The following is a 111,720-nucleotide window of genomic DNA, read 5'->3' on the forward strand; positions in this document are numbered from 1 at the left end:
TGCGAGAATTGCATTTTGATGAAGTTTACACTTTGGAAATTGCATTTTTGCAATCATTCTGTATAATGGAAGTATGCGGAGGAGGTGCGTATCTATGGCTTTACCCGGAACGCCCGGACAGCGGATTTCCGATTTATGCAACGGGAACCACATCACACAAAAGGAACTTGCGGAGAAGATAGGCGTTTCCGCTTCCCAGTTGAGCCGCATTGTCAGCGGCGAAACAAGAACGGTCAGCAGTGATATTCTCATAGGTGTGGCAAAGGAATTTAAGGTATCGACAGACTACATACTGGGCTTGTCTACCGTGAGCGTTCGTAAAAGCTACGATATTTCTGAATTAGGCTTGTCCGAGGGAGCCGTGAGGGGGCTTGTGACGGGTGCTGTTGATGTGCAAATCCTCAACCGCCTGTTGGAACACAGGAATTTTCCTAAGCTGATAGATTTGATACGGATTTATTTTCAGGATACGGCGGCAAAGGGCATAACAGCAAGAAACCAGCTTATCGAGATGGCAACGGCTTCCCTGTCCGACCTGATGAAAGAACACCCGGAACACCGGGCAGAAGCGAAGCAGGATTTACAGCTTTTGAACGCCCAAAAGATAGGGGAACATGAAGCGGAGATTGAGAAAATCAAAAATGTGTTCCTGGCTATCCTGCGGGACATTAAGAAAGACATTGACAACGGGGAACAGCCGGGAGAAGCTGTGACCGCCGCTATGTTCCAAGCCATGCGGGACGCACTGGCGGAACAGAAACAAAAACCACTTTCCATTGACGATGTAACGGCGATGATAGCTGGACAGATCGGACAGCTTACACCGATGGATAAAGAAACTGTTGAAATGTTCCAGCAGTTTGCGAAGAAGATGATTGAGCAGGCAGGAACAAAGTGATAAATTTGAATTGTGAGGGAAAATACAGATGAATCAAGGAAGAATTATTGTGATTACAGGCTCACCGGGGACAGGAAAAACAACAACTGCGTCAATTGTCGCAAAGGAATCAGATATGGATAAATCAGTGCATATGCACACCGATGACTTTTTTCATTACTTAAGCAAAGGCGCAATACCACCACATTTGCCAGAATCCAACGAGCAAAATCTGGTTGTCATTGAAGCCTTTTTAGAAGCTGCAAAGCGATATGCTCGTGGCGGATATGATGTAATTGTAGATGGGATTGTCGGGCCATGGTTTTTGGAGCCATGGAAAGCTCTTGCCCAAGAAGATTACGAGGTACACTATATTGTATTAAGAGCGAGTAAAAAAGAAACTATGAAGCGAGCTGTGGAACGCTCAAAATTAGATAGAAAAACAAATATTGAATTAGTGGAAACAATGTGGGAGCAATTTTCCGGTTTGGGAGTATATGAATCAAATGTCATAGACACAACTACATTCACAATTAAAGATACGGTTTCCGCAATAAAAGAAAGAGTTGCATGTGGGACGTCTTTACTATCTTAGACATTCCCATTTGTCAGGAAGATAGCAAAGCCAGCCGAGCCAGTCAACGGTCAAGATGAACGGCGCATTTCATGCGCCGCCGTTGACAGTCCCGCCCGTCTTTGCTAAAGGGTAATCAAGGCGGGAAAGCCCTAAAATGGCTTCACACCTATTTCAATAATTGGAGGAGATAAAAATGAGATCAGAAAAGGAAGTTTATGATATTGTTTTGAATTTTGCAAAAACAGACAAACGCATTCGCATGGTTACTTTGGAAGGATCTAGAACAAATACAAATATTCCGCCTGATGATTTTCAGGATTTTGATATTACTTTTTTTGTTACGGATATGGACAGCTTCACAAGTGATGATAAATGGCTAGATATATTTGGTGAAAGGTTGATTCTGCAAAAGCCGGAAGATATGGAATTATTTCCAGCTGTAGAAAAGGGATTTTCATATTTAATGCTGTTTACTGATGATGTTAAGATAGATTTAACTTTGCTGCCGCTGGAACTGATAGACGAGTATTTTACATGGGATAAACTGGTAAAGTTACTGTTGGATAAAGACAACCGTATCGTAAAGCCGCCAATACCAACGGATATAGACTACCACTTGCAGAAGCCTACTCAAAGAATGTTTGACGATTGCTGTAATGAATTTTGGAATACTACAACATATGTAGTAAAGGGCTTATGCCGCAAAGAAATTCTTTTTGCTATTGACCATATGAATGATATAGTACGAAAAGAATTGCTTCGCATGATTTCCTGGCTGATTGGTATCAAACAGGGATTTCATTTCAGTTTGGGAAAAAACTATAAATTTATGAAGCAATATGTCCCAGAGGAATTGTGGGAACGACTTATGTCCACTTATAATATGGATTCCTATCCCCATATGTGGGAATCCTTTGAACAATGTATGGCATTGTTCCGGGAGGTTTCGTCAGAAGTGGCATGCCAGTTGGATTACCAGTATCCACTATATGATGAAAAAATCAGTAATTATGTGATTCGGCAAAAGAAAAAATATGGCATTGAAGATGATAACAAATAAAATTTTTTCAATCGAAAAAATTTATTTTGATTATTCAATTTTGAAAAACTGAATACCTCAAAATCAGAAAGAGAGCGGCCAAGCACTTTGAGGGATTGGCCGCCTTGTCCACCCATCCAGCGGGACAGCGGGCGGAGGTCAAGGCCGGGTGTAAACCCGTTCATTTCAGCCTTGACGGTTGCCCGTTGTCCTGCTACTTTTCCGGGAGTGTGGCCACAACTTCGGGACACTTTGTCCACAAGTTGGAGCGTAGGACGAGGAACTGGGGCTTTCATATACGCCCTGTCTGCTGATGAGTCCAGACCTGCGCTTGCGGCTCCACGCCACGCAAGCACAGCCCTGTTTTCCTGCCGCTTCAAATGCCCTTGCCCTCCCCGGCGGCAACGGCATTTTCACGGCAACGCCGGCAGAGCGTATAACACACTACACTTTGCTTCGCAAAGTCGTGTGCCAAATGGGGGCGTTGCCCCCTTTGGAAACCCCCACAAGAAAAGGCGGTACGCTACCCCTCCACGGGGCGCATACCGCCTTTTCTTGTTATCCAGCCCTCCGGCTGTATCGGTTGAGCAAAAGTCCGCGTGGGATTGATGTGGTATCTTTAACTTTGGGAAACTCCGTTTACTTTGCCGGACCTACGGGGCCGATGAAAGCATTTCTTGACCGTGCGTTTTTTGTATGCAGCAACAGCGGAGGCCTGCTGCGGCACAAGGTGGGCGCGGCAGTGACCGCGGTACGGCGGGCAGGCGGGATACAGGCTCTGGATGCGTTGAACCGCTATCTGATGTATTCGGAGATGCTTTTGCCCTCCTCGAATTACTGGAGCCTGGTCTATGGCCGGACGCCGGGACAGGCGGCCGCAGATGCGGAAGGAGTGCAGACCCTGCGCCTGCTGGGTGAGAACATGGCCTGGCTGATGAAGGTAACAGCTCAGGGCCGCAGTATGATACCGCCGCCGCAGCCGGTGGAGAAGTGCATGACCAACTTCATTCGCTGATGATTGGATCAAAACAAAGAAGAGGGAGGACATCTCAGATGTCCTCCCTCTTTGTTCTGCCTCAGTTGGGATAGGTGCGCACACAGATCTCCCGGGCCTTGTGCTGCAGGGACTTCAGGTCCACAAAAGCCTCCGGCCGTTTGGATGGGTCCCGCAGCAGGGCGGAGGGGTGGTACATGGCCATCATCCACACCCCGGCCTTTTCCATCCACTGGCCGTGCTCCCGGGTGATTTTAAAATCCTCCCGCATCAGCTTCATGGCGGCGATCCGGCCCAGACAGATAATGATCTTGGGACGGATCAGAGCCACCTGATTGCGCAGATAGCCGATGCAGGCCTCCTGCTCGATGTTCAGCGGGTCACGGTTTCCCGGCGGCCGGCACTTGACCATGTTGCCGATGAATACCTTTTCCCGCTTCAGGTCGATCATAGTCAGCATATCGTCCAGCAGCTGGCCCGCCCGGCCCACAAAGGGCCGCCCGGTCAGATCTTCCTGCTCGCCGGGGCCTTCGCCGATAAACATGATCTCGGCGTCCCGGGCTCCCTCGCCGAAGACCACATTGTGCCGGGTGTCGGCCAGCGCGCAGTTCTTACAGTTCATACAGGCCTGATACAGCGCGTCCCAATCCTTCATATCCAGTCACCCTCTTTCGGCCTTTTTTGACATTGTACCATAAGCCGCTCCGGGATACAACGGAGGGATTCTGTCAAAAATAACAGTTGCTTTTTTGCGGAAAAACGCATATACTACCCACAACAAAAGCAATGAGAACGACCGCCGCCCGTGAGGGCCGCCAGAGAATCCGGGTCACCGACTGAGAGCCCGGTCCGGCAGGATGGGATGGCGCAACACGTTTGAGCTGGTGACTCGAGTCCTGCGACAGGAGGTAGGCTCACCCGTCCCGCCCGCGTTAGGGGCTCCGAGTGGCGCTCGTTGCACACGACGGCGCAATTTTGGGTGGTACCGCGGAGTTTGTTCCGTCCCGAAGCTGTATTGTACAGCTTCGGGACTTTTTTTATTTTTTCAAGAAAGGTTGTGAACGGTATGGTATTCTTAAGACAGCAGTACGAAGACAAGGTGGTGGCCCGGAATAACCAGACCGTCACCCTTTACGGTATGGTCTACGCCCTGCGAGATATGGGCGGGATCACCTTCCTCACCCTGCGTACCAGAAAAGGGCTGATCCAGTGTGTGTGTACCGATAAGAGTGCCCTGGACGGGGCCTCTGAGGGCTGTGCCGTGGCCGCCTTCGGTATGTGGCGCATCGAGCCCCGCGCTCCTGGCGGCAGGGAGCTGACCGACGCAAGGATAACCGTCCTCTCCCGGCCCGCCGCCCCTGCGCCAGTGCCACTGGCCAAGAAAAAGCTAGACCTCCACCTGGACACGGAACTGGGCTTGCGGCCTGTGGTGCTCCGCACCCCCCGGCAGCAGGCAGTGTTCCGCATCCAGGCCGGCATCTGCCGGGCTTTTCGGGACTATCTCCAGAGCCAGGAGTTCACCGAGATCCACACCCCCAAGATCGTCCACGCCGGGGCGGAGGGAGGTGCCAACATCTTCCGCCTGGACTATTTTGGCCGCAAAGCCTTTCTGGCCCAGTCCCCCCAATTTTACAAGCAGACCATGGTGGGGGTGTTCGAGCGGGTGTACGAGGTGGGCCCGGTGTTCCGGGCGGAGAAGCACGCCACCCAGCGCCATCTGAACGAGTACACCTCCCTGGACTTCGAGATGGGCTATATTGAATCCTTTGCTAACGTGATGGAGATGGAGCAGGGCTTCCTGCAGTACCTGATGGAGCTGCTCCGTCAGGAGTACGCTGCCGACCTGGCTCTGCTGGGGGTGGAGCTGCCCGATGTGGAGCAGATCCCCGCCGTCCGATTTGACGAGATCAAGGCCCTGGCGGCGGAGAAGTACGGTTATCAGATCCGGGACCCCTACGACCTGGAGCCGGAGGAGGAGTACGCCATCGGCCGGTACGCCAAAGAGGAGTGGGGGAGCGACTTTGTGTTCGTCACCCACTACCCCAGCAAAAAGCGGCCCTTCTACACCATGGACGACCCTGCCGACCCCAAATTCACTCTGTCCTTCGACCTGCTGTTCCGGGGGCTGGAGGTGACCACCGGTGGCCAACGCATCCACGACTGGGCCGCCCAGGTGGCAAAGATGGAGCGCCTGGGCATGGACCCGGCGGAGTTTGAAAGCTACCTGATGATCCACAAGTACGGCATGCCCCCCCACGGCGGGCTGGGCATCGGCTTGGAGCGGCTGACTATGCAGCTCTGCGGCCTGGACAACATCCGCCGGGCCTGCCTGTTCCCCAGAGACCGCACCCGTCTGGAATCGTAAGGAGGAAATACGATGAAAATTACCGAAGAAATGGTGGATTATATCTCTCAGCTCTCCCGGCTCCAATTGCCGCAGGAGGAAAAGACCGCCATGACCGCCCAGCTGGAGGGCATCGTGGCCTATATGGACGTGCTGAACCGCCTGGACACCTCCGGCGTGGAGCCCGTGAGCCATATTTTCCCCCTGAAGAATGTGACCCGGTCCGACGAGGTTGTCCCCTCCGGCGACCGGGAAGAGCTGCTGGCCAACGGCCCGGCGGTAAAGGACGGTGCCTTCCTGGTGCCCAAGACGGTGGAGTGAGGTGGAAAACATGGAACTGTTTGAACTGACTGCCCTGGAATTGGGGGAAAAACTCCGCTCCGGTGAGGTGACCCGGCAGGAAGCTGTGGAAATTTCCCGCGCTCGCATCCATGCCGCCCAGCCGGTCAACAACGCCTTTATTACAGTAACGGAATCTCCCGCCCCGGCGGCGGAGAGAACCGCATCCCCGCTGGCGGGGGTGCCCATGGCCTATAAGGACAACATCTGCACCAAGGGAGTGCGCACCACCTGCGCCTCCAAAATCCTGGGGGACTTTACCCCATGCTACGACGCCACGGTGGTGGAGCGGCTCACCGCCGCCGGGGCAGTGAGCCTGGGTAAGCTGAACATGGACGAGTTTGCCATGGGCTCTACCTCCGAGACCTCCTGTTTCGGGCCGGTGAAAAACCCCTGGGACCTGACCCGGGCCGCCGGCGGCTCCTCCGGCGGAGCCGCCGCGGCGGTGGCGGCCGGTGAGGTGTGGTACGCTATTGGCTCGGATACCGGCGGCTCTATCCGTCAGCCCGCTGCCTACTGCGGCGTCACCGGAATGAAGCCCACCTATGGCACCGTGTCCCGGTACGGCCTTATCGCCTACGCCTCCTCTCTGGATCAGATGGGCCCCATCGCTCGGTCCGCCGCTGACTGCGCGGCAGTGCTGGACGTGATGATGGGGAAGGATGCAAGAGATTCCACTAGCCTGGATACCCCCGCCGGGGGCCTGCGGGCCTCCCTCACCGGCGACCTGCGGGGCAAGAAAATCGGTCTGCCTGCGGACTGTTTCGGGGACGGTCTGGATCCTGAAGTGCGCTCCGCCGTGCTGGCTGCCGCTGAGGTGCTGAAGGCCAGGGACGCCACAGTGGAGGAGTTTTCCCTCCCTGTCATGGAGTATGTGGTGCCCGCCTACTATATCATCGCCTGCGCCGAGGCGTCCTCCAACCTGTCCCGGTTCGATGGCGTGAAGTACGGCTGGCGGGCCGAGGGCTATGAAGACCTGGGGGAGCTGTACACCAAGACCCGCACCCAGGGCTTCGGCACCGAGGTGAAGCGGCGGATCCTGCTGGGTACCTTCGTACTGTCCTCCGGCTACTACGACGCCTACTATAAAAAGGCCCTTCAGACCAAGGCCGTCATCAAGGCCGCCTTTGACAAGGCCTTTGAGCAGTATGACCTGCTACTCACTCCAGTGGCTCCCACCACCGCTCCCAAGCTGGGCGAGAGCCTGACCGACCCGCTGAAGATGTACCTCAGCGATATCTACACCGTATCGGTGAACCTGGCAGGTCTGCCCGCTCTGTCCATGCCCTGCGGCTTTGATGCCAAGGGTATGCCTATCGGGGCCCAGCTCATCGGCCCCGCCCTGGGGGACGGGGCGGTGCTGAACGCCGCCTACGGCTATCAGTTGGACACCGACTATCACCGCCAGAGCCCGAAAGGAGGGGGTGAGCAATGACCTGGGAAACTGTCATCGGCCTGGAGACCCACGTGGAGCTGGCCACCAAGACCAAGATCTTCTGCTCCTGCACCACCGAATTTGGCGGCGCCCCCAACACTCACTGCTGCCCGGTGTGCATGGGCATGCCTGGTACCCTGCCGGTGCTCAATGAGAAGGTAGTGGAGCTGGCGGCCACGGCGGGGCTGGCCCTCAACTGTACCATCACCCCCGTCAGCCGGTTCGACCGGAAGAACTACTTCTATCCCGACCTGCCCAAGGCCTACCAGATCTCCCAGCTTTACCTGCCCATCGCCCGGGACGGGGCGGTGGACATCGGGGGCGGCAAGACCATCCGCATCCATGAACTGCACATGGAGGAGGACGCGGGCAAGCTGGTCCATGACCCCTGGCTGGACCAGACCCTGACGGACTACAACCGCTGCGGCGTGCCTCTCATCGAGATCGTCACCGAGCCGGACTCCCGCTCCGCCGAGGAGGTTATCGCCTATCTGGAAAAGCTGAAGGAGACCCTGCAATACCTGGGCGTGTCCGACTGCAAGATGCAGGAGGGCTCTCTGCGGTGCGACGTGAACCTGTCGGTGCGGCCGGCGGGCTCCACAGAGTTCGGCACCCGCACCGAGATGAAGAACCTCAACTCCTTCAAGGCCATTTCCCGGGCCATCGCCTATGAGGCCCGGCGGCAGATCGAGCTGATTGAGGAGGGAAAGCGGGTGGTGCAGGAAACCCGCCGGTGGGACGAGAACAAGGATGCCACCTATGCCATGCGCTCCAAGGAAAACGCCCAGGACTACCGCTATTTCCCCGACCCTGACCTGCCGGCTGTGGAACTGAGCCGGGACTATCTGGAGCATCTGAAGGCATCCCTGCCTGAACTGGCGGAGCACAAGCGGGCGCGCTATCAGGCGGACTGGGGCCTGCCCGTCTATGATACGGAGATGATCACCTCACAGAAGGCCCTGGCTGAATTTTTCGAGGCTCTGGTGTCTCTGGGGACCGACCCTAAGCAGGGAGCCAACTGGATCATGGGCCAGGTGCTGGGCCAGTTGTCTGCCCACGGTCTGGAGGCCAAGGATATGAAGCTCACTCCTGCCACCCTGGCCCGGCTCATTGCTCTGGTAAAGGAGGGTAAGCTGAACCGGAACACTGCCGTCAAGGTCTTTGAAGCGGTGTTTGAGACCGACGGGGACGTGGACGCCTACGTGAAGGAGCACGGCCTGGAGCAGGTGTCCGACACTGGTCTGGTAGAGTCGGTGGTGGAGCAGGTGCTTGCTGTTAACGAAAAGTCGGTGGCCGACTTTAAAGCCGGTAAGGAGAAGGCCTTTGGCTTTCTGGTGGGGCAAGTCATGCGTCAGCTGAAAGGACAGGCGTCTCCGGCAGTGGTGAACCAGGTGCTGCGGGACAAGCTGAGCTGACCTTTGCGGCATAGTTTTTCCCAAAGCGGGAGAAACTATGGGGCAAAGAGGAGGCGGAAGCATGACCAATTCGGAATATGAACGCCTGGTAAACGCCAAAGCAAAGCCATCCCCCATGGCCAAAAACCTGGTATGGGCTTTCCTGGTAGGCGGGGCCATCTCCGTACTGGGCCAGGGCCTGTTGAACTTATATTTGGGCTGGGGATTGGACCAGGACCAGGCGGGCACGGCAGTGTCTGTGACCCTGATTTTCCTGGCTGCCCTGTTCACCGGCCTGGGTTGGTTTGACAAGCTGGCAAAGCACGCCGGAGCGGGCACCTTGGTGCCTATTACCGGCTTTGCAAACGCGGTGGTGTCTCCCGCTCTGGAGTTCCGCAGTGAGGGACTGGTAATGGGCGTAGGTGCCAAGCTGTTTGTCATTGCAGGGCCCGTGCTGGTGTACGGTATCTCGGCCAGCGTGCTCTACGGCCTGCTGCTGGTTCTGTTCGGCGCATAAAAACAGCGCCTGTCCCGGTCGGGACAGGCGCTGTTTGCTGTTTTTAAGAAAAGATTCCTGCCGGCACCTGATACAAAGCGGCATAATCGGGATAGAGAGAGACCAGAGTGTCAGAGATGGCCTGGTATTCTTCCTGGGTGATATCCCGGGTGCGCTCGTAGACGTAGACTGTGACTCCATCCTCCAACGGGAAGGACTGGTCAAGACGCTGATAGGCTGTGCCGATCCCGGTACCCTCCAGGACCGGCTGGGCCAGCACGGTGAGGATGTGCTGGTTATCTTCACCCAGATGGGTCTGCACCGGATCGGCTACAATGAGGTAATCGGCAGTGAGGGCGTTCCAGGAGAAGCCGTCCCGCTTATCCACTGTGGCGAAATAGGTGATGGAGGTGGTGGGCCCATCAGACTGGGGGATGTTCAGGGAGCGAAGGGTGTTGTCATAGATACTGGAATTAAAGGTAAAGGAGGAGGCAATTACCGCAGCGGTCTTTTGCTCCTCCGTCGACAGGCTGTCCACATACACCCGCAGAGCCACCAGCTGGGCCAGGTCAGTGCGCTGTGTGGGGATATAGGTGAAGGCGGGCAGCGGATCGGGGACAGTGATTTCAGAGGGATGGGAGGGCTGTACCCGGGGCAGGAAGGAGCTGCCCAGCGTACATAGTGCCAGTGCCCAGGGCACCCACCGGACGGTCCGCCGTTCCGGCAGGAGTTCCATGCCACCCGCCAGGGCAAAGCAGAAGGCGGGCAGGTAGAGCAGCAGGTGCTGCTGTCCGTGGGACTGGATGCGGGTAAAGAGGAACAGGCAGATCACCGGCTGGCACAGGCACAGCAGAGCGCCGTATCGGCTTTTGGGCCGGATCAGTAGGAAGATCACGCATACCAAGGCCACAGCCATCATGATATAGCCGTAGTAGCGGCACAGCATCACTAGGTCGATCCACCGGCCCTGGTCATAGGCCGAGTAGGTGTCGGCGTAGTTGGCCGACAGCACCTGGCTCACCACAAAGCTTTGGCCGAAGAACAGGCTGAAGCCCACCCCGGTGACGGCCATGGTAAGGAAAGATTTCCACTGGCTCCGCTTGACCAGCAGGGCCAGGAAAGCGGCTACACCGAAGGAGACGGTAAAGAAGAAAAAGTACCGCCGCAGCAAAAATACCAGGGTAAGCAGTGCTCCGGCCAAAATACCCCGGGCGGCCTGGGGGCGGGACTTGTCCGTATAAATCAGAAAAGCCCAGATCCCCGCGCCCGCGGCTGCCACGTCCACAAAGCCGGTGAGGGCAGTGTAGAGCAGCATGGGAGTGGCGCAGCACAGCAGGATACCGCCGTGCTTGCTTCTCTGCCCCAGCACCAGCATGCCCAACAGGGCAGGCAGGACGTAGAGATTCACCGCGGCGAACAGGAACACGTACCGGTTGGTACCCAGCACCCGCATCACCAGGGACAGGGGGAAGGAGAGCAGGTAATTGTACTCCTGGGTGATAACGCTTTCCACCACCAGCCGCAGTTGAGCCAGACCAAGGCTCTGACCTGCCAGCATGGTGCTGGAGCTCCAGTAAATGTTGGTGTCCCAGTAATACACCTCAGCGCTGCCGGTGCAGTACAGAGCGGTGACCACGTTGACCACCAGCACCACAGCCAGAAAGACAGTTCCACGGGGCATGGCTACCCTGCCGAAGGCCTTGCAGGCCCACACCAGGGCCAGCACCACGCAGGAGAAGAACAGCCCGCTGCCCATGCCGCACAGCAGCCGGAAGGGGGCAGAGCCGATGGCCATGTCGCCCACGGTAAACAGCTGGTAGCTGGTGTCCAGTGCCATGCCGGGCACAAAAGCGAGAACGGCAATCAGCGCGGTTTTCCAGGTAGGCCCAAAGGGGAGCAGGAAGCGCCGGGGAATATCCAGCCGCCAGGCAGCCAGCAGGACCGCCCCAGTCAGGACCGCCGCCAGAGCGGGAATGGCCAGACTGGGCAGATGGCCGTACAGCAAGGCCCACAGCCGTACCAGGACCAGACCTGATAAAACGATCCAGGCCCCTGCCCACGCCAGGCATGGGAGGGGCCGGACAGAAAACGTATGCTGCTTCATCAGCCGGGAGGCCAGGTCATGTCCCGTCCGGCCAGGACGTGGAAGTGGAGGTGGGCCACACTCTGCCCCGCCTGGGGTCCGCAGTTGGACACCACCCGGAAGTCGGTAATACCCATCTCACGGGTCACCTGGGAGATGACCTCAAAGGCGTGGGCCACCACAGCGGAATTCTCCGCCGTGATCTCACCGCAGGAGCCGATATGTGCCTTGGGGATCACCAGGAAGTGAGTAGGAGCCTGGGGATCGATGTCATAAAAGGCGTAGACCATTTCGTCTTCGTAGACCTTCTTGGAGGGAATCTCTCCCGCCGCGATCTTACAGAACAGACAATCGCTCATAAGCTGCCTCCTTTGTGCAGGATATGGGGCCGGAAAAAGCCCCGCTTTTTTTATTCTATACCAAACTGAGTCAAAGGGCAAGGCTTCCTTGCAAAAGAAAAAACAAGTAATTTCATACAAAAACCTATTGACAAACATGTGGCCTAGTAGTACAATATAGCCAGAAAGAAAGAGAAAGAGGTGTCCCCGATGTACTAGGAAGACTCGGATCCCAAAATGAGGTCAGGATCTTCAAACTCAGACAAGGAAGCCGATGAGCCGACCTTACTGAGCAGGCAAAAATCGAAAGCTCAGGAGGTGAAGCCTGAGGGTAGCTTGCAAGAGGAACGCCAGATCCAAATACTCATAGGGTGAAGAGATTATCCCACCTCGTATCTCGATCTTTTCATACCGGGCCATGGCAGTCGGTAGACCTGAAACTCCAGTTTCCCACGTATTCCCAACCAGTTTCAATGAAGAGAAATGCACCAAAGGAGAACCTCTGACGCGAAGTTTGCTGAAGACGGAACCCAGTGCCAATGAGTTGTGAGAAACAAAGAGATCCATGGAAGTTTCAAGGAGACCGAACCCAAGCACGGTAAATCTGCAGAAAGTAAGAGGTAGCAAAAGTGATTGAACCCCAGGTCGAAAAGTAGCCCCCCGGTCACGTTGGATGGCCGGGGGGTTGTGCTATGTTATGGGGTTTTCAAAGTCAATGCCTCAACGCATTTAGTCTGGATAAAAACTTTTTCCGATTGAAAATTGCAAACTTGTAGGAAACGCCGCTTTTCATAATAAATGTAACGGTGGGCAAGAGCAGAGTCAATCCTGTTTCAAGCCGCTCAATCCCGTTATAAGGTATTTCCAGATATCGATATTTTGGCTCTATTGTAGGTTTCTCCGTCCTGTACAGTGCTTTGTCGCTTTGAAGATAAAGGGCGCCGCCAAGAACACCTTCGTGGAAGAAACTTGCCATAAAAGCATCTTTCATATCTGAATCTCTATTATAAAAGCGTCAGTCCGTTGATGTCCAGCTTGAAGGTGAGCTTCAGATACTCTGCCGCACGGCGGCACAGCAGCATCCGCTCCAGGAAGATCTCAAAGTAGTCCATCACAGCGCAGAACTCGGTGTTGATGGACAGAGAGAGGGTAATGGTGCGCTTGTCCGGGTCCAGCGTCAGTTCGGAGCGTTCGGCGGCGTAGTTCACCCGGTCGTGGATGTCGAAACTCTTGTGATCCTTGTTGCGCACCCGGCTGCGGCGCACGTCGGTCTTGTCGGCCAGGATCAGGGCGGCAGCTACTGGATTGACCGGAAAGGCGGTAGGGTCGTCGTGGTGGCCGATGGCCGTGATGACGGCGGCCACTCCGGCGGGGGACATACCCATCTTGTCCAGAATGCGGAACGCCATCACCGCGCCGGTCTCGGCATGGTCGTGACGGTTGACTACGTTTCCGATATCGTGCATGAATCCGGCGATCCGGGCTAGCTCCTGCTCGTTTTGGCTGTAACCCAGCTGCTCCAGGATCTGAGCGGCCAGATGGGCGCAGCGAGTCACATGGGCGAAACTGTGCTCGGTAAAGCCAAGGGCCGACAGGGACTGATCCGCCTGGGTAATATAGGTGCGGATCTCTTCTGACTGACGCACCATCTCATAGGTAATATACAAGGGAATCCCCCTCCTTTTTTCTGCGATTACGACTATTATGATATCCAAGCCAGTCCCGTTTTGCAACTGCTTTCAGAAGAAAAAACGGGACTTGTCAGACGGCGGACAAACTGATATAATAAAGCTCTCAGCTGAAGCTGAGAAGGGGATCCGAAGGTCCCCAGACACATATTTTTTATGATAGATAATAGATATACCATCCCACGAGGAACGTAGGGAATGTGCCAGAAGGCATACCAGGTTGGTATGCCTTCTTTTTTTGTAAAGGAGCGGTAGGATGACGCTGAAGGAGTTTTTTGAACAAAATCCCCGGGTGGCGGTGGCTTTTTCCGGAGGGACGGACTCCGCGCTGGTGCTGTGGGCTGCCAAGCAGTATGGCCGTGAGGTGCGGGCTTATTATGTGCATACGGTTTTTCAGCCGGCCTTTGAGCTGGCCGACGCCAGGCGCCTGGCAGAAGGACTGCAGGTCCCTTTGACGGTGGTGGATGTGGATGTATTGCGCGTACCGGAGGCGGCAGCCAACGGTCCTCGGCGGTGCTATTACTGCAAAAAAGCCCTTTTCTCCACCCTGTGGAAGGCGGCAGCGGACGACGGGTATACCGTGCTGCTGGACGGTACCAACGCCTCCGACGACGCGGGAGACCGGCCGGGAATGCAGGCCCTGAAGGAACTGGAGGTCCGTTCTCCGCTGCGGGAGTGCGGGCTCACCAAAGCGGAGGTGCGGCGGCTGTCCAAAGAGGCGGGGCTGTTCACCTGGAACAAGCCGGCCTATGCATGTCTGGCCACCAGAGTGCCAACCGGAACCGCCATCACCAGGGAGGCGCTGGAGAAGGTGGAGCGAGGGGAAACCGCTCTGTTCCAGCTGGGCTTCACCGATTTCCGGGTGCGGCTGCTGGGTGATGCCGCCCGCATCCAGGTCCCAGCGGGCCAGATGGAGCGGGCCGCCGCTCTGCACAACGAGATCGCTCAGGCGCTGGGGACTGATTTTTCCGCCGTTCTGCTGGATCTGATGGGGAGGTAAGGGAATGGACAACAAACATGAGATATTGGAGCTGCTGCGGTCGGTCAAAGCGGGGGAGACCTCCCCGGAGGACGCCCTGCTGGAGCTGAAGCAGAAGCCCTTTGAGGACCTGGGTTATGCCAAGGTGGATTTCCACCGCTCGGTGCGCCAGGGTGCGGCAGAGGTGATCTACGGCGCGGGCAAGACCCCGGAGCAGATCGCCGGTATTGCCGCCGCTATGGGAGAGCGGGGATGCAGAAACATCCTCATTACCCGCATGGGGCAGGAGGCCGCCGATGTAGTGGCCCAGTCGGTACCCCTGGATTACCGGCCTATCCCCAAGTTGGGAGTAGCCTTCCCCGGGGAGCGGACGGCGCTGGGCCATATCGTGGTGGCTACCGGCGGCACCAGCGACATGCCGGTGGCAGAGGAGGCCGCTCTCACGGCTGAAATTATGGGCAACAAGGTCACCAGGCTGTATGACGTGGGCGTGGCAGGACTTCACCGACTGCTGTCCAATCTGGAACCCCTCATGAGCGCCCGGTGCGTCGTGGCCGTGGCGGGTATGGAAGGGGCTCTGGCCTCGGTCATCGGGGGCCTGGTGGACTGCCCGGTGGTGGCGGTGCCCACCAGCGTAGGCTACGGTGCCAGCTTCGGCGGCCTGTCCGCCCTGCTGGCTATGCTCAACTCCTGTGCCTCCGGGTGCAGCGTGGTAAACATCGACAACGGCTTCGGGGCTGGTTATCTGGCTAGCATGATCAATCAGATGGAGGGTTTGCAATGAAAACACTGTATATCGAGTGTCACATGGGAGCGGCAGGGGACATGCTCATGTCCGCTCTGTATGAGCTGCTGGAGGACAAGGAGGGCTTTCTTAATACCATGAATGGTCTGGGACTGCCCGGCGTTCATCTGGAGGCGGTTCGAGGAGCTTCCGGCGGCATCTCCGGTACCCATATGAAGGTCACCGTCCACGGCCAGGAGGAGCTGGAGCACGACCACGACCACCATCACGGCCATGAGCACCACCATGATCACGACCATCCCCACGATCACGACCACGAGCATGACCATGAGCATCACCACGACCACGAACACGAACATCATCATCACCACCATGCCACCCCCGGACATATCGCGGAGATCATTGACGCTCTGGATCTGCCCGATGAGGTGAAGGCCAATGCCCGGGGCGTGTATGATGCCATCGCCCAGGCGGAGGCCAAGGCCCACGGCTGCCCGGTGGGTGATGTCCACTACCATGAGGTGGGAGCTCTGGATGCGGTGGCCGACGTCACCGGCGTCTGCTACGCCATCAGTCTGCTGAAGCCCGACCGGGTAGTGGTGTCCCCCATCCACGTGGGCAGCGGCACCGTGAAGTGCGCCCACGGCGTTATGCCGGTGCCTGCCCCCGCTACGGCCAATCTGCTCTTCGGCGTGCCGGTGTATGGCGGCGAGGTGATGGGGGAATTGTGCACTCCCACCGGTGCGGCCCTCCTCACCCACTTTGCCCAGTCCTTCGGCCCCATGCCGCCTATGACAGTGGACGCGGTGGGCTGCGGCGTGGGCACCAAGGTCTTTGCCGGCCGGGCCAACTGCGTCCGGGCTTTTCTGGGGGAGGACGCCCAGGAGGCCAACGGCACCATCACTGAGCTGGTGTGCAACATCGACGACATGACCCCTGAGGCCTTGGCCTTTGCCGCCTCCCGGCTGCTGGAGCTGGGCGCTCTGGACGTGTACACCGTGCCCGGTACCATGAAGAAGGGCCGATCCGGACATGTGCTCACCGTACTGTGCGAAGGCGACCGGGAGAAAGAACTGGCCCGGGCAGTGATGGAGCAGACCACAACCAACGGTTTGCGGGTCCGCCGCTGCGCCAAGTACTTCCTTACCCCCGGCTCCGGCACGGTGGAGACCCGCTGGGGCACGGTGCGGGTCAAGACTGCCCAGGGCTACGGCGTCCGCCATGTGACGGCCGAGTATGAGTCTGCGGCGGAGCTGGCCCGGGCCAACGGTCTGCCCATCCAGACTGTGCTGGAAGACGTGCAGAAGCACCTGTAAAGATAGAGAGGAGCATCCATGAAGCGTATTCTTTCCCTGTCTCTTTCTGCCCTGCTGGCTGTGGGCCTACTCACCGGCTGCGGCGGCGATCCTGACCCCACACCCACTACTGCTGCGTCCAAGGACAGTGTGGTCATTGCCATGGGTACCACCTCCGAGCCGGAGGCGGGCTTCGACCCGGCCTACGGCTGGGGTGCCGGGGAGCACGTCCATGAGCCGCTGATCCAGTCCACCCTGACGGTGACCAACACCGACCTGACCATCGGCTACGACCTGGCTACCGACATGCAGGTCAGCGAGGACGGCCTCACCTGGACAGTCACCATCCGGAACGACGTGAAATTTACCGACGGAGAGCCGCTGACCGCCTCCGATGTGGCCTTTACCTACAACACCGTGAAGGAAGCAAGCTCTGTGAACGACTTCACCATGCTGGACTATGCCGAGGCCACCGACGATACCACCGTGGTGTTCCACATGGTTACGCCCTTCTCCATCTGGCCCTATACCATGGCCATCGTGGGCATCGTACCCGAACACGCCTATGATCCCGCTACCTACGGCTCCAACCCCATCGGCTCCGGCCGTTACATCCTGAAGCAGTGGGACCGGGGCCAGCAGGTGATTTTGGAGGCAAACCCGGACTACTACGGCGAGGCGCCCCAGATGAAGCAGGTGACTATCCTCTTTATGGAGGAGGACGCCGCCTTCCTGGCGGTACAGGCCGGTCAGGTGGACCTGGCCTATACCTCTGCCACCTATTCCGATCAGAGCCCTGCCGGATATACCCTGGCGTCCTATCAGAGTGTGGATAACCGTGGCTTCAATCTGCCGGTGATCGAGGGTACCCTCACCGGGGACGTGCTGGTGCGCCGGGCTATCAATATCGGCATCGACCGCCAGGAGATGATCGACAACGTACTGAACGGTTACGGCACGCCCGCTTACAGCGTGTGTGACCAGCTGCCTTGGTATAACGATGCCTCCGAGGTATCCTATGACCCCGAGGGCGCCGCCGCTCTGCTGGATCAGGCAGGGTGGACCATGGGAGCCGACGGCGTCCGGGAGAAGGACGGTGTGAAGGCGGAGCTGAACCTGCTCTACCCCACCAGCGATTCCGTGCGTCAGGCCCTTTGCGCCGACTTTGCCAATCAGCTGGGTGAACTGGGCATCTCCTGCACCATCGAGGGCGTGGGCTGGGACACCGCCTATGACCGGGCCCAGACCGAGCCTCTGATCTGGGGCTGGGGCGCCCATACCCCCATGGAGCTGTACAACATCTATCACACCATCGGGGACACTGGCACCGCCCAGTATTCTCCTTATGCCAATTCCACCGTGGATTCCTATATGGACCAGGCCCTGGCCTGCTCTGACCTGGAAGAGTCCTATGAGCTGTGGCAGAAGGCCCAGTGGGACGGCACCACCGGCGTCACCCAGGACGGAGACATCCCCTGGGTGTGGCTGGTGAATGTGGATCACCTGTACTGGGTGCGGGAAGGCCTCCAGGTGGCAGAGCAGAAGATCCACCCCCACGGCCACGGCTGGTCTATCGTCAATAACGTGGACCAGTGGAGCTGGAACTGATATCCCACCGGAAAGAAGGAGTCTTCTTGAAACACCGCCTGATCTTCACGGGCAAAAAACTGATCCGGATGGTCCTGCTGCTGCTGGGCGTCAGCCTGGCGGCCTTCCTGCTCATGTCCGCTTCTCCCTTGGACCCGCTGCAGACCAACGTGGGCCAGGCGGCTCTGGGCACCATGAGCCAGGAACAGGTGGCCAAGCTGGAGGAGTACTGGGGGGTCAACGACCCGCCGGTCCAGCGCTATCTGGGCTGGCTCAGCGACTTTGTGCGGGGTGATATGGGAACATCCCTGCTCTACCGCCAGCCGGTGAGCCAGGTCATCGGCCAGCGGCTTCAGAATTCCCTGTGGCTCATGGCCTTTGCCTGGGTGCTCTCCGGCGTGCTGGGGCTCATCCTGGGTGTGCTGGCCGGGGCCAACCGGGGCAGCCTGGGAGACAAGGTGATCCGGGGCTACTGCCTGCTGATCTCCAGCACCCCCACCTTCTGGCTGGCCCTGGTGCTGCTCATCGTGTTCGCCGTGTGGCTAGGGGTGCTGCCCATCGGCCTGTCGGTGCCCATCGGAGTGGACGCCGCCAGCGTTACCCTGGGCGACCGGCTGTACCACGCCATCCTGCCTGCCCTCACCCTCAGCATCACCGGGGTGGCCAATATCACCCTCCACACCCGGGAGAAGATGATTGACATCCTGGAGAGCGACTATGTCCTCTTTGCCCGAGCCAGGGGAGAGTCCAAGACCTCCATTGTGCTCCGCCACGGTCTGCGCAATGTGGCCCTGCCCGCCATCACCCTCCAGTTTGCCTCCATCAGTGAGATTTTCGGCGGCTCGGTGCTGGTAGAGCAGGTGTTCTCCTACCCCGGCCTGGGCCAGGCTGCCGTCAACGCCGGTTTGGGCAGCGACCTGCCACTGCTGCTGGGTATCACGGTGGTGAGTGCCGCCATCGTCTTCGGCGGCAACCTCATTGCCGACCTGCTTTACGGCGTGGTGGACCCCAAGATCAGAAGGGGGGCGGCCAAGGCATGAAGCGCTTCAATCGCAGGCAGCGGGCTCTGGCCCTGCTGCTCTTTGCCGCAGCCCTGCTGTGCGCCGTGACGGTGGCGGGCATGCTGCTGTCTGACCGAGCCATGGTCACCGACTTCTCCCGAAAAAACCTGGCCCCCTGTACCCAGTTCCTTTTCGGAACCGACTGGATGGGCCGGGACATGCTCTCCCGTACCCTGACGGGCCTGTCCCTCAGTATCCGCATCGGCCTGCTCACCGCCGCTGTCAGCGCCGTTATCGCCCTGCTGCTGGGGGCGGGCTCAGCCCTACTGGGCGGCTGGGCGGACAGTGTGGTCTCCTGGGTCATCGACCTGGTGATGGGTATCCCCCATATCCTGCTGGTTATGCTCATCTCTCTGGCCTTCGGCAAGGGTTTCACCGGCGTGGTGGCGGGAGTGGCTCTCAGCCACTGGACCTCCCTGGCCCGGGTGGTGCGGGGAGAGGTGCTCCAGATCAAGGGAGCTCCCTACGTATTGGTGGCGGGTAAGCTAGGACTGTCCCGGGGCGCTATCCTCCGGCGGCATATGATTCCCCACCTGCTGCCCCAGTTCTTAACCGGTCTGGTGCTGCTCTTCCCTCACGCCATCCTCCACGAGGCCAGCGTCACCTTCCTGGGCTTCGGCCTGCCGCCGGAGCAGCCTGCCATCGGTGTGATTCTGTCTGAGAGTATGAGCTACCTCACCACCGGCAAGTGGTGGCTGGCGGTGTTCCCCGGCCTGGCCCTGGTGGGTGTGGTGCTGCTCTTTGCCTTGCTGGGAGACCAGCTGCGCCGCCTGCTGGATCCAGCCAGCGTCCATGAATAGGAGGGATGGAAATGGGACCGATTTTGGAAGTAAAAGACCTGTCCATCTCCTTCACCCAGTATGAGAAAGGCACCCGCCGACGGGAGCTGCCGGTGATCCGGAACCTCTCCCTCACCATTGAGGCCGGGCAGGTGGCGGCGGTGGTGGGCTCCAGCGGCTCAGGCAAGAGCCTGCTGGCCCATGGCATCCTGGGCATCCTGCCCTACAACAGCCATATGGAGGGGGAGATCCGCTACGATGGAGCGCCCCTCACCCCCAAACGGGCGGAAAGGCTCCGGGGACGTGAGATTGTACTGGTGCCTCAGGGGGTGACCTACCTGGACCCCCTGATGAAGGTGGGACCTCAGCTTCGAGGTGACCATCGGGACGCCCGGGCCAAGGAACAGAGCCGGGCGGTACTGGAGCGGTATGGTCTGGGTGCGGAGACCGAGGAGCTCTATCCCTTTGAGCTGTCCGGCGGCATGGCCCGCCGGGTACTGATCGCTACCGCTGCCGCCCAGTCCCCCAGACTGCTCATCGCCGACGAGCCCACCCCCGGTCTGGATGCCCGGGCGGCCAAACGGATCCTCAGCCATTTTCGGGAGATCGCTGACCAGGGAGCGGGTGTGCTTCTCATCACCCACGATCTGGAGCTGGCCCTCACCATCGCCCATAAGGTGGCGGTGTTTTACGCCGGTGAGACGGTGGAGGAGGCGAATGCCTCCGACTTTTCCGCCGGGCGGCTCCGCCACCCCTATACCAACGCTCTGTGGAACGCCCTGCCGTCCAACGGCTTTACCCCCATTCCCGGTGCCCAGCCCTGGCCGGGGGAGGAGGGGACCGGGTGTCCCTTTGCCCCACGCTGTTCCCGTCGGACCGAGGCCTGCGCCGGGGAGATCCCGGTACGGACGGTAAACGGCGGCCGTGTCCGATGCCTGTATCCGGAAGGAGGAGAGGAACAGTGAGTCTGGAGGGAAAAGGACTGACCTTCGGCTACCGCAAAAAGAGCCGGGTGTTGGAGGCTGTGGACCTCACGGTGGAGCCCGGGGAGCGGGTAGGTCTTGCGGGCCCCAGCGGCCGGGGCAAGACTACTTTATGTAAACTTCTGGCGGGTTATGAGAAGCCCACCGGGGGAACGGTTCTGCTGGACGGCAAGCCGCTGGACGCCTACCGGGGGCTGTGCCCGGTGCAGATGATCTGGCAGCATCCAGAGACGGCGGTGGATCCTCTGCTGAAGCTGAAGGACTCGGTATCGGAAGCCGGTCCGGTAGAGGAGGGGCTGATGGATGCCCTCCACATTCAGCCCGGCTGGCTGGAGCGCTATCCCACCGAACTTTCCGGTGGAGAATTGCAGCGGTTTTGTATCGCCCGGGCTCTGGCTCCCGGGGTAAAGTACCTGCTGTGCGACGAGATTACCGCTATGCTGGACCCTATTACCCAGGCACAGATCTGGAATGTGCTGCTGGCGGAGGCGGAGCGCCGGGACCTGGGCCTGCTCATTGTCAGCCACGACTCCGCCCTGTTGGAGCGCTTGTGTACCCGGATCCAGCATCTGTAGGAAGGGGTTGACAGGAGGAACTTTTCTGCCATATAATTGGGATACAAACTATTTGTATATCAATTATATGGGAGGAACTATGGATCAGAGCTTTCATTATCTGCTCATGGCCGCTCAGGGGATGTTCCAGCGGACGGTCATGGGTGAACTGAGCAAGGCGGGGCTGACTGCGGGTCAGCCCAAGGTATTGGACTATCTGGGGCTCCACGACGGTAGCATCCAGAAGCATATCGCGGCAGGGTGCCAGATTGACCCTGCCACTCTCACCGGTCTGCTGGGCCGGATGGAGGAGAAGGGGCTCATTGAGCGCCGCAGTCAGGACGGCGACCGCCGCTCTCTCTACGTGTATCTGACGGCGGAGGGCTGGGAAAAGCAGAAGCTGGTCCGGTCCGTGCTGACACGAATGGAGACGCAGGTCCTGGATGGCCTGGCTCAGGAGCACCGTGATGCTCTGACGGAGGGCCTGCTGCAGGTCTGCCTCTCTTTGGCGGAAGACAAGGAGGCACTGCAATGAGCAAAGCTGAATTGGTCCGCCGGTACATCTTTTTCATCGTGGGGCTCTTTGTCAACTCCCTGGGTATCGCCCTGATTACCAAGGGAGATCTGGGTACCTCGCCCATCTCCAGCATTCCCTATACCCTGAGTATCGGTTTTACGCCTTCTCTGGGTATGTTCACCTTGTACTTCAGCCTGCTGCTCATTGTGCTCCAGTTGGCTATTCTCCGAAAGAATTTTCCCAAGGAATTTTGGCTCCAGATCCCGGTGTCCCTGGGCTTCTCTTACTTTATTGATCTGTCCATGTCTCTGCTGAGCTTTGTCCATCCTCAGAGCTATCCCGTCAAGGCGGTGTTCCTGCTGGTGGGTTGTCTGGTGCTGGGCTTCGGCGTTTTTATGGAAATGGCCGCCAATGTGGTCATGCTGCCGGGAGAATGTACCGTCAAGGCCATCTCCACCACCTGGAATACCGACTTCGGTAAGACCAAGGTGGCAGTGGATGTGACCATGGCGGCCACGGCGGCGGTGCTGGGGCTGATCCTCTACCGGGAACTCACCGGTGTGCGGGAGGGCACTTTTGTTTCCGCACTGTTGGTGGGGGCCATTGCCCGTACCTTCAACAAGCAGATTGGTGAATGGATCCAGTCCCTGCTGAGCGTAAAAGCCGGTGTTGACATCCCGGAGCAGACACGGTAGAATATGAGCCACGCCCGACCCTTTCGGGGGCCGGGCAATATTTTACATATCAGTTAGTTACAACTAATTATGGAAGAAAAAAGCCCGCCCATGAGGGCAGACCACTCCGATCATAGAGGTGAAACATATGGATCTTACAGTATGGATGGGTGTTATGATCCCATTTCTCGGAACCAGTTTGGGCGCGGCCTGCGTGCTGCTGATGCGCGGACAGCTGCGGCAGAATGTTCAGCGGGGCCTCACCGGCTTTGCCACCGGTGTGATGACGGCGGCTTCCATATGGAGTCTGCTGATCCCTGCCATGGACCAGTCGGCCCACCTGGGCCGGTGGGCCTTTCTCCCCGCTGCTGGGGGCTTTTGGGCGGGGGTGCTGTTTTTGCTGCTGCTGGACCACGTGGTGCCCCACCTCCACCTGGGCAGTCAAAAGGCGGAGGGACCCAGAAGCCGCCTGGCCCGGACCACCATGTTGGTGCTGGCGGTGACCATCCATAACATCCCGGAGGGAATGGCCGTGGGTGTGGTCTTTGCCGGGTACCTTTCAGGGCATACCGCTATCACCTTCGGCGGTGCTCTGGTGCTGGCCATCGGCATCGCCATCCAGAACTTCCCTGAGGGGGCAATCATCTCCCTGCCCTTGCGTTCGGAGGGCGTGAGCCGAGGAAAAGCCCTGCTATGGGGTGTGCTCTCCGGTGTGGTGGAGCCTGTGGCGGCCATCCTGACCCTGTGGGGGGCGGGACTGCTGGTGCCGGTGCTGCCTGTTCTGCTCAGCTTTGCCGCCGGCGCCATGCTCTACGTGGTGGTGGAGGAGCTGATCCCCGAGATGTCGGCGGAGCCTCACTCCAATATCGGCGTGCTGGCCTTCTCTCTGGGCTTTACAGTGATGATGACTCTGGACTCTGCCCTGGGCTGACGGCGCCGTCGCCTACGGTGCGTACATCCACCGCCAGGCCATTGACCTCCATGCCGTCGTCCACAGGGAGCAGCAGGAAGGTGCGGCCATTGATCTTCCGGGTCTCCACCAGATAGCTATAATCCGGATCGACCACCAGGGAGGCGTGCTCCGTCTTGATCTCAAAGCGGCCGCTGTTGATAAGGTTGTTGGGATTGAGGGGGGCGTCCTCCCCAAATTGGTCGGCACACTTGCGGTGGAAGGTCTTTACCTTCTCCTCCTCAACGCCGCAGCTGTGAAGAATGGCGTCCACCTCTCTGGGAGAGATGGAGGGCGGCTCGGGATCCCGGCTCTCCTTGTGGAGGATGAGCTTGTCCCGCAGCTGCTGGTGGACCGTCCGCACCACGTCCATGGAGCACTCGCCCTCCAGAGACTCCGCCAGGGCGGTGTGGAAGGTGGCCTTCTGCTCGTCGGCGGACATGGGGGGCTCGGTGCGGAAGAGGGAGTCGATAAACTCCTGATGAATCAGGTCGGTCTGCTTGGTGTAGTACAGGGCATTGTAAAGGTTGGCGGCGCGGTTGTCAAAGGCGGGGAAGAGGAACCCCAGCTCCGGCGGAGCCACTACCTGCCCGGCGGAGCGGCTGTGGAACTCGTTCTCACCGGGGAAATACCCCAGCTCCGCCTTGCTGTCCTTTACCGGGCAGATGGCGCACAGGATGTAGGAATAGACCTGGTCGGAGGCGTCGGCCTGATCGTCGCCGTCCTTCCCGCGGTAGGGTACGTCGTAGGTGTCGTGGGCCAGCAGGATCAGGTAGTTGCGGTCATCCATGTCCAAAGACTGGATCACCGTGTCGTAGAAGTGTCGGCGGAGTTCCTCATCCTTCAGTCCGGTCTGCCGCAGGGCGGAGAGCAGTTTGTGCTCCTCGCTGTCGGCCACCTGCCGGGTGGTAAAGACGATATCAATGAGATTTTTCTGCAGCTGTCCGGTGAGGGTGCGCCGCAGAAGGGTCAGGTACTTCTCTGCCTCGTCCTGGGGCATGATCCCCAGGGAGCTGTCCAGGTAGGAAATGACCTGCTTGTTGGAGTTGACATAGCATCCGTAGATCTTGCTGATTGCGTTGCGCTCCGGCTTCAGCCGGCGGCGCAGTTCGCCGATTTCTCGCTGGTTCATGGGGTTCCTCGCTTTTCCTATAAGTAATTAGATTTGTGCTCAGCCCTTGTGGTCTTCCACAATCTCGCCGCTGCGGAAGGCCTGGAGCAGGGCCATCAGATCGTCGATCTGCTCCTGGAGCTGGCGGCCAACGTCGGTGCCGGCGATCTTCATCCGGGATTCCAGCCGCTCGAACACCACGGAGGTGGAGGCGATATCCTGGTTTTCCCGGATGGCGTTGGCCCGGCCCACAAAGGGCTCATGGGAGACCAGCCGGAAGCAGGCGGAGTTGTAGATCAGGGTGTATCCGGCGATGCCGGTGGTCTTCTGATAGGCCTTGCAGAAGCCGCCGTCGATGACCAGCAGCTTGCCGCCCGCCTTCATGGGGCTTTCGCCCTTCTTGGACTTCACCGGCACATGGCCGTTGATGATGTGACAGTGGGGCCCCTCCAGGCCGAACTCCTTCAGCAGCATATCGCATATCGCCGGATCGTTGTACAGCTGATAATAGGCGTTCTTGGGCTCGGTCCAGGTGGATTCGTCCAGAATGAGCCGCCGTTCAAAGGTGGTCATCCGGTCCCGGCCGAAGATGGGGCTGTTCCGGCCCGCCCACAGGAACCAGAGGAAGTCCATGCCGAACTCCCGCTCCTCCGTGCCCCGCTTGCTGTAATAGGCCTGCCGGGCGTTCAGGTCGGCGTAGTCCAGGAAGGCCTTGCCAGACAGGGTCTGGCCGCCGATGGAGAAGGAGAGGAGGGTGCCGTCCTCGGCCATGGGGATGCAGCCGTGGAAGAGCAGGTTGCCGTTGTAGATCTTATACAGACTGCCCTTGGAGTAGAGGAAGCGGACGTGGCGCTGGAGCTTCTCACTGTGGAGGAAGGAGCTGGTGAGCTGGTTGATGAGGGTGTCCTCATCCTCAGTCAGCGTGTAGGGATCCTTGGGATCCACGGTGGGGAAGTCGGTGTCCTCCAGGGGATAGGTCTTGTCCCCGATGGTGATGCACTTGTTCTCATAGTCGATCTTGTCCAGCAGCAGCCGGTCGGACATGTTGAAGCAGGGGTTGCGCAGGATCTTCTGCCCCTCCAGCTTGAAGAGGATGATGGTGATGGCCTTGTGCATCCGGGCGGCCAGCATCTTGTCCTTCTCCGTGTAGTGGGCGGCGTCCTCGTTGGTGAGCTTCACCTCGAAGCGGTGGATATCGCAGTCCTTATATACCTCGTTGGCGAAGACCGACAGGGGCCGCAGGGAGATGCCGTAGCCGGTCTCGATGACCTCCAGGTTGTTATACCGCAGGGAGTTGGCCAGCACAGTGGCCACCAGGGTGCGGGAACCGGAGGCGGCGCCCATCCACAGCACATCGTGGTTGCCCCACTGGATGTCTACGCTGTGATAGTCCATCAGGGAATCCAGAATGATGTCTGCCCGGGGTCCCCGGTCGAAGATGTCGCCCACCAGGTGGAGGTGATCCACCGCCAGACGCTTGATGAGTTCGCACAGCTCCACCAGGAAGTTGGCGGCCCGGTCGATGTCGATGATGGTGGAGATAATATTTTCGTAGTAGTCCCGCTTGTCGCTGTCCTCATAGTGGGTGTGGATCATTTCATCGATGATGTAGGCGTACTCCGGCGGCATGGCCTTACGTACCTTGGAGCGGGTGTACTTGGAGCTCACTTCCCGGCACACCTCGATGAGCCGGTGGAAGGTGATGCGGTACCATTCCCGCATATCGGTGGTTTCCCGCTCGATCTCCTCCAGCTTCTCCTGAGGGTAGTAGATCAGGGTGGCCAGCTGGTCCAGGTCGGATTTGGAGACGGTGGTGGCGAACAGCTTGTCCAGCTTCTCCCGCACGACCCCGGAGGCAGAGTTCAGGATGTGGAGAAAGGCCTCGTATTCCCCGTGGACGTCGGAGATGAAGTGCTCCGTGCCCTTGGGCAGGTTGCGGATAGCGTGGAGATTGATGATCTCGGTGCTGGCGGCCTGGACGTTTGGATATTGCCGGGCAAGCATCTTCAGATAGTGCAGGTTTTCCGGCCGGTAGGCTTTTGTATGCTCCATGGCGGGGCCCTCCTTTTTTATCCTGTGGTTTTTTTCATTATCCCACGTTCCGCGCCCGCTTGCAAGGGGAAAAGGGAAGGTGGGGCGGTACTTGACAAGGCAGGGAAAGCGATTATAATTGACATGTCAATCGTTGATATATCAAAGGAGGAGAAGATATGGAACGGACCTTCCATATGCTGCTCTATCGGGCGTTCCACGCCCAACGGGGCGCCCTGCGGCCCCATCTGGGGGAGTTGGGCCTGGGAACGGGACAGCCCAAGGTGCTGGGCTACCTGATCCGCAGCGGACCCAGCCGGCAGCGGCAGTTGGCGGAGTATTGTGAGGTCGATCCGGCGGCTATTTCCAGAATGCTGGATTCCCTGCAAAAGGGCGGCTTTGTGATCCGGCAGACGGACGAGCAGAACCGCCGCTGTGAGCAGATCGTGATAACACAGCGAGGCAGGGAAGCCTATGAGACCTGGCAGGGCTTCTGCGGGGAGATGGAAGAGCAGATGCTCGCTGGTTTTACCGAGCAGGAGCGTGCGCAGTTTGCCGATTATCTGGCCCGGGCCTACCGCAACCTGAAAGAGGGAGGAGAGTCCGGTACATGAGAGATCTGAAATGTCTGTTCCGCTATCTGGGTCCCTATCGGAGAGACATGTTCATGGGCGCGCTGCTGGTCCTGATCGAGACAGTGTTTGAGCTGGTGATTCCGGTCTTTATGGCCGACCTGATCGACGTGGGTGTGGCTAACGGGGATGTGCCCTATATCCTTTATAAGGGTGTACAGATGGCGGTGTGTGCGGGCCTGGCCCTCATTACCGGCCTGCTGTATGCCCGCTTTGCCGCCCGGGCGGCTTATGGCTGGGGTGCCCGGGTGCGGGAGGCGGAATTTGAACGGGTGCAGAGCTACGCCTTTTCCAATCTGGACCGGTTCGAGACCTCCTCTCTGGTCACCCGCATGACCACCGATGTGACGGTGCTGCAGAATGCCGTCAACGGCGGGCTGCGGCCGCTGGTGCGCAGTCCGGTGATGCTGGCTATGGGCCTGGGTCTGTCTTTTCGGATGAATCCCCAGCTGGCTCTCGTGTTCGTAGTGTGCGCGCCGGTGCTGGGAGTGATCCTTTTCCTGGTGGTGCGGAAGGTGGCTCCTATGTACAGCCGCCTGCAAAAGGCCATGGACGGGCTGAACAATGTGGTGCAGGAAAATCTGACTGCCATCCGGGCAGTGAAAGCCTTTGTCCGGGGAGAGTACGAGGAGGATAAATTCCGGGAAGTGAATGGGGAGCTGCTATCCACCAGCCAGCGCACCTTCCACTTTGCGGTGCTTAATCTGCCTGCCTTCCAACTGGTCATGTATACCAGTATCGTGCTCATTTTCTGGCTGGGGGGCCAGATGATCCTTCAGGGAGAGCTGCTGGTGGGAGAGCTCACCGGCTTTCTCAGCTATGTGCTTCAGGTGATGAACTCCCTGATGATGATCTCCAATGTGTTCCTGCTGCTGACCCGTTCTCTGGCCAGTGCCCATCGGATCGTAGAAGTACTGGAGGAGGAGCCTACCCTGGCATCTCCCGCTGATCCGGTGACTGAGGTGGCAGACGGCAGTGTGGACTTTGAAGGGGTGTCCTTCAAATATCATGCCGGAGCCAAGGAGTACGCTTTGGCGGATGTGGAACTGCACATCAAAGCAGGCCAGACTGTGGGTATCCTGGGGGGCACCGGTTCGGCCAAGACCACCTTGGTGCAGCTTATTCCCCGCCTGTATGATGCCAGCGAGGGCGTGGTAAAGGTGGGCGGCGTGGATGTGCGGGACTATGACCTGACGGTCCTGCGGGATGCGGTGTCCATCGTTTTGCAGAAAAACGAGCTCTTTTCCGGCACCGTGCGGGAGAACCTTCAGTGGGGTTCACAGGAGGCTAATGACGAGGAGATCTGGGCCGCCTGCCGGGCCGCCTGCGCCGACGAATTTCTGGAACGGATGCCCAAGGGCCTGGACACCGACCTGGGGCAGGGAGGTGTCAACGTCTCTGGCGGGCAGAAGCAGCGTCTGTGCATTGCCCGGGCCCTGTTGAAAAAGCCCAAAATCCTGATCTTTGACGATTCCACCTCGGCGGTGGATACCGCTACCGAGGCCAAGATCCGCACCGCGCTGGCATCCCTTACCGGCGTGACCAAGATCATCATCGCCCAGCGGATCACCTCGGTGATGAATACCGATCTGATCGTGATCCTGGAGGACGGCCGGATCCACGCAGCCGGAACCCACAGCCAGCTGCTGGATTCTGATCCCATTTACCAGGAAATTTACGCATCCCAGATGAAAGGAGGGGAAGAGTATGGCTGCCAGACAGCTCAGTGCCAAAAAGCCTAAGCACCTGCGCTATACCCTGCGCACCTTCCTGTCCTATCTGGGAAGGCACAAGTTCCTCCTGCTGGCAGTGGCGGTGCTGGTGAGTGTCAGCGCCATGGCCAACCTGCTGGGTACCTACATGATCCGACCGGTGGTAAACAGCCTGGCCGCCGGAAATTGGGATGACCTGGTATACGGCGTGATTCTTACCGCCGGAATCTATATTGTGGGCGTCCTCTCCGCCTATGGCTATACCCAGACCATGGTAAAGGCGGCCCAGAAGGTGCTCTACGATATCCGGCGGGACCTGTTTGCCCACCTCCAGACCCTGCCCCTGCAGTTCTTTGATTCTCATCGTCACGGCGAGGTCATGAGCTACTTTACCAACGATGTGGACACCATCTCCGATGCCCTGAATAACAGCTTTTCCATGATGATCCAGAGCTTTATCCAGGTGGTGGGTACCTTGGCTCTGCTGTTTATCCTCAACTGGCAGCTCACCCTGGTCATGCTGGTGTGCTATCTGGTGATGTTCTTCTATATCCGGTTCAGCGGAAAACGGAGCAAGGCATACTATAACAAGCAGCAGGCCTGCCTGGGGGAACTGGACGGCTACATCGAGGAGATGATGGGCGGCCAGAAGGTGGTGAAGGTCTTCAACCATGAGGGAGAGGCCCTTCGTTCCTTCCGGGAGAAAAACGAGGCTTTGCGGAAGGCTGGTACCGGCGCCCAGAGTTATGCTGCCACTATGATTCCCGCTGTGGTTACTCTGTCCTATCTCAACTATGCGGTGGTGGCCGCCCTGGGAGGTATCATGGCCATCAAAGGTATGACCGATGTGGGCAGCTTGGCCAGCTATCTGGTATTTGTCCGGCAGTCCACTGTGCCCATCAACCAGTTCACCCAGCAGAGCAACTTTATGCTGGCGGCCCTGGCGGGTGCAGAGCGGGTTTTTGAGGTTCTGGACCGGCCCGCTGAAGTGGACAAGGGAAACGTGGATCTGGTGTCTGCGGATGAAGGCGGCTGGGCCTGGCAGAGGCCAGACGGCAGCCGGACGCCTCTGCGGGGGGATGTGCGATTCGAGCATGTCACCTTTGGCTATGAGGAAAACCATCCCATCCTGAAGGATATCAGCCTCTTTGCCAAGCCGGGACAGAAGATCGCCTTCGTGGGCTCCACCGGCGCAGGCAAGACCACCATCACCAATCTGATCAACCGCTTTTATGACATCCAGGCAGGTTCGCTGACCTATGACGGCATCGACGTGAAGGACATCAAAAAGAGTGCCCTGCGCCACAGTCTGGGCATGGTGCTCCAGGACACCCACCTGTTCACCGGCACCATTGCCGACAACATCCGCTTCGGTAAGCTGGATGCCACCATGGAAGAGGTGGAGAGGGCGGCCAGAATTGCCAACGCCGATTCCTTTATCCGCCGTCTGCCCCAAGGCTACGATACGATGGTGACGGCAGACGGTGCCAACCTGTCCCAGGGACAGCGGCAGCTGCTGGCCATTGCCCGGGCGGCGGTGGCGGATCCGCCAGTGCTCATCCTGGACGAGGCCACCTCTTCTATCGACACACGCACCGAAGCCCTGATCGAAAAGGGTATGGACCAATTGATGGAGGGCAGGACGGTGTTCGTTATTGCCCACCGGCTGTCCACTGTCCGCAATGCCGACGCCATTCTGGTGCTGGAGCACGGCCAGGTGGTGGAGCGGGGCAGCCACGATGATCTGCTGGCTCAAAAGGGAGAATATTATCAGCTCTATCATGGTATGTTCGAGCTAAGCTGATAAACCGTAAAAAGGGCAGCCCGTCAGGGTAGCAGCGCATAAGACAGGTTTATAAGGTTAGAGAGAACAGCGTGGCGGAAGTCACGCTGTTCTGCTTTTTGATGCGTGGGTGATCATTTCGGCAATGATGCTCTCCGGCAGGAAACCAATGCAGGCAAGGCTGATATGCACATCCTGCACTCGCTGCCCGCTGCTCTTATCCGGCGCGGAAACATAGACCCTGTTCACAAGATCATGCAGCACAGCGGGCGTCAGTTCCTGCAAGTTGTGGTATTTCTTCGCCCGGAGGATGAACTGCTCAATGCTGTCAGCTTCTTCCTCCTGCTGGGCAATCTCCTGCTCCAAAAGCTGCATTTTCTCCGTCAGCTCTGCTTGCTCATTTTCATAGTCGGCGGACAGCTTTTCAAATCGGCTATCATTGATTTTGCCGGAGATATTGTCCTCATAGAGCCGTTTGAACAGACGGTCAAGCTCTTCCATCCTGCGCTGTGCCTGCGTGAGCTGTCTTCGCTTTGCGGCGAGTTCTTTCTTGAAGTCCTCCTTGCGCTTTGCACCCAACTTATCCCGGAACAGATCCTCACAATCGGAGATATACCAAAGCAGGATTTGCAGAAATTTCAGCACGCCCTTTTCCAGAACAACCGCACGGATGAAGTGCGTTCCGCACACGTCTTTTCCCTTCTTGCGAGAGGTAGAGCAGACGAAATGATCCTGTCGTTCTTCAAAGTTCCGCGAGGTGCAGTAGTACATTTTTTCTCCGCAATCGGCACAGTAGGCAACACCGGAAAAGAGATTGCTCTTGCCCGTTCTTGCCGGTCTGCGTTTGTTGCGGCGAAGCTCCTGAACCCGCTGAAAGGTGTCCTCGTCCACAATGGCTTCGTGGGTGTTGCGGAATATCTTCCATTGCTCCGGTGGATTCTCGATGGTCTTCTTGATTTTGTAGGACTGCCGGTGTGTTTTGAAGTTCACGGTATGCCCGCAATACTCCATCCGTTCCAGAATTGCGGCAACGGTGCTGCCGTTCCAGTTGTAAGGATTGTCAGGCAAAGCGCAGCGGACTTTTCGTTTTTGCCTGTCCTGATAAACGGTGGGCGTCAATACATGATCCTCTTTCAGCATCCGGGCAATCTGCGTCGGACCGTTCCCGTCCATGCAAAGGGAAAAGATGCGCTTGACCACCTGTGCCGCTTCCGGATCGACGAGCCAATGCTCTGAATGATCCGGGTCTTTGACATAGCCATACGGCGGAATAGTCGTCAGGTGTTCGCCGGATTCTCCCTTGAGCCGGAGCGAGGTACGCACTTTCTTGCTGCCGTCCCGAACGTAGTATTCGTTGATAATATTGACGAACGGGACGAACTCATTGCCTTGCTGGTTGGCACTGTCCACACCGCTGTTGACGGCAATGAACCGGACGTTATTCTGTGGGAATGTGATCTCGGTATACATCCCAACTTCCAGATAATTTCGGCCGATGCGGCTCATGTCCTTCGTGATGACCGTGCCGATCTTTCCGTCTTCCACCAGCGCCATCATGCGCTGCCAATCCGGTCTTTGAAAGTTTGCGCCTGTGTAACCGTCATCCACAAAGAACTCCGTATTGCGGAAGCTGTGTTCCTTTGCATATCGGCTGAGATAGGCTTTTTGATTCACAATGCTGTTACTGTCGCCCTGTGATTCATCGTCACGGGACAGGCGGCAATACAGCGCGGTAATTTTGTCAGACTGCTTTATAGTAGATTCCTCCATCATCTGAGGACAGTCTGCCAAGACAAGGTTGCTGTTGGTCACGATCACACACTCCCTTCGGAGTCGATCAGCTTCACCGCCTTTTCAGGAAGGGCGTGCGTTCCGTCAAAACTGGCAGTAAAGCGGTAGATGGTGTTTCCTTCTTTCAGGCGTACCGTGATCTGCGGTAACTCCTGCCAGAGAGGAACGGGGGCACTGCGGCTGCCGTCCGATTTCACTTGGACGTTACGTTTCTTGTTATCCATTTGCACCTTCCTTTTCATTCAGATTTCCGAGCATTGCCGCATGAATCTCCCGGAGCAAAGTGCGTGATATGACCTATTGTTATTCAGTATATCACGACAATTTCCGGAATTCCACTGGGCAATGTACCGGGATTCACAGGAGAATTACAGGCAGTTCGCCGGGTCGCACAGCCGTCCGTGCCAGTCAAGGAATCGGCTTCGCCTCGCTGCGCGTCCTTGACAGGCTCGTTCGCCTGTGCAAGCCGGTAATCAAGGCGGCGATGCCGCCATTTGCCAATGAAAATCAACTGCGTTCCAAGACTTTTTTAATCTTTCAGCCTAATTATAACAAGAACAAACGTTCGAGTCAATGCGATTATGAGAGGAAGAGCAAGCACAGCAAGTGTAGCTACACTTGCGAAAAACGGCGTGGGTTGACCGGGATTTCCTTGCAGAGCAGCAAGCAAATCCGGTGAGTACCCACACCGAAAAAACAGAGCGTTCCGGCTGACCGCCGAAACGCCCTGTTTTCGTATTTTGGGATAGTCCCAAGCCCTTATATTCGTGAAAAATTACGAAAGCTCACCAGCTATACTCTGATAACTGGAATGTGTAGGATTCGCCGGGAGTAATGTCATAGATCACAACAGAGTCATCCTTGAATTTATCTCCGGCGCTCAGAGAAGATAGGTATATATTGCCGGAGTCTACCAGATAACCCGCACTGTCATACAGCTTATAACCAATCATATCATACCCGGAATCACTGCTCCCGCTCTTCTTTTCTCCGGTAATCGTAATGGTCAGCTGCGGAGAATAGTCTTTGTCAAACTTAAATTCGGCTCCTTGAATTTGGATCACGGATGCCGTACTCCCCATGAAGTCCTTCACCTTCAGATCGAGCGGAAATGAATCAAACGTCACTTGAACATCTTCAATAGGCAGGCAATACAGAGCATCGCAGTTTACTTCGTCAAACTGAACTGCGTTTTCCTTGTACACGGTGAAATAAACCTTCCCGCTTGCGGACGTTCCGGCTTTGATCTCAGCAGCAGGGATTCTCACATTGGCAAGATACTGCTCTCCGGCAGCTTGGCTGGTATAATAGCCAAAATCATCAGTAGAAACGAACTTTGTACCAGCATAGACCTCTTCATCCGCATCATTTACGATTCGAATATCCACATCGACATCGGCTGACAGGGGTTTATCATTTTTATCAGCCAAGCCAAAGAAAAGGCTGTAATCACTTGTCCCCTCGTTATACTGGAAAGACCAGCTTTTCAGTGTTTCAACGCGGGATGCCGACGATCCGCACCCACTCAGCGACAATGCAATTACAAGTCCCCACATAAGAAAGAATCGTTTCATTTCTGCGTCTCCTTATCTGTCTGTGCCTTTATTACACCGAACATTTCTTGTTTGAGCAAACGCTTTTTCTTTGGATCCATTGTGCAGTAATTGCGATTACACTGCTCGCTTAGAAAGCAAGTCTCGCAGATAAGCTGTTCAACTTCCTGCATAATCAGTTCATCATCACTGGGAAGTTCGTAGGCTTCGATCTTTTGGAGGCCTGTCGGGTTACGCAGTCCGTAGTCAATCAGTTTTCCATTTCCGGTTTTTACATAGCGGTAGACCTCGGCACCGAAAGAAACACTGTCACCAACGTTGTACTCTTCAAAGCCGGATTTGTCCATCCAGACGTGATCCTCTTTTCCGTCAAACATTGTCCCATCGGTGTACATTCCACTAATGAAGATCCGCTTGAAGCAAATATGTTTTGGCTTAACCTTCTCAATCTGCCCTTTGAAATGAGACATAACCGCATTGAAAAAGCAGTCAGCAAAGTACGGACGGTGTTTCTTACCCAACGACGCGAATTGAACGTCGAGATAATCATTGTAGGAAAATTTCTCCGCTCCAACAACATTACGCTGGGACGCTGGGTCAAAAAGAATGATCCCGCCTTCGTCTAATACGCAATCCTTTTCTCCATAGTAGATTGCCAAAAGCGATTCTTCATCTGGATACTTGGCAATCAGGGCAGCAGCTTTTTTGAGCCGTTCCTGCCGCTTTTTCCTTTCGCAGCGTTCGCGCTCCTGCTGCTCCGCAAGAATGCGATCCTCTATGTGTCTGCTTTCGCCTTTTGTCAGCAACGGCGATAAATGGTCAACGCAATCGTAATCCCCATTTTCCATGCGTGTTTTGAAGCGGACAAGAATCTCTTTCAGTTCCTGAGCAGACAGATACCTCGCCTTGTCAATAGAGCAGCTATGATAACAACCCGTGATTATGTTGCCATGCCCATCACCATACATAATGGCGGTATTCCATGGGCAAAAATAGTGCTCTTTCTGGACGAGCCTTCCTCGCTTCAAGCCCTCCTCAAATTCCGGAAAGACCGCCGGATTGCCACAGCCCTCGTGATCCTCCACCCAAAATCCGGAAGGCCCCTTGTCCGCGTGGCGGATCATCACATTGATTGCATCGACCGTAGCCTTTTTCGTTTGTTTGTTATTCATAACCCAAACCTCCGTTAATAAGTGCCGCCAGACAGCGACCTGACATGTTAACGTGGTCTTTTAGAGTATTTATAGGAATTATAGCATGTTTCTTTGTACTTGTCTATCCTACTTACTTGGCCGGACAAGCAAAAACAGCTTTCAAATATTCAGAGGTTTTTATCTCTGTAAATGATGTACTGCTTATGGAAAGGGATTCCACTGTTCATTGGATGGTGAACAACTAATTGTAACCATGCAATAGCGAACGGAACGGTGAGTGCAGTACACGGATTGCAGAAGCGCAGAATAATGGACGAAATTACCATTTCAGCAAACTTCTTTCCTATCCTCACAAGGATTGGTTTAAGTGAGGGATTTCTGACTACTTTTCTGAAAGATGACATCTCAGAAGTACCCTTATGAAACAGGTCGGAAATCGGCATTTAACTGACCTATGAGCTGTACTTGTGCAAGGGCATGGACGCATCGTTGCCCCTGTTTTTCACGTTGCTCACAGGTAAGCTAATTCCGGATTATCGACCTTAAATCGTACAAAATCCATCCTATCCATCTACCATCAACAAAGGCAACTGCAAAAGCAAAGGGGCATGTGTCTTAACGGCACATACCCCTTTTGTCAGCAACCTTTGTCCGGCAACTGCCATATTATTTGTTTCGTGAAACCTGTTTTATGGACAGCTACCCCAGGGCTGCCCTTTTTTGCAAAATAATACCGATTAAGAAATAATGACATGGTCAAATAAAAGGAAATTGAATATATAAAAAAGGTCAGTTGGGCGGTAAAATACGGGTAAGATTCACGGATGCAAGGGGGCGTTCTCATGAATGACCGACAGAAGCTGCACCAACTGATCCTGGCCGCTCTGTTCGCGGCCGCGATCGCGTTGATGACCGCCTATTTACTCCATATCCCCATTCCGACTGGAGGCTATATCCATTTGGGCGACACGCTGATCTATCTGGCCGCCTGCCTTCTGCCCATGCCGTACGCTGTGATGGCCGCTGCTGTAGGCGGAGGCCTGGCGGATCTCCTGACTGCACCGCTTTGGGTCGTGCCTACGGTGGTGATCAAGGCTCTGGTTGCCCTTTTGTTTACCGAGAAAGGGGAAAGAATCCTAATGCCCAGGAACATAGGCGCCGTGTTTGGGGCAGCCGTCCTGTCTCCGACGGCATATGGTCTGTCGGCCTGCCTGCTGCTGGGCAATGTGAATGCCTTTGTTCCACAGTTTTTGGGTACGCTGGTGCAGGGGATTGGGAGCGGTGTGCTGTTTGCGGTATTGGCTCTGGCGCTGGACAGGGCGGGGATAAAAGCCCGCATGCGCTATGGATAAGCATATCAGGATATGAAAAAAGAAGGGCCGGTCGTGAATCACGACCGGCCCTTCTGAGAAAGCGAGAATCGCTTGGATTACTTCAGCTCCACCTTGGCGCCGACTTCCTCCAGCTTCTTCTTCAGCTCCTCGGCCTCGTCCTTGGACACGCCCTCCTTGATAGCCTTGGGAGCGGCCTCAACAGCAGCCTTGGCCTCAGCCAGGCCCAGACCGGTGATCTCGCGGACAGCCTTGATGACCTTGATCTTCTCAGCGCCGACCTCAGCCAGCACCACGTCGAACTCGGTCTTCTCCTCAGCAGCGGGAGCAGCAGCGCCGCCAGCAGCGGGAGCAGCCATAGCTGCGGCGGAAACGCCGAACTCGTCCTCCAGAGCGTGCACGAGCTCGGAGAGCTCCAGAACAGTCAGACCCTTAACCTCTTCAATGAGGGCAGTGATTTTCTCAGAAGCCATGATAGGTAACCTCCTAAATTAATAATTATAAAAGTGAGATGTGTCGAATTACTCGGCAGCCGCTTCCGCGGGAGCCTCGGCGGCCTCGACAGAGCCGCCCTTCTGCTCGCAGATAGCCTTGATGACGATAGCCAGGCTGGTGATGGGAGCCAGCATGGTGCCCAGAACCTGAGCCTGCAGAACCTCCTTGGAGGGCAGCTCGGCCAGAGCCATGATCTCGTCCATGGACAGGACCTTGCCGTCCATGAAGCCGGCCTTGATGACGAACTTCTCGCCGTTGAACTGCTTAGCGAACTTGTTGATCACACGCATGGGAGCGATGGGATCACCGTGAGACAGAGCCATGGAAGTGGTGCCGTTGAGCACGTCGTCCATCTCGTTCAGGCCCACGTTGTTGATAGCGAAGCGCACCAGGGTGTTCTTCACCACGGCGTAGTCCAGCTCGTTCTTGCGGCACTCGGCACGCAGAGCGGTGTCCTGAGCCACGGTAATGCCCTTGTAGTCCACGAGCACGCCGCTGGCGGCAGTCTGCAGCTTCTCGGTCAGCTCGGCCACGATGGCCTGCTTCTCGCTGAGAACCTTTGCGTTAGGCATTTGGAATTCACCTCCGTTGAATTTGAGTTCAACTTTTCCGATGCAGTCACGCAACAAAAAAGCCGTTTTCGCATTCAAAGCGCGAAAACAGCACAAAGAAACCATTCCGTTGTGGCTGCATTCTCGGCAGGACTTATGGCTTGCGCCGCCTGCTGTCTTTGAACACGCATAATAGTATATCATTTCGGACAGGTCATGTCAAGCATGACCTGTCCGAAAATGACAACTTTTTTCGTTCCGGAGTAAGGAAACTCCGAAGCAATTACATGAGCTTAGCGCCGTTGATCTTCACGCCGGGGCCCATGGTGGAAGCACACACGCAGGAGCGAATGTACTGACCCTTGGCGGCAGAGGGCTTAGCCTTGATGATGGCGCCCATCAGAGCGTTGAAGTTCTCGGTCAGCTTCTCAGCGCCGAAGGAGACCTTGCCGATGGGGCAGTGGATGATGTTGGTCTTGTCCAGACGATACTCAACCTTACCGGCCTTGATCTCGGTAACAGCCTTGGCCACGTCGGGGGTGACGGTACCGGCCTTGGGGGAGGGCATCAGGCCCTTGGGGCCCAGAACCTTACCCAGACGGCCCACAACGCCCATCATGTCGGGAGAAGCCACGACCACGTCGTAGTCGAACCAGTTTTCCTTCTGGATCTTCTCAACCATGTCCATCTCGCCAACGAAGTCAGCGCCGGCGGCCTTAGCAGCCTCGGCCTTGTCGCCCTTGGCGAAGACCAGCACGCGCTGGGTCTTGCCGGTGCCGTGGGGCAGCACGATGGCGCCACGGACCTGCTGGTCAGCGTGACGGGAGTCAACGCCCAGCTTCACGTGCAGCTCGACAGTCTCGTCGAACTTAGCGGGAGCGGTCTTGACCACCAGCTCCATCGCCTCAGCGGTATCGTACAGAGCGCTCTTGTCGATCAGCTTGGCGCTCTCCTGATATTTCTTGCCTCTAAACATGCTCTATTCCCTCCTTCGGCTTAGTCGCCCACCACGACGCCCATGGAACGGGCGGTGCCGGCGATCATGCTCATAGCCGCCTCGACGCTGGCCGCGTTCAGGTCAGGCATCTTGGTCTCGGCGATCTTGCGCACATCTTCCTTGCTGATGGTGGCCACCTTGGTCTTGTTGGGCACACCGGAGCCGGATTCGATGTTGCAGGCCTTCTTGATGAGGACGGCGGCGGGAGGAGTCTTGGTGATGAAGGAGAAGGAGCGGTCAGCGTAGACGGTGATCACCACGGGGATGATCAGGCCCACGTCGTTCTTGGTACGCTCGTTGAACTCCTTGGTGAAGGCGGCGATGTTGATGCCGTGCTGACCAAGGGCGGGACCGACGGGGGGCGCGGGAGTGGCCTTGCCCGCGGGAATCTGAAGCTTTACATAACCAGTAATTTTCTGTGCCATTTGAAACAGCACCTCCTACGATAAATGTGGTTGGAAGCGGAACTGCTGCGCAGTCCCTCCCACGTGCGGGGGAAAGGGCCAGCGGCCCGGGGCATTAGTCCTGAACCAGTTCTACCTGGTCCAGCTCCAGCTCCACGGGAGTCTCGCGGCCGAACATGGAGACCACTACGCGGACCTTGCTGCGGTCCAGGTCGATCTCCTCCACGGTGCCCAGGAAGGATTCCAGGGCGCCATCGGTGATCTTGACGTTGTCGCCCACCTGGTAGCCCACCACCACTTCGCGCTTTTCCACACCAAGGGCGGCGATCTCTTCGTCAGTGAGCGGGATGGCCTTGTTGCCGGAGCCAACGAACCCGGTGGCGCCGCGGATGTTGCGTACCAGATGCCAGGTATCGTCCGTCATGACCATCTTGACCAGTACATAGCCGGGGAACACTTTGCGCTCCACGGTCTTGGGACCGTTGTCCGTAATTTCGGTCACAGTCTCAAGAGGGATGCTGACCTCCTGGATCAGATCCCGCAGGCCGCGGTTTTCCACAGCCTTTTCGATGCTGGCGGCTACCGTGTTCTCATAACCGGAATAGGTATGCACCACATACCACTTCGCGTTATCAGCCATTTCAGCACCTTAACCCTTACCGAACAGATCCAGCAGGGCGCGGATCACGGAGCCGGCGAGCCAGTCGAACAGCCAGATGCAGATGCCCACGATGATGCAGCAGATGATCACGATCACGGTGTTGTTGATGGTCTGCTTTTTGGTGGGCCACTGGACCTTCTTCAGCTCGCTCTTCATCTCCTTGAACCACTTGCCGATCCGGGCGAAGAAGCCGGGCTTGGACTTTTTCTCAGCCTTGACGTCCTTCTTCTTGTCAGTCTTTGCGGGCTTTTCGGGAGCGGGGGCAGCGTTTTCAGCGACCTGCTCGAGCTTCTCGTTTTCAGACATTCCGTTTAACCCTTCTTTCTTCTGAGCCATAGCAGCACTCATTACTTGGTTTCGTTGTGAACCGTGTGCTTCCTGCAGAAGGGGCAGTACTTGTTCAGTTCCAGACGGTCAGGAGTGTTCTTCTTGTTCTTGTTGGTGTTGTAGTTCCGCTGCTTGCACTCGGAGCAGCGCAGGGTGATCTTCACCCGGTTGCCGGCTTTCGCCATGTTCGGCACCTCCTTCATTCTTTGCCGTGGACAGCAAAAAAGCTGAACCCGGCCTTTGGCCGAATCCAGCAACGTACAGGCGCAAAAAGACACCCTTTTCACACGTTACGGTGCGGATTCGGCACATTGCCTCCCTATGTCCTCACGGGGAAGGGGAAGGGTTTCATGCGTCATTACACCGTAAAAATGCGCACAAAAAAGAGCCCTTTTTCATAGGTAAGTGAAATATACCACAGTGAGAAGTAGAAGTCAAGCACTTTCCTCTTGTTATTTTATCTTTTTTTCGGTATAGTGTACCGGAAGGAGTGATTTTGTTGCGTATTATGGCCATTGACTACGGCGACGCCCGGACGGGCGTGGCGATTTCCGATCCCACCGGTCTGCTGGCCGGGTTTACCTCGGTGATCCACAGCCGGAAGCCGGACATGGTGGCGTCTGAGCTGGCCCGGCTGGTAAAGGAGCATCAGGTGGACGAGCTGGTGATGGGCTTTCCGCGGAATATGGATGGTACCGAGGGCCCCCGGGCGGAGCTGTATAAGGCCTTTGCCGCCCAGGTGGAGGAGGCCTGCGGCCTGAAGCCGGTGCTGTGGGACGAGCGGCGTACTACAGTAGAAGCCCATAATATCCTCCATGCATCAGGAAAGAAAATGAAAAACCACAAGAAGACAGTGGATGCGGTTGCTGCCACCCTGATCCTGGAGGGTTATTTGACCTTCAAGCGGGCCAGAGGGTGATCTATTCTCCCTTGCGGAACAACTCCCGCAGGCCTACCAGAATGAGGAATCCTCCGAAGCAGCGGCGGAGCAGCGCGGTGTCCATGCCGGTGGCGGCCCAGGCTCCCAGGGCGGCGCAGGCCAGCCCGGCTGCGATGGCAGGCAGCAGGACGGACTTTTCCAAAAAACCGTTTTTAGCGTGAGCGGGAAGGGATGCGGCAGCAGCCGGGAGGAAGTAGAGCAGGTTGATGCCCTGGGCCTGTTCCTGAGGCAGCCCTGCAAAGGCGGTCAGGTAGATGAGCAGCAGGGTACCGCCCCCCACGCCGAAGCCGGACAGGACTCCGGTGGCGGTACCGGCCAGCAGGGGAAGAAGCCAGTCCTTTACCACAGCAGAGCCTTTACGCCGCCGTAGAGGATCAGCAGGGCAAAGCCTCGCCGCAGCCAGGTCATGCTCAGCCCCTTAAACAGCTTTCCGCCCAGCAGCCCTCCGGCCAGGCCGCCTGCCAAATAGGGCAGGGCCGGCAGAAGCTCAACGCCGCCCCGAAACAGGTAGATGGCAGCGGAAAGTACACACAGGGGGAGAATGATGGCCACCGATGTGGCGAAAGCCTTTCGCTGGCCCAATCCGCACCAGCCGGCCAGAAGAGGGACCAGGAGCATCCCGCCGCCTCCGCCGAAGAAGCCGTTGACGATCCCCGCTGCAGCTCCCGCCAGGGCAGGGCGGAGCCACCCACATTCCGGTTGTTTCAAAAAGCATCCCTCCGTTGGTTTTATTCTGCCAGCGGAGGGATGTTTTTATACCTATTATACCTGTGTGCCGGTGAGGGAGCAGATTACGTCCCCCGCCATCATCAGTCCTGCCACCGGAGGTACCCAGGCTACACTGCCGGGAACGGAGCGGCGGCCGGGAGGGGGAGCCTCCCGTTGTTCTGCCTCATGGGGCAGTTCAGGGGACCAGAGTACCCGGTGGTGTGCAATGCCCCGGGCGCGCAGCTCCTTGCGCACCACCCGGGCCAGAGGGCATCCCTCCGTCTTGGAGATGTCGCTGATGCGGAACTGGGAAGGGTCCAATTTGTTCCCGGTGCCCAGAGCAGAGAGAATGGGGATATCCCGTCTTAGGGCGGTCTCAATGAGATCCAGTTTGCAGGACACCAGGTCGATGCAGTCCACAACGTAATCGTACCGGACAGAGAAGAAAGATTCCCGGTTGCCCGCCTCATATTTCTCCACCCGCACGGTGGTGCGGCACTCCGGGTTGATGTCAGCGACACGCTCGGCCATGGCCTGTGCCTTGGGCTTCCCCAGAGTGGACAGTGTAGCCTCCACCTGCCGGTTTAGGTTGGTCAGTCCTACCTCGTCATGGTCTACCAGGGTGAGGGCTCCAACACCGGAGCGGGCCAGGGCCTCGGCGCACCAGCTGCCTACGCCGCCCAGGCCGAACACGGCCACGTGGCTGGCAGCCAGCTTTTCCATGGCGGCCTGGCCCAGCAGCATCTCGGTTCTCAGAAATCGTTCGTCCATACTTGTGCTCCTTTTAAAAAGGGCCTGCCGCAATGCGGCAGGCCCTGCTTTTGTTTGGATTACTCGCCCACGTACTTGATGCCGCTGCCCTGAACGGCCTCCAGACCCTCAGTCAGGCTCTCCAGCCAGTCAGTGACCCGCTGGCTGCGGATGGAGCTGTCGGCAGTGCTCTGCCACACAGGGACGTTCTCGCCCTGGTAGTAGACCACGCACCAGCCCTGCTGACCGGAGTTGGTGTTCTCAATGAGGGTGACATCGCCGGGCTGATGGGACTCGCCGAACAGCCAGCTGTCAAAGATGGTGAACTGACCCTTGGCAACCTTCTCATACAGGCCGCCGTTGGTGTTGGAGCCGGGATCGTCAGAGTTGGCGTTGGCCAACTCGCCGAAGGACTCGGCGGTCTTGTCGCCAGCCTCCCACTCAGCCATCAGCTTTTCAGCCTCAGCCTTGGCGGCGTCCAGCGCCTCCTGAGTGGGAACGGTGGACTCGTCCACATCCTCGGTAGCGGGGTCATCCTCCTCTGCCGTCTCAGCCTTGATCAGGATGTGGCGGATGTCAGCGGTGGGATCCTCGTTGCGGTAGCGATCCAGGAACAGCACCACATAGTAGCCGCTGCTGGCCTCGATCACATTCACGTCACCAGTGGTGCGGCCGGCCTCCTTGAGCCAGGAGCCGAAGGTGGAGTTCAGGTTGCTGCCCACAGTGCCGGTGTACAAAGAACGGTCGGGATCCTCTGCGTAGGAGTCCTTGGAGCTCTCAGAGACATAGTCAGGAGCCAGTTCGCCGAAGGCGGCGCTCTTGTCCTCCGCAGCATTTACAGCAGCGGCAAACTCGTCGGCCTTCTCCTTGGCGGCCTGCATGGCGGCCTCAGTCTCCTCCTCGGTGGGCTCTACGGTGTTGCCCTCCTCATCGGTGGTGGACTCGGCAGTGCCGTCTACCAGGATATAGCGGTAATCATAGCTGTCCAGGGTGTCGGCATTTTCCTCGTAGTAAGTCTCCAGATCCTCGTCGGTGATCTCCTGCTTGTCGGAGTATGCGGACTGGTAGCTGCTGACCAGGGTAGCGCGCTCCAGGCAGGTCCGGTAGGCACTGACAGTCATATACTTGCCATAGTTGGCCTTCAGGAAAGACTCAAAGTTAGGATAGCCGCTCTCCTCGGCAGAGGTCTTGGCGGAGGTCATCTCCTCATCGATGGAGGCCTTCTCCTCGTCGCTCAGGGTATAACCCTCCTCGGCGGCGGCGCTTTCCAGGGCGGCTACCTTGGTCAGGTTCTCAATGGCCTGATCCATAAAGTAGTCATAATAGCTCTGGGTCTCCTCCTCGTCCACATACTGAGTGTGGAGGTCTCCGGTGGGGTCAAAGGGGGCGGAACCGGTGAGGTAGTAGTTCATATAATACTCGTTGATCAGGGCGCTGCGGAAATAGTATTCCACATCATTGACATTGTAATTCTGGCCGTCTACGCTCAAAGCGGTGGCGCGGCGCTGGAAGATGCCGGAGTGCCACACCAGCAGAATGACAACCAGTACGGCAATCACAACGCCGATGACCCCGTAAAGAACAGCCTTGCGCTTGGCTGCCTGCTGCTCCTTCAGCTCCTGGCGCTGCTTCTGGGTCAGGCCCTGAGCAAGGTCGCCCTGGCGCTGCTTTTTTTCTCTGGATGCGCTCATTGATAGCTTCAGTCCTCTCGATAAATCTTCCTGCCAAAGCAGGGGAACTCATAGACAGTGAATTATTATATCGGAATTTTCCCCTGCTTTCAAGTCCAAAAACAGTTTTTACACTTTATTCAGTTTTAAAAAAAGAAAAACCCCACGAAACAAATGTTTCGTGGGGGACCCCGCTCTGGCCGTGCGGATCCATTTAAAACCTGCACGAAGTGGCAGGTGGGTCGCCTCCATGACGCTTCGTTGCTTCCAACTTCCAGCCGCCCTCGGTGGGGCGCCGGGAGGCCTGCAGTCCACGTCATGAGTGGGGCATCCCGTTTCAGAGATGTGGGTTTAAATAAAACCCGTCACGCACCGAGCAGGAATCACTTTAGGTTTCTTCTTCGTCCGCGAAGAGTGACTCCATAAACTGCTGATAGACCAGCTCCAACTCCTCCTCGCTGTCCAAGGTGGAGAGCTGTTCCTCGCCGTCTACGGTCACAGCCTTGAGGATGATCAGGCCATACTCCTCGTCGTCCAGATCTACGTCCTGGACATTGTCCCCCTCCTCGCCTTGAACAGCGGGGAAGAAGGCCATATAGGTCTGGCCGTTGTACTCCAGTGTGTCCAGATGCTCCAGCTCAAATTCATTTCCGTCCTCGTCGGTGACGGTGATGAAATCAGGGCCAAATTCTTCACTCATATTGGGCACCATACCTTCCTTTTCTTCGTCTATTATTGTAGCGTGCCCAGCGAAAAAATGCAAGAGTGAGACGAGCCAAAATTTTACGAAGCACAGAATGTGGAAATACAGGAAAGACATAGGGTGGACAAAGGGGCAGAACGTGATATAATATATACTATTGTATTATACCCTTTGACTGTTCCACCTGAAAACGGAGGTGCCATTTTGTCAGTGACCAGCAATCAGAACCCGCGTCCTGAGCGACGGAGAAAAAAGCCGTCCACGACCACTGTGGTGTTTTCCACCATAGGAAAGGTAGTGGGTACGCTTTTCCTCATCGGCCTGATCACGTCGGTGATCCTGGCCTGCTTTGCGGCTAATTATATCCGCACGGTCATCATCCCTCAGGCCCATCTGGACGCCAACTTTGTTATGAACCAGACCAGCACCATTTATTATAAGGATTCGGAGACCGGCGAATATGTGGAGCATTTGGCGCTCCATGGCAGTGAGAACCGAAAACTGGTGGAGCTGGATCAGATCCCTAAGTCTCTGCAGCAGGCTACCATTGCCATCGAGGATGAAAACTTTTACAAGCACAATGGCGTGAGTTGGAAGCGTACCCTCAAGGGCGTGCTGCTCATGTTTACCGGCGGAGACATCCAGGGAGGCTCCACGATTACCCAGCAGCTGATCAAGAACGTCACCCAGTACGACGACGTGACGGTTAAGCGTAAGATCCTGGAGATCTTTACTGCTCTGGACTTTGACGCGACCTATTCCAAGGATCAGATCCTGGAGTGGTATCTCAATTATATCTATCTGGGCGACGGCTGCAACGGTGTAGCAACCGCTGCGGAGAACTATTTCGGCAAGGATGTGTCGGAACTGACCCTGGCCGAGAGCGCCAGCCTCATTTCCATTACCAATAACCCCACCATCTACGGTCCCTATTCCACCGTGCGTATGACCAACAAAGACGGAGAGGTCACCACCGGGCGGGAGCGGAACAAGCAGCGCCAGGAGCTGGTGCTGTGGAAGATGCTGGACCTGGGGATGATCAGCCAGGAAGAATATGACGCGGCCGTTGCGGAAGAGCTGAACTTTGTCCGCGAGCAGGATGAGAAAAAGCCCACTACCATTTATAACTGGTATGACGAGCAGGTTATTTCCGACGTCATTGAGGACCTGATGGACGAGTTTGGCTATTCCGAGCAGATCGCCGAGGACATGGTGCTCTCCGGCGGCCTGAAGATCTACGCTTGTGTGGACCCGGAGATCCAGTCCGTAGTGGAGTCGGTCTATTATGACCGCAGCAACCTGGATCTGGTATCCAAGAGCGGTCAGGAGATCCAGTCTGCCATCGTCATCATCGACCCGGAAGGGAACGTGGTGGGTCTGGCAGGTGCCCTGGGGGAGAAGGAGGGTAACCTCCTGCTCAACATGGCCAGCGGGACCTACCGGCAGCCGGGCTCCTCTATTAAGCCCTTGTCTGTCTATGCTCCGGCACTGGAGTATGGCGTCATTAGCCCGGCAACCGCTATTGACGACTATCCGGTGCAGGTGTACAGCGGTAAGGCCTGGCCTGTCAACTCCTACTCCCATTATAAGGGCCTGATGAATCTGGCACCGGCCATCGCCGTATCCTCTAACCCCGTGGCGGTGCGGACGCTGGAGCAGCTGGGTGTGGAGACCTCCTTCCAGTTTATGCAGGAGAACTTCCATATTGACTTGGTGGAAGAGCTGGTAACGGGCGGCGAGGTCAAGAATGACTACGGTACCAGCCAGTTGGCTCTGGGCGGTCTGACCAAGGGCGTCAGCGTTATGGATATGGCGGCCGCCTACTCCGTGTTCCCTCGGGACGGACTGTATATAGAGCCCAAGACCTACACCAAGGTCACCCGTGAGGTAGACGGAGTGGAAGAGGTGCTGCTGGACAATACAGAGAGCGAGCCGGAGGCAGTTCTGTCCACCAAGACTACCTGGTATGTGAATGAACTGCTCAAGGGCGTGGTCAACGGCAAGTACAGCGGTGCCACCGGTACCGGAGCGCAGCTTTCCGGCATGACTGTGGCGGGCAAGACCGGTACCACCACGTCCAGCAACGACAAGTGGTTCGTGGGCTATACGCCCTATTATACAGCCGCCGTTTGGGTGGGCTATAAAAACCCGGAGCAGGTCAAGAGCAGCAGCAACCCGGCGGTCAGCATGTGGAAAAAGGTCATGGCGCCTATCCACGAGGGACTGGAGAACAAGAGCTTCAGTTCGGCCAGCGGGACCAAAACGGTGCAGATCTGTCAGGACAGCGGCCTGCGGGCCACGGAGGCCTGTGCCGCCGATCCCCGGGGCAGCAGAGTTATCAGCGTCACGCTCTTTGAAGAGGATATCCCGGCAGAGTCCTGTGATCTGCACAAGGAGGTAGAGGTCTGCACGGCCTGCCCGGTGCTTGGGTCTGATGGGACGGCCATTTCCGGTCTGTATCACCTGGCGGGTGAGTTCTGTCCCCGGGAGGCCAATGCCGCTCTGGGCATTACTGAGGGCACAGTGAAGACGATCGGAATCCTGGACTATACCAGAGAGAATGTGGGTGGAGCTGTGGCCCGTGACAGCAGCTATCTGTACAGCTTCCTGGAAGCCCAGGGAACCTGTACGACCCACACCTCTGCACCTGTGGAGCCTCCGGCGGAATATGATCCCTATTCCTTCAACCGGTATGATCCCTCCACATGGCCCACGCAGGAGCAGTGGCCTGGCTTTGATCCGGCGGATGAGACCACCTATCCGGACTATAATCTGCCGCCGGTGACGACGCCTACGCCGGGTGGTGAGACGACTCCGCCGGTAACGGAGACAACGCCGCCGCCCGCGGCCTCACCCACAACGTCTGCTCAACACTAAAGAATGAAAAATGCCCCGGAGTGCATACGGCGCTCCGGGGCATTTTTATAAGCTGTTCCAGAAAGTCTGGGGGATGCCGAAGGACCAGAGCTGCTTTGCCAGCACCAGCAGCAGAGGAGCCAGGATCATACCTGCCACCCCAAAGGCTTGGAAGCCCACATACATCCCGGCCAGAGCAGCCAGCGGGTGGAGCCCCACGCGGTGGCCGACCAGCTTGGGCTCCAGCAGACTGCGCATCAGGGTGACCAGTCCGCACAAGACCAGCAGCCCCACACCCAGCAGCGTACGGCCGGTGAGCAGAGCACCCACTCCCCAGGGGACCAGCACCACCGCCGCGCCGAAGACCGGCAGAGCATCCAGAAGAGCAATAAGTCCGGCCAGCAGCAGGGCCAGTTCCACCCGCAGCAGAAGCAGGCCGACGGTGAGTTCCCCGAAGGTGATGAGCATGAGCAGCAGCTGGGCCCTGAGCCACCCGCCCAGGGCCTGCTTCAGGCCGTTTTTCAGCTGTCGGGCTTTCTCCTGCCAGTGCTCCGGTGCGTTTTGCCTGATCAGCTCCAACAGCTCCGGCCGGCATGCGCACATCAGATAGGTGGCCAGCAAAGCGGTCACCAGGAAGAGAGAAAGCGCGGGCAGCACGGAGATACCGCGTCCCACCATCGTGGTGAGGATTTCATAGAGACGGGCCGGCAGACCGGCGCCCTGTTCCATCATCTCCTCCAGAGCGGTCTTCACCGGTTCCTGTGCGGGAACGGGCAGCGCCACAAGGAAGCGATAGAGCCTGCTCTCCAATGCCGCGGCCAGCTCCGGCAGACCGGACATAAGGGCGGGCAGCCGGCCCAGCAGTACAGTGAGCTCATATCCCGCCCGCCAGAGCAGCAGGCCGATGCCCGCTGCCAGACCGCCTGCCAGGACCACCACGCACAGCCCCGCGGCCCAGCGCCGGCCCATGCCTGTCCTCCGAATGAGGAAGCCTACCGCCGGCTCCAGCAGGGCAGACAGACCCAGCGCAACGAGGAAGGGAAGCAGCCAGGGGAGCAGCACCCGGATAGCCAGCCACAAACCGGCCGCCAGCAGCCCAACACCGGCCAGCCGGAGGAAAAAGCGCAGGCGTCTGTTGTCTTGCATCGTCATCCCTCCTCCCACTGGATATGTATAAAATGACGAAAAATGGAGGAGCGGACCAGCCTGAAATCGGCACTCAAAGGGTACTGGAGCCCTTGCGGCAACGGGGTGGGTGTGCTACAATAGACCACAAGACGCAGACAAATGACTTTCCAATAAGGACAGTCGGGAGGTTATCCATGGGAAAGACACCCAACTATTTTATCGTGGAGGCCAGCGCCCTGCCTGAGGTGTTTTTGAAGGTGGCGGAGGCCAAGCGCCTGCTGGAGACCGGTGAGGTGGACACGGTGAACCTGGCGGCCCGGCGGGTGGGGATCAGCCGCAGCGCTTTTTATAAGTATAAGGATGCGGTGCAGCCCTTTAACGATATGCTCCACGGACGTATCGTTACCTTTCAGATCCTGCTGAAGGACGAACCGGGGGGATTGTCCTCCGTCCTGCGTATTTTTGCCCAGAGCGGCGGGAATATTCTCACCATCAATCAGGCTATCCCGGTGAACGGCTGTGCGGCGGTGACCATCGGAGCGGAGACATCGGGGCTTCAGACCTCTCTGGAAGAGCTGCTGGAGCAGGTACAAGGCCAGGAGGCCGTCCTGCGCTGTGAGATTTTGGCGGGCTGATGCCTGCATGACAGAAAGGAGAACGATACCATGGTGAATGTGGCGATCCTGGGTTTCGGCGTGGTGGGCTCCGGTGTAGCGGAAGTCCTGGCCACCAACGGCCCCCATATCGATCGGAAGGTGGACGATCTGATCCGCCTGAAATATATCCTGGACGTGCGGGATTTCCCCGACAGCCCCTTTGTCGACAAGGTGGTGCATGACTTCAGCATCATTGAGAATGATCCGGAGGTCAACATCGTGGTGGAGACCATCGGGGGCGCCAAGGTGGCCCTGGACTTCACCCGTCGGGCGCTGATGGCGGGGAAGAGCGTGGTCACCTCCAACAAGGAGCTGGTGGCCGAGCACGGCTGTGAGCTGCTGCGGCTGGCCCAGGAGAAGGGTGTCAGCTATTTGTTTGAGGCCAGTGTGGGTGGGGGTATTCCCATCATCCGGCCTCTGAACCAGTGCCTGGCGGCCAATGAGATCCAGGAGCTGTGCGGCATCCTCAACGGTACCACCAACTATATCCTGACCCGGATGATCCGGGCGGGTCTGAGCTTTGACGCGGCCCTGAAGGAGGCCCAGGCCAACGGCTATGCCGAGCAGGATCCCACCGCCGATATCGAGGGCCACGATGCCTGCCGCAAGATCTGTATTCTGGCCTCTCTGGCTTTTGGGCGGCATGTCTATCCCCGCCAGGTGCCCACCGAGGGTATCACCAGCGTTACTCTGGCAGATGTGGCTTACGCCGAATCCTGCGGAAAGAAGATCAAGCTTCTGGGCAGGGCCATCCACCGGCCTGACGGCAAGGTGTGCGCCTACGTGGCGCCCCACCTGGTGGATCAGGAGGATCCGCTGGCCGGCGTGGAGGACGTGTTCAACGCCATTACGGTGAAGGGCAACGCCATCGGCGACGTGATGTTCTACGGCCGGGGTGCCGGCAAGCTGCCTACCGCCTCCGCTGTGGTAGCCGATGTGATTGACGCTGCCAAGCATCGGGACGAGAAGAAGCGGATGTTCTGGTCGGAAGGCGGGGAGGACGTGACCGTGTCTCCCGCCGACCTGGAGAGCGCCTGGTATGTCCGGGTGGAAGGGTCTGCGGAGCAGGTAAAGGCCGCTTTCCCGGAGCGGACTCTGCTGGCCCGGGCGGGCGCCCCGGAAGGGGAATTCGCTCTGGTGACCGAGCCTATGACCCGCGCCGCCCTGGATGGACGGCTGAGCGGGCTGAAGGTATGCTCGGTCTTCCGGGTGCTGGATTGACCGGTACTGCTGCCGCTGCATAGGATAAGGCAGCGGGCGGCAGTATAGATTTTCCTGTGATTTAGGGGGTACAAACACCAATGGGACTTATCGTGCAAAAGTTCGGCGGCAGCTCCGTCGCGGACGCGGACCGCATCCGCAACGTGGCCCGCATCATTACTGAGACTTATCGCCGGGGCCACAACGTCGTGGCGGTGCTCTCCGCTCAAGGCGACACCACCGACGACCTGATTGCCAAGGCCGCGGAGATCAATCCCAACGCTTCCAAGCGGGAGATGGATATGCTTCTCTCCACCGGCGAGCAGATCTCCTGCTCCCTGTGTGCCATGGCTATTGAGGCTATGGGCTATCCTGTGGTTTCCCTGACCGGCTGGCAGGCCGGGTTCCGCACTAATTCTGTATACGGCGACGCCCGGATCAAGCGGGTGAATACCGAGCGAGTGCTGGCCGAGCTGGACAAGAAAGCCATCGTGATCGTCACCGGCTTCCAGGGCATCAACAAGTATGAGGATATCACCACTCTGGGCCGGGGCGGCTCGGACACCTCTGCGGTGGCACTGGCCGCCGTGCTCCACGCCGACCTGTGCCAGATCTATACCGACGTGGACGGCGTCTTTACCGCCGATCCCCGCACGGTGGCGGGCGCCTTCCAGTTGGAGGAGATCACCTATGACGAGATGCTGGAGCTTGCCACCCTGGGCGCCCAGGTGCTCCACAACCGCTCGGTGGAGATGGCCAAGCGGTATGGCATCAGCCTGGAGGTACTCTCCAGCTTTTCCGGCAGACCGGGTACGAAAGTCAAGGAGGTTGCGAAGACCATGGAAAAAATGCACATCAGCGGGGTAGCCTGCGACAAGAAGGTGGCCCGCCTGGCGGTAGTGGGCCTGCCCGACGAGCCGGGCGTTGCCTTTAAAATCTTCTCTCTGCTGGCCAAGGAGAACGTGAACGTGGACATCATCCTGCAGTCCATTGGCCGGAACAACACCAAGGACATCAGCTTCACCGTGGGCAAGCAGGACATGGACCGCGCCAAGCAGGCTCTGGAGGACCACAAGACTGCTCTGGGCTTCGATCATATCGACGTGAACGACTCCATTGCCAAGGTGTCCATCGTGGGCGCCGGTATGGTACACAATCCCGGCGTGGCCGCCAAGATGTTCGAGGCCCTGTACAACGCCGGCATCAACATCAACATGATCTCCACCAGCGAGATCAAGGTCTCCGTCCTGGTGGATCTGCCGGAGGCTGACCGTGCGGTGCAGGTCATCCACGACCGGTTCTTCCACGAGTTCAACGGCAACTGAGACATACGAAAAACACCTGCCGCAGGCTGAATGCCTGCGGCAGGTGTTTTTTGCAGTTACGACTCAAACAGTGCCTGGATCTGCTCCGTCAAGCTGGTAACCGCGCTGCGGTCCACCAGCCGGCTGCTCTCGCCGGTGAAGGAGGCCAGGCAGGAACCGGTGTCCCAGGAAGACAGGGTCAGAGTCAGCTGGGAGAAGTCGTCCCCGGTGTTGCGATGGAAGGTGAAGGAGATCAGGGTGGACGCTCCGGTGCTGCCGGAGGCGTCTCCCGTGGCGGTCAGACTGTTGATGGAGGAGAGCATGTTCCCCACCTCGGTGCTGTCCAGCTCCTGACCATTCCAGGTGTAGAGGGTCGTGGTCTCCACCTCGGCGTCCTCGTCCTCGGAGTCGGACTCCACCTCAGTCACGTCAAAGGAGATGGTGTAGGTGGTGCCGTCCAGAGTGATGTCCAGCTGGTCCACCGTATCCCAGTCCATAGAGCAGATGGAATCGGACCGCAGGGAGGAGTAGGAGGCGTAGCGCAGGCTGTCTGCGGTTTCAGTGTCAATGAGATATACCATGGTGGAGCCTTCCAGCATGGCGTAGGTCCCGTCGTCACAGGTGCCGCCCAGCCGCAGGGCGAAGGTTTCTTCCTCGGCGGTTTCCTCACCCTCGTCGATGGCGGCGGTGTAGGAGGCGGTAATGATCACCGCGCTGTCGTCATCCAGTCCCCAGGCTGCCAGTTCCTCATCGTCTACGTTATAGGTGAGGCAGGATTTCCAGTACAGGCCGGTGATGGAGCTGGTGAGGGAGCTGACCTTGCTGCTGTCCAGCGCCAGGAGGGAATCGCCCTGCTCCAGGAACCAGTGCTTGTCGGCATCGTAGCTCAGGCCGGCACTATCCTCTTCATAGCGCAGGGACAGGCTGCCGCTGGGCTGCTCCACAGACAGAGCGGTGACGGAGCCGAATTCCGGCAGGTCCTCCATCTCCACCATGTCGTACAGATCCAGATTAAAGGCGTCGTGGAGCTCGGAGCCCACCAGATACACGGTGTCCTCGTCTCCGTTGCAGAGCAGATAGTATTCACCCGTCAGCTCGTTCACATCTCCGAAGGCGTAGGTGTACTCCGTTCCGTCCTCGTCCAGGGCGGTGATGGTGAGCACAGGTTCGTCCAGTCCGTAGTCCTCCAGGGACTCCGGCGTATCGATCTGCCGGCTGGCGGAGGCGGAGGAGAGAGCGGAGGTCATATCCTCCGGTACGGTTTGATCCAGGGGGAAGGCGGTGTCGTCGGCGTAAGTCCAGCCATCCTCGCCGCTGTTTTCCAGGGTAAGAGTGCCGCTGTCATCCGTCCAGGACAGCTGGGTGGGAGTCTCCGGTGCGGCCAGGGCGATGCCCTCCTCTTCTTCGTCCGGTTCGGCAGTCAACTGCCGCACCCCGAAATAGCAGGCGGCCAGAACTGCCAGGGCCAGACACAGGAGCAGCAGTTTGCTTCCTCGTTTCATCAGCGTTTCCTCCTAACTATGGTCACATAGGCTCCCGCAATGAGGAAGGCCGCCGGCAGAGTGACCACCAGGATCAGGCTCCAGGTAGAAGCATCAGCGGAGGGAACCGTCAGATATTCCGTGGACAGGTCCTTGGCCCGGATGGAGATGGCGCTCTCACGCTGGCACATCCAGTCCAGAGCGTTGAGGAACAGGTCGGTGTTGGCGCCCGACACCATCAGGTCGGTTTCCTGTTCAAACATGAAGCTGGTGGTGAGCCACACGATACCGGTGGTGCCGCCCTCTACCTCCTCGGAGATGGCCACACCCAGAGAGAAGGGTCCATCGATGTCGCCGTCCTCCTTGTCGTAGGTGGTCAGATTGTAGCCGTCCGGCTTGGAATAGGAGGAAGAGGTAGTGGTGAGCAGAGAGGTGACGCTGAGCCCCTCCCGCAGCTCGTCGGCAATGTCAATACCCTGAGCTACCGGCATCAGCACATAGTAGCCCTCATTGGACAGGGGAGAGGTGATATCGTGGCTGCCGATGTCAGGCAGCAGGTAGTAGTTGGAGCCCCGCAGGTGGTGGCTGCTGTCTCCCTCCAGAACAATGCCGTCTGTCAGAGAGGTGCCGTAATACTCCATGACCTCTGCCAGGTTGGGCATTTCCGTCTCGCTGTAGTCGGTGACCAGCAGCAGTTTGCCGCCGCCCTGAAGATAGGTGAGGAGCATATCTTTTTCATCTGCGGAAATGTCGTTCTGAGGAGCGTAAATAATGAGGGCGTCGGCATCCTCAGGAACCGCGTCTTCCGTGAGCAGGGTCAGCTCCTCCAGAAGCAGATTTTCCTCCTCTGCGCCGCTGGACAGGCTGGAGGGCAGCTCGCTCTCACCGTGGCCGGTCAGAGTGTACACCACCGGCAGATCTTCATTGGTCACGTAGTCTATGGCGGAGGTGAGCTGGCTCTCTCCGTCAAACTGGGTAGACGCGGTACCGGTGGTATAGTAGGAGGAATAATCGGTGACATAGATGTCGTAGTAGCTGATATAGCGGCTGCGGTCACCGCAGACTACGATCAGGGAGTTGTTGTACAGAGTCTCGCTGGTATACTGCTGGGCAAAGTTGGGATAGACCACCGGATCTTTCCGCTCCACCTTCAGGTTTTTGGATAGGTCCTCATAGCGATCCAACAGTTCTCCGATGGTATCATCCTCGGTGTCGCTCTGTACGATCCAGTATACGTTGACCTCTTCCTCCAGAGCAGACACCATCTGCTGAGTCTGGGAGGACAGGGAATAGAGTCCGGTGCTGGTCAGATCGATCTTGGTCCAGTCGGCGGGCAGGACGCCCACCACAAGGTTGACGGCCACAGCGATGGCCACTACGACTGCTGCTGCCGCCAGGCTGTAGCCGCCTGCCCGGAAGCTCCGGGTGCGGAAAGAGCCCTTAATGGCGGCGGCGCTGGGTTTTTTCCATTTCATCAGCTCCACCTCCGCTTCTCCATGGACTGCACCGCCAGGAAGAGCGCCACGGCGATGATGGAGAGATAATAAATGACCGCCGTCCAGTCAAACATGCCATCCACGAAGGTGTCGAACCGGGCAAAGACGGACAGCCCGTCCACCACCCGGCCGAAGAGGCCGGAGAAGGAGTCGGAGGCTGTGAGGTAGGTGACGAACAGGATACCCTCGCCCACCAGACCGGTGATGATAGCGGCGGGAGCGGAGCGGGTAAAGACCCGGACCAGAATGGCGATCACCAGGACTGTGACCAGCAGGGCGCCCAGAGAGGCGCCGGCGGAGCTGGGCACGAAGGAGGACAAAGAGGACATGAAGTACAGCAGCAGCATGACGCCAAAGCACAGTCCGGCGGCCACCGCCTGATTTTCCGTCAAAGAGGAAATAAGCAGCCCGATTGCGGACAGGGCAGCAGACAGCAGGAAGAAGCCTACCAGTGCACCGTAGGCGGTGGTGAAGGAGACTGTGCCGAAGGTAGACAGCAGCAGGGGATAGAAGATCATTACCACGCAGGGAACCGCTACCACGGTAACCATAGCCAGGTATTTGCCCAACACAACCCGGGTCATGCCCACCGGCAGGGTGTAGAGCAGCTGATCAGTCTTCTGCCGACGCTCTTCCGCGATGACCCGCATGGTCAGGATGGGAATGGCGATAAGGAAGATGATGGTCATGGCCTGGAGCACATATTCAAAATTGGGGTAGCCGCTGCTCAGGTTGTAGAACATGGTGTAGATACCGGAAAAGAGCAGCAGGAAAGCGATAAATACGTATCCGGTCATACCGTGGAAGTAGGAGCGCAGCTCCCGCTGATAGATGGCGGTCATACTTCCTCCTCCTTTTCCTCAGGTTCCTCAGACGCGTCCGGAGCGGGCGCTTCCGGCTGATCGGCGGCGGTCAGCTCCAGGAACACGTCCTCCAGGCTGGCCCGACGCATATCCATCCGCAGGATGGGCAGATCATGGGCGGCGCAGGCATGGAAGGCGGCCTCGCTCAGGTCCGCAGGGGGATCAGTCTCCAGAGAGACGGCGGTGCGGCCCTCCTCACCGGTCGGACGGCAGGTAAGGCCGCTCACACCCGGGAGACGCTCCAGAACGGCTTTTGCCTGTTCTTCACTGCCCTTTACGGTGAGTTCCAGAGTGGCAGTGCCTGCAAACAGCTTTTCCAGATTGTCCGGGGTGTCGCTGGCCACCAGCTTGCCCTTGGAAATGATCATGATCTGCTGACATACAGCCCGCACTTCGGAGAGGATATGGCTGCTGAGGATGACAGTATGATTTTTTCCCAGCTCCCGGATCAGGTCCCGGATCTCAATGATCTGAATGGGGTCCAGTCCTACGGTGGGTTCGTCCAGAATGACCACCTTTGGCTCTCTCAGCAGGGCCTGGGCAATGCCCACCCGCTGCTTGTAGCCCTTGGACAGGTTCTTAATGAGCCGGTCCCGTACCCCTTCGATCTGGGTGACCTCCATGGCGTGCTTGAGCTGCCGCTTCCGATCCTCCCGGCTCACCCCTTTGGCCTGAGCTACAAAGCCCAGATACTCCAGAGGCGTCATGTCCAGATACAGCGGTGGCTGCTCGGGCAGGTAGCCGATGAGAGCCTTGGCCTTGGCCGGTTCTTCAAAAATATCGTGGCCGCCGATGCGCACAGTGCCCTCCGTGGCGGCCAGGCAGCCTGTCATGATATTCATGGTGGTAGATTTCCCGGCGCCGTTTGGCCCCAGGAATCCATAGATCTGCCCCGGCTCCACCGTCAGGCACAGGTCTGACACCGCGGTGTGGCTGCCGTAGCGTTTGGTGAGATGGTCGATCTCGATCAAATCAGATCCCTCCTTACTTCCATGCCTGTCGGGCGCGGGCCTGGCAGACATTACCCACATTATAGGTGCGGGACTTAAAAGCAACTTAAAAGGAGGGCTTAAAGCTGTTTTTGAGTTGGGGGCGTATGATAGGTCCCAAGGGGCGACGCCCCGAACTCACGATTTGGAGGTAATCTGTATGAAACATCATAATAAATGGATGGCTCTGGGCCTGGGTATGGCCCTGGCACTGACTATGGCCGCCTGCTCTCAGCAGGAGGCGGAGGAGACGGCCAGCCCCTCGCCCGATCCCACCAACACTCCGGCAGAGGAAGAAGTTGTAGAGAGTCCGGCTGATACCGCCGGAGTGGAGGACGAGATCGCTGCCACCCTCACCATGACGGCAATCTTTCAGGATGAAGCCGGGGCCTCTCTGGCTGACACCACCATCCGCTTCACCGCAGGGGATACCGAGGCGGAGTATCTGACGGATGAGAATGGGACCCTGACGGTGGCCAGCCTGCCCGCAGAGGGTACGGTGGAGGTGGCTGTACTGGACCTGGACGGCGCTGAGACCGCCTCTGCCGTACTGGAGCTCAGTGAAGGCTCGGTCACCGACGTGACGGAGCAGGAGGACGGCACTGTCGCCGTGACTCTGCTTTCCGGCACGGATGAGATCTCTCTCTCCTTTGTACAGCAGGAGGACGGCACCCTTTCCTGCGCCCTGGAGCTGAGTGAGGAGGCTGACGCCTGAGAAAATTTGCAAATTGTTTAAAAACCAGCCATATCCAGGGCACATCCTCCCACTACACTGTCTCCTGACTTCAAATGAAAGGGACTGGTGTACATGCGTATCCTGGTGGCCGACGACGAGCGGGATTTGGCTCAGGCGCTGGAGGCCATGCTGAAGCGGGAGCATTATTCTGTGGATGTAGTGTATGACGGGCAGGATGCCCTGGATTATGGACTGGCTGAAAATTACGACTGTCTGGTATTGGATATTATGATGCCCCGCCGAGACGGGCTGGAGGTGCTCCATCAGCTGCGGGAGAAGGGGGTATCCACCCCCGTACTGCTGCTCACCGCCAAAGGCGAGGTGAGCGACCGCATCCGCGGCCTGAACGCCGGGACTGACGATTATCTGTCCAAGCCCTTTGCCATGGGAGAATTCGTGGCCAGGGTGCGGGCACTGACCCGGCGCAGCGGAGCCTTTACACCGGATCAGCTGACGGTGGGAGACCTGACCCTGGACCGTACTACCTTTGAACTCTCGGCCAACGGTTCCTCGGTGCGGCTGGGGAACCGGGAATACCAGTTGCTGGAGCTGCTGATGCGCCAGCAGGGCCGGTTTTTATCCACCGAGGAGCTGATGGAGCGGATCTGGGGCTATGAAAGCGAGGCGGAATTAAGCGTCGTATGGGCATACATTTCCTATCTGCGCCGAAAGCTGGAAAGTCTGCATGCCAACGTGCGCATCGCAGCCAGCAGGGGGCGGGGATATATGCTGGAGGCCGGGACATGATCCGCACTCTGCGGCGGCGTTTTCTTCTGATCGCGCTGGCCTCTCTGGCCGGGACGCTGACTGCGCTCTGTCTGGTCATTAATCTGGGCTATCGCTATATGACCACCGACCGGGCAGATGAGGTCATTCAGCTCCTCCACCAGAACGCCGGCCAATTTCCGGAGCCGGAGGCTCCGGTGGACCCCGCCGCTTTTCCCGGTTTCCAGATCACCATGGAGACCCCCTTTGAGACCCGTTACTTTGTCGTGCGTTTGACCAGTCAGCTGGAGGTAGCGGATGTGGACACCGACCACATTGCTGCCCTGGACCGGAAACGGGTGGTGGAGCAGGTGGAGTACATCCTGGACTCCGGCCGGACTTCCGGGTACAGCGGATATTACCGCTACGGCATTTTTAACGAAGAGGACGGCGGTCAGACCATTGTGGTGCTGGACTGCTTTCTCCAGCTCCAGGCCGCCAGCAACGTGCTGCGGCTGACGCTGCTGGCCTCCCTGGCCTGCGTGGCCATTGTATTTTTGCTGTTGGTGCTCCTCTCTCGCCGGGTGGTGCGGCCTTTTGCGGAAAATCTGGAGAAACAGCGCCGGTTTGTTACCGACGCCTCCCATGAGCTGAAAACACCCTTGGCTGTCATTTCGGCCAACACTGGCCTGCTGGAGGCCAGCATTGGGGAAAATCGCTGGCTGGAGAGCACTCAGGTGCAGGTGCGTCGGCTGGACCGGCTCATTGGCCACCTGGTGGAACTGGCCCGCTCCGAGGAGGCTCTGCCGGAGGCGGAAGCTGAGCCGGTTGAGTTGAGCCGCATTGCTGCCGCTCAGGCAGAGGATTATGGACCTCTGGCTCAGGCCTCCGGCAAGACTCTGGAGAGTGATGTGGTCCCCAACCTGGTGGTGCGGGGGGTCACCGAAAATCTGAAACGGCTGCACACCCTGCTGCTGGATAACGCAGTCAAGTATTGCGATGCCGGCGGTGTGATCCGACTCACTCTGACCCAGCAGGGTCGCTGGGCGGTGCTGGCTGTTTCCAATCCCTGTGCCGGGCTGGACCCGGCCCAGATTCCCCGACTGTTTGACCGGTTTTACCGGGCCGATCCCTCCCGATCCCGGGAGACGGGCGGCTACGGCATCGGACTGTCCACTGCCCGGGCCATCGTCCAGCGGCACAAAGGCAAGCTGACTGCTGCCATGGAGGGTGACCGGGTGACCTTTACCGCCCGTCTGCCGTTAACATAAAATCGTATCAGGCATGACCCATGCCCCCACCGCATACCTCTGAAAGGAGGAGGTGGGGGCATGGCCATTTTGGAGCGCCTGGGCGATTGGCTCTGGAATCCCTGGCTGCTGGGTCTGTTTCTGCTCAGCGGCCTATATTTTTCGGTAAAAAGCGGCTTTTTTCAGATATTTGGAATCAAACGGTGGCTGGGGGGCACGCTGGGCGGACTGCTGGGCGGCGGAAGAAAGGGCACCGGCCGGGGGCTGACCCGGTTCCAGGCCATGTCCACCGCACTGGCCTCCACCATCGGCACCGGTTCCATCGCTGGGGTGGCCACTGCAATCTTTTTCGGCGGGCCAGGGGCGGTATTCTGGATGTGGGTATCCGCATTCCTGGGCATGATGACCAGCTTTGTGGAAAAGACCCTGGCGGTGCGCTGGCGGGAGCGGGGGAGAGATGGGCTGTGGCAGGGGGGGCCCATGTGCTACATTGCTCACGGTCTGGGCAGTCCCTTTCTGGCGGCCTGGTTTTCCCTGAGCTGCGCCGCCGCCTCTTTGGCGGGGGGCAATCTGGTCCAGTCCAACTCTATCGCTGCCTCTCTGGAGGCTGCTTTTGGCTGGGACCGTCTGGCGGTGGGCGTCGTTACTGCCCTGCTCACCGGGGCGGTAATTTTAGGGGGCATCGGCCGTATCGGCAAGGTCAGCGAAAAACTGGTTCCCTGTATGGCCCTGCTCTTTCTGGGTGGTGGCGCTGTGGTGCTGTTCTGCCACCGGGCAGCCCTGCCCGGGGCGTTGGAGCGCATTGTGACCTGCGCGCTCTGTCCCCAGGCGGCCCTGGGGGGTGGGGCGGGCTATTCTATGACCGCCGCCCTGCGCTATGGGGTAGCCCGTGGGGTGTTTACCAACGAGGCCGGCATGGGCACATCCGCTATGGCCCACGCCGCTTCCGACGTGGAGGATCCTGCCGAAGAGGGCCTGTGGGGCATGTTTGAGGTCTTTTTTGCCACCCTGGTGGTGTGTACCATCACCGCCCTGGTGATCCTCACCTCCGGGGTATATCAGGAAGAGGCAGCCCTGGAAGCTCTCCGCACCGGAACCATCACCGACAGCATGCTGGGTGCGCCCCTGTCCGCCGCTGCATTTTCCACCGTGCTGGGGCCCTTTGGGGAAGGTTTCCTGGCGGTGTGCCTGCTGCTGTTTGCCTTCACTTCTTTGCTGGGGTGCAGCTATTACGGAGAACGCAGCCTTACCGCCCTTACCGGCACTGACCGCTGGAAGGGGATCTACCGTCTGGCTTTCCTGGCGGCTGTGGTGTGGAGCAGCACCGCCGACGTGACCGTAGTGTGGCAGCTCACCGACCTGTTTAATGGCCTGATGGCATTGCCCAACCTGTGTGCATTGCTGCTGCTTTCGCCCCAGGCCCTGGCTCTGCTGCCGGACAAAAACAACTTGACAAAAAAGTAACGAAAACGATAAAAAATTAACGATTAGACGCAAAAATGACAAAAGTTTGTGAAAAAATAAATTAGACGAATTGACAAAAAAGTAACAAGAAAAAGTGGATAAATTATGCGCTTTTTTCACAAAAAAGATATTTAGAACAAAATATTTTTTAGCAGGTAATGCTAATTTACATAGATTGGTTTTGACACTAAACTCCTAAGTATAAAAATTAAAAACTTAGGAGGGCAAATATTATGGGCATCTACGTCATCACCGGCGGCTCCAGCGGTATCGGTGCGAAAACGGTGGAGATCCTGAAGGAGAAAGGACACCAGGTAGTCAACATCGACCTGAAGGGCGGAGACATTGACGCCAACCTGGCCACCAAGGAAGGCCGGAAGAAGGCACTGGATGCCCTGCACCGCCAGTTCCCCGACGGCATCGACGCCATGATCTGCAACGCCGGCGTGAACAACAATATCCCGCTGATCATATCCCTGAACTATTTCGGCGCCACTGAGATGGCCCAGGGCGTGTTCGACTTGCTGGAGAAGAAGAAGGGCAGCTGCGTGGTCACCTCCTCCAATACCATCGCCCAGGGCGGAGCCCGGATGGATGTGGTAGGCATGCTGAACAACCAGCCCAATGAGGAGCGCATCCTCAATCTGGTAAAGGATTACGATCCCAAGACGGCCCACACCTTCTACGCCGCTACCAAGTATGCTCTGGCCCGGTGGGCCCGTCGGCTGAGTGCCGAATGGGGCGCCCGGGGCGTGCGGCTCAACGCGGTGGCTCCCGGCAACGTGCATACTGCCATGACCGATCAGCTCAGCCCTCAACAGAAGGTGGCGGTCCAGGCTCTTCCGGTGCCCATGAATTACGGGACCGACGCCCTGATGGACCCGGTGGATCTCGCCAACGCCATCGTTTTCCTGGCCTCCCCGGAGGCCCACGGTATCAACGGCGTGGTCCTCTTTGTGGACGCAGGCACGGACGCGCTGCTCAATTCCGAAAAGGTGTATTAAGGAGGGAACGGGAAATGATTATTGCGGATTACGTCAACGCCATGGAAAGCAAGGATTATCAGGCCCTCTCCCGCTGCTTCGCGGACAACTGCCGCCTGTTCGACTACTGTCCCGCCGTCGTGGGCCAGGATAACTTCTATATCTACGGCAAGCGGGCGGTGGATATGTTCTACCACAATAAATTCATCCTGGGCGGCCTGTCCATCCAGGACCCTATGATTGTGGATGAGCGAACGGTGAACTTTTACGCCAGCTACGGAGGTCCCATGGTCCATGTGATCGTCAATATCGAAAGCTATGACTCCCGGACGGGACTGATCAAGGAAATGGTCATCCGCCCGGCGTAACCAAACAGAAAAACCCGGCCCCGCCGTTAGGCGGGGCCGGGTTTTTCATTTATGCCGCCGGAGTGACGGCGGGGCTGACTATGGGTTCGGGCTCTGGTGTGGTCTCCGGGGCAGCTTCATCCAGGGTGATGATGGAGCCGTCCAGGATGGAGTTGTCGCCTCCCTCCACCGGAGCGGTGTGGTGGATGGTGACAGTGTCGCCCACGTTGAGGATGACAGCCACCGGATTAGCGGCGGCGGACAGGCTGTAATAGGTTTCATCCCCCTCCAGGCGGATGAAGTAGTAGGAGTTTCCGTCCATGACGGCGGAGCGGATGTCGGCGATGACGCCGCTGGCCTCGGTCTGAGGCACGTCCTCGGTCTGGGTGATCCCACCGTCCCGCAGCATGCGGATATATTCCTGCTCACACTGGGCCACAGTGGTGCCGGTAGCGGCGATCTGGTACTGGGCCACATTGACCATGGCGTACATCTTTACCAGATTGTCCTTGCCCTTCAGGGGGATGAAGTAGGTGGGCTGGCCGTCGATATTGAGCAGCAGGGGGAAGGTGGCCACGTAGCCCAGATCCTGCACCTCACTCTGGGCGGAGGACATGGCCGCAGCCTCGGTGGCGCCGGGGGCGGAGTAGAACTTGGTCTCCTTGGTGCGCTGGTTGGACAGCAGGAAGCCCAGATTGGACTGGTCGGCGTTGGCGGAGGTGACGCCGGTGTACATATACACGTCGTCATTCAGGGCAATATAGTTGGAGTCCTCGGTGGTCACTGTCACGTCCCGCTGGCCGAAAATGGAGTTGATAAAGCCGTTGACCAGAGTGCCATGGTAGTCATACTGTTCCATGATAAGCTCGGGGGTAAACACATTGTCCACCCAGGTGGGGATATCGGCCAGCTCATAGTAGGTGCTCTCACCGGTGATGGCGTTTACAAGCACGGCGCCGCAGATATCCTCGCCGCCGAACAGGCCGATGGTCTTGACGATGCGGGGGGCGATCCAGTAGGGCTGGCCCTCTTCATTGATCTCAAACTGAGGGGTACCGAAGATATAGGTGGGATACTGGAACCGGAGATGACGCTCGATGTTGCGGTTGAGAGGCTCGGAGAAGGAGTACTTCATTCCTTCGGTGAGCCGCACTACGGTGGCTTCCTGGGTCACCATGTCCACGATGACATAGGCGGGCAGGCCCTGAGACCGGTTGGTGAACCACTTGATCAGGTCGGCGTAGGCGATGGGGGCCACACGGACGGGCCGGCCCTGGTAGTTGATCTGGGTGGAGTCGGCGGAGTAGTCGAACTGGCTGACCATGTCGCTGAGGGTACCCATCTGGCGGTCGCCCAGGTACTCAGCGCTGGCCCGATCTAGGGTGGGGATCTTGTCAAAGGAGATCTGGCTGATGTCCTCGGCAAACTTTCCGTCCTCAACCGTCAGCAGATCCCGGTAGGCGCCCGCCCGGAAGATGGGCAAGGAGATGATGGAGCCCACAATGGCCACCACGATGAGGGCCAGGAACAAAATGCCCACCGGCAGACACTGGGACTTGATGAAGCGCAGATATTCCCTAGGTCCGCCGCCGGAGGTGACAGCCTGCATGCCGGAGGTGACCAGAGCGCAGATGACGTACACCACGCACAGGATGCCGACGAAGGAATAGAAGTCTCCGGATTGGAGATTGATTGGGGGCAGGGTAATATAGAAATACAGGAATCCCACAACAGCAGTGACCACAAGATTGATCAGCAGCTTGCCGGCCTTACTTTTGGGGCCGTGGGGGCGCTTGGCGGATGGATGCTCCATATTTGTTCTCCTTTTACGTTGGATTGCCGGTATAGAGGGTAGTATAGCCCAAAACCTGTGAAAAGGCAACCCATTCACCAAAGACTGGGAGAGAAAGCAAATTCTCAAAAAAACACTGGCAAAGATACACAAAATAACTGGTAAAAATGAATTGTAAAGTTCTCGTAAAAGCCATTGACTGGCAACTTTACATTCGGTATACTACATGCTGGAAAATGTAATAGTATCGAAAAAAGAGTGTAAAATGAGGGAAATAAAGTGGATGCAATGACCATTATCCTGGGGCTGCTGGGCGGCCTTGCTCTGTTCCTCTATGGTATGCAGATGATGAGCTCCGGTTTGGAGGCTGCGGCGGGCAACCGCATGAAAGGCATCCTGGAGCGGCTTACCTCTAATCGCTTTCTCGGTGTATTGGTAGGCGCGGGCATCACCGCCGTCATCCAGTCCTCTTCCGCCACCACTGTCATGGTGGTGGGCTTCGTCAACTCCGGAATGATGACTCTGCGTCAGGCAGTGTGGATCATCATGGGTGCCAACATTGGTACCACCATCACCGGCCAGCTCATCGCCTTGGATGTGGGTGTGCTGGCTCCGCTGTTCGCCTTTGTAGGCGTGGCCATGGTGGTCTTCCTGAAGAAGCCCCAGATTCACCACTACGGCAATATTCTGGCTGGCCTGGGCGTGCTGTTTATCGGCATGGACATGATGAGTTCTGCCATGTCCCCCCTGCGTGAGTGGCCCGCATTTGTCGATCTGGTCAGCACCTTCTCCAACCCTCTGGTGGGTATCGTCGCCGGCGCGGCCTTTACTGCCCTGATCCAGTCCTCCTCCGCTTCTGTGGGTATTCTGCAGGCTCTGGCGGTCAGCGGCGTGATCGGGCTGGACAACGCCGTGTTCGTCCTGTTCGGCCAGAATATCGGTACCTGCATCACCGCTGTGCTGGCCTCCGTGGGTACCAGCCGCAACGCCAAGCGTACCACGGTGATCCATCTGATGTTCAACCTCATCGGTACCACGATCTTTACCATCATCTGCATCCTCACCCCGCTGACCCAGTGGATGCAGGAACTGACTCCCTCTAATCCGGCGGCTCAGATCGCCAACATGCACACCCTGTTCAACGTGGTGACTACTCTGCTGCTGCTGCCTTTGGGCGGCTACCTTGTGAAGATAGCCATGAAGATCCTGCCCGACCGCAGCGAGGCAGGGGAGGAGGGCATGCACCTGGCCTACCTGGTGCCTGGCCCTGTCCACACCAAGCAGGAGCACCCCATCGGTTTCTCTGCGATGTATATCACCCAGCTGCGTCAGGAACTCAACCGGATGCTGGCCATGGCCAAGGATAACATCGCACTGGGCTTCCAGGCAGTGCTGGACCGCGACCCCAAGCGGGTGGAGGAAGCCCTGGCCACGGAGGAGTATATCGACTACCTGAACAAGGAGATCTCCCAGTATATCTCCAAGGTCATCGTGTTTGAGACCAACGAAAAGGACTCCACGGCCGTCAGTGCCTACTTCAAGATCACGGGCAATATCGAGCGTATCGGCGACCACGCCATGAACATCTGTGAGTATACCCAGATGATGCACGAGAAGAACATCCATTTTTCAGAGGAAGCGCAGAAGGAACTCAAGACTATGGAGAGTGCCTGCCTGGAGGCTATGGACCTGCTGGAGCAGGAGGACATCCAGCGTACTGAGTGGCTGACCAAGGTCTCTGCTCTGGAGCAGCGGATGGACGACATGACCGAGAGCTACCGCAAGCACCAGATGGAGCGGATGAGGAAGGGCACCTGTTCCGACGAGGCCTGTATTATCTTCTCCGAGCTGCTTACCGACTTCGAGCGTATTGGCGACCACGCACTGAACATCGCCCAGGAGCGGGCGGGTATTGACGTGGCTGCTGCCAACGGATAATAAAAAACTGCGGCCTGCCGTTGATTCGGCAGGCCGCAGTTTTTATTGTTCTGGAGTTACAGATCAGCGCACTGGGCCTCGATATCAGCCTCCTTGGCCTTCATAGCCTGGAGGGTGCGGTCCAGCAGGTCGTTCAGCTCCCAGCCCAGCATCTCGGCGCCCTGAGCGATGGTCTCCCGGGAGCAGCCGGCGGCAAAGCGCTTATCTTTATACTTCTTCTTCAGGCTGGACAGCTCCATGTCCTGCACGCTCTTGGAGGGACGCATCAGGGCCGCCGCACCGATGAGGCCGGTGAGCTCGTCGGCGGCGAAGAGCACCTTCTCCATCTCATGCTCCGGCTGAGCGTCACCATCGGTCATTCCCCAGCCATGGCTCACCACAGCGTGGATGAGGGCAGGGTCCAGATCTTTGGCCTCCATGATCTCCCGGACCTTGACGCAGTGCTCGTCGGGGTACTGCTCAAAATCCAGGTCGTGGAGCAGACCGGCCATGGCCCAGAAAGCCGCCTGGTCTCCATAGCCCAGCTCCTTGGCGTACCAGTCCATCACTGCTTCCACCGTAAAGGCGTGGCGGAGGTGGAAGGGCTCGTGATTGTATTCCTTCAGCAGGTCAAGGGCCTGCTCTCGTGTCAGCTGTGTCATTGATGTGCGCCTCCCATTGTCGATTTTTCCCATCATAACACAGATCTGAAGATTTTGTAAAGATGGAGGCGCAACGCTTGAAATCCTTCGGAAGGCGGAATATACTGAAACCACCACAGAAAAAGGAGGGTATCCTATGAAGTATGAGATCCAAGGCGAGCCTATGCCGGTAGTGATCTGCCACCTGGAGGGCGGAGAGTCCATGATCACCGAGCGGGGGTCCATGGTGTGGATGAGCCCCAACATGAAGATGGAGACCGGTGCAGGCGGCCTGGGCAAGGCCTTTGGACGGATGTTTTCCGGTGATTCCATTTTCCAGAATACATATACCGCTCAGGGCGGGCCGGGCATGATCGCCTTTGCGTCCAGCTTCCCCGGCACCATCCGTGCTATTGAGATCGATCCTGCCCATCCCGTGGTGGTGCAGAAGAGTGGTTTCCTGGCCTCTGAGGAGGGTGTGGAGCTGTCTATCTTCTTCCAGAAAAAGATGGGCGTAGGCTTCTTCGGCGGCGAGGGCTTCATCATGCAGAAGTTGTCCGGCAGTGGTACGGCTTTTGTAGAGCTGGACGGCTCCGTGGTGGAATATGACCTCCAGCCGGGGCAGAGCATCGTGGTAGACAGCGGCAACCTGGCTATGATGGATGCTACCTGCTCTATGGATATCCAGATGGTAAAAGGCGTGAAGAACGTGCTCTTCGGGGGAGAAGGCTTGTTCAATACGGTGGTCACCGGCCCGGGTCGTGTGGTGCTCCAGACCATGCCCGTCAGCGGTGTGGCAGCTGCGCTGGCCCCTTTCATCAACACCGGCAGTAAGTAAGAAGATAAAAAGAAACACCAGCCATAGGCTGGTGTTTCTTTTTGCGGTGTCATGGGGAGTGGGAGGTTATTGGCTTATCTGAATGGGAACCCCGCAGATCTCGATGTGGTCCAGTGCATCCAGATCGATAAAGGTCTCATAGCTCTGTACAATCCGAAGTTCTCCTGTCGCGTTGTTGTCGCCACTGCCTGCACGGCTGCCGAAGGGGGCATGCTGGGATTCCAACTGCATGACGTTGCCCTCGTGGTCATAGAGGACAATGGTGGGGTCCGTGATGTTTGTACCGTTGGGATAGCGCTGGCACTGTCCGATCAGTCCCTCTCCCTGGAAATAAAGGGTGATGGAAACAGGGGAGACGGTCAGCTCCGTCAGAGTGGCAGTGGTATCCAACACAGGGACAGATACCTGAGGCTCCAGCCGGATACTCTGGTCCGCCAGATCCAGCTGGATATTCTGGAAGGTCCAGCTCCCGTCGAAGTCACAGACACTATTGTCGTGGCAGAGTTTGCCCAGAGTCAGGGAAAGGGCCTTCCCATGCAGAGACTCCTGACAATTCATCCAGAGGACGAAGCGAAGATGGTTATCTGCCTCATTGTTATCCGGGATCTGACTAATGTACCATGCGCCGGGGTGCCTGGCGCCCTCGCTGACATCGATGCCGATCTCTTCAATCGAATACGGAAGGGGAGACCCCGACTCCATTAGCACGGTCCCTTCGGGGGCTGTGACCTCTATTCCCACATATAAGCGGTTGTCGTCACCGATGCAGTCGGTAAGGGTCATGGTCCACCCCTCCACGGTTTGGCTCAGGTTCAGGATCTGACTGTTCTTCTGGTAGACATAGGCTGCGGACTCTCCAAAGTAGGTCTGTAAAACCGGTTTAAGTAAAAATACGGCCCCTGTTGTGAGCATCAGCAGCCCCGCGATCACCGCTGCGGCCAGACCTGCCCGGAAAAAGCCTCTGGACCTTGCGGAATGTCGACCAGCTTCCGTCAACGCCTCCTCCACATAGCGGGGGCTGATCTCCCCCAAGGCATCTGATAGCTGTTCCCGTGTCATCTCTGAATACCCTCCTTTGACAAATAGTTCCGTAGCTTTGCCCGGATCCGTGACAGCCGGACGGCAGCGTTGTGCTCCGTGATGTGGAATTCTGAGGCCAACTCGGCCAGAGATTTGGAAAACCAGTACCGCCGGAGGAACAGGATGCGGCTCTTTTGGTCCAGAGTACCGAGAAAAGCGTCCAGCTGTTTGCCCAGCTCTTTTGCATCCCACTGGTCCTCTACCGTCTCGCGGGCCGGAATACACTCCGCCAGTTCCTCCAATGACATATCATAAAAGCTGTTGCGCTTTTCTGCAGTGTTCGCTTTATATTTTTTGATGGAGAGATTCCGTACAATTCGGCAAAGATAGGCCCGCAGTGGGTCCGGCCGATTGGGTGGGATGTTGTTCCACACAGCCAGATAGGCGTCGTTCACACACTCCTCTGCGTCCTCTTTGCTGTTTAAAATATGGAACGCCAGCTGTTTGCAAGCTGTTCCGTATTTTTTCTCCAACTCTGTGACGGCTGCCTCCGAGCGCAGGAAAAACAGGTCGATGATTTTGGCGTCCTCCATTTTGCCCTCCTTTCTTCCTCACTCCTATACTACGGATTCGGACGTGAATGTCACAGTAAAAAAGAAACACCAGCCATTTGGCTGGTGTTTCTTTTGAGATCGGAGCCCCCACACGGTGGTGCGGTGCTTTTACGCTGTACCTTAAATTTCCCGGGTACTCATAAAAATAACCACACCGTAAGGTGTGGTTATTTTTGTGCCTTGTCCGTAAAGTATAGATGCCAGTCAAAACCGGGGCCCCGCACGGCGGGGCGGCGCATTTTCGCCGTACGAGTGTTTTGCCGAAGGGCAAACCTTGGCGGGTTGCCGCCGCAGCGGCGTTTCGGAGCGCAACCGCCCGTAGGGCGGCTCTTAGCGCGAAGATGGGCAATTCATTTGCCCGAGCATTTCAAATTTCCCAGGGATCCAAAAAAATAACCACACCTGACGGTGTGGTTATTTTTTTGTCTGGTCCGAACACTTTAGATGCTGGCCGAAACCGGAACTTCTGCGCTTAACCCCAGGCGGCTTCGTCAACTACGATTCCTCCAGTTCCCCTATGGAGATCCAGCAGGAGCGGTCCAGCAGATTCGACTCCACCAGCGCGTCCAGCCGGGCTTCAAATTCCGCCTCGTTCACTTCCACATCGTCAACCTCATAGTAGGGACAGGGCAGGGTGCTGGTCTCGTAAACCAGTTCGTCCCGGGCAAACAGGGAATGGAGCGTCTCGCTCTCCCCGTCAGAGCGGTAGCGGAAGAGCACATAAGAGCGGGTCCCCCCGTAGTCATACTGCCGCACCATGGCCCCGTCTGTGAGCGGATAATCCCGGCAGGTCATTTCTACCGCATCACTGTTCCAACACCGGAGTCTTTTGCCGTCAAAATGGAAAACTCCATTATAGCCGCCCGGATCGTCCTCCATTTGAACAAGCAATTCCGGACTTGCATCCCCATCCAGATCCAAATAGGTATACTCGTATCCAAATAAATCGGCATTGTTCGGAAAACCGGGGATCCACCAGGTCTCTGGCTGTGCATCACCCAGATCAGTCCAGTTGCCTGATAGGAAGGCGGCGTACGCATCCAACGCATCTTGTTCCGAAGAAGCAACCGGTTCGGAGCAGTCAGCTTCCGGTATCGCAGCGGCAGGATCGTCCCCTGCATATATACCGCTGCCCATATTCCAGTTACAGTTGAAAAAAAGGAAAGTGAGAACCAGCAGAGTAATAAAAAGCAGATATACTCGTTTCCAATTCATGTTGAAAGCTCTCTCCACATCCGAACCCATATATAGGTTTGTGTAAATCTACCATTAGTAAACCATAGCAATTCGCTGCCGTCAATCTATTTGGAGCAGCAGGTCCCGTTTGGTAACACGCAGGCGGAATTCACTTCCGCCGAGCATTTCAAATTTCCTAGGATTCCATAAAAATAACCACACCTGACGGTGTGGTTATTTTTATGGAGGCGACACCCAGACTCGAACTGGGGGTGGAGCTTTTGCAGAGCTCTGCCTTACCACTTGGCTATGTCGCCATATGGATCACAGGAAACCTGTGATCTTTTTTGGAGCAGGTGACGAGGCTCGAACTCGCTACCTCCACCTTGGCAAGGTGGCGCTCTACCAGATGAGCTACACCTGCATATCTGATCCCATCTTATGCAGAAAGGGAAGAGATGATGCCTGGGTTTAAAAGTTGCCCCTGGCGGATACCCTGAGGTATCCGCCAGGAACGGAATGGTGCCTCCGGCCGGAATCGAACCAGCGACACGGGGATTTTCAGTCCCCTGCTCTACCAACTGAGCTACAGAGGCAAATGGCGACGCGGAAGGGACTTGAACCCTCGACCTCCGGCGTGACAGGCCGGCGTTCTAACCAACTGAACTACCGCGCCATACGGTAGGGGGTACGGGAGCTCTCTAAAAGAGAGTGGTGGGAACAACAGGGCTCGAACCTGTGACATCATGCTTGTAAGGCATGCGCTCTCCCAGCTGAGCTATGCTCCCGTGATCAAGTCTGCTTTCGGTCAAGCAGCGAAGGTTATTATACTAGAAGCTTTGCGGGTTGTCAACTGTTTTTCCAAAAAAATTTTAGAATATTTTGCGGGCCGTTTCTGACAGGGTAGAAACGGCCCGCCAGCGTGATTATTTGTCCAAGGACGCCAGCAGTTCCTCCAGTTCTTCCCTGGAGTACTGGTAGACCTTGTCACAGAACTGACAAGTCAGTTCTGCCTTTCCTTGATCCTGGATCAGCTCTTCCAGCTCCTGTCGGCCCATGCTGATGAGAGCACGGCTGACACGGTCCCGGGAGCAGTAGCAGCGGTACTCCACCGGCTCTTCGGAGAGGATCTCCAGCTCAAAGTCGGAGAGCACCTGCTCCAGCAGTGCTTTGGCATCCATACCGCCGCGCATGGCTTCGGTCACCGGACCTACCCGCTGGATGCCGTTTTCCACGGCGGTGATCACCTTGTCATCTGCACCGGGGAGCAGCTGGATCAGGTAGCCGCCGGCGCAGAGGACACTCTGATCCACGTCCACCAGCACCCCCAAGGCGCAGGCGGTGGGGATCTGTTCGCTCTCGGCAAAATAAGAGGTGATATCCTCGGCGATTTCGCCGGAGACCAGGGGGACGGTGCCCACATAGGGCTCCTTCATGCCCAGGTCCTTAATGACCGTCAGAGAGCCGTCCTGGCCCACGGCGGAACCCACGTCCAGTTTGGCCGGCCCCTTCAAGGGCAGTTCCACCAGCGGATTACCGACATAGCCCCGGGCGTTGCCCGTGCTGTCGGACACCACTGTAATAGGACCCAGGGGTCCGCCACCCTTGATTCGGAGGGTCACCGAACCGTCCTCCACCTTCAGCTGGTTGCCCATCATAGAGGCTCCCATCAGGGCCCGGCCCAGAGCGGCGGTGGCGGTGGGGAGGGTCTTGTGGATCTGCCTGGCCCGTTCCACCATGTCACGGGCGGAAATGACCGAGGCCTTCACCGGTGCGTCTTTTGCCAATGCGCGAATAATTGTATCTGCCATAATAATTAGGTATCCTTTCGTGCGGCGAAAAAGATGCGGCCCTCGCCTTCCCGAGGGGCGCGCATACGTAGCTCGCCGTATTGCTTGATCTGCCGGAAGCCGGCCTGGCGCAGCAATGCCTCCAGCTCATCCGGCTCATAGGCATATTCTTCGTGGAGCTCCTCCCGGCGCTGCCAGAGGTCGCCTTCCATCCGCTGAAAAATGTCCATGCCATAGGTGCACACCCGCCGTCGGGGAGAGTATTCTGCCCGCCAGACACAGTAGGCGTCCTCGGTCTCGTCCAGGAACATCTGACCGTCCAGACCACGCAGCTTGTCCGGCGTGTTGATGTCGAACAGAAACAGCCCGCCCGGCATCAAAAAAGTGTGCACACGCTGAAAGGCCCGGGCCAGTTTCCCGGACCGGGTGACATAGTTAACGCTGTCCAGGCAGCAGACGCAAGCGTCGATGGTGCCGTAGAGATCCAGATCCTCCATTGCCTGATGAAGGAAAATAGGCTCCGGATCCCCCACACCCCGACATTTTTCCGCCGCCTGGGCCAGCATCTCCTCGGAAAGATCGGCGCCGATCATCTCATAGCCCCGCTGGGCCAGAAGTCTGGTCAGGCTGCCGGTGCCGCAGGCCAGATCCAAAACCGTATGAATGGGAAGCTTGCTGCGGGCGAAATGCTTTTCCACATAGTCCGCCCACCGGCTGTAGCCCACATCCTCCGTGAATTGGTCATAGCACTGGGCCAAGTACTCATACGCCATCGTCGCCCTGCTGCTCCTTGATTCGGGGCAGGACCGCCTGATAGCCGTCTGCGCCGTACTGAAGGGAGCGGTTGACCCGGCTGATGGTGGCGCTGGAGGCACCGGTGCGCTCCAGAATGTCGTTGTAGATCATGCCTTCGGACAGCAGCATGGCCACTTCAAAACGCTGTTCCATGGCCCGCAGTTCTGCGACGGTGCACAGATCAGAGAAGAACTTCTTGCACTCGTCCAAATCCTTCAGAGTAAGGATCGCCTGATAAAGTACATCGCCATGCTGCCGCTTTTCATTTTTTGTCATAGGCCGTCTGACCTCCTACTTAAAATCGCAATGGTGACTGTCTTATATTTTATCAAAGTGAAGTATGGAAGTAAACCATTTTTTCACTCCTTTTAGAAAAAACGCATAAACTGGATAGAAAATTATACCAGAAAAGGAGGGCGCTGTAATGAAAGAGCCGGAAAAGGGCAGTATCGCGGAGCCGGAGCTCCGAAACCTGCTTTGGGAGGGGGAGCCGGTGCTGTCCTTCCCGCCGCCCAGGATCGCATTGCCAACAGGCGCGCCCCGACGTGTGGTCCGCTATTATCGCAAACTGGAAGAAGCCTGGCTGCGCAGATGGGAGGGAGAGGTATATCAGCGGGCATGTACAGCGGCGCAGGAGGCGAGAAGCCGGTCTCGGCCATTTGAGCCGTGGAACGCTGGCCTGACTGCTGAAGTGAACTGCGAAGAAGGTCGGATTTTGGTCTGCTGGAAGGCGGAGGAATGCATCGGCAAGGGGCGGTGTGTCCTTAGCCGAACGGATGCCTGGCAGCTGCCTGGGGGATTGCCGGAACTTCCTATTAGTGGACAGAGGAAAAAGTGAATTTTATGCAAATTTTTGCCCATTCTGCCTTGTCCGAACAGGGAAATGGGGATATAATATCCCACGTTGGGGCAGCCTTTTGATACTGACCCAACGGTTTGCTGACGGGAAAAGGCCAATGTGCGAATCCCCGCGGCAGGAGGAAACGATATGGTAAAGGCAATCGTCGGCGCCAACTGGGGCGATGAAGGCAAGGGTAAGATCACCGATCTGCTGGCTGAGCAGTCCGATGTAGTTATCCGCTTCCAGGGCGGCGCCAATGCCGGGCACACGATCATCTGCGATTACGGAAAATTTGCCCTGCATCAGCTCCCTTCCGGTGTGTTCTATCCCCACATTACCAACATTATCGGTAACGGTGTGGCGCTGGATGTGAACAAGTTTGCCGCAGAGCTGAAGCATCTGGAGGATGGCGGCGTTCCCGCGCCCCATATCATCGTGGATCAGCGGACTCAGCTGCTGATGAGCTATCATGTGCTGCTGGATTCCTACGAGGAGGAGCGTCTGGCCGGGGCAGCCTTCGGCTCCACCAAGTCGGGCATTGCCCCCTTCTATTCCGATAAATACGCCAAGATCGGCATCCAGGTGGCCGACCTTTGGCATGAGGAGCGGCTCAAGGGCCAGCTGGCTCATATCTGTGAGCTGAAGAATGTCCTGTTGGAGCATCTCTACCACAAGCCTTTGCTGGATCCCGATGCCCTCTTTGAGGAGCTGATGGGCTACCGCAAGATTCTGGAGCCCTATGTGGGTGATGGCGTGAGCTTCGTCCATCGTGCGCTGAAGTCCGGCAAGCAGGTGCTGCTGGAGGGTCAGCTGGGCTCAATGAAGGACCCCAACCTGGGCATCTGCCCCATGACCACCTCCTCCCACACCCTGGCTGGCTTTGGTACTGTAGGCGGCGGTGTGCCTCCTACGGCCATTGGCGATGTAGTTACCGTGACCAAGGCCTATTCCTCCGCCGTGGGCGCTGGCGCCTTTGTCAGTGAGCTCTTTGGAGACGAGGCCGAGGAGCTGCGCCGCCGGGGCGGCGACGCCGGCGAGTACGGTGCTACTACCGGCCGGCCCCGCCGTGTGGGCTGGTTCGATGCGGTGGCTACCCGCTACGGCTGCATGGTGCAGGGCACTACCCAGGTGGCCCTCACCGCCATTGACTGCCTGGGCTATCTGGATGAGATCAAGGTGTGCACCGGTTATGAGATCGACGGTCAGGTGACCCGTGACTTCCCGGTGCCCGCTCTGCTGGACCGGGCTAAGCCGGTATATACCACGCTGCCCGGCTGGAAGTGCGATATCCGGGGCATCACCGACTACCAGGCGCTGCCTCAGGCGGCCCGGGATTATGTGGACTTCATTGAGAAGGAGATCGAGGCGCCCATCACCATCGTCTCCACCGGTCCCAAGCGCCACGAGATTTGCTACCGGAAATAATGTTATCCGATCAGACAGGAACGGGGACAGGGCGACTCGCCACTTGGCGGGACGCCCTGTCCCTATATGCTCTCCCCAACCTGTGAGGCAGGTTGCTCTTACACGCCCCGGACGCAGTCCCGGAGCGCTCGCCAGGGGCTTCCGGCCCAATACTCCCTGACCAGGCCGGAGGGGATACCCTTGCGCAGCAGCTCATAACCCGCGGCCCGCTTGCTGGTCTCCATGGTAATGTTCTTTTTCATGACGATCGCTCCTTTCTTTCTGGCGCTCTTGCCTTCCTTCTGATTATAGTATACAATAGAGATGCACATGAAGCAAACGAATATTTTTCATGTTTTACATGAGAAAAAGGAATGATAAAATGAACCTGACTAAATATCAGGCTTTGCTGAAAACGGTAGAGCTGGGAGGCATCACCCGGGCGGCAGAGGCTATGGGTTACACCCAGTCGGCGGTGAGCCGGGCCATCGCCGAGCTGGAACGGGAGTGGGATATGGGGCTGTTGACCCGTGGCCGGGGCGGAGTGGCCCTCAGTTCAGGCGGGGAGGCGCTGCTGCCCTATATCCAGGCGGTCTGTAACGCGGCCAAGGAGCTGGAGGAACAGGTGGCGGAGCTCCATGGCATGACCTGTGGAACACTGCGGGTGGGGACCTTCACCAGTGTGTCCATCCACTGGCTGCCGGCCATCATGAAGGCCTTTCTGGACCGCTACCCCGGGATCCATTTCGAGCTGGTCAGCAGCTGGGAGTTTGCAGAGGTGGAGGACCTGATACGCCGGGGACAGGTTGACTGCGGTTTTCTGCGGCTGCCGGCAGGGGAGGGGCTGGATACCATTCCCCTGCGCCGCGACCGGCTGCTGGCAGTGCTGCCCCCAGACCACCCCCTGGCTCACGCCGCTTGTTACCCCATGGAGCGCTTTGGGCAGGACCCCTACATCCGGATCCTGGAGGAGCGGGATGTGGAGATCAGCCGCATTTTCCAGGAGGAGGGGATCCGGCCCAATCTTCAGTACAACGTGAACGATGACTTTGCCATCCTGTCTATGGTGGAGCAAGGGCTGGGGGTAAGCATTATGCCGGAGTTGGTGCTGCGGAACACCAGCCGGCGCTTCTCCGCCATCCCCCTGGAGCGACCCCGCTTCCGTGAGATCGGCCTTGCCACCCGAAGTGGAAAGGCCCCCTCGCCTCTGACCGCTCATTTCCTGGCCTGTGTACGGGAAGTGGTGGCAGGTCTGGAAATGGGGGAATAAAAAAGCTGCCGGTGCATGTTGATCATGCACCGGCAGCCTTTTATTTTGCTGGGAGCCTTACTTTTTGATCGATTGCCGTGTCCCTCTGCCGTGGGCGATACTGGTTACCGTGCTCGTCAGGGCGAAAAGGGCGATAGCGTTGGGGATGACCATCAGGTTGTTGAACATGTCGGTCAGCTCCCACACCAGATCGTTGGACATAAGGGTGCCCAGGAAAATGAAAAGCAGAGCGATGACAGCGTATACAGGGGCTGCCTTCTTGCCGAAAAGGTAGACCACGTTGATCTTGCCGAACATGTTCCAGCCCAGCACGGTGGAAAAGGCGAAGAAGAACAGGCAGACCGCCACGAACATGGCACCGCCTTCCGTGCCGAACACGGTACCGAAGGCCGTCTGAGCCAGATTGGTTTTGCTGATTCCCTCCGGGATAACGCCAGTGTGGAGAATGCCGTCGCTGGTGTACAGGGTGGAGATGACCACAAGGGCGTTGAGGGTCAGTACCACGAAGGTGTCGATGAATACGCCTACCATAGCCACCACGCCCTGCTCATGAGGATCCTTCACGTTGGCCTGGGCGTGGGCGTGGGGGGTGGAACCCATGCCGGCCTCGTTGGAGAACAGGCCCCGCTTGGCGCCCTGGCTGATGGCTGTTTTGATGGCGTAGCCGAACCCACCGCCGATAATGGCCTGGGGCTGGAAGGCATAGCGGAAGATCATGGCGAAGGTTTCAGGAATATAGCGGAAGCGGACTACCAGTACCACCAGACCGCCAGCCAGGAAGATCACCGCCATGATGGGCACCAGCTTTTCGGTCACAGCTGCCAGCCGATTGATGCCGCCCAGGAAGATCACCGCGCAGATGATGACCAGCACGATGCCCACTGCCCAAGAGGGCACGCCGAAAGCGGTCTGGAAGGTGGAGCCGATAGAGTTGGACTGGACCATGCAGCCCATGAATCCCAGGGCCAGGATGATAGCCACGGCAAAGAAGCCGGCCAGGAACTTACCGAAAGTGCCCTTGAAGGCGGTGGTGATGTAGTAGACCGGGCCGCCATGGATATTGCCCTTCTCGTCCACCACGCGGGTCTTGACGGCCAACGTGGCTTCAGCATAGATGGTGGCCATGCCGAAGAAGGCGATGACCCACATCCAGAAGATGGCGCCGGGACCGCCAGTAAGAATGGCACCGGAGGCGCCCACGATATTGCCGGTACCCACCTGGGCGGCGATGGCTGTAGCCAGAGCCTGGAAGGAGCTCATGCCCCGTTCCTGACGGCCGCCGTGCAGGGACAGATTGCCAAAGACCTTCCGCATGCCCTCACCAAAGCAGCGAATCTGAATGAACCGGGTGCGGATGGAATACCACAGCCCTACTCCGATCAGCAGAAAGACCAGAATGTAGCTGGACAGTGTGATGTTGATGTCGCAGACGATGGGATAGAGCCAGGCTTCTAACGATTGCAGTGCTTCCGACATAGTGATTCCTCGCTTTTGTTTTCTCAAGAAAACAGGCCGTGGGTCTGCCCACGGCCTGAAAAACAAACAAAATCCCCGGTCGGGCCAAACGGCACCGCCGGTATCGTTTATCCTCTGTCCTTTTGCCTGAGAGATTGGCGGCCTTTCTTCCACCGCTTTGCCCCTTCGGCACCCAGTTCGTGAGCTTCTCCAGAGTGACATTCACGCGCAGTCTTTGTTCCGGAGCGGAACGCCTGAGAGTGTTATTCCTTCGGCAAGCCAATGCTTTTTCCTGGGCGCTTCAACTGTCCTGTTTACTTGTGAAGGACATTATAGCGCCACAGGTGGACATTGTCAAGTGTATGGTTTCTGTCGGAAAAATAATATGTCAAAAATTTGCGGTTGTCCCACAAGGAAACTGTTGAGAAAAAAGCCGGTATCTGCTAGCATAGGACAGAGAACCCATAACTAAGGAGTAAGTCTGAGTTGAATGAGCTTTGGTTTCAGATCTTGATCTGCTTTCTGGCCGGCGCTGGCGCGGGACTGGGTACTGGTTTTGCGGGAATGAGTGCGGCCACGGTGATCAGCCCTATGCTGGTCACCTTTCTGGGCGTGCCGGCCTATGACGCCATTGCCATTGCACTGGCCAGTGACGTGTTGGCCAGCGCGGTCAGTGCCTATACTTATGCGAAAAACGGCGCCATCGACATCAAAAACGGGCTGGTGATGATGTGCGGGGTGCTGGGCATGACCATGGTGGGCAGCTGGCTGTCCACTATGGTGCCCAACAGCACGCTGGGCGGATTTTCCGTATTCATGACGCTGGTGCTTGGTCTGCGCTTCCTGTTTTTTCCCGTCACGTCGCCAAACCGCACCCTTCAGGGCGGCAGCCGCGCTGTGCAGATCATCAAGGGGGCTGTGGGCGGCGCCTGTATCGGACTGGTCTGCGGCTTTTTCGGAGCAGGCGGCGGCATGATGATGCTGATGGTATTGACGGCGGTACTGGGCTACGAGCTGAAAACCGCTGTGGGGACCAGCGTCTTTGTGATGACCTTTTCTGCGCTGACAGGGTCTTTGAGTCACTTTGCCATGGGCAGTGTGCCCCGTCCGCTCCTACTGGTGATGTGTGTGATCTTCACGCTTATCTGGGCGCAGATCGCAGCTAAAATCGCCACCCGTGCAGATGCGTTGCTGCTTAATCGCCTGACTGGCGTGATCCTTACCGCATTGGGTGTTGTGCTGATAGCCATTTCACTTTTATAATAAAAATTTTAAAATGAGGCGAAAAATATGGCATCAAAGAACGCGACGTCAAAAAAGAGCTGGAAGAAAACAGGCCTGATCCTGCTGGTCATCGTGATCGCTCTGGTGATCCTGATCCCGGTAACGATTCTGCTGGTCTCAAAATATTTTACGGAGCAGGAGCACACCGTGCGTACCGACTGGACCTTTGAGACCGGCGATGTCATTGCTGAGATGGACGAGTGGCAGGTGGACTTCGCGGAGGCAGAACTGGGAGATGGCCTGCGGGCTATCCAACTGGTGCCTCAGGATATCGAGGAAGAAGGATTCAGCTATTATGATTTGGGCGTGCAGGAGCGGCTGGAAGGCGCCCTGGAGGAGCTGAAGCACACAGGGGATATGGCGTGGACGGCCACCACACCTCTGGCTGTGCTCAATCCATATGGCACCGGGAGCAATGGGCTGTATCTGTATTTTGAAACCGATCGGGCTACCGCCGTCAGCTACACGGTGCACGTGGACAGCGAGGATATCCCCGACTTTACCGCTGACGCCGCCGACAGTTCAGGCCAGGAGTATTCCCGGACCCATGAGTTCCAGGTGATCGGTCTGGTGCCTGGGGAGACCAACTACGTTACCCTGACTATGACCGGCAGCTGGGGCAATACCAGACAGGTGGTGCGCTTCCAGGTGGACATGCCGGAGACCAGTTCGGGCTATGCCACCCGGCTGGAGGTGACCGACGGCTCCTCGGAGGCGGAGCAGGCGGAGGGCCTGTTCACCATGATGCGGGTCAACGGATATCTGGGCTATGGATTCTTCTATGACAACGACGGCATCCTGCGCTATGAGATGGTGCTGGAGGGCTATGGTTTTGACCGGATTCTGTTTGTGGACAATGAGATCCTGACCTGTGTGTCCTCCTCCAAGCTGGCCCGGATCAACGGCCTGGGCCAGGTGACCCAGATCTATGACCTGGACGGCTACGACCTGCACCACGACATCGGCTTCGGCGCGGATGGTGAGGTCTTGGCCTTGGCCGAGGAGCGGGGCGGTGAGACGGTAGAGGACCGGCTGCTGTCCGTTGATCTGGAGAGTGGGGAAGTCACTCAATTGCTGGACTTTGCCCAGTTGATGGAGCCCTATTTCAGTATGACCAGACCGGTGGGCGCCACCGACGATTTCTTCTGGCAGGCGGGTGAGTGGGACTGGATCCACTTGAACAGCCTGCAGTATCTGCCGGAAGAGGACAGCCTGATTGTCTCCTCCCGTGAGACCGCCACCATCATCAAGGTGAAGGATCTGCACACCGATCCCGCTGTGGACTGGCTGGCCGGTGATGATCGGTTCTGGGCAGACACCCCCTATGCCGACGCCTGCCTGACCCAGGAGGGGGACTTTGTGCCCCAGTACGGCCAGCACTGTGTAGAGTACTACGCTGATGGGGAAGAGGATGGCGTCTACTATCTGGCGCTGTACAACAACAACTACTGGTCTCTGAACAGCCGCGACTTTGAGATGGAGGTGGCGGACAGTGTGGGCGCCGGCCTGTACCAGGAGGGTGAGGAGACCAGCCAGGTGTACATCTACCGCATCGACGAGAATAACCGCACCTTCGCCCTGGAGCGCAGTTTCGACGTGCCCTATTCCAGTATCGTGTCCAACGGCTCCCAGTGTGGGGATTCCGGCAATTGGACGGTGAACAGCGGCGTGGCCATGGTGTTCGGTGAGTACGATGCCGACGGCGAGCTGATCCGGGAATATGCCTATGAGTGCACCATGCAGAATTACCGCACCTTCAAATATGACATGACCATTTGGTTCCGTTGACAGTATAAAAACTCCGGAGCGTCCTGCTGGGACGCTCCGGAGTTTTTTATCAGGGCCGGAGAGTGGCGGCGTAGTATTTCTTGACGTGGTCGCAGAAAGCCTGGATATAAGAACGCAGCACAAAGTTCTTGCGAAAGAGAAGATACAGATATCTTTTTGAGCTGCGTTCGGGCAGCTCGAAGAGGAGCACCCGCTTTTCCTCCGCGAAATTCCGGGCCGCCCGCTCGGAGAGGATGGATACCCCCAGCCCGCCGGCCACCAGGTTCTTAATGGACTCCTGGTCGTTGATGCGGGCGGTGACGTTGAGCTCCTCCTCACGGACGCCCATGCTGTCCAGAAAGCGCTCGGCGCTCTTCCGGCTGCCGCTGCCCTGCTCCCGCAGGATGATGGGCTCCCGCAAAAGAACATCCAACGGCACGTCCTTCTGCTCTTTCAGCTCCAGAAAGTGAGGGGTCACCGGAGTGATGAGCACCATACGATCCCGGTAGAAGGGGACACAGGACAACTGCTCATGGCTCACCTCCATGCCCGCCAGACCCAGGTCAAAGCTGCCGTTGAGGATGCCGTCTGCTACTCCCTGGCTGTCGCTCTGGTGGATGGTGAAATAGACCTCCGGGTGGAGCCGCCCGTATTCCGGCAAAATTTCAGGCAGGATGTAGGCTGATGGGATGGTGGATGCCCCAAGCTGGATGACCTGATTCTGCTCCTCCGTCCAGCGGCGGATCAGGTTGTCCCTCAGGCTCAGGATATCCCGTGCACACTCGTACAGCTCCTGACCCCGGGGCGTGACTTCCACGCCCCGCTTGCTGCGAAGGATAAGGCAGGAGTGGAGTTCCTCCTCCAGCAGGCGGATGTGGGTGCTGATGGTGGGCTGGGAGATGTAGAGCTTTTCCGCCGCCTTGGTGAAGCTGCGGTACTCCACCACCGCGGTGAAGGACTGGAGCTGCTTCATGTCCATAGCCCAGGCCGTCCCTTCATAATGTGTTCCAGAGCCTCCAGGGCCAGGTCGATCTCCTCCTCCGTGTTGTGCCAGCCGAAGGAGAAGCGGATGGTACCGGCGGGATAGGTGCCCAAAGTCTTGTGGGCGGAGGGTGCGCAGTGGAGGCCCACCCGGGTCATGATGCCGTAGTTCTCGTCCAGGCGGCAGGCCACCTCTGCCATGTCCCGGTCGGTGGTCTGGATGGACACCACCCCGGTACGGCCCTCCGTGTCCTCCCGGCCCACGATGCGCAGGGGCAGGCCAGCTGCCCGCAGCGCCAGCAGGCCGTCCAGAAACCGCTGGGTGAGTGAAAGCTCGTGGGCCCGGATGGCCTCTATGCCGGTCTCCTCCAGCCAGTTCAGCGCCGCATGAAGTCCCACGATGCCGGGCAGGTTGGGAGTGCCCGGCTCAAACCGGTCGGGCATGAAGTCGGGCAGCTCCTCCAAATGGCTGACGCTGCCGGTGCCGCCGGAGAGCAATGGCTCCAACTCCCGTTCCATGCCGTCTCGCAGCAGAAAGCCGCCGATCCCCTGGGGTCCCAGCAGGCTCTTGTGGCCGGTGAAGGCCAGGGCGTCAATGTGCATGTCCCCCATGTGGATGGGGAACACCCCGCCGGTCTGGGCGGAGTCCACAAAGAACCGCAGGCCGTGGGTGGTACAGAAGTCTCCCACGGCGGCAATGGGCAGCATGGTGCCGCACACGTTGCTGGCGTGGGTCATCATTACCGCCTTTGTGTTGGGCCGCAGGCAGCCCTCTAAAATGGCGAGATCCAGCGCGCCTGTCTCGCCACACATGGCCCGGGTAAAGGATACTCCCAGCTTTTCCAGCTGCACCAGCGGGCGCATCACCGCATTGTGCTCCATGGAGGAGACGATGACGTGATCTCCCGGCTTCAGAAACCCCTTGAGCAGCACGTTCAGGCTCTCGGTGACGTTCTTGGTAAAGACCACGTTGCGGATATCGTCTCCGCCAAAGAGCTTGCACAGCATCTGCCGGGTTTCATATACCGTCTCCTCCACCCGGTAGGCCCGCTGATAGCAGCCACGGTTCACGTTGCTGCCCACCTGGCACATGTAATCATACATGGCTTTTGGCACGGCGTCCGGCTTGGGGAAGGAGGTGCAGGCGTTGTCCAGATAGATGGCGTCCATATTTCTGCCCCCTTTTCCCTCTGATTGTATCTCATTATCATTGGAATTTCAAATAGAATAATTAAATCTATCAATACTTGCTATTGGAAATTCTGGAAAACCTCCGCTATACTCACATCGTAAGCAACAGACAGGAGGAGAGAGATATGGAGTTGAAACGAGAGAAGACCGGGATCATCCTGGCCGGGATGGTTATCGGCGTTATTGCCGCCGTGCTGGTAGTGCTGGGCAATCCCCTGAACATGGGCTTCTGCATTGCCTGCTTCCTGCGTGATACCGCGGGAGCCCTGGGGCTGCATGGCGCGGCCAACGTGCAGTACATCCGCCCTGAAATCATCGGCCTGGTGCTGGGTAGCTTTCTGCTGGCCACGGCCCGGAAGGAGTTCGGTTCCAAGGGCGGCAGCGCGCCGGTTACCCGCTTTGTGCTGGGCTTTTTCGTGATGATCGGCTGCCTGATGTTCCTGGGCTGCCCCTTCCGCATGATCCTGCGCCTGGCCGGCGGCGACCTGAACGCGGTGTTCGGCCTGGTGGGCTTTGTGTGCGGTATCCTGGTGGGCGTCTTCTTCCTCACCCGGGGTTACTCCCTGAAGCGCACCTATCAGCTGCCCGCTCTGGAGGGTCGCATCCTGCCCATCGTCCAGGTGGTACTGCTGGTGCTGCTCATTGCCGCCCCCGCCTTCATCCACTTTACCGAGGCCGGCGGCGGTCCCGGCGCCCAGCACGCGGCCATTGCGGTGAGCCTGGTCGCCGGCCTGGTGGTGGGCGCGCTGGCTCAGCGTACCAGACTGTGCATGGTGGGTGGCATCCGGGACGTGGTGCTGTTCCGGGAGTGGAAGCTGCTGGCGGGCTTTGTGGCCATCTTCGCCAGCGCCCTGGTGTGCAACCTGATCCTCACCGGCGCCACCCCCAACGTCTACTTCAAGCTGGGCATGGCCGGTCAGGCCGTGGCTCACACCGATGGACTGTGGAACGCCCTGGGCATGCTGCTGGTGGGCTTCGGCTGTGTGCTGCTGGGCGGCTGCCCCCTGCGCCAGCTGGTGCTGGCCGGTGAGGGCAATACCGACAGCGCCATTACCGTTATCGGCCTGGTGGCAGGTGCCGCCTTTGCCCATAACTTTGGCTTGGCCTCCAGCGGCGAGGGCCCCACCGCCAATGGCAAGATCGCGGTGCTGATCGGCATCGCCGTGGTGGCTATCATCGCCTGCTGCAACACCTTTGGCAAAAAGAGAGGAGAATGAGCATGCATACAGTGGACGCGAGAGGGCTTTCCTGCCCGGAGCCTGTGATCCTGACCCGGAAGGCCGTGACGGCGGGGGAGCTGCCCTGCCAGGTGCTGGTGGATAACCCCACTGCCAAAGAGAACGTGACCCGCTACGCCCAGCACCAGGGCTGTCAGGTGTCTGTGGCGGAGGAGAATGGCGTCTATACTCTGACCCTGGCCAAGTGATATGGTCTGTATCGCCACTTTTTACTCTCACTTCGGGGCCATGCGCTTTAAGAAGGACTGCGACGGGTGGGGCATCCAAGCTAAACTGATGCCGGTGCCCCGTGACCTGAGCAGCAGCTGCGGCACCTGCGTGCGGTATGAGAGCGATACCGCCTGTCCCACCGGAAACTGGCCGGAGGAGATGGAACAAGCCGTGGCGGTGATGGAGGGAGGCTATCAGGCCATCTGGCGGGCGGAGCACGGCTGAGGCGCCCTTGACGGAGCGGGACGCTGTCCCTATAATGGAGACAGTGGAACCAAACTGTGAAAGGGGCTGACGTTGTGGAAAGCGAGACCAAAATCGTCAATCTGGCGGACGCGCCGGAGTTTTTGGAGGAGGTGTCCCGGTGGCTGTGGCTGGAGTGGGCCAAGGCAGACGGGTACACCCTGGAGGAGATCGTCTACCGCACTAAGTATGCCTCCCAGAAGGACACCGTGCCCCAGACCCTGGTGGCCGTCCGGGACGGGAAGCCGGTGGGCGTGGTGTCTCTGTGGCTCAATGACCTGAAGACCCGCCAGGATCTGTCTCCCTGGATGGCGACTTTGTATGTGAAGGACGAGTACCGCAATCTGCATATCGGCCAGATGCTCCAAAAGGCAAGCATCGAGGCGGTGCGGGCGCTGAACCGGTACCCCTGCCTCTATCTCATTACCAAGCTGGACAACTACTATGAGAAGCTGGGCTGGCAGTTTGTGGAGAAGGCGCCCGAGGGCGGCGGAGTGATGGAGAAGATCTACCGCTACGATTTCTGAACAAAAAACACGGGGTACGGCATTTCGCCGTACCCCGTGTTTTTTTTTTATTCAAAGATGGCCTTGGAGACATCAATGGGATGATCGCACTGGTTGTCGATGTCGGTGCCGTTGCCGGAGAAAGTGCTGCCGTCGAAGTACATCACCAGGTCGGTGGGCACGTTCATCAGCAGCACGGCGGTGCCGTTGCCGGTGAAGGTATTGTCGAAGAAGCGGTCGTCGGTGGCGGACTGGCCGGTGCTGTTGTAGAACAGGCCCACTTCGTTGTCGGCAAAGGTACACTCGGTGACGTTTACCCAGGCGCCTCCCTGGGTCAGCAGGCCGTTTTTGTAGCCGGTGAAGGAACAGCCGATGGCCCACACCTTGGACAGGGCGGTGATGCCGGTGTCAGTGCCGTCTCCCACAAAGTCCATGTCATAGAAGTAGTTGATCCAGTAGTATCTGCCGGTCTCCAGCATGGTGATGCTGCCCTTCAGGGTGGTGCGCTGGTCTCCTTCGGTGCTGCCGTGGAACTCAAAGGCGCGCTGCAGCTCCAGATCCCCCTCGTAGGTCACCGGCGGCAGGTAGAGGATCACCTCGTCGAAAGGATTGACCTGGGCGGAGATGTCGTTCATCAGGCTTTGCAGCTCTTCCAGAGTATTCATAGGATAGTCCTGCCAGTGGTACTCATGGGTGAGAATGAGGCTGATGTGGATGTTCTGCCGCACCCGGATCATATCCCCGTTCTTCATCTGAATCGTCCACACCACCTGGGGTTCCCCGGAATTGCCGGTGAAGTCCAGGGAGGAGACCATGGCGGCGTCGGGGGAGTAGTCCTCCCGATGGCTGGGCTCTCCGGCCACCAGGGGATCCGCGGCGTTCTCGTCCTGCACCACCTCTACCGTGACCTGCTCCACCAGGGACTCAAACTCCGGCCAGGCGTCCTGGCCGGTGGCGGCGTCGTTGACGTACCACCGGGAGGGCCAGCGGTACTGCTCGTCCGGCGCGCCCTGCTGGTAGATGTCGGGGGCGGGGGCGCACCGATCGTTGGGCCAGGCCACCAGCAGCTGGTAGGTCTTGTCCCCAACCTCATAGTACACCTCGCCTACACCGTCAAACTCCTGGGGCTCATAGGGGTGGCTCAGGTACCAGATCCCCACTCCGGCGGCGATCACCACCACCAGGGCCAGCAGGCCCAGCAACACCTTTTTCCGCCTGGGAGCGGGGGTTCCCGTGTCCTTCCGGGGATGGACGTCCTTGGCGCAGTGGGGGCAGAAGGCGGCATTTTCCGGCAAAGACGCGCCGCAGTGGGGACATTTGTGTTCCATGTTTCTCTCTCCTTTTTACTCAAAAACCGCTTTGGATGTGTCTACATCATAGCCGCAGCGGTTGTCGATATCCGTGCCGTTGCCGGAGAACACTGAGCCGTCAAAATAGAGGGTGCCGTCGGCGGAAACATTTTCCAGAAGCACGGCGGTGCTGTTTCCGGTAAAGACATTATTGTCAAACAGGGCCCGGGTGACCCCGCCGTTTGTGCTGTTGAAGTGGAAACCCACCTCGTTGTCGGTAAAGGTGCACCCGATGGGGGCGGTCCAGGCAGAGCCGTAGGATAGAATACCGGTTTTGTATCCGGTGAAGGTGCAGTCGATTGCCATGGTGTTGATGGAGGCGGACAGGCCCACATTCGTGCCGTTGCCCATAAAGTCGATGTCAAACAGGTAGTTGAGCCAGTAACCCTGCTCCGGGGTGGCCATAACGCTGCCGATAAAGACAGTGCGGCCGCTGCCGTCGGTGCAGCCCTGAAGGGTGCAGGTGGTGGGCAGGGTCAGGGTGCCCTCATAGGTCACCGGGGGCAGGTTGAAAATCAGCTCGTCCTCCGGCTGTACCTCCGTTGCCACCCGGTTCAGCAGGGCCTGGAGCTCCTCCAGGGTATTCATGGGGTAGTCGTGCCAGTCGTAGGTGTAGGTGTGGATCAGGGTGACGTGGATGTTCTGACGCACCCGTATCACGTCCCCGTTCTTCATTTGAATGATCCACACCACCTGGGTTTCCCCGCACAGGCCGTCAAATTCCAGAACGGAGGTGCCGGCCGTGTCGGGGTAGTTTTCGTCGTGGGTGGGGGCTTCGGCGGTCAGGGCACTGCCGGCGTCCTCGTCCTGAATAACCTCCACCGTGACCGCCTCCACCAGGGGCTCAAACGCACTCCAGCCATCGGTACCGTTGGCGGCGTCGTTGACGTAGAACCGGGAGGGCCAGCGGGTCAGATCGTCCGCTCTGCCGTACTGATAGATGTCCGGGGCGGCCTGGCAGCGGTCATCGGGCCAGGCCACCAGCAGCTGGTAGGTCTTGCCGCCGGTCTCATAGTACACCTCGCCTACCCCGTCGTATTCCCGGGGCACATAGGGACGGTTCAGATACCAGATCCCCACTCCGGCGGCAATCACCACCGCCAGAGCCAGCAGGCCCAGCAGCAGCTTTTTCTGCAGGGGAGCGGGCGTTCCCGTGTCCTTCCGGGGATGGACGTCTTTGGCGCAGTGGGGACAGAAGGCGGCATTTTCCGGCAGAGCCGCGCCGCAGTGAGGACAGGTCTGTTGGTGCAAGATAATCTCTCCTTGTATTAGTTCAGGGTGGCCTGGGACAGATCCGTGGGCTGGCTGCAGCGGTTGTCAATGCTCATCTGGTTGCCCTGGAACACCGAGCCCTGGAAGTTGAGCTTCACGTCGGTAGGCACGTTGTCCAGCTGCACGCCCACGTCGTTGCCGATAAACTGGTTATCGTTGAACATGGAGTGGTTGGCGTACTCGCCGCTGCTGTCGAAGCGGAAGCCGATGCGGTTGTACCGGAAGGAGCAGCCGATGACGTTGGCCCAGCTGGTGCCGTAGGCCAGCACCCCGGTATCCCAGCCGGTGAAGGTGCAGTTGGTAGCCCGGAAGGAAGCGGAACCGGACAGACCGTTGCCGCTGCCGTCGCCCACAAAGTCCATGTCATAAAAATAGGTGATGGCGCCGTAATGGGTCAGAACCTGGACGGGGCCGGTGAAGGTGGTGCGGTTCCCGTCAGCGTCGGTGGAGCCGTACAGGTTCATACTCTGATCCTGGAGCATGATGCCATCCTCATAGGTGACGGGAGGCAGATGGAGATTGATGATGGCCTCGTCGTTTCCAAACTGCGCGCCAATGCTGTCAATGAGGGCCTGAAGCTCCTCGGAAGTGTCCATGGGGTACTCCTCCGGGTAGTAGTCGTACACCGGGATGGGGATGATTTCATAGGTCTGTCGAAGATGGATAGTATCTCCGTTTTTCATTTGGAATGTCCACACCAGCTCGGCCGTGCCGCTCTCCCCGGTATAGTCAATGAGAGAGATAAGTGGGCACTCCGGTACGCCGGAATTGTAGGCAGGCTGGGAGCACACCATGGGGGAGGGGCTGTCCTCCTGGCCGATAAAAGCCGCCGATACCGTCCCCACTTCTTCCAGAAACGCCTCCGAGGCGTCCTGGCCGTCGCTGCTGTTGACAAACAGCCGGGCAGGCATCCGGTATTGGCCCTCCGGCTCTCCCTGAACGGAAACCGTGGGGGAGGGGGTGAAGCGGTCGGCACCTTGGCTCAGCAGAACCTGATAGTCCCCGTAGTGAACCTCACCATAGCCGTCATAGGTCTTTGGGGAAAAGACCAGCCACAGTCCAGTCCCCAGGGCGATGACCACCGCCAGGATCAAAAGACCCAGCAGCACCTGTTTTCGCCGGGGACTGGGAACTGCCGCCTCCTTCCGGGGACGGACAAACTTTGCGCAGTGGGGACAGAAAGAGGCGTTTTCAGGCAGATCCCCGCCGCACCATGGGCACTTGTGTTCCATCGGTCATCCTCCGTTGCCCTGATAGTCCAGCATGGTGTAGCCAAGCAGGTTATAGTCCTTGTCCAGCAGCAGATAGCACCGCCACCGGCCTTCGTTGGGCAGGAATTCCTCCAGACGTTCGATCTCCCGGCACTGACGGGCCAGGTCAGGGGAGTGGAGGGTGTGCCACAGGTGGTAGATCTGGGCGTCGTCCTCCCGAAGCACGGGGCCCTTTCCGGTGTTGTAGCCGTTTAGGAACCACACTGCTCCGGAACTTTCGATCTCCTCCGGCGGGATGTAGGTGGAGAAGTCCGCCTCCCAGTTTTCTTCGAAAGCGGCCAACTGCTCCTCATAGAGCTCCGTAAAGTCATAGTCGCAGGACACCACATCGATCTGCCATTTTCCATCTTCGATCTGGATGGGCTCCCCGATGAAATAGCCCATCAGGTGGGTGTTGCGGTCGAACATCAGCAGGCACAGGCGGGTGCCGGAGCTGCGGGCGTCGAACATACCCCGCTCCTCGTCGGTGCCGTAGGCACCCCGGGAGGCCACCAGGTTGGCCATCTGGAGGTTTTCTATCAGATAATCGTCGATGTTGTCGCTGGTGGTGGAGGTGGTGGAGAAGTTGATGCCGGTCAGCAGGGGGAAATACTCTCTCAGCAGGTCGGGGGTGACGGTGACCATGCCGTTTTCGTCCTCCTCCAGGATCACCGCCGTGGTGTCCCCGGCGGGGAGGCCGGCAGAGGGAGTTTCCCGCCCAAACCGGGCGTAAAGTCCTCCGGCGACAGCCAGGATCAGCACCAGTGCCAGTACCCATTTCAGCCCCTTCCGCCACAGGTGGGAGGGGATCTTTACCGGCTGGCGTTCCCGGATGCTTTGTGTACAGTGGGGGCAGAAGGAGGCGTCCTCAGGCAGAGGCGCGCCGCAATGAGGGCAGTTGTGTTCCATAGAGCTCGTCCCTTTCATTTCATTCAAAGGTAGCATAGGAGATGTTGACGGGGTGGTTGGCGGGGTTGGAGAGATCCGTGTCGTTGCCTGCAAACCGGCAGCCGTCGAAGTAGAGGGTCTTGGCACCCGGTACCCGGAGCAGCTCCACAGCGGTGCCGTTGCGGAGGAAGGCGTTGCCTTCAAAGCGGTTGGCGTTGACATAGCTGCCGCCGCTGTCGAAGCGGAAGCCCACGCTGTTGTCCTCAAAGAGGCAGCCCACCGGGTTCGCCCAGTCCTCCGCGCCGACCAGCAGGCCCACGTCCCAGCCGGAGAAGCCGCAGTCCTCCACATGGCAGTCGGCCTCCACCGTGAGGCCCGTGCCGGAGCCACTGCCCCGGAAGTCAATGAACTCGATAAATCCCTGGGGGTCCTTTTCCGGCTTGTACACCACCGGCCCCAGAAAAGTGGTGCGCATGTTGTTCTCACCCAGGGAGCCGTAAAGGTTGATGGTGCGCTTGTCGATGGTAAGCCCCCCCTCATAGGCCACCGGAGGCAGATGGAGGTGCACCACTGTAGGCAGGGGTACCTCCGCCTGGATCTGATCCACCAGAGCCTGGAGCTCTTCGATGGTGTCCATGGGCCAGTCCTCCGGGTAGTAGTGGATGCTGTCCACCGGCTGGAAGTCCAGCTCCTGCCGCAGAAGAATGGTGTCCCCGTTTTTCATATTGATATGCCATTCGAGTTCCGCTGGGCCCGTACTCGCTCCGGTGAAGTTGACCACGGAGTGGAGCAACCCCTCCGTGGCGGGATCGTTGGCGAACTCCGGCTGGAGCCAGGTGATGGGGGAGGGGCTGTCCGACGGTTGGGTCATCTGAATGTAGGCAGAGTCGATCTGCTGGTTGAACATCTGTCCAGCGTCCACCCCGGTGCTCACATGGGTGATAAACAGCTTGGCGTCCCGGTCGTACCGACCGTCTGCCTCCACCTGGACGGTGTACTCTGGCTCCGGGGTGGGGTCGTTGCGGAAGGTAACGGCCAGGTGGTAGTCGTTGCCGTCCAAAGTATAGGTCAGTTCGCCCCGGGCGTCATACACATGAGGGGTAAAGTGGTGATACAGCCCAGCCGCCAGCAGAATCAGCGCCACCAGGATCACAGCGGGCTTCATCCATTTGCGCCACAGGTGGGAGGGCACCTTAACCGACTGCCGGGGACGGATATTTTTGGCGCAGAACGGACAAAAAGCGGCGTCTGACCGCAGAGAGACGCCGCAATATGGGCAGGGCTTGGTCTTGCCGGTCACGTTATAGAGCCTCCATCAGCCGCAGCACATTTTTATAGCGGTGCTGAGGATTGACATGGGTGCACCGATCCACCACGCGGCCCATTTTTCCCTCCGCCAGCTTTTTGGAGGGATGCTCACCGGTGAGCATCACGTTGATGAGTACTCCCAGCGCATAGATATCGGTGCGGATATCCGACTGGGACAGACCGTACTGCTCCGGCGCGGCAAAGCCGGTGGTGCCCAGAATCTGGGTGTCCATCTCGTGCTCAGGCTTATGTAACCGGGCGGCGTCAAAGTCGATGAGTACTGCTTCATCGCCCCGCAGGATGATATTTTCCGGCTTTACATCCCGGTGGACGGCGCCGATGGAGTGGAGCACCCACAGGGCCCGGCACACCTGGAGGACAACTTTCCGGGTTTCGTCAGGGGAAAACAGTCCGCCTTTCAGCAGGAATCCCAGCGTATCTCCATGAATAAATTCTTCCAGCACCAGGTTTTCCTCACCCTGGCAGGCGACCTCGAATACGGTGGGCAGATTGGGGCAGGTGTAATCCAGCAGCTTCCGGTAGACCTCAGGATTACCGGTAAACTGCCGCAAAATGAACTGCTGTCCTGTAGCTTTGTGGCGAATCAGACGCACACTGCCCCTGGAACTCTCTTTGATGAGCCGTACAAGCTCATACTCATTATGCAGGACATCAGAAAGCCAGGTATAGATAAGAATCCCTCCAAAAAAAGCTTGTACACTATGCAGTGGGCATATTGTATTGCGGTACAAAGTGTTGTAGATTAAGTATATAAAATTTAGCGAAAAAAGTAAAGCCAGGAAAAGCAAAGGAAAAGAAAGGAGGAAAAGTTCCTGTGAAGGAGAAGACGACGGGAGACCTGAGCCGGGAACTGATGGATAAATCGGATATCGACTCCTACCTCAAGGAGAATCAGGAATACTTTTTCCATGAGGACATGACGGAGCTGTTGGCCGGTATTTTTGAGAAGAAGGAGATATCCAAGGCGGCGTTGGCCCGGAAAGCGGGTATGAGCGAGGTGTATCTCCATCAGGTTTTTTCCGGGCGGCGCAAGCCCTCCCGGGACAGACTGATCTGTCTGTGCGTGGGGCTGGAGGCCAGCATGGAGGAGACTCAGCGGCTGCTGAAGCAGGCGGCGTATGCACCCCTCCATCCAAAGGTGAAGCGGGATGCCATCATCAGTTACGGAGTGCTGCATCAGTTTAGCCTGAGCGAGATCAATGACAAGTTGTTTACAGAAAACGAGAAGACATTGTTTTAGTGTTCAGTCATAAGGAAGAAGGGTATGAGATGAAAAGGAAACATTGCAAATCTGTTTTGTCAGGGGCCTTGGCGCTGGTACTGTGCCTGAGCATGCTGCCGGTGTCCGCCTTTGCAGCGGGCAGCCTAGACCATTTTAAGCGTACCGAGGAATATCAGGCGGGCAAATTTACCGATGTGGCCTCCAGCGCCTGGTATGCCGAGAGTGTGGAGACGGCCTTTGAGCTGGACCTGGTGAAGGGAAGCAGTGGTACCACCTTTACCCCCAGTGGCAGTATCACCCTGGGCTCCGTGCTGGCACTGGCCTGCCGGCTCCATAGCATCTACAACACCGGAACCTCCGACTTCGTTCAGGGAGAGCCCTGGTATCAGGTCTATGTGGACTATGCTGTGAAGAACGGCATCATTACCCAGGGCCAGTATACCAACTATAACGCTGCGGCCACCCGCCGCCAGTGTGCCGGCATCCTGGGTAAGGCTCTGCCTGAGGAGGCTCTGCCTGCCATCAACACCATTGCCGACGGTTCTCTCCCCGATGTGACCTCCAGCTCTACCTATGCTGACGAGATCTACATGCTCTACCGGGCGGGTGTGCTTACCGGAAATGACAGGTATGGCACGTTTGCACCGGAGACCACCATTGACCGGGCCTCCGTGGCTGCCCTGGTTTCCCGTATGGCTCTGCCTGAACTGCGGAAGGAGCTTCAGCTGGAGAAAATGCCGGTGGCAGTCACCGGTGTCACGCTGGATCAGTCCAGCCTGTCCGTTTCCGTGGGGGAGACCGCATCCCTCAAGGCTACGGTGACTCCGTCCAATGCGGACAGCCAGACGGTCACCTGGACCAGCTCCCGCCCCTCCGTGGCCAAGGTGTCCAACGGCACCGTCACCGGTGTGGCAGAGGGCGTAGCCACCATTACGGCCTCCGTGGGCGGCAAGTCCGCCTCCTGCACGGTTACCGTGAAGGCTCGGGAGGTCAGCTCTACTCCCCTTTACGAGGACAGCAAGGTAAAGATCTCCTTCGTCCGGCTGGAGGCATCCAAGTATGATGACGGCGAGGCCGAGCTCTATCTGGATGTGGAAAACAAGACGAGCAGCAAGATCACGGTCCAGGCCGACGCGGTGAGCCTGAACGGCTACTGCTTCAACGACCTGGTTATGAGCGACGATGTCTCTGCCAATTCTATTGGCGCCGTAAACGTTACCATTGAGAATTATGACGACTCTCTGGTGGATCTGAGCGCTGTGCAGACCGTTGGCGGCCAGCTGCGCATCATTTCCAGCTCCTCCCGGGATACCACCACTGTTTTGTTCGGCGCCAAGAATATTTACACCGGAAAGGCGGACAATACCATCCCCTCCGCCGGCAGCCGGGAGAAGCTGTACAGCGATTCCAATGTGGAATTCTACTTCGGTTACGCCGAGAATTACCGCTATTCCAGCAGCGGTGATCGGATCGAGGTCTATCTGATGGTGCGCAACAAGAGCGATAAGACCCTGCTGATCCAGAATGACACCATCATCATCGACCGGCGCAGCTATAATAACACCATTGTATCTGATCCCATCCTGCCCCACTCCATGGGCTATATCGACGTGAGTGTCCAGGATTACAACGGCATCAGCCCCTCTTCCATCACCACCGTGGGCGGCGACTTCCGCATCATTGATGACAACGGCAGCAGCAGAACCTACACCGCCACCATGGGGAGCAGCGGCTCCGGCGGTTTCCCTGTGGATCCCACCCCGACGCCTGACCCGGAGCCTACGCCCGATCCGGAACCCACCCCCGAGCCCACTCCTGATCCCGGCAGCGATTATGAGATGTACTACGGCTTTGACGGTATCCCCAGCTTCGATCAGTTTACCAGCAGCGGCCGGATTACCGTGACAGACAAGGCCAACGCAAAGGGCTATATGTATAGCTCCACCTCCCAGAGTGAAGTGGATGCCTACAAGAGCGCTCTGCTGGACTGCGGCTTTACCCTTCAGGGCACCGTGGGCGGCACCCTCGAGTTTTATAGCAAGGGTACGTCCGGCAGCAGCGACTACCGGGAGGTACGGCTGAGCACCACGTCCTCTCCCTTTGGACTGTCGGCAAATGTGATTATTTCCAAGATCAAACCCTCCAACGAGTGGTAATACAGGTCAGCGGCAGGGGCCGGCGTATCAACCGATGCGCCAGCCCCTGCCAGACTTTGAATAATTTATAAAAACTTTAGCCTAACCCCTAGGCAAATGTGGAAAACTATATTAAAATGAGGGAGACTGAAATACCATAAGAAGGGGTTGGAATTATGAGCGAACCGCAGTACAAGCGGGTGCTGTTGAAGCTCAGCGGCGAGGCCCTGGCGGGCGACGCCAGCCGCGGGCTGGATTTTGACGTGATCGGAAGCGTCTGCGACGTCATCAAGAAGTGCGTGGAGAAGGGTGTACAGGTTGGCATCGTAGTGGGCGGCGGCAATTTCTGGCGCGGCCTGAAGGACGGTGGCGACCGGATGGAGCGTACCCGGGCCGACCATATGGGTATGCTGGCTACCACCATCAATGCCCTGGCCGTGGCTGACGTTCTGGAACAGAAGGGCGTGGATGTGCGGGTGCAGACCGCTATTGAGATGCGCTCCATCGCCGAGCCCTATATCCGTTCCAAGGCCATTCGGCACATGGAGAAGGGACGCGTGGTCATCTTTGGCTGCGGCACCGGCAACCCCTTCTTCTCTACCGACACTGCGGCGGTGCTGCGGGCAGCGGAGATCGACGCCGACGCCATCCTGCTGGCCAAGAACATCGACGGCGTGTATTCTGCCGATCCCAAGAAGGATCCCAACGCGGTAAAATACGACACCATTACCTATGATGACGTGCTGGCTCAGCACCTGCAGGTGATGGACTCCACTGCCACGTCCCTGTCCATGGACAATAAGATCCCTGTGATCCTGTTCGCCCTGAAGGACCCGGAGAACATCCTGCGGGTGGTCATGGGCGAGAAAATTGGAACCATCGTCAAGGAGGAACCGTGAAATGAAGGAAGTCAACAAGGAATTCGACGCAAAAATGCAGAAAACCATTGATGTCGTCATGAGCGATTTCGCCAGTGTCCGGGCGGGCCGGGCCAATGCCGCTGTGCTGGATAAGATCACGGTGGATTATTACGGCGCTCCCACCCCTCTGAATCAGGTGGCCGCCATCTCCTCTCCTGATCCCCGCTCCCTGATGATCCAGCCCTGGGACGGTACCCTGCTGAAGGCCATTGAGAAGGCCATTCAGTGCTCCGACCTGGGCATCAATCCCCAGAACGACGGCCGTGTGATCCGCCTGTCCTTCCCTCAGCTCACTGAGGAGCGCCGTAAGGAGCTGACCAAGCAGGTGCGCAAGTACGGCGAGAACGGCAAGGTGGCCATTCGCAACATCCGCCGGGACGCCATGGAGAAGTTCAAGGCTATGGAGAAGAAGTCCGAGATCACTGAGGATGACCGGAAGGACTATGAGAAGGAGCTTCAGGATATTACCGAGAAGCGTTGCAAGCAGATCGACGAGCTCACCGCCAAAAAAGAGACCGAGCTGATGGCGGTCTAAGTCGGACAGACATACGCCGGTGCGGGGCGCCTCAGGTGTCCCGCACCGGTATTCATACAATTGGGTAGGAATCGGAATATGGCATTTATCAAATCGAAGGAAGGCGGGGAGGCACAGGTGGATTTTGACCACCTGCCCCGCCATGTGGCGATTATTATGGACGGCAATGGCCGCTGGGCCAAGCGCCGCGGTCTGCCCCGGACGGCAGGTCATGCCGCCGGCGCGGAAAATTTCCGCACCATCGCCACCTACTGCCAGAAGATCGGGCTGGAGTACCTGACGGTATACGCCTTTTCCACAGAGAACTGGAAGCGGCCGCTGGAGGAAGTATCCGCCATTATGGGACTGCTGAAAAAGTATCTGCTGGAATCCATCGAGAAGATGGAGCGGGACAAAATCAAGCTCCACTTTTTTGGAGACCTGTTGCCGCTGCCTCAGGAGCTGCGGGAGATGTGCGCCCGGACGGACGCGATTTCCAAGCGGTACGACGGTATGCAGGTCAACGTGTGCCTCAACTACGGCGGCCGGGACGAGATCGTCCGGGCGGCCAGGGCCTTTGCCGCCGACTGCGCGGCGGGTAAGAAGGCGCCGGAGGAACTGACAGAGGAGGACTTTTCCCATTACCTCTATTCCGACGGCGTGCCCGATCCGGATCTGGTGATTCGGCCCAGCGGGGAGATCCGGATCTCCAACTTCCTTTTGTGGCAGTCGGCCTACGCCGAATTCTACTATACGGACGCGCTGTGGCCCGACTTTTCCAAGGAAGAACTGCATAAGGCGTTGGCGGCCTACCAGGGACGCTCCCGCCGTTTTGGAGGTGTGTGAGTGGTCAAGCGAGTGATGGTGGCGGTGATCTTCATCCCGCTGCTGCTGGCGGCCATCTATGGGGTGTCTCCGGTCTGGCCGGTGATCCTGCCCATTATTATTGCCGGCCTGTCCATGATCGCCGTGCATGAGGCCCTGTGGTCCACCAGTTTTCTCAAGCATGCCCGCATTTCCGGCTATTCCATTATCATGGCCGGTCTGATCCCGTTCTGGGTGTATTATGACGGCGGTTCCATGTCTATCCTGTGTGGGCTGTTCATTTATGTGCTGCTTCTGTTCTGTGAGGCCATTGCAAGCCACAAGCGGATCGGACTGGAGAAGCTGGGAGGCGCCTTTTTCCTTACCATCGTTATCCCCTTCTTCCTGTCCTCCTTCCTGCGGATCCGGCTGATGGACCAGTGGCGGGCGCTGGTGATCCTGCCCCTGCTGATCGCCTTCATCAGCGACGCCTTTGCCCTGTTCGCCGGCATGGCCTTCGGCAAGCATAAGCTGGCTCCGGAGCTCTCCCCCAAGAAGACGGTGGAAGGTGCGGTAGGCGGCTTTCTGGGTGCCGTGGTGTGCACGGTGCTCTATGGCTTGGTCCTTCACCTGGCGTTCCATTATGAGGTGAATTATCTGCTGCTGGCGCTGTACGGCGCTCTGGGCAGCGTGGTGTCCCAGCTGGGGGATCTGTCTTTTTCCTATATCAAGCGGGAGTACGGCATTAAAGATTTCGGCAACATCTTTCCCGGCCACGGCGGTGTGCTGGACCGGTTTGACAGCGTGATCTTCTGTGCACCTTTGACGGAGCTGCTGCTCCATCTGCTGCCCGCTGTGGGAGGCTGACTATGAGCAAGTGTATATCGTTATTGGGTTCCACCGGGTCTATCGGGCGGCAGTCACTGGATGTGATTGCCGCCTGTGGCATGACTGTGGCCGCCCTCACCGCCAACCGGGATGTGGAGCGGATGGAGGAGCAGTGCCGTCAGTTTCGCCCGGAGCTGGCGGTGATGATGGACCCGGCCGCCGCTGCGGATCTGCGGGTGCGGCTGAAGGATACCTCCGTCCGGGTGGAGTCTGGAATGGACGGCCTCATTGAGGCGGCCAGCCTGGAGCAGGCGGACACGGTGCTCACCGCTGTGGTGGGTATGGTGGGCCTGCGGCCCACTCTGGCGGCAATCCGCCAGGGTAAGCGGATTGCCCTGGCCAACAAGGAGACGCTGGTGTGTGCAGGAGAGCTGGTGATGGAAGCCGCCGATACCTATGGCGCGGAGATCGTGCCGGTAGATTCCGAGCACTCTGCCATCTTCCAGTGCCTTCAGGGCAGCCGGGACCGGGGTGAGGTCAAACGCCTGATCCTCACCGCTTCCGGTGGGCCTTTCTGGGGCTGGGACAAGGAGAAAATTGCCTCCGCCACGGTAGAGCAGGCCCTGAAGCACCCCAACTGGTCTATGGGAGCTAAGATCACCGTGGACTCAGCCAGCCTGATGAACAAGGGCCTGGAATTTATTGAGGCCATGCGGCTTTACCGCCTGCCTTCGGAGAAAATTTCCATTGTGATCCACCGGGAGAGTATTGTACACTCCCTGGTGGAATACTGTGATAATGCCATCCTGGCTCAGCTGGGGGTGCCGGATATGCGCCTGCCCATCCAGTACGCCCTCACCTGGCCCGCCCGGACAGAGGCGGTGGCAAAACCGCTGGATCTGCTGAGCTGTCCGCCCCTGACCTTCCACGCCCCGGACTATGAGGCATTCCCCTGCCTGTCCCTGGCGCTGGAAGCCGCTCGTACCGGTGGTACCGCCACGGCGGCTCTCAACGGGGCCAATGAGGCGGCGGTGGCCCTGTTCCTGGCGGGCAAGATCCCCTTTGGTCAGATCCCCAGACGGGTGGAGCGGGCCCTGGCGGAGACGCCGGTGGTTGCCAAGCCCACTCTGGAGGATGTGCTGGCTGCCGACCGAGCCGCCCGCGTCTGGGCGGCGGAAACCCTTTGATGCATTGAGGTGCCTATGACCATCTTTTCCATCGTACTCATTATCCTGTTTTTCGGCCTGCTGATTGCCATCCACGAGTTTGGACACTTTATCGCCGCCAAGCTTTTGGGGGTGCGGGTGAATGAATTCGCCATCGGCATGGGTCCCGCCATTTTTTCCCGGGAGAAAGGGGAGACCCTCTATTCCCTCCGTGCCCTTCCCATCGGTGGTTTCTGTGCCATGGAAGGGGAGGAGGAGAGCTCCGATGATCCCCGCTCCTTCCATAACAAGCCCTTTTGGAAAAAGTTCATCATCCTGGTGGCCGGCGCCTTTATGAACTTTGTGGCGGGCCTGATCATCATCCTGGTGATCTTCTTTCTGGTGGGCAGCCCCGCCGCGCCGGTGTTTACCGGTGTGATGGAGGGGGCGGAGGAGGTGCTGGACACCGGCCTGCAGCCCGGCGACCAGTTTTATACTATCGACGGCCACCGCATTTACTTCCAGAGTGATGCGCTGATCTACCTCCAGCGGGCTGGGGAAGATGTGGAAGTGACGGTGCTCCGGGACGGAGAGAAGGTGGACCTGGGCACGATCTCTCTGCCTTACCGGCAGCTGGTGGACGAAAACGGAAACCAGGTGGAGAAGCGTGGCATATACGTGGGCCAGTACTTTGAGGACACCGTATTTACCCGCCTGCAGAACAGCTGGTACCAGGCCATCGACTATGTGCGCATGGTGTGGATGGGCCTGGGTGATATTGTCACCGGTACGATGGGTCTGCGGGATATGTCGGGCGTCATCGGTATCGTTGCCATGGCCGGCGATGTAGGTGAGGCCGGTGCCGAGGCGGCGGGTCTCTTCGGTGCGGTGGTCAATATCCTGGACTTTACCGCCCTTATCGCCATCAACCTGGCGGTGATGAACCTGCTGCCCATTCCCGCCCTGGACGGCGGCCAGATCTTCCTGCTCATCGTCAACGGGATCTACCATCTGTTCAGCAAAAAGTATATCGACCAGAAATATTTGGGCTATGTGAATATGGTGGGCTTCATGGCCCTGATGGCCCTGATGGTGCTGGTAGCCATCAGCGATGTGAGCAAGTTTATCCTGTAGGAGGAAAACGGCAATGACCAGACAGATTCGTGTAGGAGGCGTCCCCGTAGGCGGGGGCGCCCCTGTTACCATACAGTCCATGACCAATACCCGCACGGATGATGTTGCGGCTACTGTGGAGCAGATCAAGCGGTTGGAGACAGCCGGCTGCCAGATCATCCGGGTGGCAGTGCCTGACATGGCCGCCGCCAAAGCGGTGGGCGCCATCCGGGAGCAGATTCACATTCCCCTGGTGGTGGACATCCACTTTGACTATAAGCTGGCGCTGGCCTGTATTGACGCCGGATGTGACGCGGTGCGCATCAACCCCGGCAACATCGGCGGCGAGGACCGGGTGAAGGCGGTGGCTGAGGCGTGTAAGGCCAAGGGACTTCCTATCCGTATTGGGGTCAATGGTGGCTCTCTGGAGAAGCCTCTGCTGGCCAAGTACGGCGGTGTCACTCCGGAAGCGCTGGTGGAATCAGCCTTCGGACATATCGCTCTGCTGGAGAAGTATGACTTCCATGATATCTGCGTGTCTCTCAAGTCCTCCAGCGTGCCGGTGACCATGGCGGCCTATAAGCTCATGAGCGAGAAAAGCGATTATCCGTTACATCTGGGTGTCACTGAGACGGGCACCATCCGTATGGGCACCCTGAAATCCGCCATCGGTATCGGAGGCCTGCTGGCCCTGGGCATCGGAGATACCATGCGGGTCTCCCTGTCTGCCGACCCGGTGGAGGAGGTGCTGGCGGCCAAGTACATCCTGAAGGCTGCCGGCCTGCGGAAAGACGGCCCCGATCTGGTGTCCTGCCCCACCTGTGGCCGTACCCGTATCGACCTGATCGGCCTGGCCAGTGAGGTGGAGGAGCGGCTCAAGACTGTGGACAAGCCTATCACCGTGGCAGTGATGGGATGTGTGGTCAACGGCCCCGGCGAGGCCTCCGCTGCTGACGTGGGTATCGCCGGAGGCAACGGAGAGGGCCTCTTGTTCCGCAAGGGAGAGATTGTGAAAAAAGTGCCCCAGAACCAACTGGTGGACGAACTTTTTGCCCTGATCGAGCAACTGTAAGCAGGAGCGTGTCAAATGCCAGAAGCACAGAAGATCCCATTTCTCAAATTGTTTTCCGCCTGGCATCCGGGTGAGGAGCTGGCCGCGCTGGTGTCCGGCTATCTGGTGACCCAGGCGGTGATTGACAAGCATACCCGTTCCATCAAAGCCTGTGTGGAGTGTGCCGCTCCTCCGGCGGAGGACCTGCGCCGCACCATCGAGCGCAGCCTGTCCCTTACTTATCGGGTGGAAAAGGTGGAGCTGGTGGTGACAGCCCCTGCAGGAGAGCCTGCTCCGGCCCCGGCTCCCATTCCCGTGCCGGAGCCCACCCCCGCGCCTGTCCAGGCCCCTCCCATAGAGGACGAGGCGGCCGCCGCCTTCCGCCGGACAGAAGAGATCCGCCGGAAAGCCCTGGAGGGGCTCAAGACGCCCAAGCCCACGGAGAAAAAGGGGAGCAAGGGGAGCGCCCCCAAGGGCAAGCTGCTCTACGGCAGGCACGAGGTGCGCAGGACCCCTATCCCCATGCGGGAGCTGGAGCTGGACATGGGTACGGTGATTGTGGAGGGAGACGTGTTCGCCCTGGATCATCGGGAACTGAAAAAGCGCGGGGCCTGGGTGGTGTCCTTCGACGTCACCGACTACACAGGGTCCGTGCGCATCAATAAGTTCTTCCCTGGGGACGAGGGCAAGGGCATCGTGGACGGGGTGAAAAAGGGCCAGCGGCTGCTCATTCAGGGCAAGCTGAACATCGACCGCTTCACCGGCGACATGGTGCTGGAACCCTACGCCATCATGGAGACCGACCGGGCTCAGCGGGTGGACGACGCCCCCGAGAAGCGGGTGGAGCTCCACTTACATACCAACATGTCCGCCATGGACGCCCTTACCGCCGTGGGCTCCAAAATGGACTCTCCCATCGGTACCGACAAGAACGTAGTGAAGCGGGCGGAGCGTTGGGGCCACCGGGCCATCGCCATCACCGACCACGGTGTGGCCCACTCCTTCCCCAACGCATGGCACTCCGCCAAGAAGATCAAGATCCTCTACGGAGTGGAGGCTTACTTCGTCAACGACGTGGACGACCGGGTGGTGGTCCACGGAGAGCTGGACCAGCCCCTGGAGGGGGATATCGTCTGCTTTGATATTGAGACCACCGGTCTGGATAACCGCCGGGACCTGATCACCGAGATCGGCGCGGTGGTATTGCGGAACGGGGAAGTGGTGGAGCAGTTCTCCACCTTCGCCGACCCGGAGCGGCCCCTCACCCGGGAAATCACCGAACTCACCGGCATCACCGACCAAATGCTGGAGGGAGCACCCTCCCAGGCGGAGGCCATCAACGCCTTTCTGGACTTCGTGGGAGACCGGCCTCTGGCTGCCCACAATGCAGAGTTTGATATTGGATTCATCGCCGCCGGCTGCCGCAGAATGGGCCGCCCCTTTGAGAATACCTATATCGACAGCCTGATCCTGGCCCAGAACCTGCTGCCTGAGCTGGGCAAATATAAGCTGAATATCGTGGCGGAGCATCTGAATCTGCCCGCCTTCAACCACCACCGAGCCTATGACGACGGAGCTACGGTGGGCTATATGCTGGTACCCTTTTTCGACATGCTGCGGGACAAGGGGGTCCATACCCTCCAGCAGATCAATCCCGCCATGCGCAAGCTGCGCTCCGGCGGGAAGGCCAAGCGGCAGCCCAAGCATCTCATTGTGCTGGCCAAGAACCAGCTGGGTCTGCGCAACCTGTACAAGCTGATCTCTGCCTCCTACCTGGATCATTTCAAGCGCTATCCCATTATGCCCAAGAGCCTCATCGACCAGAACCGGGAGGGGCTCATCATCGGCTCGGCCTGCGAGGCCGGCGAGCTCTTCCAGGCCATCGTCAAACGGAAGGATTTTAAGGAGCTCAAGCGTATCGCCTCCTGGTACGATTTTCTGGAGATCCAGCCTCTGTGCAACAACGCCTTTATGCTCCGTAAGGGTATGGTGCGCAGTGAGGAGGAGCTGCGGGACTTCAACCGTACGGTAGTGGCCTTGGGCGAGGAGCTTGACAAGCCGGTGTGTGCCACCGGCGACGTCCACTTCCTGGACCCGGAGGACGAGATCTACCGCCATATCCTGCTGGCCTCCAAGGGCTTTGAGGACGCCGACTCGCCCCTGCCCCTCTACTTCAAGACTACCCAGGAGATGCTGGACGAGTTTGCCTACCTGGGTAAGGACAAGGCCTATGAGGTGGTGGTGCGCAACACCAACCTGGTGGCCGACTGGTGCGAGGACGTGGTGCCTCTGCCCCAGGGCCTGTTCGCCCCTAAGATCGAAAACTCCGCCGAGGAGCTGACCCGGCTGGTGTGGGATAAGGCCCACGCCCTCTACGGCGAGGAGCCGCCCCAGATCGTGGTGGACCGTATCAACGCGGAGTTGGGCGACATTATTAAATGCAAGTATGACGTGATCTACATGTCCGCCCAGAAACTGGTGCAGGACTCTCTGGATCACGGATATCTGGTTGGCTCCCGTGGTTCGGTGGGATCCTCCCTGGTGGCCTTCATGTCGGGCATCACGGAAGTAAACTCCCTGCCGCCCCACTACCGTTGCCCCAAGTGCAAGCACTCCGACTTTGAGGCGGCCAAAGAACTGGGCATCGGCTGCGGTGCCGATATGCCCGACGCGGTCTGTCCCATCTGCGGCACCCCCTACGACAAGGACGGCTTCAACATCCCCTTTGAGACCTTCCTGGGCTTCGGCGGCGACAAGGTGCCCGATATCGACCTGAACTTCTCCGGCGAGTACCAGTCCAACGCCCACCGATATACCTTTGAACTGTTCGGCCAAACCCACGTGTTCCGGGCGGGCACAATCGGCACCGTGAAGGACAAGATCGCCTTCGGCTATGTCAAGCACTATCTGGACGACCACGGCCTCCACGGCACCCGGGCGGAGGAGAACCGCCTGTCTCTGGGGTGCAGCGGCGTCAAGCGCACCACCGGCCAGCATCCCGGCGGCATGGTGGTTATTCCACAGAACCGTGAGATCTACGACTTCTGCCCGGTGCAGCACCCAGCCGACGACCCCAACAGCGATATCATCACCACCCACTTTGAATACCACTCCATGGAGTCCAACCTGCTGAAGCTGGACATGCTGGGCCACGATGATCCCACCATGATCCGCATGCTCCAGGACCTGACGGGGGTAGACCCGCAGAAGATCCCCCTGGATGACAAGGACACCATGAGCATCTTTACCTCATCCAAGGTGCTGGGATTTGAGGACGACCCCATCCTGGGTCCCACCGGCGCCGTAGCCATCCCGGAGTTCAACACCAAGTTTACCCGAGGCATGCTGGTGGACACCCAACCCCATCAGTTCGATATCCTGCTCCGTCTGTCCGGCTTCTCTCACGGCACCGACGTGTGGCTGGGCAACGCCAGGGATCTGGTGGTGGATCAGGGCATCCCGGTAGGCCAGGCCATCGGCTGTCGTGACGACATCATGCTCTTCCTCATCTCCTGCGGTATGCCGGAGAAGCGCTCTTTCAAGATTATGGAGGCGGTGCGTAAGGGCCGTGGCCTGCCTGACGGTGCCGAGGAAGAGATGAAGGCCGCCGGCGTGCCCGACTGGTACATCGGCTCCTGTAAGAAGATCAAGTATCTGTTCCCCAAGGCCCACGCCGTGGCCTACGTGATGATGGCATTCCGCATCGCCTGGTTCAAGGTCCACCGGCCCCTGGCCTTCTATGCCGCCTTCTTCTCCATCCGCGCCAAGGCATTCGACGCCACCTGCATGTGCATGGGCATGGATGTGTGCAAGGCAAAGATGAAGGAGATTGAGAACAAGGAGAAACCCACTCCCGTGGAGGAGGATATGCTGGTCACCCTGGAAGTGGTGTACGAGTTTTACCTGCGGGGCTTCAGCTTCGAGCCCATGGACCTGTACCGCTCCCACGCGGTCAATTTCCTGCCGGATATGGAGAAGGGCACCCTGCTGCCTCCCTTTACCTCCATTCCCGGCCTGGGCGAGACCGCAGCCTGGTCCATCATGGAGCAGCGTGGAGACAAGAAATTCATCTCCATCGAGGAGTTCTCTGCCGCCTGTCCCAAGGTGTCTAAGACTCACATTGAGCAGCTCAAAGCGGTGGGCGCTCTGGACGACATGCCGGATACCAGCCAGATCACGCTATTTGACGGATTCTAACTGTCCGGAGGGCGGCCTGCGGGCCGCCCTTTTTTTCTTGACAAAAGGTAGATGTTATAGTATAGTAGCGTGGTAAAGCGTGAAAGTAAAAGGGGGAACTCCCGTGAGCATTATCATCAACACCCCGGAAGGCACCCGGGACCGGCTGTTTGCCGAGTGTCAGGAGCGCCGCCAGGTGCAGGCCCGTTTGACCCGCCTGTTCCGGCAGCGGGGTTTTTTGGAGGTGTCCACCCCGGACACGGAATTCTATGATCTGTTTGCCCTGTCGGGCAGCGCGATCCCGCAGGAGCGGATGATCAAGGTGTGGGATCCCAGCGGCAAATTCTGCGTCATGCGGCCCGATTCCACCACACCCATCGCCCGGGTGGCGGCCACCAAGCTGAAGGCGGTGGCCCTGCCTCAGCGGCTGTACTACGACCAGACGGTGTACCGCTCCAACCCCGCCCACAACGGCGGCAGCCGGGAGATCCCCCAGTGCGGCGTAGAGCTCATCGGGGCGGGGGGCAAGAAGGCGGACCTGGAGATCATCGTCACCGCCATCGACGCCCTGCGCTCCTGCGGGGCCCCAAAGTTCCATGTGGAGCTGGGTCACACCGGGTATTTCCGGGAACTGGCTGGCCGGCTGGAGCTGGGGGAGGAAGCGGTAGAGGAGATGCGCGCCCTCATTGAGGGAAAGAACTTTGCCGCCCTCAATGCCTTCCTGGAGCCCCACCGGGGCAACCCGGCCTGCGCCGCTCTGGAGCGGCTCAGCCGCCTGTTCGGCGGGGCGGAGGTGCTCTCCCAGGCGGAGAAGCTGGCGGGCAAAACCCCGGCGGTGGACTATCTGTCCGACCTGTATGACGAGCTGTCCGCCGCGGGCTACGGGGCCTATGTCCGCTTTGACCTGGGCATGGTTCATCAGATCGACTATTACACCGGCGTAGTCTTCCGGGGCTACGTGGAGGGGGCGGGGGACGCCGTTCTCTCCGGCGGCCGGTATGATAACCTGGTGGGGGTGTTCGGCCGGGAGGCTCAGGCTACCGGCTTTGCCGTGGATGTGGATGCGGTGGCCCGTACCCTGCCGGAGATCGCACCCCCGGTGCTGCGCACCGTGGTCCACTACGAGCCGGGCTACCTAGCTCAGGCTCTGGAGGCGGTGGACGGCCGACCCGCCGGTACCAGCGAATTGTCCCCCTGCCGCACCCTGGAGTCCAGCCTGAACCTGGCCCGGGACAAGGGGGCGGAGACCGTGCTGGTCTTTGACAAGGACGGAGAAAGGACGGTGCGGGTATGAGTGAGCGTTTGAGAATCGCTATCACCAAGGGCCGTTTGCTGGACAAAAGCGTGGAGCTCTTTGAGGCGGCGGGCCTGGACTGCTCCCCCATTAAGGACCCGGGCCGGCGTCTAGTCCACAGCCTGCCCAACTACCCCCTGGACGCGGTGCTGGCCAAGGCTCCCGACGTCATCACCTACGTGGAGCACGGAGTGTGCGACTTGGGTATCGTGGGCAAGGATACCATTCTGGAAAAAGGCGGCTCCTTTTATGAGGTGCTGGACCTGGGCTTCGGCAAGTGCCGCTTCGCCCTGGCCGTCAAGCAGGGCAGCGACTTCTATGGCACCTACAAGACCCGGCGGGTGGCCTCCAAGTACCCGGAGGTGACGAAGGCTTTCTTTGCCCAGAAGGGCATGGATGTGGACATCATCAAGATCGAGGGCAGCGTGGAGCTGGCCCCCATCCTGGATCTCACCGACGCCATCGTGGATATCGTGGAGACGGGAGCCACACTGAAGGCCAACGGCCTGGTGCCCATCGAGGATGTGGCCCCGGTGTCCGCCCGGCTCATTGTCAATACCGCCAGCATGAAACTGTATAAAGATCAGATCGCAGACTTTATTGCCCGCTGCGAGGGAGAATTGGAGAAGCGGAAATGATACAGATCGTAAAAGCGGACGGCGCCGCCGAGCGGGCGGTGATGGACGCCATGAAAGCCCGGGCTGCTCAGGCTAACCAGGCCATTGACGCGGCGGCGGCCGAGATTATGGAGACCGTGAAAGAAAAGGGCTTTGAAGCGGTGCGGGACTACTCCCTCCGCTTTGACAAGGCCGAGCCCCGGGAGATCACTCCGGCTGAGCTGGATGCGGCCTATGACCGCTGTCCCGAGGATTTGATCGCCGCCCTGGAGCGGGCGGCGGCCAACATCAAGGACTATAACGAAAAGCTACTCACCCGCACCATGGAGTGGACCTCCCCGGACGGGGGCGTGGTGGGCCGTGTGGTTCGTGGCCTCACCCGTGTGGGTATCTACGTCCCCGGCGGCACTGCCGCCTACCCCAGTAGTGTGCTGATGAACGCGGTGCCCGCTAAGGTGGCAGGGGTGGAGGAGATCGTCATGGTGACCCCTCCCACCGAGAACCTGAACGACGCGGTACTGGCCGCCGCCAAAATTGCCGGGGTAGACCGGGTGATCGCCGTGGGCGGTGCCCAAGCGGTGGCTGCTCTCACCTACGGAGCGGGCTTCATTCCCCGGGTAGATAAGCTGGTAGGCCCCGGCAACGCCTTTGTGGCCGCCGCCAAGCGGCAGGCCTACGGTAAGCTGGACATTGACATGGTGGCCGGTCCCTCCGAGGTGCTGATCATCGCCGACGGCAAGGCCAACCCCAAGTTTGTGGCCGCCGACCTGCTGAGCCAGGCCGAGCACGACAAGTTGGCCTCCGCCGTGCTGCTCACTGATTCCATGGAGCTGGCCCAGGCGGTGGACGCTGAGATCATCCGTCAGACCGGCTACCTCAGCCGGTCCGAGATCATGGAGTGCTCCCTCCGAGACTTCGGCTGTGCTATCGTGTGCGAAAATCTGGCCGACTGCGCCGCCCTGGCCAACGAGATCGCACCGGAGCATCTGGAGATCGTCACGGAAGATCCCCGGGCCCTGCTGCCCTCCATCAAAAACGCCGGTGCGGTGTTCCTGGGTGCCTGGTCCCCGGAGCCCTTGGGGGACTACCTGGCCGGGCCCGACCACGTGCTGCCCACCAGCGGCACCGCCCGGTTCTTCTCGCCCCTCAGCGTGGACAGTTTCCTCAAGACCATGAGCATCATCCAGTACGACCAGGCCAGCCTGGCGCCTATCAAGGACCAGATCATCACCCTGGCCCAGAGCGAAAAACTCACCGCCCACGCCAATTCCATCCAGGTGCGGTTTGAGTAAAGGAGAATGACCATGAGAACAGCCCAACTGACCCGCACCACCAAGGAGACCGACATCCGCCTGACTCTCAGTCTGGAGGGCGGTTCGGTGGAGATCCACACTGGTATCGGATTCTTTGACCACATGCTTACAGCCTTTGCCTTTTACGGCGGCCTGGGCCTGGAGGTGTATGCCAAGGGCGACCTGGAGGTGGACGGCCACCACACCGTGGAGGACGTAGGCATCGTCCTGGGCCAGGCCATGAAGGAGGCCCTGGGAGACCGGAAGGGCATCCGCCGGTTTGCCTCCTGCTATATCCCCATGGACGAGGCCCTGTGCTTTACCGCCCTGGACTTCTCCAACCGGCCTTTTCTGGCCTTTGACGCCGAGATGCCCCAGCCCATGATTGGCGCCTATGACTCCTGCCTCACCGAGGAGTTCCTGCGGGCTTTTGCGGTAAACAGCGGTCTGACCTTACATATGAAGTGTCTGTACGGCAAAAACGCCCACCACATCACCGAGGCCCTGTTCAAGTCCCTGGGCGCGGCGGTGAAGGAGGCTGTCCAGGTCACCGGTACCGGCGTCACCTCCACCAAGGGGGTGCTGTGATGGCAGGGAAGATAACCGTCCGGCCCTACCGGAACGAGGATCTGCCTGCCATAGCTGCCATCTGGAATCAGGTCGTGGAGGACGGCGTGGCCTTTCCTCAGGAGGAGCCGCTGGACGCGGCGGGAGCGGCGGCCTTTTTCGCCGGCCAGAGCCACACCGCCGTGGCGGAGCAGGATGGGGAAGTGGTGGGGCTGTACATTCTCCACCCCAACAATGTGGGGCGCTGCGGCCACATCGCCAACGCCAGCTACGGCGTGCGCCGGGACAAGCGGGGCCTGGGCGTGGGCCGGGTCCTGGTGGAGGACAGCCTGGCGGCTTGTGGTGCGCTGGGTTTCCGGCTGCTCCAGTTCAACGCTGTGGTGGCCAGCAACCTGGGCGCCATCGCCCTGTATGAGTCCCTGGGCTTTGTGCGGTTGGGAACCATCCCCGGAGGCTTCCGCTCGAAGGACGGCGGATATGAAGATATTATCGTCTTTTACCACAGGGTATAAGGCGGAAGGAGAGAGAGCATGGGCTATACTGCCATTGTGGACTACGGCGTGGGCAATCTGAAAAGCGTTACCAACGCCATGGACTATCTGGGGCTGAAGACCTGCATTACCAGCGACCGAAAGGAGCTAGAGCTGGCCGACGCCATCATTCTGCCCGGTGTGGGGGCTTTCCCCGATGCAGCGGATAAGCTTCGTGCCACCGGCCTGGATCAGGTGCTGATCGCCCAGGCAAAGCGAAAGCCTATTCTGGGCATCTGCCTGGGGATGCAGCTGCTGCTGGACCGGGGAGAGGAAGTGCGGGAGTGCGCCGGGCTGGGCCTAGTGCCCGGCTCGGTCCGCAAAATTGAGACCCAATTGAAGCTGCCCCACATCGGCTGGAACAGCTTGAGCTTCCCCAACCCCTCGCCCTTGTTCGTCGGGGTGGAGGAGGGAAGCTATGTCTACTTTGTCCACTCTTTCTGTGCCGTGGCGGATGACCCCAAAACCGTCATCGCACAGACTGACTACGGTGTGCCGGTGACAGCTGCGGTGCAGAAGGGCAACGTGTACGGCTGCCAGTTCCACCCGGAGAAAAGCGGCGAGGTGGGCTTGCAGATTTTACGGAATTTCGGAGGGCTGAACGCATGATTTTGTTTCCAGCCATTGATTTGAAGAACGGCCAGGCGGTGCGCCTGTACAAGGGTGACTTTGCCACCGCCCACCAGGTGGCCTCCGACCCTCTGGCCGTTGCCAGGGATTTTTATAACGCCGGGGCCCGGTACATCCATATGGTGGATCTGGACGGGGCTCGCAGCGGGGCGCGGCAGAACGGTTCCATCGTGCAGGCGGTGGCGGAGCAGTCCGGCCTGAAGGTGGAGCTGGGGGGCGGTATCCGCAGCCTGGCCGACCTGGAGGAAGTTTTTTCTCTGGGGGTGTGGCGGTGCGTCATCGGCTCCGCCGCTGTCAGTCACCCGGAGTTTGTGAAAGAGGCTGTGGAAAAGTACGGCCAGCGGGTAGCCGTGGGCATCGACGCCATGGATGGCATCGTGAAGACCGCCGGGTGGGAGCAGTCCTCCGGACTGAACTACCTGGATTTTGCCAAATCCATGGAGCAGTTGGGGGTACAGACCATTATCTTCACCGACATTGCCACCGACGGTATGCTGTCCGGCCCCTCTTTTGACCGGCTGGCCGCGCTGCAAAAGGCGGTGAGCTGTCAGATCACCGCCTCTGGTGGGGTGTCCTCCAACGAGGACCTGTCCAAATTGAACGGGATGGGCCTGTACGGGGCCATCATCGGCAAAGCCTATTACGCCGGGACGGTGGATCTGCCCCGGGCGGTAAAGGAGGCGGGCGAACAGTGCTAGCCAAACGCATCATCCCCTGCCTGGACGTGCGGGACGGCCGGGTGGTGAAGGGGGTCAACTTTGTCAATATCCGGGACGCCGGCGACCCGGTGGAGCTGGCCAAATACTATTCCGATCAGGGTGCCGACGAGATCGTGTTTCTGGATATCACCGCCACCAGCGACGCCAGGGATACCGTGGCCGACGTGGTGGAGCGCACCGCCGCCCAGGTATTTGTCCCTCTGACGGTGGGGGGCGGCATCCGCACCGTGGAGGACTTCCAGAGGCTGCTGCGGGCGGGGGCGGACAAGATTTCGGTGAATTCCGCCGCCGTGGCCCGACCTGAATTGATTTCTGAGGCGGCGGAGCGGTTTGGTTCCCAGTGTGTGGTGCTGGCCGCCGATGCCCGTGCCCAAGGCGATGGTACCTGGGAAGTGGTGGTGGCCGGAGGGCGGAAGCCCACCGGTATGGACCTGATAGAATGGGTAAAGAAAGCGGAGTCTCTGGGTGCAGGGGAAATTTTGCTTACTTCCATGGACGCCGACGGCACCAAGGCGGGTTTTGACCTTGCCATGACGAAGGCGGTCACCGACGCGGTGTCCATTCCCGTTATTGCCTCCGGCGGCTGCGGCTCCCTGGCCCATTTCGCGGAGGT

Annotated in this window: 111 protein-coding genes, 5 tRNA genes, 1 other RNA gene, 1 riboswitch and 1 other annotated feature (1 of these 119 only partly in view); of the genes, 64 read left to right on the forward strand and 53 right to left on the reverse strand. The window is 58.5% G+C overall.

Annotation, left to right across the window (positions count from 1 at the left end):
* The first annotated feature begins 94 nt into the window (after window positions 1-94).
* From ACTNB1_RS00005 to ACTNB1_RS00015, 3 genes are all read left to right on the forward strand, one after another.
* Window positions 95-898, forward strand: a complete 804-nt coding sequence (locus ACTNB1_RS00005) for a helix-turn-helix domain-containing protein (RefSeq protein WP_002334816.1) — start codon at window positions 95-97, stop codon at window positions 896-898.
* A gap of 28 nt (window positions 899-926) precedes the next feature.
* Window positions 927-1,472 carry an AAA family ATPase gene (locus tag ACTNB1_RS00010; RefSeq protein WP_001071501.1) on the forward strand — a complete coding sequence of 182 codons (546 nt, stop codon included), beginning with the start codon at window positions 927-929 and terminating at the stop codon, window positions 1,470-1,472.
* Window positions 1,473-1,647: 175 nt separating this feature from the next.
* Window positions 1,648-2,514 (forward strand): aminoglycoside 6-adenylyltransferase AadE, encoded by an 867-nt coding sequence (locus ACTNB1_RS00015; protein WP_001255868.1) that lies wholly within the window; start codon window positions 1,648-1,650, stop codon window positions 2,512-2,514.
* Here the strand turns inward: ACTNB1_RS00015 and ACTNB1_RS00020 are convergent.
* Window positions 2,463-2,873, reverse strand: coding sequence for a hypothetical protein (locus tag ACTNB1_RS00020; RefSeq protein WP_002334817.1), 411 nt, complete (start codon window positions 2,871-2,873; stop codon window positions 2,463-2,465). The two genes, ACTNB1_RS00015 and ACTNB1_RS00020, sit on opposite strands and share 52 nt — an antisense overlap.
* A gap of 95 nt (window positions 2,874-2,968) precedes the next feature.
* Here ACTNB1_RS00020 and ACTNB1_RS00025 point away from each other — a divergent pair, with 95 nt between their 5' ends.
* A complete protein-coding gene (locus ACTNB1_RS00025; RefSeq protein ID WP_441167722.1) occupies window positions 2,969-3,508 on the forward strand; it encodes a flavodoxin family protein in 540 nt (179 codons plus the stop codon).
* 61 nt (window positions 3,509-3,569) lie between these two features.
* Here the strand turns inward: ACTNB1_RS00025 and ACTNB1_RS00030 are convergent, their stop codons facing one another.
* Window positions 3,570-4,142: a uracil-DNA glycosylase gene (locus tag ACTNB1_RS00030; protein ID WP_441167214.1), complete on the reverse strand. Its 573-nt coding sequence runs from the start codon at window positions 4,140-4,142 to the stop codon at window positions 3,570-3,572.
* A 411-nt stretch (window positions 4,143-4,553) separates the two neighbouring features.
* Here ACTNB1_RS00030 and aspS point away from each other — a divergent pair, with 411 nt between their 5' ends.
* The 5 genes from aspS to spoVAC all read left to right on the forward strand — a co-directional run bounded on the left by aspS (window position 4,554) and on the right by spoVAC (window position 9,516).
* Complete coding sequence (aspS, locus tag ACTNB1_RS00035; RefSeq protein ID WP_441167215.1) at window positions 4,554-5,852, forward strand: aspartate--tRNA(Asn) ligase; 1,299 nt, start codon at window positions 4,554-4,556, stop codon at window positions 5,850-5,852.
* A 12-nt stretch (window positions 5,853-5,864) separates the two neighbouring features.
* Window positions 5,865-6,152 (forward strand): Asp-tRNA(Asn)/Glu-tRNA(Gln) amidotransferase subunit GatC, encoded by a 288-nt coding sequence (gatC, locus tag ACTNB1_RS00040; RefSeq protein WP_441167217.1) that lies wholly within the window; start codon window positions 5,865-5,867, stop codon window positions 6,150-6,152.
* Between the two features lie 10 nt (window positions 6,153-6,162).
* The gene (gene gatA / locus ACTNB1_RS00045) at window positions 6,163-7,605 is read left to right on the forward strand and encodes an Asp-tRNA(Asn)/Glu-tRNA(Gln) amidotransferase subunit GatA (RefSeq protein WP_441167219.1); all 1,443 of its coding nucleotides are present in this window, start codon (window positions 6,163-6,165) and stop codon (window positions 7,603-7,605) included.
* The gene (gene gatB, locus ACTNB1_RS00050; protein WP_441167221.1) at window positions 7,602-9,020 is read left to right on the forward strand and encodes an Asp-tRNA(Asn)/Glu-tRNA(Gln) amidotransferase subunit GatB; all 1,419 of its coding nucleotides are present in this window, start codon (window positions 7,602-7,604) and stop codon (window positions 9,018-9,020) included. Before gatA ends, gatB begins: the two co-directional genes overlap by 4 nt.
* A gap of 61 nt (window positions 9,021-9,081) precedes the next feature.
* The gene (gene spoVAC, locus ACTNB1_RS00055; RefSeq protein WP_441167223.1) at window positions 9,082-9,516 is read left to right on the forward strand and encodes a stage V sporulation protein AC; all 435 of its coding nucleotides are present in this window, start codon (window positions 9,082-9,084) and stop codon (window positions 9,514-9,516) included.
* 43 nt (window positions 9,517-9,559) lie between these two features.
* On the opposite strand, the gene ACTNB1_RS00060 is transcribed toward spoVAC, so the two are convergent.
* The 4 genes from ACTNB1_RS00060 to ACTNB1_RS00075 all read right to left on the reverse strand — a co-directional run bounded on the left by ACTNB1_RS00060 (window position 9,560) and on the right by ACTNB1_RS00075 (window position 13,583).
* A complete protein-coding gene (locus ACTNB1_RS00060; RefSeq protein WP_441167225.1) occupies window positions 9,560-11,599 on the reverse strand; it encodes a hypothetical protein in 2,040 nt (679 codons plus the stop codon).
* Window positions 11,599-11,937 (reverse strand): histidine triad nucleotide-binding protein, encoded by a 339-nt coding sequence (locus tag ACTNB1_RS00065; protein WP_441167227.1) that lies wholly within the window; start codon window positions 11,935-11,937, stop codon window positions 11,599-11,601. Before ACTNB1_RS00065 ends, ACTNB1_RS00060 begins: the two co-directional genes overlap by 1 nt.
* 691 nt (window positions 11,938-12,628) lie before the next feature.
* Window positions 12,629-12,907 carry a hypothetical protein gene (locus ACTNB1_RS00070; RefSeq protein ID WP_441167229.1) on the reverse strand — a complete coding sequence of 93 codons (279 nt, stop codon included), beginning with the start codon at window positions 12,905-12,907 and terminating at the stop codon, window positions 12,629-12,631.
* Window positions 12,908-12,920: 13 nt separating this feature from the next.
* Window positions 12,921-13,583, reverse strand: a complete 663-nt coding sequence (locus tag ACTNB1_RS00075) for an HD domain-containing protein (RefSeq protein WP_441167231.1) — start codon at window positions 13,581-13,583, stop codon at window positions 12,921-12,923.
* Window positions 13,584-13,860: 277 nt separating this feature from the next.
* On the opposite strand from ACTNB1_RS00075, the gene larE reads away from it, so the two are divergent.
* The 11 genes from larE to ACTNB1_RS00130 all read left to right on the forward strand — a co-directional run bounded on the left by larE (window position 13,861) and on the right by ACTNB1_RS00130 (window position 23,709).
* Window positions 13,861-14,604, forward strand: a complete 744-nt coding sequence (gene larE, locus ACTNB1_RS00080; RefSeq protein WP_441167233.1) for an ATP-dependent sacrificial sulfur transferase LarE — start codon at window positions 13,861-13,863, stop codon at window positions 14,602-14,604.
* Window positions 14,605-14,608: 4 nt separating this feature from the next.
* Window positions 14,609-15,367 (forward strand): nickel pincer cofactor biosynthesis protein LarB, encoded by a 759-nt coding sequence (gene larB, locus ACTNB1_RS00085; protein WP_441167235.1) that lies wholly within the window; start codon window positions 14,609-14,611, stop codon window positions 15,365-15,367.
* Complete coding sequence (gene larC / locus ACTNB1_RS00090; protein ID WP_441167237.1) at window positions 15,364-16,644, forward strand: nickel pincer cofactor biosynthesis protein LarC; 1,281 nt, start codon at window positions 15,364-15,366, stop codon at window positions 16,642-16,644. The genes larB and larC overlap by 4 nt, the downstream gene beginning before the upstream one ends.
* An 18-nt stretch (window positions 16,645-16,662) precedes the next feature.
* Entirely contained in the window at window positions 16,663-18,231 is a 1,569-nt protein-coding gene (locus tag ACTNB1_RS00095; RefSeq protein WP_441167239.1) for an ABC transporter substrate-binding protein, read from the forward strand.
* 68 nt (window positions 18,232-18,299) lie between these two features.
* The gene (locus ACTNB1_RS00100; RefSeq protein WP_441167723.1) at window positions 18,300-19,250 is read left to right on the forward strand and encodes an ABC transporter permease; all 951 of its coding nucleotides are present in this window, start codon (window positions 18,300-18,302) and stop codon (window positions 19,248-19,250) included.
* A complete protein-coding gene (locus tag ACTNB1_RS00105) occupies window positions 19,247-20,071 on the forward strand; it encodes an ABC transporter permease (protein WP_441167240.1) in 825 nt (274 codons plus the stop codon). The genes ACTNB1_RS00100 and ACTNB1_RS00105 overlap by 4 nt, the downstream gene beginning before the upstream one ends.
* An 11-nt stretch (window positions 20,072-20,082) precedes the next feature.
* Complete coding sequence (locus ACTNB1_RS00110) at window positions 20,083-21,015, forward strand: ABC transporter ATP-binding protein (protein WP_441167242.1); 933 nt, start codon at window positions 20,083-20,085, stop codon at window positions 21,013-21,015.
* Window positions 21,012-21,608 (forward strand): ABC transporter ATP-binding protein, encoded by a 597-nt coding sequence (locus ACTNB1_RS00115; RefSeq protein ID WP_441167244.1) that lies wholly within the window; start codon window positions 21,012-21,014, stop codon window positions 21,606-21,608. Before ACTNB1_RS00110 ends, ACTNB1_RS00115 begins: the two co-directional genes overlap by 4 nt.
* Before the next feature lie 79 nt (window positions 21,609-21,687).
* Window positions 21,688-22,122 carry a MarR family winged helix-turn-helix transcriptional regulator gene (locus ACTNB1_RS00120; RefSeq protein ID WP_441167246.1) on the forward strand — a complete coding sequence of 145 codons (435 nt, stop codon included), beginning with the start codon at window positions 21,688-21,690 and terminating at the stop codon, window positions 22,120-22,122.
* Complete coding sequence (locus tag ACTNB1_RS00125) at window positions 22,119-22,799, forward strand: YczE/YyaS/YitT family protein (protein WP_441167248.1); 681 nt, start codon at window positions 22,119-22,121, stop codon at window positions 22,797-22,799. The genes ACTNB1_RS00120 and ACTNB1_RS00125 overlap by 4 nt, the downstream gene beginning before the upstream one ends.
* 127 nt (window positions 22,800-22,926) lie before the next feature.
* A complete protein-coding gene (locus ACTNB1_RS00130) occupies window positions 22,927-23,709 on the forward strand; it encodes a ZIP family metal transporter (RefSeq protein WP_441167249.1) in 783 nt (260 codons plus the stop codon).
* Here the strand turns inward: ACTNB1_RS00130 and ACTNB1_RS00135 are convergent.
* Together ACTNB1_RS00135 and ACTNB1_RS00140 are read right to left on the reverse strand one after the other, a co-directional pair.
* A complete protein-coding gene (locus tag ACTNB1_RS00135; RefSeq protein WP_441167251.1) occupies window positions 23,672-24,859 on the reverse strand; it encodes a DUF4317 domain-containing protein in 1,188 nt (395 codons plus the stop codon). The two genes, ACTNB1_RS00130 and ACTNB1_RS00135, sit on opposite strands and share 38 nt — an antisense overlap.
* Before the next feature lie 39 nt (window positions 24,860-24,898).
* A complete protein-coding gene (locus ACTNB1_RS00140) occupies window positions 24,899-26,890 on the reverse strand; it encodes a fructose-1,6-bisphosphatase (RefSeq protein WP_441167252.1) in 1,992 nt (663 codons plus the stop codon).
* 158 nt (window positions 26,891-27,048) lie between these two features.
* Here ACTNB1_RS00140 and ACTNB1_RS00145 point away from each other — a divergent pair, with 158 nt between their 5' ends.
* The 3 genes from ACTNB1_RS00145 to ACTNB1_RS00155 are packed head-to-tail and all read left to right on the forward strand — an operon-like array spanning window position 27,049 to window position 31,017.
* Window positions 27,049-27,483, forward strand: coding sequence for a MarR family winged helix-turn-helix transcriptional regulator (locus ACTNB1_RS00145; protein WP_441167254.1), 435 nt, complete (start codon window positions 27,049-27,051; stop codon window positions 27,481-27,483).
* Complete coding sequence (locus ACTNB1_RS00150; RefSeq protein ID WP_441167256.1) at window positions 27,480-29,243, forward strand: ABC transporter ATP-binding protein; 1,764 nt, start codon at window positions 27,480-27,482, stop codon at window positions 29,241-29,243. The genes ACTNB1_RS00145 and ACTNB1_RS00150 overlap by 4 nt, the downstream gene beginning before the upstream one ends.
* Window positions 29,209-31,017 (forward strand): ABC transporter ATP-binding protein, encoded by a 1,809-nt coding sequence (locus tag ACTNB1_RS00155; protein WP_441167258.1) that lies wholly within the window; start codon window positions 29,209-29,211, stop codon window positions 31,015-31,017. The genes ACTNB1_RS00150 and ACTNB1_RS00155 overlap by 35 nt, the downstream gene beginning before the upstream one ends.
* 81 nt (window positions 31,018-31,098) lie before the next feature.
* Here the strand turns inward: ACTNB1_RS00155 and ACTNB1_RS00160 are convergent, their stop codons facing one another.
* From ACTNB1_RS00160 to ACTNB1_RS00175, 4 genes are all read right to left on the reverse strand, one after another.
* On the reverse strand, window positions 31,099-32,808 hold the full coding sequence (locus ACTNB1_RS00160) for a recombinase family protein (RefSeq protein ID WP_441167260.1): 1,710 nt from the start codon (window positions 32,806-32,808) through the stop codon (window positions 31,099-31,101).
* Between the two features lie 2 nt (window positions 32,809-32,810).
* Window positions 32,811-33,011, reverse strand: coding sequence for a hypothetical protein (locus tag ACTNB1_RS00165; protein WP_441167262.1), 201 nt, complete (start codon window positions 33,009-33,011; stop codon window positions 32,811-32,813).
* A 561-nt stretch (window positions 33,012-33,572) separates the two neighbouring features.
* On the reverse strand, window positions 33,573-34,361 hold the full coding sequence (locus ACTNB1_RS00170; RefSeq protein WP_441167263.1) for a hypothetical protein: 789 nt from the start codon (window positions 34,359-34,361) through the stop codon (window positions 33,573-33,575).
* The gene (locus tag ACTNB1_RS00175) at window positions 34,358-35,512 is read right to left on the reverse strand and encodes a hypothetical protein (RefSeq protein WP_441167265.1); all 1,155 of its coding nucleotides are present in this window, start codon (window positions 35,510-35,512) and stop codon (window positions 34,358-34,360) included. Before ACTNB1_RS00175 ends, ACTNB1_RS00170 begins: the two co-directional genes overlap by 4 nt.
* An 824-nt stretch (window positions 35,513-36,336) precedes the next feature.
* On the opposite strand from ACTNB1_RS00175, the gene ACTNB1_RS00180 reads away from it, so the two are divergent.
* Entirely contained in the window at window positions 36,337-36,846 is a 510-nt protein-coding gene (locus tag ACTNB1_RS00180) for a TIGR04002 family protein (RefSeq protein ID WP_441167267.1), read from the forward strand.
* Window positions 36,847-36,923: 77 nt separating this feature from the next.
* Here the strand turns inward: ACTNB1_RS00180 and rplL are convergent, their stop codons facing one another.
* From rplL to rpmG, 7 genes are all read right to left on the reverse strand, one after another.
* Entirely contained in the window at window positions 36,924-37,298 is a 375-nt protein-coding gene (gene rplL, locus ACTNB1_RS00185) for a 50S ribosomal protein L7/L12 (RefSeq protein ID WP_087188131.1), read from the reverse strand.
* 48 nt (window positions 37,299-37,346) lie between these two features.
* Window positions 37,347-37,892 carry a 50S ribosomal protein L10 gene (gene rplJ, locus ACTNB1_RS00190; protein WP_441167269.1) on the reverse strand — a complete coding sequence of 182 codons (546 nt, stop codon included), beginning with the start codon at window positions 37,890-37,892 and terminating at the stop codon, window positions 37,347-37,349.
* Window positions 37,893-37,938: 46 nt separating this feature from the next.
* Window positions 37,939-38,072: a sequence feature (ribosomal protein L10 leader region), on the reverse strand.
* Between the two features lie 82 nt (window positions 38,073-38,154).
* The gene (gene rplA / locus ACTNB1_RS00195; protein ID WP_297195857.1) at window positions 38,155-38,847 is read right to left on the reverse strand and encodes a 50S ribosomal protein L1; all 693 of its coding nucleotides are present in this window, start codon (window positions 38,845-38,847) and stop codon (window positions 38,155-38,157) included.
* 20 nt (window positions 38,848-38,867) lie between these two features.
* Window positions 38,868-39,293, reverse strand: coding sequence for a 50S ribosomal protein L11 (gene rplK / locus ACTNB1_RS00200; protein ID WP_204883113.1), 426 nt, complete (start codon window positions 39,291-39,293; stop codon window positions 38,868-38,870).
* Between the two features lie 94 nt (window positions 39,294-39,387).
* The gene (gene nusG / locus ACTNB1_RS00205; protein ID WP_441167272.1) at window positions 39,388-39,912 is read right to left on the reverse strand and encodes a transcription termination/antitermination protein NusG; all 525 of its coding nucleotides are present in this window, start codon (window positions 39,910-39,912) and stop codon (window positions 39,388-39,390) included.
* 9 nt (window positions 39,913-39,921) lie between these two features.
* Window positions 39,922-40,239, reverse strand: a complete 318-nt coding sequence (gene secE / locus ACTNB1_RS00210; protein WP_441167274.1) for a preprotein translocase subunit SecE — start codon at window positions 40,237-40,239, stop codon at window positions 39,922-39,924.
* Between the two features lie 41 nt (window positions 40,240-40,280).
* The gene (gene rpmG, locus ACTNB1_RS00215) at window positions 40,281-40,445 is read right to left on the reverse strand and encodes a 50S ribosomal protein L33 (RefSeq protein ID WP_009259908.1); all 165 of its coding nucleotides are present in this window, start codon (window positions 40,443-40,445) and stop codon (window positions 40,281-40,283) included.
* Between the two features lie 314 nt (window positions 40,446-40,759).
* On the opposite strand from rpmG, the gene ruvX reads away from it, so the two are divergent.
* Window positions 40,760-41,179, forward strand: coding sequence for a Holliday junction resolvase RuvX (gene ruvX, locus ACTNB1_RS00220; RefSeq protein WP_441167724.1), 420 nt, complete (start codon window positions 40,760-40,762; stop codon window positions 41,177-41,179).
* Between the two features lies 1 nt (window position 41,180).
* On the opposite strand, the gene ACTNB1_RS00225 is transcribed toward ruvX, so the two are convergent.
* The 6 genes from ACTNB1_RS00225 to ACTNB1_RS00250 form a co-directional block, all read right to left on the reverse strand.
* Window positions 41,181-41,546: a TSUP family transporter gene (locus ACTNB1_RS00225; protein WP_441167277.1), complete on the reverse strand. Its 366-nt coding sequence runs from the start codon at window positions 41,544-41,546 to the stop codon at window positions 41,181-41,183.
* The gene (locus ACTNB1_RS00230; RefSeq protein ID WP_441167279.1) at window positions 41,540-41,908 is read right to left on the reverse strand and encodes a TSUP family transporter; all 369 of its coding nucleotides are present in this window, start codon (window positions 41,906-41,908) and stop codon (window positions 41,540-41,542) included. Before ACTNB1_RS00230 ends, ACTNB1_RS00225 begins: the two co-directional genes overlap by 7 nt.
* Before the next feature lie 54 nt (window positions 41,909-41,962).
* Window positions 41,963-42,679 (reverse strand): tRNA threonylcarbamoyladenosine dehydratase, encoded by a 717-nt coding sequence (locus ACTNB1_RS00235; protein WP_441167281.1) that lies wholly within the window; start codon window positions 42,677-42,679, stop codon window positions 41,963-41,965.
* A gap of 59 nt (window positions 42,680-42,738) precedes the next feature.
* A complete protein-coding gene (locus tag ACTNB1_RS00240; RefSeq protein WP_441167283.1) occupies window positions 42,739-44,349 on the reverse strand; it encodes a peptidylprolyl isomerase in 1,611 nt (536 codons plus the stop codon).
* 163 nt (window positions 44,350-44,512) lie between these two features.
* Window positions 44,513-44,714: non-coding RNA, 6S RNA (gene ssrS / locus ACTNB1_RS00245), on the reverse strand.
* A gap of 2 nt (window positions 44,715-44,716) precedes the next feature.
* On the reverse strand, window positions 44,717-45,028 hold the full coding sequence (locus tag ACTNB1_RS00250) for a DUF1292 domain-containing protein (RefSeq protein ID WP_441167284.1): 312 nt from the start codon (window positions 45,026-45,028) through the stop codon (window positions 44,717-44,719).
* Window positions 45,029-45,241: 213 nt separating this feature from the next.
* Here ACTNB1_RS00250 and ACTNB1_RS00255 point away from each other — a divergent pair, with 213 nt between their 5' ends.
* Entirely contained in the window at window positions 45,242-47,908 is a 2,667-nt protein-coding gene (locus ACTNB1_RS00255) for a transglycosylase domain-containing protein (RefSeq protein WP_441167725.1), read from the forward strand.
* 45 nt (window positions 47,909-47,953) lie between these two features.
* Here ACTNB1_RS00255 and ytvI read toward each other — a convergent pair whose 3' ends face one another.
* Window positions 47,954-49,033, reverse strand: a complete 1,080-nt coding sequence (ytvI, locus tag ACTNB1_RS00260) for a sporulation integral membrane protein YtvI (RefSeq protein ID WP_441167286.1) — start codon at window positions 49,031-49,033, stop codon at window positions 47,954-47,956.
* Window positions 49,034-49,209: 176 nt separating this feature from the next.
* On the opposite strand from ytvI, the gene ACTNB1_RS00265 reads away from it, so the two are divergent.
* The 3 genes from ACTNB1_RS00265 to ACTNB1_RS00275 all read left to right on the forward strand — a co-directional run bounded on the left by ACTNB1_RS00265 (window position 49,210) and on the right by ACTNB1_RS00275 (window position 52,196).
* The gene (locus tag ACTNB1_RS00265) at window positions 49,210-49,650 is read left to right on the forward strand and encodes an ACT domain-containing protein (RefSeq protein WP_441167288.1); all 441 of its coding nucleotides are present in this window, start codon (window positions 49,210-49,212) and stop codon (window positions 49,648-49,650) included.
* Window positions 49,651-49,680: 30 nt separating this feature from the next.
* A complete protein-coding gene (locus ACTNB1_RS00270) occupies window positions 49,681-50,892 on the forward strand; it encodes a homoserine dehydrogenase (RefSeq protein ID WP_441167290.1) in 1,212 nt (403 codons plus the stop codon).
* Window positions 50,893-50,972: 80 nt separating this feature from the next.
* A complete protein-coding gene (locus tag ACTNB1_RS00275; RefSeq protein ID WP_441167291.1) occupies window positions 50,973-52,196 on the forward strand; it encodes an aspartate kinase in 1,224 nt (407 codons plus the stop codon).
* A 56-nt stretch (window positions 52,197-52,252) separates the two neighbouring features.
* Here ACTNB1_RS00275 and ACTNB1_RS00280 read toward each other — a convergent pair whose 3' ends face one another.
* Genes ACTNB1_RS00280 through ACTNB1_RS00295 form a run of 4 tightly spaced genes read right to left on the reverse strand, consistent with a single transcriptional unit; the run spans window position 52,253 to window position 56,986 of the window.
* Entirely contained in the window at window positions 52,253-53,677 is a 1,425-nt protein-coding gene (locus tag ACTNB1_RS00280; protein ID WP_441167292.1) for a DUF4340 domain-containing protein, read from the reverse strand.
* Complete coding sequence (locus tag ACTNB1_RS00285) at window positions 53,677-55,131, reverse strand: Gldg family protein (protein WP_441167293.1); 1,455 nt, start codon at window positions 55,129-55,131, stop codon at window positions 53,677-53,679. Before ACTNB1_RS00285 ends, ACTNB1_RS00280 begins: the two co-directional genes overlap by 1 nt.
* Window positions 55,131-55,994: an ABC transporter permease subunit gene (locus ACTNB1_RS00290; protein ID WP_441167294.1), complete on the reverse strand. Its 864-nt coding sequence runs from the start codon at window positions 55,992-55,994 to the stop codon at window positions 55,131-55,133. Before ACTNB1_RS00290 ends, ACTNB1_RS00285 begins: the two co-directional genes overlap by 1 nt.
* Complete coding sequence (locus ACTNB1_RS00295) at window positions 55,991-56,986, reverse strand: ABC transporter ATP-binding protein (protein ID WP_441167295.1); 996 nt, start codon at window positions 56,984-56,986, stop codon at window positions 55,991-55,993. The genes ACTNB1_RS00290 and ACTNB1_RS00295 overlap by 4 nt, the downstream gene beginning before the upstream one ends.
* A gap of 178 nt (window positions 56,987-57,164) precedes the next feature.
* On the opposite strand from ACTNB1_RS00295, the gene ACTNB1_RS00300 reads away from it, so the two are divergent.
* The 6 genes from ACTNB1_RS00300 (at window position 57,165) to ACTNB1_RS00325 (ending at window position 62,510) form a co-directional block, all read left to right on the forward strand.
* The gene (locus tag ACTNB1_RS00300) at window positions 57,165-57,719 is read left to right on the forward strand and encodes a hypothetical protein (protein ID WP_441167296.1); all 555 of its coding nucleotides are present in this window, start codon (window positions 57,165-57,167) and stop codon (window positions 57,717-57,719) included.
* A gap of 93 nt (window positions 57,720-57,812) precedes the next feature.
* A complete protein-coding gene (locus tag ACTNB1_RS00305) occupies window positions 57,813-58,487 on the forward strand; it encodes a response regulator transcription factor (RefSeq protein WP_441167297.1) in 675 nt (224 codons plus the stop codon).
* Window positions 58,484-59,716: a sensor histidine kinase gene (locus ACTNB1_RS00310; RefSeq protein WP_441167298.1), complete on the forward strand. Its 1,233-nt coding sequence runs from the start codon at window positions 58,484-58,486 to the stop codon at window positions 59,714-59,716. Before ACTNB1_RS00305 ends, ACTNB1_RS00310 begins: the two co-directional genes overlap by 4 nt.
* Before the next feature lie 60 nt (window positions 59,717-59,776).
* Complete coding sequence (locus tag ACTNB1_RS00315; RefSeq protein WP_441167299.1) at window positions 59,777-61,159, forward strand: alanine/glycine:cation symporter family protein; 1,383 nt, start codon at window positions 59,777-59,779, stop codon at window positions 61,157-61,159.
* 233 nt (window positions 61,160-61,392) lie between these two features.
* Window positions 61,393-62,163 carry an SDR family oxidoreductase gene (locus ACTNB1_RS00320; protein WP_441167300.1) on the forward strand — a complete coding sequence of 257 codons (771 nt, stop codon included), beginning with the start codon at window positions 61,393-61,395 and terminating at the stop codon, window positions 62,161-62,163.
* A 14-nt stretch (window positions 62,164-62,177) separates the two neighbouring features.
* Entirely contained in the window at window positions 62,178-62,510 is a 333-nt protein-coding gene (locus tag ACTNB1_RS00325; protein ID WP_441167301.1) for a hypothetical protein, read from the forward strand.
* Between the two features lie 49 nt (window positions 62,511-62,559).
* Here ACTNB1_RS00325 and ACTNB1_RS00330 read toward each other — a convergent pair whose 3' ends face one another.
* Window positions 62,560-64,302 carry a CvpA family protein gene (locus tag ACTNB1_RS00330; protein WP_441167302.1) on the reverse strand — a complete coding sequence of 581 codons (1,743 nt, stop codon included), beginning with the start codon at window positions 64,300-64,302 and terminating at the stop codon, window positions 62,560-62,562.
* Between the two features lie 267 nt (window positions 64,303-64,569).
* On the opposite strand from ACTNB1_RS00330, the gene ACTNB1_RS00335 reads away from it, so the two are divergent.
* The gene (locus tag ACTNB1_RS00335) at window positions 64,570-66,219 is read left to right on the forward strand and encodes a Na/Pi cotransporter family protein (RefSeq protein WP_441167726.1); all 1,650 of its coding nucleotides are present in this window, start codon (window positions 64,570-64,572) and stop codon (window positions 66,217-66,219) included.
* 56 nt (window positions 66,220-66,275) lie between these two features.
* Here ACTNB1_RS00335 and ACTNB1_RS00340 read toward each other — a convergent pair whose 3' ends face one another.
* On the reverse strand, window positions 66,276-66,860 hold the full coding sequence (locus tag ACTNB1_RS00340) for a hydrolase (protein ID WP_441167303.1): 585 nt from the start codon (window positions 66,858-66,860) through the stop codon (window positions 66,276-66,278).
* A gap of 136 nt (window positions 66,861-66,996) precedes the next feature.
* On the opposite strand from ACTNB1_RS00340, the gene ACTNB1_RS00345 reads away from it, so the two are divergent.
* Window positions 66,997-67,677: a TIGR00266 family protein gene (locus tag ACTNB1_RS00345; RefSeq protein ID WP_441167304.1), complete on the forward strand. Its 681-nt coding sequence runs from the start codon at window positions 66,997-66,999 to the stop codon at window positions 67,675-67,677.
* A 66-nt stretch (window positions 67,678-67,743) separates the two neighbouring features.
* Here the strand turns inward: ACTNB1_RS00345 and ACTNB1_RS00350 are convergent, their stop codons facing one another.
* The 11 genes from ACTNB1_RS00350 to ACTNB1_RS00400 all read right to left on the reverse strand — a co-directional run bounded on the left by ACTNB1_RS00350 (window position 67,744) and on the right by ACTNB1_RS00400 (window position 73,348).
* On the reverse strand, window positions 67,744-68,736 hold the full coding sequence (locus ACTNB1_RS00350) for a DUF4179 domain-containing protein (protein ID WP_441167305.1): 993 nt from the start codon (window positions 68,734-68,736) through the stop codon (window positions 67,744-67,746).
* The gene (locus ACTNB1_RS00355; protein ID WP_441167306.1) at window positions 68,733-69,290 is read right to left on the reverse strand and encodes an RNA polymerase sigma factor; all 558 of its coding nucleotides are present in this window, start codon (window positions 69,288-69,290) and stop codon (window positions 68,733-68,735) included. The genes ACTNB1_RS00350 and ACTNB1_RS00355 overlap by 4 nt, the downstream gene beginning before the upstream one ends.
* Before the next feature lie 516 nt (window positions 69,291-69,806).
* A complete protein-coding gene (locus tag ACTNB1_RS00360) occupies window positions 69,807-70,106 on the reverse strand; it encodes a hypothetical protein (RefSeq protein ID WP_441167307.1) in 300 nt (99 codons plus the stop codon).
* A 624-nt stretch (window positions 70,107-70,730) separates the two neighbouring features.
* Window positions 70,731-70,804: transfer RNA gene (locus ACTNB1_RS00365), tRNA-Cys, on the reverse strand.
* Between the two features lie 31 nt (window positions 70,805-70,835).
* Window positions 70,836-70,911, reverse strand: a tRNA-Gly gene (locus ACTNB1_RS00370).
* Window positions 70,912-71,007: 96 nt separating this feature from the next.
* Window positions 71,008-71,083, reverse strand: a tRNA-Phe gene (locus ACTNB1_RS00375).
* 3 nt (window positions 71,084-71,086) lie between these two features.
* A tRNA-Asp gene (locus ACTNB1_RS00380) sits at window positions 71,087-71,163 on the reverse strand.
* 36 nt (window positions 71,164-71,199) lie between these two features.
* Window positions 71,200-71,275 (reverse strand) — tRNA-Val (locus ACTNB1_RS00385).
* A 138-nt stretch (window positions 71,276-71,413) separates the two neighbouring features.
* Window positions 71,414-72,298 (reverse strand): Hsp33 family molecular chaperone HslO, encoded by an 885-nt coding sequence (gene hslO, locus ACTNB1_RS00390; RefSeq protein WP_441167308.1) that lies wholly within the window; start codon window positions 72,296-72,298, stop codon window positions 71,414-71,416.
* A 5-nt stretch (window positions 72,299-72,303) separates the two neighbouring features.
* On the reverse strand, window positions 72,304-73,050 hold the full coding sequence (locus ACTNB1_RS00395; protein ID WP_441167309.1) for a class I SAM-dependent DNA methyltransferase: 747 nt from the start codon (window positions 73,048-73,050) through the stop codon (window positions 72,304-72,306).
* The gene (locus tag ACTNB1_RS00400) at window positions 73,040-73,348 is read right to left on the reverse strand and encodes a YerC/YecD family TrpR-related protein (protein ID WP_441167310.1); all 309 of its coding nucleotides are present in this window, start codon (window positions 73,346-73,348) and stop codon (window positions 73,040-73,042) included. Before ACTNB1_RS00400 ends, ACTNB1_RS00395 begins: the two co-directional genes overlap by 11 nt.
* A gap of 148 nt (window positions 73,349-73,496) precedes the next feature.
* On the opposite strand from ACTNB1_RS00400, the gene ACTNB1_RS00405 reads away from it, so the two are divergent.
* Both ACTNB1_RS00405 and ACTNB1_RS00410 read left to right on the forward strand, forming a co-directional pair.
* Window positions 73,497-73,910: a hypothetical protein gene (locus ACTNB1_RS00405; RefSeq protein ID WP_441167311.1), complete on the forward strand. Its 414-nt coding sequence runs from the start codon at window positions 73,497-73,499 to the stop codon at window positions 73,908-73,910.
* Window positions 73,911-74,060: 150 nt separating this feature from the next.
* Window positions 74,061-75,338, forward strand: coding sequence for an adenylosuccinate synthase (locus tag ACTNB1_RS00410; protein WP_441167312.1), 1,278 nt, complete (start codon window positions 74,061-74,063; stop codon window positions 75,336-75,338).
* Window positions 75,339-75,436: 98 nt separating this feature from the next.
* On the opposite strand, the gene ACTNB1_RS00415 is transcribed toward ACTNB1_RS00410, so the two are convergent.
* Entirely contained in the window at window positions 75,437-75,580 is a 144-nt protein-coding gene (locus ACTNB1_RS00415) for a hypothetical protein (protein WP_441167313.1), read from the reverse strand.
* A gap of 119 nt (window positions 75,581-75,699) precedes the next feature.
* Here ACTNB1_RS00415 and ACTNB1_RS00420 point away from each other — a divergent pair, with 119 nt between their 5' ends.
* Window positions 75,700-76,587 carry a LysR family transcriptional regulator gene (locus tag ACTNB1_RS00420; protein ID WP_441167314.1) on the forward strand — a complete coding sequence of 296 codons (888 nt, stop codon included), beginning with the start codon at window positions 75,700-75,702 and terminating at the stop codon, window positions 76,585-76,587.
* A gap of 57 nt (window positions 76,588-76,644) precedes the next feature.
* On the opposite strand, the gene ACTNB1_RS00425 is transcribed toward ACTNB1_RS00420, so the two are convergent.
* Window positions 76,645-78,063 (reverse strand): alanine/glycine:cation symporter family protein, encoded by a 1,419-nt coding sequence (locus ACTNB1_RS00425; RefSeq protein WP_441167315.1) that lies wholly within the window; start codon window positions 78,061-78,063, stop codon window positions 76,645-76,647.
* A gap of 112 nt (window positions 78,064-78,175) precedes the next feature.
* Window positions 78,176-78,258: riboswitch (glycine riboswitch) on the reverse strand.
* Window positions 78,259-78,528: 270 nt separating this feature from the next.
* On the opposite strand from ACTNB1_RS00425, the gene ACTNB1_RS00430 reads away from it, so the two are divergent.
* Together ACTNB1_RS00430 and ACTNB1_RS00435 are read left to right on the forward strand one after the other, a co-directional pair.
* Window positions 78,529-79,305 (forward strand): sulfite exporter TauE/SafE family protein, encoded by a 777-nt coding sequence (locus tag ACTNB1_RS00430; protein WP_441167316.1) that lies wholly within the window; start codon window positions 78,529-78,531, stop codon window positions 79,303-79,305.
* 27 nt (window positions 79,306-79,332) lie between these two features.
* Window positions 79,333-81,114, forward strand: coding sequence for an aryl-sulfate sulfotransferase (locus tag ACTNB1_RS00435; RefSeq protein WP_441167317.1), 1,782 nt, complete (start codon window positions 79,333-79,335; stop codon window positions 81,112-81,114).
* 49 nt (window positions 81,115-81,163) lie between these two features.
* Here the strand turns inward: ACTNB1_RS00435 and ACTNB1_RS00440 are convergent, their stop codons facing one another.
* Both ACTNB1_RS00440 and ACTNB1_RS00445 read right to left on the reverse strand, forming a co-directional pair.
* Window positions 81,164-82,072, reverse strand: a complete 909-nt coding sequence (locus ACTNB1_RS00440; protein ID WP_441167318.1) for a selenium metabolism-associated LysR family transcriptional regulator — start codon at window positions 82,070-82,072, stop codon at window positions 81,164-81,166.
* Window positions 82,063-83,244 (reverse strand): aminotransferase class V-fold PLP-dependent enzyme, encoded by a 1,182-nt coding sequence (locus ACTNB1_RS00445; protein ID WP_441167319.1) that lies wholly within the window; start codon window positions 83,242-83,244, stop codon window positions 82,063-82,065. The genes ACTNB1_RS00440 and ACTNB1_RS00445 overlap by 10 nt, the downstream gene beginning before the upstream one ends.
* A gap of 146 nt (window positions 83,245-83,390) precedes the next feature.
* Between ACTNB1_RS00445 and yedE the strand changes: the two genes are divergently transcribed.
* The 4 genes from yedE to ACTNB1_RS00465 all read left to right on the forward strand — a co-directional run bounded on the left by yedE (window position 83,391) and on the right by ACTNB1_RS00465 (window position 85,483).
* The gene (yedE, locus tag ACTNB1_RS00450) at window positions 83,391-84,482 is read left to right on the forward strand and encodes a YedE family putative selenium transporter (RefSeq protein WP_441167320.1); all 1,092 of its coding nucleotides are present in this window, start codon (window positions 83,391-83,393) and stop codon (window positions 84,480-84,482) included.
* A gap of 2 nt (window positions 84,483-84,484) precedes the next feature.
* Entirely contained in the window at window positions 84,485-84,691 is a 207-nt protein-coding gene (locus ACTNB1_RS00455; RefSeq protein WP_441167321.1) for a sulfurtransferase TusA family protein, read from the forward strand.
* Between the two features lies 1 nt (window position 84,692).
* Entirely contained in the window at window positions 84,693-84,938 is a 246-nt protein-coding gene (locus ACTNB1_RS00460; protein WP_441167322.1) for a DUF3343 domain-containing protein, read from the forward strand.
* A gap of 74 nt (window positions 84,939-85,012) precedes the next feature.
* On the forward strand, window positions 85,013-85,483 hold the full coding sequence (locus ACTNB1_RS00465) for a GNAT family N-acetyltransferase (RefSeq protein ID WP_441167323.1): 471 nt from the start codon (window positions 85,013-85,015) through the stop codon (window positions 85,481-85,483).
* 47 nt (window positions 85,484-85,530) lie between these two features.
* Here the strand turns inward: ACTNB1_RS00465 and ACTNB1_RS00470 are convergent, their stop codons facing one another.
* From ACTNB1_RS00470 to ACTNB1_RS00495, 6 genes are read right to left on the reverse strand one after another with little or no spacing between them, the layout of a single operon-like run.
* Window positions 85,531-86,790, reverse strand: a complete 1,260-nt coding sequence (locus ACTNB1_RS00470; protein ID WP_441167324.1) for a zinc-ribbon domain-containing protein — start codon at window positions 86,788-86,790, stop codon at window positions 85,531-85,533.
* A gap of 15 nt (window positions 86,791-86,805) precedes the next feature.
* Window positions 86,806-88,062 (reverse strand): zinc-ribbon domain-containing protein, encoded by a 1,257-nt coding sequence (locus ACTNB1_RS00475; RefSeq protein ID WP_441167325.1) that lies wholly within the window; start codon window positions 88,060-88,062, stop codon window positions 86,806-86,808.
* A gap of 17 nt (window positions 88,063-88,079) precedes the next feature.
* Complete coding sequence (locus ACTNB1_RS00480; protein WP_441167326.1) at window positions 88,080-89,315, reverse strand: hypothetical protein; 1,236 nt, start codon at window positions 89,313-89,315, stop codon at window positions 88,080-88,082.
* A 3-nt stretch (window positions 89,316-89,318) separates the two neighbouring features.
* Window positions 89,319-90,242, reverse strand: a complete 924-nt coding sequence (locus ACTNB1_RS00485) for a zinc-ribbon domain-containing protein (protein WP_441167327.1) — start codon at window positions 90,240-90,242, stop codon at window positions 89,319-89,321.
* 19 nt (window positions 90,243-90,261) lie between these two features.
* Complete coding sequence (locus ACTNB1_RS00490) at window positions 90,262-91,521, reverse strand: hypothetical protein (protein ID WP_441167328.1); 1,260 nt, start codon at window positions 91,519-91,521, stop codon at window positions 90,262-90,264.
* 1 nt (window position 91,522) lies between these two features.
* Window positions 91,523-92,101, reverse strand: coding sequence for a serine/threonine protein kinase (locus tag ACTNB1_RS00495; protein WP_441167329.1), 579 nt, complete (start codon window positions 92,099-92,101; stop codon window positions 91,523-91,525).
* A 263-nt stretch (window positions 92,102-92,364) separates the two neighbouring features.
* Between ACTNB1_RS00495 and ACTNB1_RS00500 the strand changes: the two genes are divergently transcribed.
* From ACTNB1_RS00500 to hisF, 18 genes are all read left to right on the forward strand, one after another.
* On the forward strand, window positions 92,365-92,790 hold the full coding sequence (locus ACTNB1_RS00500; RefSeq protein ID WP_441167330.1) for a helix-turn-helix domain-containing protein: 426 nt from the start codon (window positions 92,365-92,367) through the stop codon (window positions 92,788-92,790).
* A 29-nt stretch (window positions 92,791-92,819) separates the two neighbouring features.
* Window positions 92,820-94,928, forward strand: coding sequence for an S-layer homology domain-containing protein (locus ACTNB1_RS00505; protein WP_441167331.1), 2,109 nt, complete (start codon window positions 92,820-92,822; stop codon window positions 94,926-94,928).
* A 155-nt stretch (window positions 94,929-95,083) separates the two neighbouring features.
* Window positions 95,084-95,806, forward strand: a complete 723-nt coding sequence (gene pyrH, locus ACTNB1_RS00510; protein ID WP_441167332.1) for a UMP kinase — start codon at window positions 95,084-95,086, stop codon at window positions 95,804-95,806.
* A 1-nt stretch (window position 95,807) separates the two neighbouring features.
* Window positions 95,808-96,362 carry a ribosome recycling factor gene (gene frr / locus ACTNB1_RS00515; protein WP_441167333.1) on the forward strand — a complete coding sequence of 185 codons (555 nt, stop codon included), beginning with the start codon at window positions 95,808-95,810 and terminating at the stop codon, window positions 96,360-96,362.
* A 78-nt stretch (window positions 96,363-96,440) separates the two neighbouring features.
* Window positions 96,441-97,187, forward strand: coding sequence for an isoprenyl transferase (locus ACTNB1_RS00520; protein ID WP_441167334.1), 747 nt, complete (start codon window positions 96,441-96,443; stop codon window positions 97,185-97,187).
* On the forward strand, window positions 97,188-98,012 hold the full coding sequence (locus ACTNB1_RS00525; protein WP_441167335.1) for a phosphatidate cytidylyltransferase: 825 nt from the start codon (window positions 97,188-97,190) through the stop codon (window positions 98,010-98,012).
* 2 nt (window positions 98,013-98,014) lie between these two features.
* Entirely contained in the window at window positions 98,015-99,160 is a 1,146-nt protein-coding gene (locus tag ACTNB1_RS00530; RefSeq protein ID WP_441167336.1) for a 1-deoxy-D-xylulose-5-phosphate reductoisomerase, read from the forward strand.
* A 15-nt stretch (window positions 99,161-99,175) separates the two neighbouring features.
* A complete protein-coding gene (locus ACTNB1_RS00535) occupies window positions 99,176-100,252 on the forward strand; it encodes a M50 family metallopeptidase (RefSeq protein WP_441167337.1) in 1,077 nt (358 codons plus the stop codon).
* A 13-nt stretch (window positions 100,253-100,265) separates the two neighbouring features.
* Window positions 100,266-101,303 carry a flavodoxin-dependent (E)-4-hydroxy-3-methylbut-2-enyl-diphosphate synthase gene (gene ispG, locus ACTNB1_RS00540; protein ID WP_441167338.1) on the forward strand — a complete coding sequence of 346 codons (1,038 nt, stop codon included), beginning with the start codon at window positions 100,266-100,268 and terminating at the stop codon, window positions 101,301-101,303.
* 15 nt (window positions 101,304-101,318) lie between these two features.
* Complete coding sequence (locus tag ACTNB1_RS00545; RefSeq protein ID WP_441167339.1) at window positions 101,319-105,479, forward strand: PolC-type DNA polymerase III; 4,161 nt, start codon at window positions 101,319-101,321, stop codon at window positions 105,477-105,479.
* A 103-nt stretch (window positions 105,480-105,582) separates the two neighbouring features.
* Window positions 105,583-106,752, forward strand: a complete 1,170-nt coding sequence (hisZ, locus tag ACTNB1_RS00550; protein ID WP_441167340.1) for an ATP phosphoribosyltransferase regulatory subunit — start codon at window positions 105,583-105,585, stop codon at window positions 106,750-106,752.
* A complete protein-coding gene (hisG, locus tag ACTNB1_RS00555; protein ID WP_441167341.1) occupies window positions 106,749-107,390 on the forward strand; it encodes an ATP phosphoribosyltransferase in 642 nt (213 codons plus the stop codon). Before hisZ ends, hisG begins: the two co-directional genes overlap by 4 nt.
* Window positions 107,387-108,661 carry a histidinol dehydrogenase gene (hisD, locus tag ACTNB1_RS00560; protein ID WP_441167342.1) on the forward strand — a complete coding sequence of 425 codons (1,275 nt, stop codon included), beginning with the start codon at window positions 107,387-107,389 and terminating at the stop codon, window positions 108,659-108,661. The genes hisG and hisD overlap by 4 nt, the downstream gene beginning before the upstream one ends.
* Before the next feature lie 12 nt (window positions 108,662-108,673).
* Window positions 108,674-109,249 carry an imidazoleglycerol-phosphate dehydratase HisB gene (hisB, locus tag ACTNB1_RS00565; protein ID WP_441167343.1) on the forward strand — a complete coding sequence of 192 codons (576 nt, stop codon included), beginning with the start codon at window positions 108,674-108,676 and terminating at the stop codon, window positions 109,247-109,249.
* Complete coding sequence (locus tag ACTNB1_RS00570) at window positions 109,249-109,740, forward strand: N-acetyltransferase family protein (protein WP_441167344.1); 492 nt, start codon at window positions 109,249-109,251, stop codon at window positions 109,738-109,740. The genes hisB and ACTNB1_RS00570 overlap by 1 nt, the downstream gene beginning before the upstream one ends.
* 18 nt (window positions 109,741-109,758) lie before the next feature.
* Window positions 109,759-110,367, forward strand: a complete 609-nt coding sequence (gene hisH, locus ACTNB1_RS00575) for an imidazole glycerol phosphate synthase subunit HisH (protein WP_441167345.1) — start codon at window positions 109,759-109,761, stop codon at window positions 110,365-110,367.
* Complete coding sequence (gene hisA, locus ACTNB1_RS00580) at window positions 110,364-111,086, forward strand: 1-(5-phosphoribosyl)-5-[(5-phosphoribosylamino)methylideneamino]imidazole-4-carboxamide isomerase (protein WP_441167346.1); 723 nt, start codon at window positions 110,364-110,366, stop codon at window positions 111,084-111,086. The genes hisH and hisA overlap by 4 nt, the downstream gene beginning before the upstream one ends.
* A protein-coding gene (hisF, locus tag ACTNB1_RS00585; protein WP_441167347.1) for an imidazole glycerol phosphate synthase subunit HisF crosses the window boundary here: on the forward strand, window positions 111,080-111,720 show its 5' portion. The gene runs 115 nt beyond the window's last position; 641 of the gene's 756 nt are visible here — the first part of the coding sequence; the start codon lies at window positions 111,080-111,082; the stop codon falls past the right edge of the window. Before hisA ends, hisF begins: the two co-directional genes overlap by 7 nt.

It is taken from the genome of Flavonifractor sp. HCP28S3_F3, from assembly GCF_052065355.1.
Lineage (GTDB): Bacteria > Bacillota > Clostridia > Oscillospirales > Oscillospiraceae > Flavonifractor.

Bases quoted from the DNA above. Each gene is read 5' to 3' on its own strand.
- gatA (WP_441167219.1), top strand. From the start codon at position 6,163: ATGGAACTGTTTGAACTGACTGCCCTGGAATTGGGGGAAAAACTCCGC.
- rplJ (WP_441167269.1), bottom strand. From the start codon at position 37,892: ATGCCTAACGCAAAGGTTCTCAGCGAGAAGCAGGCCATCGTGGCCGAG.
- ACTNB1_RS00125 (WP_441167248.1), top strand. From the start codon at position 22,119: ATGAGCAAAGCTGAATTGGTCCGCCGGTACATCTTTTTCATCGTGGGG.
- ACTNB1_RS00100 (WP_441167723.1), top strand. From the start codon at position 18,300: ATGGTCCTGCTGCTGCTGGGCGTCAGCCTGGCGGCCTTCCTGCTCATG.
- hisG (WP_441167341.1), top strand. From the start codon at position 106,749: ATGAGTGAGCGTTTGAGAATCGCTATCACCAAGGGCCGTTTGCTGGAC.
- ACTNB1_RS00350 (WP_441167305.1), bottom strand. From the start codon at position 68,736: ATGACACGGGAACAGCTATCAGATGCCTTGGGGGAGATCAGCCCCCGC.
- ACTNB1_RS00410 (WP_441167312.1), top strand. From the start codon at position 74,061: ATGGTAAAGGCAATCGTCGGCGCCAACTGGGGCGATGAAGGCAAGGGT.
- ACTNB1_RS00415 (WP_441167313.1), bottom strand. From the start codon at position 75,580: ATGAAAAAGAACATTACCATGGAGACCAGCAAGCGGGCCGCGGGTTAT.
- ACTNB1_RS00460 (WP_441167322.1), top strand. From the start codon at position 84,693: ATGGTCTGTATCGCCACTTTTTACTCTCACTTCGGGGCCATGCGCTTT.
- yedE (WP_441167320.1), top strand. From the start codon at position 83,391: ATGGAGTTGAAACGAGAGAAGACCGGGATCATCCTGGCCGGGATGGTT.
- ACTNB1_RS00330 (WP_441167302.1), bottom strand. From the start codon at position 64,302: ATGGAGCATCCATCCGCCAAGCGCCCCCACGGCCCCAAAAGTAAGGCC.
- ACTNB1_RS00110 (WP_441167242.1), top strand. From the start codon at position 20,083: ATGGGACCGATTTTGGAAGTAAAAGACCTGTCCATCTCCTTCACCCAG.
- secE (WP_441167274.1), bottom strand. From the start codon at position 40,239: ATGTCTGAAAACGAGAAGCTCGAGCAGGTCGCTGAAAACGCTGCCCCC.
- ACTNB1_RS00145 (WP_441167254.1), top strand. From the start codon at position 27,049: ATGGAACGGACCTTCCATATGCTGCTCTATCGGGCGTTCCACGCCCAA.
- ACTNB1_RS00280 (WP_441167292.1), bottom strand. From the start codon at position 53,677: ATGAAACGAGGAAGCAAACTGCTGCTCCTGTGTCTGGCCCTGGCAGTT.
- ACTNB1_RS00120 (WP_441167246.1), top strand. From the start codon at position 21,688: ATGGATCAGAGCTTTCATTATCTGCTCATGGCCGCTCAGGGGATGTTC.
- ACTNB1_RS00155 (WP_441167258.1), top strand. From the start codon at position 29,209: ATGGCTGCCAGACAGCTCAGTGCCAAAAAGCCTAAGCACCTGCGCTAT.
- ACTNB1_RS00440 (WP_441167318.1), bottom strand. From the start codon at position 82,072: ATGGACATGAAGCAGCTCCAGTCCTTCACCGCGGTGGTGGAGTACCGC.
- hisD (WP_441167342.1), top strand. From the start codon at position 107,387: ATGATACAGATCGTAAAAGCGGACGGCGCCGCCGAGCGGGCGGTGATG.
- ACTNB1_RS00065 (WP_441167227.1), bottom strand. From the start codon at position 11,937: ATGAGCGATTGTCTGTTCTGTAAGATCGCGGCGGGAGAGATTCCCTCC.
- ispG (WP_441167338.1), top strand. From the start codon at position 100,266: ATGACCAGACAGATTCGTGTAGGAGGCGTCCCCGTAGGCGGGGGCGCC.
- ACTNB1_RS00095 (WP_441167239.1), top strand. From the start codon at position 16,663: ATGAAGCGTATTCTTTCCCTGTCTCTTTCTGCCCTGCTGGCTGTGGGC.
- frr (WP_441167333.1), top strand. From the start codon at position 95,808: ATGAAGGAAGTCAACAAGGAATTCGACGCAAAAATGCAGAAAACCATT.
- ACTNB1_RS00505 (WP_441167331.1), top strand. From the start codon at position 92,820: ATGAAAAGGAAACATTGCAAATCTGTTTTGTCAGGGGCCTTGGCGCTG.
- hisA (WP_441167346.1), top strand. From the start codon at position 110,364: ATGATTTTGTTTCCAGCCATTGATTTGAAGAACGGCCAGGCGGTGCGC.
- nusG (WP_441167272.1), bottom strand. From the start codon at position 39,912: ATGGCTGATAACGCGAAGTGGTATGTGGTGCATACCTATTCCGGTTAT.
- ACTNB1_RS00425 (WP_441167315.1), bottom strand. From the start codon at position 78,063: ATGTCGGAAGCACTGCAATCGTTAGAAGCCTGGCTCTATCCCATCGTC.
- ACTNB1_RS00435 (WP_441167317.1), top strand. From the start codon at position 79,333: ATGGCATCAAAGAACGCGACGTCAAAAAAGAGCTGGAAGAAAACAGGC.
- ACTNB1_RS00235 (WP_441167281.1), bottom strand. From the start codon at position 42,679: ATGGACGAACGATTTCTGAGAACCGAGATGCTGCTGGGCCAGGCCGCC.
- ACTNB1_RS00355 (WP_441167306.1), bottom strand. From the start codon at position 69,290: ATGGAGGACGCCAAAATCATCGACCTGTTTTTCCTGCGCTCGGAGGCA.
- ACTNB1_RS00240 (WP_441167283.1), bottom strand. From the start codon at position 44,349: ATGAGCGCATCCAGAGAAAAAAAGCAGCGCCAGGGCGACCTTGCTCAG.
- ACTNB1_RS00530 (WP_441167336.1), top strand. From the start codon at position 98,015: ATGAGCAAGTGTATATCGTTATTGGGTTCCACCGGGTCTATCGGGCGG.
- ACTNB1_RS00455 (WP_441167321.1), top strand. From the start codon at position 84,485: ATGCATACAGTGGACGCGAGAGGGCTTTCCTGCCCGGAGCCTGTGATC.
- ACTNB1_RS00030 (WP_441167214.1), bottom strand. From the start codon at position 4,142: ATGAAGGATTGGGACGCGCTGTATCAGGCCTGTATGAACTGTAAGAAC.
- ACTNB1_RS00570 (WP_441167344.1), top strand. From the start codon at position 109,249: ATGGCAGGGAAGATAACCGTCCGGCCCTACCGGAACGAGGATCTGCCT.
- ACTNB1_RS00105 (WP_441167240.1), top strand. From the start codon at position 19,247: ATGAAGCGCTTCAATCGCAGGCAGCGGGCTCTGGCCCTGCTGCTCTTT.
- hisB (WP_441167343.1), top strand. From the start codon at position 108,674: ATGAGAACAGCCCAACTGACCCGCACCACCAAGGAGACCGACATCCGC.
- ACTNB1_RS00485 (WP_441167327.1), bottom strand. From the start codon at position 90,242: ATGGAACACAACTGCCCTCATTGCGGCGCGCCTCTGCCTGAGGACGCC.
- ACTNB1_RS00135 (WP_441167251.1), bottom strand. From the start codon at position 24,859: ATGAACCAGCGAGAAATCGGCGAACTGCGCCGCCGGCTGAAGCCGGAG.
- gatC (WP_441167217.1), top strand. From the start codon at position 5,865: ATGAAAATTACCGAAGAAATGGTGGATTATATCTCTCAGCTCTCCCGG.
- ACTNB1_RS00285 (WP_441167293.1), bottom strand. From the start codon at position 55,131: ATGAAATGGAAAAAACCCAGCGCCGCCGCCATTAAGGGCTCTTTCCGC.
- ACTNB1_RS00130 (WP_441167249.1), top strand. From the start codon at position 22,927: ATGGATCTTACAGTATGGATGGGTGTTATGATCCCATTTCTCGGAACC.
- ACTNB1_RS00420 (WP_441167314.1), top strand. From the start codon at position 75,700: ATGAACCTGACTAAATATCAGGCTTTGCTGAAAACGGTAGAGCTGGGA.
- rpmG (WP_009259908.1), bottom strand. From the start codon at position 40,445: ATGGCGAAAGCCGGCAACCGGGTGAAGATCACCCTGCGCTGCTCCGAG.
- ACTNB1_RS00175 (WP_441167265.1), bottom strand. From the start codon at position 35,512: ATGAATAACAAACAAACGAAAAAGGCTACGGTCGATGCAATCAATGTG.
- ACTNB1_RS00290 (WP_441167294.1), bottom strand. From the start codon at position 55,994: ATGACCGCCATCTATCAGCGGGAGCTGCGCTCCTACTTCCACGGTATG.
- ACTNB1_RS00320 (WP_441167300.1), top strand. From the start codon at position 61,393: ATGGGCATCTACGTCATCACCGGCGGCTCCAGCGGTATCGGTGCGAAA.
- ACTNB1_RS00005 (WP_002334816.1), top strand. From the start codon at position 95: ATGGCTTTACCCGGAACGCCCGGACAGCGGATTTCCGATTTATGCAAC.
- larE (WP_441167233.1), top strand. From the start codon at position 13,861: ATGACGCTGAAGGAGTTTTTTGAACAAAATCCCCGGGTGGCGGTGGCT.
- ACTNB1_RS00270 (WP_441167290.1), top strand. From the start codon at position 49,681: ATGGTGAATGTGGCGATCCTGGGTTTCGGCGTGGTGGGCTCCGGTGTA.
- ACTNB1_RS00025 (WP_441167722.1), top strand. From the start codon at position 2,969: ATGGGGGCGTTGCCCCCTTTGGAAACCCCCACAAGAAAAGGCGGTACG.
- larC (WP_441167237.1), top strand. From the start codon at position 15,364: ATGAAAACACTGTATATCGAGTGTCACATGGGAGCGGCAGGGGACATG.
- ACTNB1_RS00345 (WP_441167304.1), top strand. From the start codon at position 66,997: ATGAAGTATGAGATCCAAGGCGAGCCTATGCCGGTAGTGATCTGCCAC.
- ACTNB1_RS00325 (WP_441167301.1), top strand. From the start codon at position 62,178: ATGATTATTGCGGATTACGTCAACGCCATGGAAAGCAAGGATTATCAG.
- ACTNB1_RS00445 (WP_441167319.1), bottom strand. From the start codon at position 83,244: ATGGACGCCATCTATCTGGACAACGCCTGCACCTCCTTCCCCAAGCCG.
- ACTNB1_RS00300 (WP_441167296.1), top strand. From the start codon at position 57,165: ATGAAACATCATAATAAATGGATGGCTCTGGGCCTGGGTATGGCCCTG.
- spoVAC (WP_441167223.1), top strand. From the start codon at position 9,082: ATGACCAATTCGGAATATGAACGCCTGGTAAACGCCAAAGCAAAGCCA.
- ACTNB1_RS00535 (WP_441167337.1), top strand. From the start codon at position 99,176: ATGACCATCTTTTCCATCGTACTCATTATCCTGTTTTTCGGCCTGCTG.
- ACTNB1_RS00400 (WP_441167310.1), bottom strand. From the start codon at position 73,348: ATGACAAAAAATGAAAAGCGGCAGCATGGCGATGTACTTTATCAGGCG.
- ACTNB1_RS00315 (WP_441167299.1), top strand. From the start codon at position 59,777: ATGGCCATTTTGGAGCGCCTGGGCGATTGGCTCTGGAATCCCTGGCTG.
- ACTNB1_RS00520 (WP_441167334.1), top strand. From the start codon at position 96,441: ATGGCATTTATCAAATCGAAGGAAGGCGGGGAGGCACAGGTGGATTTT.
- ACTNB1_RS00275 (WP_441167291.1), top strand. From the start codon at position 50,973: ATGGGACTTATCGTGCAAAAGTTCGGCGGCAGCTCCGTCGCGGACGCG.
- rplA (WP_297195857.1), bottom strand. From the start codon at position 38,847: ATGTTTAGAGGCAAGAAATATCAGGAGAGCGCCAAGCTGATCGACAAG.
- ACTNB1_RS00250 (WP_441167284.1), bottom strand. From the start codon at position 45,028: ATGAGTGAAGAATTTGGCCCTGATTTCATCACCGTCACCGACGAGGAC.
- ACTNB1_RS00470 (WP_441167324.1), bottom strand. From the start codon at position 86,790: ATGGAACACAAATGTCCCCACTGCGGCGCGTCTTTGCCGGAAAATGCC.
- rplL (WP_087188131.1), bottom strand. From the start codon at position 37,298: ATGGCTTCTGAGAAAATCACTGCCCTCATTGAAGAGGTTAAGGGTCTG.
- ACTNB1_RS00310 (WP_441167298.1), top strand. From the start codon at position 58,484: ATGATCCGCACTCTGCGGCGGCGTTTTCTTCTGATCGCGCTGGCCTCT.
- ACTNB1_RS00165 (WP_441167262.1), bottom strand. From the start codon at position 33,011: ATGGATAACAAGAAACGTAACGTCCAAGTGAAATCGGACGGCAGCCGC.
- ACTNB1_RS00360 (WP_441167307.1), bottom strand. From the start codon at position 70,106: ATGACCTGCCGGGATTATCCGCTCACAGACGGGGCCATGGTGCGGCAG.
- ACTNB1_RS00170 (WP_441167263.1), bottom strand. From the start codon at position 34,361: ATGAAACGATTCTTTCTTATGTGGGGACTTGTAATTGCATTGTCGCTG.
- aspS (WP_441167215.1), top strand. From the start codon at position 4,554: ATGGTATTCTTAAGACAGCAGTACGAAGACAAGGTGGTGGCCCGGAAT.
- rplK (WP_204883113.1), bottom strand. From the start codon at position 39,293: ATGGCACAGAAAATTACTGGTTATGTAAAGCTTCAGATTCCCGCGGGC.
- ACTNB1_RS00180 (WP_441167267.1), top strand. From the start codon at position 36,337: ATGAATGACCGACAGAAGCTGCACCAACTGATCCTGGCCGCTCTGTTC.
- ACTNB1_RS00140 (WP_441167252.1), bottom strand. From the start codon at position 26,890: ATGGAGCATACAAAAGCCTACCGGCCGGAAAACCTGCACTATCTGAAG.
- ACTNB1_RS00305 (WP_441167297.1), top strand. From the start codon at position 57,813: ATGCGTATCCTGGTGGCCGACGACGAGCGGGATTTGGCTCAGGCGCTG.
- ACTNB1_RS00395 (WP_441167309.1), bottom strand. From the start codon at position 73,050: ATGGCGTATGAGTACTTGGCCCAGTGCTATGACCAATTCACGGAGGAT.
- ACTNB1_RS00070 (WP_441167229.1), bottom strand. From the start codon at position 12,907: ATGAAAGATGCTTTTATGGCAAGTTTCTTCCACGAAGGTGTTCTTGGC.
- ACTNB1_RS00480 (WP_441167326.1), bottom strand. From the start codon at position 89,315: ATGGAACACAAGTGCCCATGGTGCGGCGGGGATCTGCCTGAAAACGCC.
- ACTNB1_RS00060 (WP_441167225.1), bottom strand. From the start codon at position 11,599: ATGAAGCAGCATACGTTTTCTGTCCGGCCCCTCCCATGCCTGGCGTGG.
- ACTNB1_RS00545 (WP_441167339.1), top strand. From the start codon at position 101,319: ATGCCAGAAGCACAGAAGATCCCATTTCTCAAATTGTTTTCCGCCTGG.
- gatB (WP_441167221.1), top strand. From the start codon at position 7,602: ATGACCTGGGAAACTGTCATCGGCCTGGAGACCCACGTGGAGCTGGCC.
- ACTNB1_RS00015 (WP_001255868.1), top strand. From the start codon at position 1,648: ATGAGATCAGAAAAGGAAGTTTATGATATTGTTTTGAATTTTGCAAAA.
- pyrH (WP_441167332.1), top strand. From the start codon at position 95,084: ATGAGCGAACCGCAGTACAAGCGGGTGCTGTTGAAGCTCAGCGGCGAG.
- ACTNB1_RS00405 (WP_441167311.1), top strand. From the start codon at position 73,497: ATGAAAGAGCCGGAAAAGGGCAGTATCGCGGAGCCGGAGCTCCGAAAC.
- ACTNB1_RS00265 (WP_441167288.1), top strand. From the start codon at position 49,210: ATGGGAAAGACACCCAACTATTTTATCGTGGAGGCCAGCGCCCTGCCT.
- ACTNB1_RS00335 (WP_441167726.1), top strand. From the start codon at position 64,570: ATGACCATTATCCTGGGGCTGCTGGGCGGCCTTGCTCTGTTCCTCTAT.
- hslO (WP_441167308.1), bottom strand. From the start codon at position 72,298: ATGGCAGATACAATTATTCGCGCATTGGCAAAAGACGCACCGGTGAAG.
- larB (WP_441167235.1), top strand. From the start codon at position 14,609: ATGGACAACAAACATGAGATATTGGAGCTGCTGCGGTCGGTCAAAGCG.
- ACTNB1_RS00340 (WP_441167303.1), bottom strand. From the start codon at position 66,860: ATGACACAGCTGACACGAGAGCAGGCCCTTGACCTGCTGAAGGAATAC.
- hisH (WP_441167345.1), top strand. From the start codon at position 109,759: ATGGGCTATACTGCCATTGTGGACTACGGCGTGGGCAATCTGAAAAGC.
- ACTNB1_RS00010 (WP_001071501.1), top strand. From the start codon at position 927: ATGAATCAAGGAAGAATTATTGTGATTACAGGCTCACCGGGGACAGGA.
- ytvI (WP_441167286.1), bottom strand. From the start codon at position 49,033: ATGCAAGACAACAGACGCCTGCGCTTTTTCCTCCGGCTGGCCGGTGTT.
- ACTNB1_RS00150 (WP_441167256.1), top strand. From the start codon at position 27,480: ATGAGAGATCTGAAATGTCTGTTCCGCTATCTGGGTCCCTATCGGAGA.